The organism is Pseudomonas iridis (genome assembly GCF_017980685.1).
Lineage (GTDB): Bacteria > Pseudomonadota > Gammaproteobacteria > Pseudomonadales > Pseudomonadaceae > Aquipseudomonas > Aquipseudomonas iridis.
The window spans coordinates 57,672-170,296 of the sequence record NZ_JACXXO010000002.1 but is presented as its reverse complement, the minus strand read 5'-3'; the positions used below and the strand labels follow the sequence as shown (position 1 = coordinate 170,296).

Sequence of the window (112,625 nt, the reverse complement as noted above, 5' to 3'; positions counted from 1 at the left end):
GCCAGTTGCCAGGTGCTGTCGGAGGCCAGTGGCGCAGCAAGACAGGCCCAGCTGTCGCCGCCATTGGCGCGAGCAGCCAGGATCTGGGTTTTCAACTCGCTGGCAGCGGTGCCCAGCTCGACGTCCAGGTCACTGTCAGTGTTGAGCGGGAGCAGACCGCCGGCGTTCTTGGCAGCTGGGCCAATGAACAAGAAGTAACGCTCGACCCCGCTCACGACGCCCTGGCCGAGATTGAGGTTACGAACTTTGACTGAACCGAGTGCCATAAAAGCAGTGCCTCGTTAACGGGGTGAATTAAGGATTTGTTGGAGCACCAGGTTCACCAGCGAGCTGGTTTCTGACTCGGTGCCGGGGCCGAGGAACTGGCGTTTTGGCAGGGTGATGTCCCAGCTTTGCGCACCAGATGACTCGGTTTGTTCGTCGTCCAGGATGCGGATCAGCAGACCCGCCTTGGCGTAGTTCACGTGCTCTTTGATCCACGCCACAGATGGGCGGGTAAGTGTTTTTTTGCCCTTCTGGCGGGTCTTGAACCCGAGGCGGCGCAGGCGCTTGGCCTGCTTTTCGGTAGCGGCCAGGCCTTCGGGAATCTTGTTCCACTGGCGCATCTGGGCTGCGGTGCGGCGCTCGGACACACCGTTATGCTGCTGCGATGCAACCCAGCGGGTCAGCGCGTTGCGCCAGCCCAGCTCGGCTTCGTTGGCACTGATACGGGTGACGTCGAGCAGCTTGCCCAACCCCGCTTCCATCTTCTTCTTGCCCTTGCTCGAGCCTTTGCGAGCAGCGAACGGCGTGCCGTCCAGGTTCTTTTGGTCGCGGATCCGCTGGCGGCTCATGCTGCGCACGCGCTTGGTCACGTTGTTGAGCAGACGCCGACGCAGTTGTGGGGGCAGCTCCAGCAGGGCCAGCTGCTCTTCAGCACCCAGAAGGCCGCGCACGTCGAGATCGAAGGTGCTACGCGCCATCGCCGGTCACCTCGCCTGATTCCGCGATCCACAGTTCGAACGGGATAAATGACCAAGTCTTTTTGAACGCGGTGATTTCGCCGGCAGGATCCTCGGCCAGGTACTGGGGTTCGGTGAACTGCAGCTTGATGTCCACGTCAGCCAGGTCGTCATCAAGCATGGTGATGTCGAACACAGCACCAGGCAGTCCGTCGCGGTCCTGATCGTTGTTCTCCAACCAACTGCCCACGAGGGCCATAAGTCGCCCTGGGTGATCAGCGAAACGCTCCAGCACGATCGTGGCGCTGTAGTTCATATCGCCCATGTGCATGCCTTCGACGTCGTCTTTCCAGATCAACTCCAGCTGCACCTGGTCCGTCCAACTGTCGAGCTGTTCGGTGGCCACAAGTTGGCGTTCGATGAGATAGGCCGTCAAAGCCTGCAGCTTGATCACAGGAGCGCCGCCGTGATGCGACCACGGCCCTGCAGCGAACGAACAGCGGCCTGGCTCAAAGCTAGGAAGGTTTCCGACCGCTCCGGCAGTTCCTTGCCAGTGTTCTCGGCGCTCTCACGACGGGTTACGGTAGCGAACTGGGTCAGCAGGCTGGCCTTGGCGCGGCAATACACGGCGCGCTTGTACGTCGCTGCTTGAAATGTGCGCTCCGGTAGCACCATAGGGTCAGCAGATTCCAAGCTGGAGACACCAGCGGACTGCCAACGGGATTTGCAGATGGCCAGGTCGTTGTTGACCTCGATCATTGCAGTGGTCAAATCAGCGGCCAGCAGCTCGCCCAGGTATTCACCAGGAAGGCGGTAGGCCTTCTGGAACTCAGTCACGGACAGGTCTGGCCAGAAGCCGTCGTTGCCGATCTGCTGTTCCACAAACTTGGTGGGGTTACCTGAAAAGCTCATTGCTGGGCGCTCGAATAGGGCGGGGAAACTGGTGGTGGTGAGTCGACGGCCATAAATGGCTGACTCACTTCCACAGTTCCCCGCTGGGGGGGTAGTCGGTTATGCGGTTGGTGGTGTGGTCGCGTCGGTTTTCGCCTGCGCTTCCTGCTTGGCCAGCGCCTTGCGGGCACCTTCAAGCTTGGTACCGACGCCGATCGCGTCATGCAGCGCGATAGCGCGCTCCATGTGTTGGATCGCCACCGGCCAGTCACGGCGATCCATCGCCAAAATGCCGAGCAACTTGTGGTAGCGAGCTGGGATGCGTTCGTACAACGCCCATTCACCGTCCACACGGGGCAGCAGGTTGCTCAGGTACGGTTCCGGACTGCGCTTGGCCTTGTATTCAGCTTCGGCCCAGTCGATCACCTCATCCGCCACGAAGGTCGGAATGTCCCGATTGAAGCGTTCCGGCAATGCCTGGTCTTGAGATATGGCGAAATCGGCCAGCTCCAAGCCCTTTTCAAAATCGGCGGTGTCGAACAGCCAAATCAGGACGTACATCAGCACCGAGTTCGGGAAACTCAATCCGGAATCGCGGTACCGCTGTACGTATTCTTGGTATTTGGGCAGCAGCTCATCCCGCTTGAGCTGACGGCGCAGCTCGTGGCTGTTGATCGCGCTGATGCGCTCCAGGTCGACCGCCAAAGCGTCTTCCATCAACTTGAGGTGCTTCTGCCCGTTCGCGGGGCTGGTCAGCGCAGTGGCGGAGGAATACACCTCTGCCTTGGCACCGGCGACAGTGGCCGCAGGGCCTTGGGCGAGTACGCGGCGTTTGTGCGCCAGTGCCAAGCTCATCAGACCAGCTCCACTTTTTCAGCAGCCGCGAATTTGCCCAGTTGCTCGATCACATAGCCTTCGTTACGGGCGTTGTAATCTTCCATGCGCGAGCGCTTCGGGTTCTCGATCAGGTGACGACGCCAGCTGCTGTCCTGGAAGTAGATCGACAGGTTGTCCCAGCTGGTGACCACCACGGCGTTTGCCGGGAAGTGCGGGACGGTGAAGGTCGGCAGGCCGCCATAGGTCGCGATGACCTGGGCGCTTTCGATGCGTTCTTTCTCGGTGGGTTTGCCAGCCTGGTTGGAATACAACTTGGCCTTGTCAGCGGCCAACATGTCACTGCCCACGATCGCGATCAGATCACCGCCGTCACGGAAAACCGTGTCGACCATCTGCTTCACGTCATGCACCAGGGCGTCGAGGTTTTCGTAATCGCCGCCGGCACCGAGGGTGATTTTGCCTGCGGTCGCGCCTTGCTCAAGAACCTGCTCAGGGATCTGCTCGCGGGCGATCTGCAACCAGCCTTTGTTGACGTCCTGCAGCAGCGGATTGGCGATCAAGTCGGTTTGCACAGCAGCCAGAACGCCGTGCCAGCCGACCATGATGCGATCGAGCGCGATCTGTTTCTGGACCGCAGCCGAATATCGCTCAGCGAAGTCCGGGAACTTGGCCCAGCTGTCGATCTTGGCGAATGGCAGACCCACGTCGGATTCGGTGGAGAAGAGTTCGTAATCCAGACCGTTCAGGTCCGTCACGTCCTTGGCTTCGCGGTCGGTGGTTTTGGTGTTGGTGCGGCTGGTCACCGGACCGTTCACGCCCAGCATGACCTTCTGACCCTTGATCTCGGTAACCGGTACGACGTTGATGCGCTCCAGGAAGTCGGCGCGCTCGGTGATCTTGTCGTTCAGTTCCTGGGCAATGGTCGGGTCGACGTTGAACTGGCGCGACACGTCGACGCCATAGGTATCGGCGATCGCTTCGCGCAGTTCGGAGTACTGCTTAAGAGCACGCTGGCTCAGGGATTGCTGGCTCATGTCAAAGCACCCGCTTTTTGGCGTCGGAGGTGGAACCGGTGGTGCGCGGAACAACGCGGCCTGCCGGGGTGCTGAACGCCTTCACGAGGATCTGCTCAAGGCGATCGAGACGGGCGTTGTCGCTGCCCTTGCGAGCGAACTCGCCTTCGGCCTTGGCGTCGGCAACGATGGCGTCGACGGCAGCCGCTACATCGTCGACTTCGGTAACAACCGGTTCCTCGACTTCGGCGGTGGCAGGTTCGATCACAGCAGCGATGCCGGCGGCGACGAGCGATAGCTGCTCGTTCAAGGCCTTCAACGCCTTGGCTGTAGCTTCATCCATTGGGGGGTTCTCAGTTGGAGTGGTGGGTGTCGAATCGGTGGCTGGCTCAACCGCGAAGCGGCTGAACAGCCGAGTCAGCAAACCCGTCAGCTTGCTGATTTCTCCCACAGGCTCTTCTTCGCTCAGCGCGCCCAGGGGCAACGCAGCCGCGTAGTGCACTCGTTTACCGGTGCGGCGGGAAAAGTAGAGTTCCTGGGTACCAAGGCTGGCCGGCGAATCGGTCACTGCCAGGCCGGTCAGATAGGCCTTGCCGGTGTTGGCAAAGTCAGGGGTAATTTCGATGCTGGTAAACAGCTTTTCGCCTTGATCATTGAGCCAAAGCAGTCGGTCGTTTGGCTTCAACTGGGCTTCCAGTGCAACCTGGCCTTCTTCCAGGCCTTCAACGCCTTCCACCAGGCGTACAGAAAATACGGTGCCGTGGGAGCCGTCCCAGCGGTCGTGCTCGGACCAGATCACAGCGGTGTAAGTCGCGGTGTTGTAGGTCTCAGCGATATCACGCAGTTCCTGGGGAAGGATTACGCGACCGTCAACGGTCGGGCCGCTGGTGGCGACACGTTTCCAGAACGAAACAAGGGAACGGGGCATGGCGATAACTGCGCTCAATCGGTGAGTTGAGCCGCCAAGATAGGGAGCCGCCGCCCCTCCAACAATTGATTAACTTATGCGTTGGTCCTATTTTCGCGTTATAGGACGAACCCGGATTTTAACCCCGCGTTTCCAGCGTTTTCGCCGCATAGACTGCGGCCATGCCATACGCTCCCGAACTTAAAGAAGCCGCCAAACGCCTCTATTTACGCCGCTGTAAGCCGCGTGAAATTCAGGCGCAGTTATCCCTGCCCAACATCCGGATCGTTTATTACTGGATCCGCCAAGGCGAATGGGACGACATGCTGTCGGATGAAGAACCGCTGACTGCTGTCAGTCGGCGGATCACACTCATCCTGGATAAACAGACCACCCTGACCAAAGGCGACCTGGACGAACTCGACCGGCTGACCACGGTGCGCGAGCGCCTGGCCAAGCAATGCGCCAAACCGGCGCCGATGCCGGCGGTGGATCCGATCGAGGACGGTGGCCACCGCCGCAACGAGCAGCGCAGCGAACGTCGGGATAAAGGCGATCGGGGCGACAAGGGCGGGAAGAAAAAGCAGAAACCAGTGAAGAACGACGTCAGCGACCTGACCGAAGTCGACTTCCTGGACAAGTTCATCAGCAAAATGTACGGCTACCAGAAAGAGCTGTACGCCGCGAAGATCAACCCGCTGACTGCGCGGATCCGCAACATCCTCAAAAGCCGCCAGGTGGGCCTGACCTACTACTTCGCCGGCGAAGCGTTCATGGATGCGGTGTTGACCGGCGACAACCAAATATTTCTGTCGGCCAGCCGCGCCCAGTCCGAGATCTTCCGCAGCTACATCATCTCGTTTGCCCAGGCATGGTTCGGCCTGGAGCTGAGCGGCAACCCGATCGTGCTCAGCAAGGATGGTAAGCCGTGGGCCGAGCTGCGCTTTCTCAGCACCAACAGCAGCACCGCCCAAGGCCACCACGGGCACGTGTACGTCGACGAATATTTCTGGATCCGGGATTTCGAGAAGCTGAACACCGTGGCCAGCGCCATGGCGACCCACAAGAAATGGCGCAAAACCTACTTTTCTACGCCCAGCGCGGTGTCGCACCAGGCGTATCCCTTCTGGACCGGTGAGAAGTTCCGCAACAGCAAGCGTAAGAACGCCAAAGAGCCATGGCCCAGCGATAAGCAAACATCGGCAGGCTCGCTCTGTCCGGACGGCCAATGGCGCAAGGTCATCACCATCCTGGATGCGATCGCCGGCGGCTGTGATCTGTTCGACCTCGAGCAGCTGCAGCTGGAGTACGACGAGGACAAGTTCCAGCAGCTGTTCATGTGCAAATTCATCGACAGCACCCAGAGCGTGTTCCACCTGGGCGATCTGGAGCGCTGTTACTCCGACCTGTCGCTGTGGACCGACTACGACCCTGACGATCCGCGCCCATTTGGCAACAGTCCGGTCTGGATCGGCTACGACCCCAGCCGCACCCGCGACGATGCGACGTGCGTGGTCATCGCCCCGCCGCTCGAGCCGGATGGCAAGTTTCGGATTCTCGAGAAACACAGCTGGCGGGGCCAGTCGTTCAAGTACCAGGGCGAGCAGGTCAAGCGCCTCACCGAGCACTTCAACGTCCAGCACATCGGCATCGACACCACGGGCATCGGCTACGGCGTGTTCGACATCGTGCGCGACTTCTATCCGCGTGCGACCTCGATCCACTACAGCCTGGAGACCAAGAACAGCCTGGTGCTCAAGGCGCAGGACACCATTGTCGGCAGCCGCATCGAGTGGGACGCCGGCTGGAATGACATCGCCCAGGCCTTCCTGACGATAAAGCGCGGGGCCACTGGCAGCGGGCAGATCACATACAGCGCATCACGCACCGACGCCACCGGTCACGCCGACGTGGCCTGGGCAATCATGCATGCCCTGGCCAATGAACCCCTCAACACTGACAAAAAACAACGTAGCCGCTACGTGTTCAGCAACTAAAGGCCCCCATGACCAAGCGAAAAGTGAAAGACCAACCGATCCAACCCAAGCCCCCTACCCGGTCGTTCGCGTTCGGAGATCCCGAACAGGTACTGGTTGGCAGCATGGGCAACTACCTTGGCGTTTTCGCTTCGGAGGATGGCCGACTTTACAAACCGCCGGTATCCCGCCAAGGGCTGGCCAAGCTGCTGCGCGCCAATGCGCACCACGGCGCGATCCCAAAATTCAAGCGCAACCTGTTGCTGCGCGAATTCATCCCGTCCCAGGGCTGCAGCGTGGCCACCATCGGGCGCGCTGGGCTGGATTTCGTGGTGTTCGGTGAAGCCTATCTGTATCGCAAGCCCAACCTGTTGGGCCAGGTGCTGGAAATGCAGCACCTCCCGGCCATCAACATGCGGGTCAAGGTCGACGGCGGGTATGTGATGTTGCTGCCCAACGGAAAGGAGATGGAATTCGACCAGGACGAGATCGAGCACGTCATGGATTACGACGTCGAGCAGGACATATACGGCGTGCCGGACTATCTGGGTGGCATGCAGGCCCTGTTGCTCAACGAAGCCGCGACCCTATTCCGCCGCCGCTACTACGCCAACGGCGCTCACGCCGGCTATGTGTTCTACACCAACGACCCGAACCTGACCGAGAAGGACGAAGAGAACCTGCGCGAGCAGATCTCCGGCAGCAAGGGCGTGGGCAACTTCCGCTCGCTGTTCCTGAACATCCCGGGCGGGGCCGAGAAAGCGGTACAGATCATTCCGGTCGGGGATTTCCAGGCGAAGGACGAGCTGGAGAAGGTCAAGAACATCACCCGTAATGACGTGATCGCTGCCTGGCGCATGAACCCCGCATTGGCCGGGATCATCCCGGAAAACAGCGCCGGTTTTGGCGATATCGAAAAGATCGATCGGGTGTACACGAGCAACGAAATTCACCCGATCTGTCAACTTTTCAACCAGGTGAACGATACCTTGCGGGAAGACAGGCGCTTCAGCTGGAGAGAAGCGCCAAAGGTAGTGGAAAACACTACATCAGGTGTCTAGGGCAGGAAATGCCACTACATAATGTGGCAAAATAGTGGCGATTGGCTGGCCCTGGGGAGGGACGCAATGAGGATCACATGTAAATGCGGGCACAGAGGGCGGATCGCTTCGCGGGATCAGCTTTCCAATGACTTCGCCAAACTGTACTGCCAGTGCCTGGACGCAACGTGTGGGCACACCTGGGTGGCAAACCTGACGTTTTCGCACACGCTCAGCCCGTCGGCCCAAGCTATGGACCGGCTCCTTTTCGACAGCCTCAAGAATATGTCACGGGCGAAACAGCGGGAGCTGTTCGATCAGCTGGGTGCTGCGTGATAGCGCGGGAACGCCAGCCACAGGGGCCAGCGCCTGATGCAACGTAAGGACAAGCGAGGTGGTTAGGTGATTGCTTTGTCGATGCCAGGGCAGTCAGGAGTTTCCAACAGTATTTCCGACATGCGACTTACATAGTTCTGATCTTCCACAGACATGCGTCGGTAGTGCTTGATCAACCGTAGCTCCAACGCGCTAAGCGCCTGCCAATCAAATTCACAAGATTCGTTGTAACTGCCTTCAAATTTAGCTCGATCCAACATGCGTACGGCTCCATAGGTGCATGAATGAATCGACGTTATCGGGCGAAAAACGTATTGGCAGAGAGAGGAATACAGCTAGTGCTAACAATTCGTTACAACCTAGTTCAAACCGCGAGATTCCATTGCGGCCATCGCCGAAAGCATTCGACGAATCATTTTTTGGTCGTCCTCGGGAATATTTCGATATTGCTCGATTATTTGGGCTTCCACTGGACTGAGATCACTGACCTGTTTTTGGCCAGTAAGGACGAAAACGGTATCGATGCCAAGACTTGCAACCGCCGCAAGGTAAGCGGTATCAGGGTTTCGAGCCCCCCGTTCATAGCTGCCCTGGGTGTTCCGATTCACCCCGCCGGCCTGTGCCAAGTCCTCCTGACTCAAACCTAACCTAAGGCGCTCATCACGCAAGCGGTCACCTGCAGAACGTCCGTCTTCTGAATTGGGTGCACAATTTTTCAAGCTATCCCTCTGTACAAGATCAAATTAGCGTGCATAATCACCACCTATGAACACGAAACAACTCATATCAACAGGAGTGAACGCACTATGCACGCGCCAGTTACACCGGAGCAAGCCCGCGCTGCGCTTGATCGTCAGGGGATGAGCATCGCGGAATTCAGCCGCATTCATAGCTTGAACAAAAATTTGGTTAGCGACCTTTTGAACGGTCGTCGCAAAGGTCGCCGTGGGGAGGCACATCGAGCCGCCGTATTGCTGGGGATCAAAGACGGCGTGATTGCACAGTAATGGCACGATCTATCATGGAAAAGCAGAACATGAAAAGCCCAGTTCTAAAGACACGCCGTGAAGTCGTCAGCGCAATCATCTGCAGCTACCCAGGTGGTCGCGAGTGCGCTGCAGCTCGCATCGGTTTGGCGCTGAAAAAGTTTGATAACCACGCCTACGAGAACAACAACAGCCGGCCCCTGACAGACGCCCAGCTGTATCAGCTCGAGCAGGAAGCGGGCACACAGCATTTCCCAAACTATGTGGCGTCGATGTATGGCGGCTTGTTCGTTGCGGTGCCGGATCCAGAAACGAATGACACGGTGGAAATGTACTCGTTGTCTGTCCAGGTTGCCGCCAAGCGCGGCTGCGTGGATCAGGAAATCGCGAAGGCGCTGGCCGATGGCTGCATCAGCGAGGCCGAAGCCGCGAACATCCTCAACGCTCACAACCTGCACATGGCGGCACGCCACGCCGAAGTGCTGGCAGCCATTGACCTCTATCGCGCCAAATCAGGGCCAGCCCAATGAACAATGCGCCTGCAGTACAGGAATATCAGGACGTGCTCAAAGCCGCCGCCCTTGCCTTTCTCGAGCGTCACCATTGTGAACACCTGGGCAACGATCAGCAGTTGATCGCTCGGACCGTTCGCCACCTGGTGGCCGATTACGACGTGCTGACGCAAATGGCTGAAAAGATGGTTCACCTGGCCTACAGCGACATGAACGCAATCCGCGATCGCCAGCGCCTCGACATCCGCAACAGCACCGCCACCCACTCGGTGATTGTTGACCCTACCACCGGCAATGCCTGGGCAATCCCGGTCAGCCTGATCTATGAACGCATCATCAACGCACCGGACAACGGGCGTTACCGCTTAGCCAACTCGTAACACCAACCCTACAAATTGCCTGCCCCACACCCCGTGGGTTTGGGTGAGCTGCGCCCGAATTCGAGGTTTTACGATGGGAAACGCCGTAATTGTCACCGCCCAACTGCCACCGGCAGAGGCTGAAGCCTTGCTGACAGCCCTGCGTGAACAGTACCGACTGAACCTCAACGAGTACTGGTATGCAGACCAATTTCGCCTGGTGGCGGATGGTCTGCGCCACGGCGCAATCATCGCCCACGTCCCGGTAATGGCCGCGCAAAAACGCCTTATGGCAGCCCTGTCCCACAGCCTTAACGCAGTGAAGCAATCATGAGAGACGATCTACGTCACGACGTCCTGCAGCGCATCGAATGCGACTTCGGCCTCAAACACCGTCCCGGCACCGATTACATGCGCGGCGGCACCTGCCCCAAATGCAATAAAAGGGAGCTATACACCCGCTTTGAGAAACCTTGGCAGCTGAACTGTGGACGCCAGGAAAAATGCGGCCACACCGTACATGTCAAAGATATCTACGCCGACCTTTTCGAAGACTGGAGCAAGCGCGTTCCGGCTACTGAAAACGCGCCTTCGGCTACAGCACGGGCGTATCTGGAGTTTTCTCGAGGCTTCGATATTTCACTGATCGGTAACTGGTTTACCCAGGACACGTACTACTCGAGTCAGCACAACGCCGGCAGCGCGACTGTTCGGTTTGCCCTGGAGAAAGGTGGTTACTGGGAACGGCTTATCGACAAGCCCGCCCGTTTCGGCAAGATGAAAGCCCGATTTATGCCTGGCGAAAGCTATAAGGGCGTCTGGTGGTGTCCGCCGAACGTCGACCTGGCCACAGTCAAAGAGCTATGGATTGTCGAAGGCATCTTCGATGCGATCGCCCTGGGGCACCATGACATTGCCGCCGTCTCTGCGATGTCCTCTAACGCCTTCCCCGCTGAATCCTTGAACTCGCTGGCAGCAGCGCGCCAGGGCAGTCTGCCGAAGCTGGTATGGGCGCTGGATAACGAACCAGGTGCCCACGCTTACACGAAGCGCTGGGTGCGTATGGCTCGAGAGCTGGGCTTTACTTGCGAAGCGGCGCAGATCCCGCAACGCGATAACAGGAAGGTCGACTGGAACGATCTACACCAGCGCTGGCAGTTCCTGGACGAAGGCGAGAAGCGCGCTGTTCAGGTCGATAAAGACATCACCACTGCCCGCCACTTCGGAGCTCTGCTGATCGCAGAAAACGCGACCGAAAAAGCCCTGGTCATGTTCGATTGGAAGCGCCGTAGCGAATTCCACCTGGAGTTTGGCAACCGCCTCTACTGGTTCAGGCTCGATCTGGACAAGTACAACAAGGCGATCCAGGAGCTGGAAGAGAGCGAGCACCACGACGATCAGCAGCTGAACAACAAACAGATGCGGGCTAAGGCCATGCAACAGTGCGGCGCGCTGCAGCGGATCGCCACCTGCAATCCAAAAGCCCTGTACTACCAAGAAAACAAGCTGACCGACGAGGCTTGGTATTACTTCCGGATCACGTTCGCTCACGACGCCGCGCCGATCAAGAACACCTTCACCAGCTCGCAGATCTCCTCCTCTGCCGAGTTCAAGAAGCGTCTGCTTGGCATCGCCCCTGGCGGGATGTTCACCGGGACCACGCAGCAGCTGGACGCTTTCATTGAAGAGCAGACAGATGCGCTCAAAACCGTGCAGACCATCGATTTCACCGGCTACACCAAAGAGCACGGCGCGTATGTCTATGGCGACGTAGCGGTACGCGACGGGAAAGTGTTCAAGCTCAATGAAGAAGACTTCTTCGACATGGAGCGGTTGAGCATCAAGACTCTCAGCCAGTCGGTGATCCTCAACCTGAATACCGATCTCGAGAAATTCGATACCGAATGGCTCGACATCATTTGGGAATGTTTCGGGCCCAAAGGGCTGGTAGCGCTAGCCTTCTGGTTCGGATCTCTGTTCGCGGAGCAGATCCGCCAGTACCAGAAAAGCTACCCCTTTGCCGAAATCATCGGTGAACCAGGCGCGGGTAAATCCACCCTGATCGAATTCCTGTGGAAGCTTTGCGGCCGTATTGATTACGAGGGCTTCGACCCAACCAAAGGTACGCCAGTTGCTCGAGCACGGAACTTCGCCCAGGTCGGCAACCTGCCTGTGGTGCTGATCGAGTCGGAGCGGGAAAAGACCGACGGCAGCCAGACCAAGCAGTACGACTGGGACGAACTCAAGACTGCCTACAACGGCCGCAGCGTTCGCTCCACCGGCGTGAAAAACAACGGCAACGACACACGTGAACCGCCGTTCCGTGGTGCCGTGGTCATCGGTCAGAACCACGCGGTGAATGCGTCCGAACCTATCCTGCAGCGCCTGGTGCATATCGCTATGACCAAGGATGGCCAGAACCCACAGACCAAGCTTTTGGTGGAAAAGCTGGAGCGTATGCCGGTCGACCGCGTCAGCGGGTTTTTGGTCAAGGCCACGATGAAAGAAAACAGCGTGATGCAGACCGTTCGAGAACAGGTGCCGATCTACGAACAGCAGCTGCTGGCCCTACCTGAAATCCGCACCGTGCGGATCGCCAAAAATCACGCCCAGTTGCACGCCCTGGTCGATGCCCTGGTGCACGTCGTACCGCTGACCCCACAGCAGATCAAAGCCGCCCATGCAGAGATCCAGAGCATGGCCAAAGAGCGCCAGCTGGCGATCAACGCAGACCACCCGATCGTCGTCGAATTCTGGGAGCTGTACGAATACCTGAACAGCACCGCCGGCGGCCTCAACCACTCCCGCAACGAAGGGCTGATTGCCGTGAATCTGAACGACTTTGCGAAGGAAGCGGCTGAGAAGCGCCAAAAGGTTCCGGATCTGACCGAGTTGAAACGCCACCTGAAAACCAGCAAGTGCCCAAAGTTCATCGAGACCAACCGCAACGTGTGTTCGGCCTGGGACGTCGACGCGGCCAACAAAGCCAAAACGGTGCGGTGCTGGATTTTCCAAGCAGCCTGATCAACACCAACAAGGAAACGTCGATGCAGATTCAAGTAATCAGCGATACCCCGGTTGAAGAGGCCTACATGACCGGCGTGGTGTTCGCTGGCCTGACCGAAACCCGCGATGGCTTTCCGGTCGTCCACGCGCATGCCTATGCGGTTGAAGGTCTGCTGGGGATTTTGGAAGTCCGCGCCGCTCGAGGTGAGCGCGAGATTCTGGTGATGGGCTGCAGCCGTGACCAGATTCAGGCGGTTTTGGAATGGCAGTCAGAGACCGAAGAGGTCACCGATCTGGAGAGCCTGGTGATTCACCTGGTGCGATCAGATCCGCTGGACCCAAGCGCCGGTTAACACCGGAAACAAGGGCGTCGAGGAGTTCGTACCTCCCCGACACCAACCACTGAAAGGAGCCGCACCTTGCTAGTACAACCACTTATCAGCGATAGCCATGAGGCTACCACACGTCACGATCCGCGTACCCATGCGCGCTTCACTCCCAGCCGTCGAACCGTGGCCACCGCCATCATCGGTGCGGCTTTGATCGGTTACCTGGTGCACAAGACGCCGGATGCCCGCGACCGCCTGACAAACCTCGCCACCCTAGCCCATAGTCAGGGCGACCTGACCGCCATCGACGCTCAGGTCATTACCCAAGTGCTTGCCCGTCAACCTGTCAGTAATTGAGCCTTTAGCTTCTGGCTTTGAGCACCAGGGCGAAACGCTACACTGCCCTGGTTGCTGCTTCCCGTAGAGAGCAATCATGAATTCCCCCACCAGCACCGTCCTCACGTTTGAGGACCTGCAGCGCATCACCGGCTATCAACGCCGCTCCGACGTCGAACGTTCCCTGATCAATCAGGGCATCCGCATGTTCAGGGGGCGCACCGGCCCCTGGACGACGCTGGGTCTCATTCACCAGGCGGCGGGCATTGAGTCCGTGGCCACCGAGCACTACGACATCAACATCCTATGAGGCGAGCACGCAAGCGGAAGCATAATCCGCATATCCCCAGTCACGTCGATCAGGCCGCCCTCCCAGCGGCCATCTACTTTGATCATCGCAACGCCGGTGTGTGGTACACGCTGCATTACGACGAGCACGGAAAACAGCGACGGCGGAACGTGGCGCCTGCCGACGTCACCCTGGCCGAACTGCACCAGATCATGGAGCAGACCTCGGGCGTGGACCAGGGCACGTTGCGCTACGTCTGTACGCAATATCACCTGAGCGATCGCTACAAAAAACTCAGCCCCAACACCCATGACGATTACTGTTATTCGCGTGACGTGCTGCTGGCCATCCCCACCAAACTGGGCAAGCCGCTGGGCGATCTGCAGGTCAAGAAGTTCACGGCCGCGCTGATCCAGCGCATCGTCGACCGGCTGGCTGACGAGGGCACGCCCTCCAAAGCGGCGCACGTGTTGCGCTACCTGCGCCGCGTGCTGCAGTGGGGGCGCAACCGGGGGTTCCTGGACATCAACCCGGCCCAAGGCATCGAAGCGCCGGTGGAGCGCAAACGCCGACGGTTACCTGGGCACCAGGTCATGGACGACCTGGTCGACCGCGCCCTGGCTTTTGGCCGCTTGGCCAGGAACGAGAAAGGCGGCTGTCCGCAGTACCTGAGCTACGTGATGGAAATTAGCTACCTGTGCCGTCTGCGCGGCATTGAGACCATTACCCTGACCGATGCCCACGAATTGGCCGAGGGCATCCTGACCAACCGGCGCAAGGGTAGCCGGGACAATATCGTGCGCTGGACCCCGCGCCTGCGCGCGGCCTGGGACGGGGCAAAGGCCTATCGGACGAAGGTGTGGGCGAGCAAGTCGACAGTGATTCCGTTGCGGCCCGAGCGGCGTTACCTGATCGTGGCCAGCCATGGCGGACCGTTGCGCAAATCCAGTCTGGACACCGCCTGGCAACGGTTCATCACCTCGGCGATCGCCGACGGCACCATCACCGCCGAGCAGCGCTTTGGCCTGCACGACCTCAAGCGAAGGGGTATCACCGACACAGTGGGTAACCGGGCAGACAAGCAGGAAGCCAGTGGTCACCGGGACGAGGCGATGATGGACATCTATGACCTAAGCGTGCCCCTGGTGAACGCGTCGCAGACCTAGCCAACCGCCTCAGACTTCAACCTGAAAGGCACGGATCCCCGCCGCCTCGGCAAACCGCCCCACCGCCGTCAGACTGGCCCAGGTACGCAACGCTTCACGGCGCGAGCGTACCGGGAGCCAGCGACTGCCCGCGCCGTCCAGGCGAATGGCCAACGTCCATTTCTCGTTATGACGACTGACCAGCACGTCGCGTACAGCGCCGCCCTCGAGCATGACGCGCAGGGCTTCTTCCTGGATACCTTGGGGCATGATTAAGCCAGTTTCCTGATCCGGTCGGTAAACTCAGTGACCTGCTCGGGCGACAGACAGTTCAAGTTTCCGAAGGTCTCCAGGTGCTGGATCATGGCGTCCCGGCTACCGGGCTGGCCCGCCACGATGCGGCGGCAGGTCTTCTCCAGAATCAAGCGGGCCAGCTGCGGGTTTTCAATGTTGGACGCATCAAATGCCAGGGCGATCGACGTGGCCAGGTCGCCCAGCTCGGGGGCGGTGCGTTGCAGTGCGCGCAAGGCGTTGAGTTGCCGGGCGGTGATGGGTAACGACACGCTGACCTCCTGGAGATACGTGGTGCTCGGACCATGAGCATGGGAAATGGTAGACCAGAGAGCCGGGGTCTGGTTTCCAGCAGGCGCAAAAAAGCCCACCGGAGTGGGCTTTTCTGTGGGGGGCTATTTAACGAATGTCCTGTTATGAGCAGCAGGTCATTCGTCTTCCGACGCCAGATCTGCCGCCCAGGATACTTTCAGAGCCAGCTCGTTGGCTGCTTCGTGAAGATCCGCGACTAGTTTTTCACTGGTTGCAGATAGCTCGTTGAGCTTGTCGACATCCATACCCCCCGGCGGTGTGTCCAGATCGATGGCCAGCGCCGCCTGAGTAAATTTTACCCGTGCCTCGTTGTAGGCCTCCAAAGCTTCCTTGAAACGGTCGGTGTCGATCATTGGCATATCAAAAGGGTCCTTTCAGTTTCGATATTCGCGGCCGCGAAGCCCAGCAGATTAATAAAAGTGGCGGACCACGTCGAGAAAGCCACGTAATAAGCCTTACGGCACCAGCGTGCACAGGGCGTAGCGCCGATTTCCTACGTAACAAGAAATCCTGTAAATCATTGAATTTACTATTTAAAGCATCTTCCTTGTAATCAGTAGGTCCCGGGTTCGACTCCTGGTGCCGGCACCATACAAAACGAAGCCCCTGCAGAAATGCAGGGGCTTTGTTGTTTCTGGCGTGTTTATATTTTTGGCACACCGTCTTCAGTAAAAATAGATCCTCACCTGTGGACTCTTCAGTCTCTCGCGATCCTTGCCCTCACGCTCATGCCTCGCAATATTCGCAAGAATTGAGCAAGGCGCTAATCGATGATGTGTTGAAAGTAATGGACGCGCCGCCAGGTAAGCCGTTGATGTAAATCACCCGCGTGAAGCCCTCGTTGATACGAGGGCCTTTTGCATTTCAAACCTGACTGACCTCAAACACAAACGAAATCCTGCGCTGGCTCGCACTCCACACATAACGCAGATGCTTGCCCTGCTTCGGAATCGAAATTGCCGGTAGCCGGAGCGCGGCGACGCATTCGTGCCCGGCCAAGCGAACGCTGTTGTAAAGCAAACCCCAGGATTGGGCTTCACGTAGCTGGCGGGCAAATGCCTGAGAAGGGCCGTAGGCATCCGGATCAGGATTGTGCAGGTTCGGATAGTCGTGACGAATGTCGTGCAGCGGTTTGACGACTCGGTTGACGTAGGTGCGCATGGTCAATTCGAGGTCTGCTTCGTTGGTGGCTGCGAGAAAGCGTTCCTGGTGATAACAGGTTTCGGCAATAGCCGCGGCCTGGCTGCTGGCGGCGTAGTAAACGCCGAAGGTGCCGTCGGTGAAGCGGCTGCTTTTGCCGATGTGCGTGAACGCAGCCATAACCGGAGTCGATCCGGGGCCTGAGAGCCGGTCTTCCGGGCGCACCCGATCAAGGACTCCCGCCTGGGCGATCAGACGATCATTGGTCAGCGCTTCGAGGGCGTAGGCAATTTCCAGGTCTTCGGGGTCGAGCACGTCTTCGAACAGCGCAATTGGCGGGAAGCTGCTGTTAACGATCCGGTAGGCACGCGGCCAATGCGGATCAGCCAGAGCTGGCGCGCTCAACCGCGCACTCCATCGAGGTAGCGTCGTACATCGGCGATATCGACCACGCGTCCGGCCAGCATGTAGTCCAGAGCGGTTTGCCCATTAAACGGTGCAGCAGTGTTCGGGCTGCTGACCCACGTATAAGCGCGCTCGCGGCTGTTGCTGAAGATGATGCTCAACGCCTTGTGAATGCCCATCAGGTAGGAGATGCGCTCAAGGGTGTCGTGGGGTAGGCGAACGTTTGGCGGCAGGTGTTTGTACTTGTAGAACGTGGTGTTGCCGACACCGCCGAGCAATGTGCGTTGCTGCTCGGCGTTGCAGCCCCACCGCTCCATGAGGTTGAAGAAGAACTTCAGCGCGACGCGGCCTGCTTCGGGGGCGTCAAGTTGTTCACGCGGGTTGAGGGCCGGGGTTGAGGTGGGCATAACCGCCTCCATTGATAGCTGACATGACTTCAAGACTAGTACAGAAACGGATTTTTTCTATCATTTAATCCGTACACGTATTTTTCACTCCTCTATCAAGAGTGTTAAAAACACCGCGAATTGTTATTTCCAGTGAGTATTTTTTGACCCCAATCACCCCCGAGTCATCAAAAACCCTGATCCTGTGTCAGCCTCCAGCCATCGGCGGGGACATCAATTCGCTACTAAACCCGCGACAACTATGCTCAGGTGCAGGAATATAGCCGGCATATGACGCCGGACCGGTCGTCTCGTAAACAACAATACCCAGCCCACTTCAGAGGGCATTACCCATGGATAGCAGAACCTTACGCAACCTCATGCGCATCGTGCAGACCGGCTCGTTGTCGGCCGCAGCCGAGCATTCGTGCCTGACCGTGCAGGCATTGGCCGCGCAGTTGAACAAGGTCGAAGAGCAGTTCGGTTTCCGCTTGTTTCGTCGCTCCAACAAAGGGCTGACGCTGACGCCGCAAGGCACCGAGCTGACGCCTTATATGGACAGAGTGCTGATTGCCACGCGACAGATGGAAGAAAAAGTCGAGGCGCTCAAAGTGCCGGGGCAACGCACGTTGAAGGTTGCGTTGAACAACACGTTGTCGCCTGACTTCAATCGGCGAATGATCGGACGCCTGATTGAGGTGTTTCCCGATTATCAGATGGAATTCAGCTACGCCGAGTCGATGGAAAACCTCAGCAAGCTGAAAAATGAAGACTTTGACCTCGCGGTGCTGATCGGCCCGCAGCGTCCGGGTTTGCCGAGCATTGTCCTGCCGGATGTGCAGGTGCAGGTGGTCGGCGCGCATTGTGGGCAGGAGAACGATCCGCTGACGTTGCTGGGCAACAAGTTTCAGGTGCGTCCTGCGGAAGATTGTCCGTATTCCCACAGCTTCCTGCGTTTTCTCGACGCCGGGCTGGGCAATCACGAGAACGGTCAACGCATGGTCTACTCCTGCAGCGAGACCCTTACGCTATCGCTGATCACGCAGATGGATGCAGTTGGCATGGTCTCCCGCGAGGCCGCACAGAAGAACGGCCTGACGATCTTCCCCGGTTTCGAGGATTTCCTTGAAGTGCGGCTGGCGATCAACAACCCGGACCTGTCGAACCAGGCGTTGAGCGACGTGGTCGATCTGCCGTTACATGAACGAGCCGAGCGCAATGTACGCAGCCGTCCCAACCGCCACACTGAGAAAGAGGTTTTTGCTGAAATACGCACATAACAACGTCGGAATCGCGGCATAGAATTCCGGGCGATCGAGCTGTATGTGCTGATCCTTGATCAACAAGGGAGTCAGGCTGATCGCAGCGACGATCGCCACTGGCAGGTATTCCAGCGCGCGCGCTATAAACGGCGGCCAGTGATCGGTGTTGATCTGCAAGGGCAATGCCCGTGGCAGGAAGGTCACCGCCATCATCAGCGCGACCACCAGAATCAGGAACGTTTGGTCAGGCATACACCCACTCCGCAGCCCACAAACGTGGCGATAAACACATTAAACGGCGAGCTGCCGACCAGGCTCAGTGCGCCCATGCAAACCACAGCAGCCGCGGCGGCGATGAGTTTGTTGCGGGTGTTGCACAGCGAAACCAGCACGTAGAGCATCATCGCCGTCAGTGCGTAGTCGAGCTGATATTTGATCAAGTGCGCCGCGTACTGGGCACAGACCGCGCCGAGCAGGCCACCGAGCACCCACGAGGTGTGGCAGAACAGGTTGAAGCCAATCAGATAACGCACGTTGACCGGCGCGCCGGTGCCGAGTTTGACGCTGTGGAAAGCAAAGGATTCGTCGGTCAGGCCACCGGCGTAGCACCATCGCTCCATGCGACTGAGCCCTAACGCACGCAGGGCTTTTGCCATGTACACCGACATCAACATGTGCCGCGCATTGATCAGGAAAGTGGTCAGCACAATGGTGGTCAGCGAAGCACCGCTGGAGATCAGCGCCAACGCGGCAAATTGCGAAGCGCCGGCATACACGAACAAGCACATCGCCACGGGCAGCCACATTGGCAGGCCCGCGTTGACGGCCATCAAGCCGAATACGAACGCCACCGTGAAATACCCGGCGACCACCGGGCTGGCTTCGGCAAATGTACGCGACGGCTGATGGTTGACCATCAGCGGCGCACTGCCGGACGTTTCATTCATAGATCCCTCTCAAATGTCCGTTCGCCGTGAGGCTCGCAAAAACCCTGGGCAGCCCAAAAACGCTTGCCCGCGAGGTTAGCATCGTCGACGAACAGAAACATCCGCAACACACCGACACGTTTCATGTCGGACGAGGCCGCTTCAACCAGACGTTGACCGACGCCCTGGCTGCGATAGAGCGGACTGACCGCCAGATGATTGATCGTGCCGCGACTGCCGAGCATCCCGCCCAGCACCGCTCCTACGATCTCGCCGGCCACGTCGAAGGCGAGAAAGGCCGTGGTGGTTTTCTGGATTAATACGCCGCGCAGGCACTTGGCGTCCTGCCATTCGCAGAAGGACACTTCGTCGAACTGGCGGAAGAAGCGCTCCATGCGCTGCGCATCCTTGGCCGTGGCGCGCCGCAGCAGCACCGGCGTCGAGCACTCGACGCCGTCAATTGGGGTGATCTGATTAGCGAACAATGTCGAAAGCGGTCCCGGGCCGCGAGAAGGAAATCGCCAGAATCTGCCGGTACGCCATGGCATGGGTGTGCGAGTTGCGCGCCGGGGTCACGTAGTGGCGCATGTCGCGGTCGAGGAAGTAGGTGGTATCGAGAATTTCCTGGTAAGTGGTCGACGCCAGTTGATGCTCGTGGATGTCGTACAAACGACTCTCTGCACCCTCGACATTGTTGCGACCCCAGAAGTGCACACCGCTGAACGGATAACCGTCGCAATGAATTCCTTCGGGGGTGATTTCCAGCTGTTTGCCGGGTTTGATCTCGATGCGAATTTGATGGATCTGGCACTGCCAGATTTCGTCGTGCAGCTCTTCCGGCAACACGCTTTTGTACACCTCAAAGTCGGTGTCGATCAGGCTGCGCATCACTGGCGATGAAATCACTTCATCGGAAAAGTCCTGGAAGTGCCGGACCAGACCGCCGACATAGGCGTTGTTTTCCTTGGACTGCACGTACGCGCGATGTTCGAGCTGGGTCAGTTCGCGAGTCTTGGGGTTGTATTCAAAATCGCTGTAACGACGGAAACGCATGCCGGCTTCGGCCTGACCGTAGTAACTGTCAGGTTCCATGTTTTCCCAACTTTTGGTCAGTCTGACGAAGTCGGCGAAATGACCGTAGAGATTGAAGTCACCACCCTGGACGTTGACGTATTTGTCGCGCCGTAGCGATTCGCCCACTTCTCTGTTCAAAACGATCATTACCAAATTCTCCGCTGCATTGAGCGGCCTAATCTATTAGGTGCAGAATTTGCGTCCATGAGAAAGAATTTCAGGCATTTAAAGCTCTGTTTGAAACGGAGTTTGAAGCGACTGAAAAACAACTTTTACATGACAAAAACACGGGTTTTTTCCGGTTTTTTATAAAAATCCGTCGAAAAAAAACCCCGAAACAGTCGGGGTTTTTCTCAAACTTCTTACACCTGATCGTTCATCAGAAGATGTTGATCGGGTAGTCCACGAATACACGCAGCTCGTTGCCGCTGACGTTGTACTCGCTGGATTTCTGCGAAACACGCAGGATCGAGCTGCGCAGTTTCACGCTCAGGTCTTTGGCCGGGCCACTTTGCACGACGTACTTGAACTGGTTGAAGATTTCGCGCTCTGTACCGCCTTCGCTGGTGGACGTGGTGATGTTGTCGCCACGCACGTAAGCGAAGTTGTAGCTCAGACCCGGTACGCCGAATGCGCCGAAGTCCAGACCGTAACCCAGCTGCCAGCTGCGCTCGTCTTCAGCGTTGAAGTCGGACCAGTAGGAGTTGGCCAGGTAGATGGTGTTGCCACCGTCGCCGACACGATTCTGATCTTTCTGATAGCCGCCGTAGGCGTAGCCCAGGTTACTGTCGCCGGTGGAGCGCTGGTGCGCCACGGTGAACGAGTGCGGGCCAGTGGCGAAAGTCGCAGCCAGGCTCCAGATCTTGTTGTCGTCGCCAGTTACACCGTTTTCGCGGACATAGGAGTTGTCCAGTTTGGTACGGTAACCGTTGAAGTCCAGGGTCAGCGACTGATCCTTGTTGAACGGCAACACGTAGTTGGCGTTCACGTATTGTTTCTTCAATACGTCTTCAACGTCCGAAGCGTACAGCGCACCTTTGAAGTGCTCTGTGAACTGGTAGCTACCGCCTAAAACGTTGATCGACTTCAGACCACCACTGTCACGGCCTTCATCGCTCTTGCGCGATTCGGCGGTGAAATGACCGGCGTTCAGTTCCAGGCCTTTGATCTCTCTGGAAGTGATCAAGGTACCGGTGTAGCTTTCCGGCAGCAGGCGGGAGTTGTCGTAGTTCAGCACCGGCAGGGCCGGCATCTGGTCGCCGTAGGTCAGCACGGTGTTGGAGAAGCGGAATTTCACCGCTGCGCCGGCCTTCGCTATGTCATGGTTCGCGCGACCGTCGTTTTCTTGCTTGAAGAAATCGATACCACCGGCGCCGCTACGGCCCTTGCCGCCATCCAGACGCAGTGCGTACAGACCGAAAGCGTCCACGCCGACACCAATGGTGCCTTGAGTGAAACCGGACGAGAACGTACCGATGGCCGCTTGGCCCCACTCGGCTTTGTCGTCGTTACCGTCTTTGTAATCACGATTGATGTAGGCATTGCGCAGCAGCACTTTGAGGCTGCTGTCTTCTTGAAAACCCTTGGACTCGGCCTGGTCGTTAGCCATGGCCTGTGTAGCGCTCAACATCCCCAGAGCGATCAGGCTGATTCGCTTGTTCAACATTTTATTTTCCTTATTTCGGGTTGAAACGCGCTGTGTCGAACGGCTGAAACGGCGCTATCGCGCTCTTTTTTCACCCCGAAACAAAAAGGCCCGCCCACGACAAAGTCGTGGCGGGCCTTCTTATTATTTTTGAGTCATGGCGGTTGGCCACAGGCGTTGGGCCGAATCGTAGCCGCGCCCTTAACATTGTGTCAATTTCAAGAATCGTCTTTAAATAGGCGAAAATCGTCTAAGAAACGTAAATTTATCGCTTACTCCTTGCACGGAAATGCGTTAAGCCAGTGAATCCCGCGCGTTTCAAGCACAACCGTCAAGACCACAAAACGCAGGAGACTCGCCAGTACCATCGCTGCGAATCGCCTGACCTAACCAATCGGCAAAGGCCTGCGGCTTGCCCAGCCAAGGGCTGATATCGATAAGCGTGTGGTGGCTGTCATGTTCCAACGCGAGCGTCGGGAATCCCTGCCCGCCCAACTGAGCCAGCAGTGCGCGACTGGCTTTTATATGTTGCTCGGTATCAACGGATTTAAACGCGGGCTGAAAGATTTCCTCGGCGTAGCCCAAGTCGCTTGCGAGCTCCAGAAGGACAGATTCATCGGCAATCCGCCGCCCTTCCAAATAATGCGCAGCCTGCAAGCGCCCGAGCACCTCCAGACCACGGCCGTCGATTGCCTCTGCCGCCAAAACGGCAGCGATTGGTGGTGTCGAGTCAAAGACCGCCGTGTGATCGCGCAGCAAGCCGTCGAAATACGCTTCGCCAAAAGGCTGCCCGGTGTATTCGGCAATGCGCCGATCGTGGGGCATGACGTAATTGCGCAACTGCGGTGAAACGCTTTGGCGGTTGGCGCCGCTCATCATCCCGCCCGCATGAGCACTCACCGGCAGCACAAGTTGCGCCGCTTCCACCAGCGGTTTGGCGCCATAGCACCAACCGCACAATGGGTCGTAAATGTAGTGAAGGACCATCAGAAAACTCCGGCATAAATGTGGGAAAAATTGATGCCGGCAGACTAGTACTCAAGCCAATGCGGAAAAACGCCGGAATGGCTTTCAGACTGTTTCATGAATCGGGCGAATTGTCCGAACGGTCAGGTTGTATCGAGAACGACACAAATTGAAACAATCACGCGAGGGAACTTCTCAGGAATAATTAACGGAAGCAAATGCAAAGCATTACCATTCGCGCGTTTGATTCTTCCCAACCTTCCGGATGCGCTTTTCAATGCCTGCCCCGTTCCGTCTTACGCCCGTCACCCTTGGGCTTTCTGCTTTTCTGTCCAGCGGTTTCGCCTACTCCGCGACCGAATTACCCGCCACCGCCATCAGCGCTGAAACGCAAGCCGATGATCCGCGGGTAAAGATCAGCAACACCGCGACCCGTACTTCGACCCCGGTGCGTTATGTGCCCCAGGCCATTGATTCGATCAAAACGTCGAACGTCGCCAATTACGGCACCAACAACATCGGCGATGCCTTGAGTGGCATGCCCAACGTCAGCAGCAGCGCCGACACCCGCTTCGACAGTTTGCGTATCCGCGGCTTCGACGCCAGCAACGACTTCTACCTGGACGGCATTCGCGACGACAGCCAATACAAGCGCGACTTGCACAATATCGAACGCGTCGAAGTGCTCAAAGGCCCGGCGGCCGTGTTGTACGGCCGCGGCAGTCAGGGCGGGATCGTCAACCGCGTGAGCAAAGCGCCTGAGGCCGGCCGCCGCTCGACCATCGAAGCACAGGGCGGCAGCGAAGATCTGCGCAGCCTGTACGCCGACCTCAGCACCGACCCGAGTGAGAACATCAGCCTGCGCCTGAACATGGGCAACATGGATGAAAACAGCTTTCGCGATGGCGTCAGCGGTAACCGCCAACTGTTCGCACCGTCGATGAGCTGGCAACTGACGCCCGACCTGAACTGGCTGGTGCAGTACGAATACAGCCGCTACAACCGCACCCCTGATCGCGGGATTCCGGGCGTGAATGGCCGGCCGGCCGATGTCGGTCGCGACACGACCTACGGCAACGATCACGACTTCATCGACGACAAATCGCAATCGCTGCGCTCCAGACTCACTTACGAAATCAACGACAACTGGCAACTGCGCCAGACCCTCGGCGTGTTCAAGCTCGACAGCGATTTCGACAACACCTACCTCACCGGTTACACGCCCGCGACCAACAAGGTCACGCGCCAGCACTGGCAGCAGGATCTGACCACCCGTAACGTCTACAACACCATCGAACTGGAAGGTGGCTTCGATACGTTTGGCCTTGAGCATCGTTTGCTGACCGGTATCGAAATCGGCAGCCAGCGCCGCGATCCGACTTTGTACAACGCCGCCACCGGCACAACGCCAGGCGCGCAACCGGTGCCATCCCTCGACCTGTTCAACCCGAACCGCGATCTGCGTCACACCGGCGCCATGCAGGTCTCCAGCAGCAGCCACACCGAAGTCGAAAGCCGTGCGGTCTTCGTGTAGGATCAACTGCGTCTGAACGATCAATGGCAACTGCTCGGCGGATTGCGCTATGACACGTTTGATATCGAGTCGACCAATAAGCTGCGCAACATGTCCGAAGATCGCGATAGCCACAGCACCAGTCCGCGCGTAGGCCTGGTTTGGACGCCACTGCAAAATCATTCCTTCTACGCGTCCTGGTCGAAGACCTTCTCGCCAGTGGGCGGCGGCCTGATCGGCATCACGCCGGGGGCGGCCGGCAATACCAACGACCTGAGCCCCGAGCTGACCAAGCAGAAAGAGATCGGCGTGAAGAGCGACTGGCTCGATGATCGCCTCAGCACAACACTGGCGATCTATGACCTGGAGCTCTACAACCGTCGCACCACCGATCCCAATGATCCGACCCTGACGGTGATGTCCGGTCTGCAACGCTCGCGCGGGATCGAACTGACCGCTACCGGCAACATCGTCGGCAACTGGTACGTGCGCGGTGGCGTCGGCATGCAGGATGCGAAGATCGAGAAGGACAACAACGGTCTGGAAGGCAAACGCATCAACAACGTCGCCAGGCACAACGGCAGTCTGTTCCTGACCTGGAAACCGGAGATGGGCTGGTACGGCGAAACCGGCCTGACCCTGGTCGGCCAGCGTTATGCCGATAACGCCAATACCACCGTGCTGCCAGGCTATGGCCGTTGGGATGCGCTGGTCGGTTATCGCTTCAAGGACTGGGATGTGCGTACGGCGTTGAACAACATCACTGATCGCGAGTATTACGCTTCGGCGACCAGCGCCGCGCAGATCATGCCGGGGGCGCCGCGTAGCGTGGTGATGACGGGGACCTATTCCTTCTAATCACCTTGAACCCTGTGGGAGCGAGCCTGCTCGCGAAAGCGGTGGATCAGCCAGCGAAGATACTGGCTGGTCTGACGCCTTCGCGAGCAGGCTCGCTCCCACATTGAATGGGTATGTACAAAATAACCGTGCAAAAAAAAGCGCCGCCATCCCGGCAGCGCTTTCACCAATCCCTGTTGTTTTTCTTATCCTTCCATCACAGCCCACAACGCTTCCAGTTCGTCCTCGCTGAAAAGGTCAGCGGGATAGCGCTCGATCATCATCCGGCGCGGATCAGGTACCCTGATCTGACGCGTTCCATTGGACCTCAAAAAGTGCGCGACCATCTGGAGCGATTCGCCGTTTACGGCCATGGGATGCAACGTCCGCTCGCTGACTACGTTCACTTCGGCGTTCATTTCAGCGCTCTCTCCCCGGTCATGAGCGGCTAAGTTATCCAAGGTTTATGACAGAACTGTTGAAGTTCTCCTCCCTCCCTAGTGCACCGGAACAAATACAAGAGCTGTGCCAAGGTTTGCGATTTGTCGACAAGCGGATACAAAGAGACCCGCAGTCCTGTCGGGCTGCGGGCCTCCATGCGCACATAGCGAACTAATCATTGCTCGACTGATTTGCCAATCAGCTCAAGCTGTTACGACTCAACTCACTCTTTGTGCGGCGCTGGTTGCTGTTGGGTAAGGCAGTGAATATTGCCGCCACCCAGTAACAGTTCGCGGCCCGGCACCATCACCACTTCGTGCTGCGGGAACAGGTTCTGCAGAATTTCCCGGGCCGGGGCATCCATTGGATCATCGAAGCTCGGGGCGATGATGCCGCCGTTGACGATCAGGAAGTTCACGTAGGAACCGGCCAGGCGCACGCTCGGATTACGCTCCTGCGAGCCATCCACCGGATCGACACCGGCGCACTCTTCTTCGGTCGCATACAGCGGCCCCGGAATCGGCATCTTGTGCACCGTGAACGGGCGACCCTTGGCATCGGTGCTGTTTTGCAGCACGTTCATTGCCGCCTGGCAGCGCGGGTAGTTCGGGTCTTGTGGATCATCGGTCCACGCCAGCAACACTTCACCCGGACGCACGTAGCAGCAGAAGTTATCCACATGGCCGTCGGTTTCGTCGTTGAACAAACCGTCCGGCAGCCAGATGATTTTATCCACAGCCAGATTGTCGCTCAGCACCGCTTCGATCTCTTCGCGCCCCAGATGCGGGTTGCGATTGCGGTTGAGCAGGCATTCTTCGGTGGTGATCAACGTGCCTTCGCCGTCGACGTGAATCGAACCGCCTTCAAGCACAAAACCTTCAGTGCGATAGCGCGGGCTGCGCTCGATCTCGAGGATCTTGCCGCCGACCTGCGAATCGCGATTCCACGGCGCGTACAGACCACCGTCGAAGCCGCCCCAGGCGTTGAAGTCCCAGTTCACACCGCGCACTTCGCCATTGTTATTGATGACGAATGTCGGGCCGCTGTCGCGTACCCATGCATCATCGCTGGACATCTCGACCACGCGGATATTCGGCACGTCGAGGCGCGCGCGGGCGTTTTCGTACTGGCCGGCGGACACGGCAACGGTCACCGGCTCGAAACGGGCGATGGCTTTGGCCACCGCCGCGTGTGCAGCCTGCGCCGGTTTGCCGCCCAGACGCCAGTTGTCCGGGCGCTCGGGCCAGATCATCCAGGTCTGGGTTTGCGGCGCCCACTCGGCCGGCATATGGAAGCCGTCGGCGCGTGGGGTACTTTTCAATGTGGTCATCGGGATCAGGACTCCAGGGAACCGTCGAGGGTTTTCAACGCGCCGTACAGATTCGGCCGGCGGTCGCGGAATGAACCCCACGCGCTGCGAATATGTTCCAGCTCGTCGAGGTTGAAAGTGTGCACAAGAATACCTTCTTCGGTTTTATTCAGCTCCTGCACTTTTTCGCCGAACTGGTTGGCGATGAACGATGAGCCGTAAAAGGTGATGTCGTAGCCGTCCTGTTCTTCGTTACCGATACGGTTGCTGGCGATCAAGGGCATCAAGTTTGCGCCGGCATGCCCCTGCTGCACGCGCTGCCAGTGATCGCGCGACGAAATGCTCTTGTCGTGCGGCTCGCTGCCGATCGCGGTTGGATAGAACAGGATTTCCGCGCCTTGCAGGGCCATGCTGCGTGCAGCTTCCGGGAACCACTGATCCCAGCAGATGCCCACGCCGATTTTCGCGTAACGGGTGTTCCACACCTTGAAGCCGGTATCGCCCGGGTTGAAGTAGTACTTCTCGTGGTAACCCGGGCCGTCCGGAATGTGGCTTTTACGATAAATCCCGAGATTGCTGCCATCGGCATCGATGATCGCGATGCTGTTGAACCGCGCACGCCCGGCCAGCTCGTAGAAGCTGATCGGCAACACCACTTGCAGTTCTTTGGCGATTTTCTGGAGATGCTTGATTGCGACGTTTTCTTCAACCGTCGTGGCCAGTTGCAGATAGTCCGGGTTGGGTTTCTGGCAGAAGTACGGCGCTTCGAACAATTCCTGGATAAGGATGATCTGCGCGCCTTTGGCAGCGGCTTCACGCACCAGTCTTTCGGCAGTTTCGAGGTTGGCTTCCAGATCCCAGGAACAGGCCATCTGAGTGGCGGCGACGGTAACGGTACGGCTCATGAATCATCTCCGGGCAATTGCTTGGAAGGTCGAGGATTCGACCGAAGAGAAAAAACGCACGCACCGGACAGCCATCGCCATGCCGGAGCAATGGCGACTTTATAGCCGATAAATATCGACTTTAAAAGCATTGAACGATCAGAGCATCTAAAAATAACTACAAATTACCGATATAAATCTGCTTTATGTAGGAGCTGCCGAAGGCTGCGATCTTTTGATTTTGCCTTTGAAAAGCAAGATCAAAGATCGCAGCCTTCGGCAGCTCCTACAGGGGATCGGTGGGTTACAGGCCTTCCTCAAGCACCTGATCGAGCATGTCGACGAAGAAATCCACACTCTGACGCGAGGTCACCATCGGCGGTTTGATCTTGAGAATGTTCAGGTCGTCGCCGGTCGGCTGCATAAAAATCCCCAGCTCGCGCAAGCGATCACACAGCAATGTGGTCTCTTCAGTCGCCGGCTCCAGCGTCTCGCGATGACGGATCAGTTCCACGCCCAGATAGAAACCGGACCCATGCACCGCACCGACCAGCGGATGTTTATCGATCAACGCTTCGAGCCGCGCCTTGAAATGGCCACCGACTACCTGAGCGTTCTCCCAGAGCTTTTCTTCTTCCATCACATCCAGCACGGCCATGCCGATCTGGCAGCTCACCGGACTGCCGCCGGCCGACGAGAAGAAGTAACCCTCGGCTTCCAGGGCCTCGGCGATGTCCCGGCGCGTGATTACCGCACCCAGTGGCTGACCGTTGCCCATTCCCTTGGCCATGGTGATGATGTCCGGCACCACGCCCTGCTCCTCGACACCCCAGAAGAAATGGCCCATGCGCCCGTATCCAACCTGCACTTCGTCGGCAATACACACACCGCCCTGCGCGCGGACCAGCGCATACACCTGCTTCAAGTAACCCGGCGGCAGCGATATACCCCCGGCATTGCCGTATACCGGCTCGCAGATGAACCCGGCCAGTTGGCGCTTCTGTTCGGCGATTTTTTCCAGATGATGTTCGACGCTGCGCACGTAGTCCGGCGCCGAATCGAGGCCGCGGAATTCGCCACGATAAGTGTTCGGTGCCGGCACCGGATGCACCCAGTCCGGACGACTTTCGAGGGCTTTCGGGTTGTCGGCGATCGAGGTCGATACCGCATCGGCGCCGATCGTCCAGCCGTGATAAGCCTCAAGCACGCTGATCATGTCGCGACCGCCGCTGTAGGCCCACGCCAGACGAATCGCCAGGTCATTGGCTTCGCTGCCGCTGTTGACCAGAAACACCCGATCCATGCCTTCCGGCGCCAGCTTCAGCAAACGCTCGGAAAATTCGGCCACCGCCGCATAGTTGAACCGCGAGTTGGTATTGAGCAGCGACCACTGACGGGCCGCGACCGCCGCCATGCGCGGATGGCCGTGACCGAGCACAGCCACGTTGTTGAGCATGTCGAGGTACGAACGGCCCTGCATGTCGATCAGGTGATTGCGCCAGCCGCGTTCGATGCGTGGCGGATCGACGTAATAATGTTTTTGCGTGCGGGCGAAACTGGCATCGCGGCGTTCGAGCAACGTTTGCCAATCCAGCTCCGGTTCGGCATCGCAGGCCAGCCCCAGCAAAGCGGCCGGTGACGGGCACAACGACTGCCACGCGGGTGCATGGGACGGCGTACAGAACAGCGGCGCATCCAGATCCGCGCCGCGAATCAGTTGCACGCTCAACGGTCCGCTGACCGATCCCAGCACCTGACCTTTGACCAGCGCCGCGCCACTGTGCAGCGTTGGCGCCACACCCCACAGCCGAACGCTGAGCTGCGGGCCGTCCAGTTGCAGTGCCCCGTCTGCCTTTTGATGCAACACGCCGGCAAACGGCGCTTCCACCGCAGTGCCACTCGGCACGCGCAACTCGACGTGCAGCGGGAAGGTATCCGGTTCATCCGCACTGTCCGGGCGGGTGCGTGACAAACGGTACTGACCATAACGACTCGCCGCCAGACCATGAGCGGCGGCGGCTTCGTTCAGCAGGCGTTGGTCAATGCCCTCCTGCTCCCAGTTGCCGGCCTCGAAATGCGGGCTGAGCACACCGAGATCGATCAGCGCAAATTCGCGCCCGACCAGCTCTGGCAACAACGGCGCGAAACCTTCGCTGTTGATTGCCGGCAATGTCTGACCCACCGCACTGAGAATCGCCGCCTCCATCAACGCCAACGGCACTGATGTGGCGACGCGGAAAATCTCCCACTCGTGACTGAGGTTGTCGCGGCTGTAGGTGTTATCCGGATCGATACTGACTTGTTGTTCGCCGCTGAGCACCAGCACCGCTGCACGGGCGACGATCAGCGGCCATAACGCTTGCAGCTCTTCATGTTGCAGCGGATTGACCGCGTGATAGGCCTGAACCGCCGGCAGAATCACAAACGGATCGCCACCGGCATGGTGCAGCAACGCCGCGCAGGTTACTGACAGATCGGTGATACGCCAGGTGCGCACCAGATCGCCGAAGTCGATGACGCCCTGCAATTGCCAGTGGCGCTGCGCGTCACGCTGCCAGACCACGTTGTCATCAGTGATGTCCATGTGGATCGCCTGCACCGGCAGTTTTTCCAGCAACGGCTGCAAACGGCGCTCGGCCTGCCTGGCCGCGTCGGCGATCAACGTGCGTTGCTGCTCGTCCTTGATCACCGGTAGCAAGTGGGCGATCAGTGCGCTGGCGTGGCGCGCATCCCACTGCAGCGTACGCTCCAGACCTGCATGGTCGAACCCGGCCAAGGCCAGGTCCATCTCGCCGCAGAGCCGACCAAACCCGGCGACCACTGCGTGGCCCAGGTGATCGAGGTGCGTCAGCGGCTGGCCTTCGATGTAATCCAGCAGCCGCACATGGACGGCCTCACCGTCGACCTCAAGCGACAGCAGATCCTCACCGCTATTGGCCGCAATCACCCGTGGCACATGCACATCAGAATGCTCGGCCAGATACTTGAGGCCGGCGTGTTGGGCCTGCAACTCTAAAAGGGCGTAGTCGCCCCGGCAGATTTTCAGCACAAACCGCCCGCGCGCACTGTCAACGCGATAGTTGAGATCCTGCTGGCTGCCAAGGGCCTGCAACGTGCCGCTGAGCCCGTAATGCTCGGCCAGCCATTGCAGGGCCTGCGCCTCGCTGACTTGCGGGCTGGGCAGACTGGCGCGATGAATCAACGTGTCGAGCGACATGAAACGACCCCTGAAATTTTATTAGGCGCTTATATCGCCATTGCTTCTGGCAAGACGCAACCCCTGATTTTGGTTATTCGAGCCCTCGCATCCGGCGGCACTTTGCGCAAGAATGTCGCCCGTCCACACTTATCTATGGAAACCCCCATGAATGTAATCACCACCGATCTGCCAGGTGTTCTGATCATCGAACCGAAGGTGTTTGGTGACGAGCGCGGTTTCTTCTACGAGAGCTTCAACGCCAAGGCGTTCCAGGACGCGACCGGTCTGGATACCCAATTCGTGCAAGACAACCATTCGCGCTCGCAGAAAGGCGTGCTGCGTGGCCTGCATTACCAACTGGAAAACACCCAAGGCAAACTGGTGCGCGTCACTGTCGGTGAAGTACTTGATGTGGCCGTGGACATCCGCCGCAGCTCGCCACACTTCGGCAAGTCGGTAGCAGTGCGTCTGTCGGCTGAAAATCATCGTCAACTGTGGGTGCCGGAAGGTTTCGCACATGGTTTCGTGGTATTGAGCGAGTTCGCAGAGTTCCTCTACAAGACCACTAACTATTACGACCCATCGTCCGAGCGCAGCATTCGCTGGGATGACCCTGCTCTGGGCATCGACTGGCAGCTGGACGAAGCGCCGAAGCTGTCGGCCAAGGATCAGGCAGCAGCGCTGCTCAAGGACGCTGACGTCTTTTCCTGAGGCCGGGCATAATGCGCCTGTCACTACAGGCGCATCCGGCATATGAAACCACCTCTCCCCCGCAGACCCCGCTGGCGCAGCCTCGCCCTGCTGGCATTGTGTCTGGCACCGCTGCTGTGGCCGCTGGAACATCTGGCCGAGCGCTATTACCGCAGCGAACTGGCCGGACAGAACCGCCAGACCCTGGATCTGTACGTCGCCAACCTGCTGGGCACCCTGCACCGCTATGAAGTATTGCCGCAGATCCTCGGCGACCTGCCAGCCCTGCGCGCCGTGCTCGGAGCGCCGGACGATGGCGTCACCCAAGGCAATGCCAATCGTCTGCTGAAAAACATCTCGGCCCAAACCGGTGCCGAAGTGATGTACCTGATGGACACCTCCGGGCAAACACTGGCGGCGTCGAATTGGGACAAACACGACAGCTTCGTCGGCCGTAATTTCTCCTTCCGCCCATATTTCAGCGAAGCCATGGCCGGGCGTCTTGGACGGTTCTTCGGTCTCGGCACCACGTCGGCCAAACGCGGGTACTTCTTCGCCGCTGCCGTGCGCAACGGTGAAAAAATCATCGGCGTCCTGGTGATCAAGGTCGATCTCGACCACACCGAAAGCCTCTGGGGCAAAACGCCGGAACAACTGCTGGTGACCGACCACAATGGCGTGGTCATCCTCACGTCACGCCCGGAATGGCGCTTTCGCTCGACCCGCGTCTTGAGCGATGCCGAGCGCTTGGCAATCACGGCGATCCAGCCCTACCCGACACGCGAACCCCGGCCGCTGAATCTCAACACCGACGCCTGGCTGACACAAACCCACGACATCGCCGAAACCGGCTGGAGCGTCAGCATCCTCGCGCCGCGCACGCTGATCGATCGGCCGGTGCGCACGGTAGTCGCCATCGGCGGCGCCACGCTGTTGGTGGTGATGTTGCTGGTGGGTCTGATGATGCAGCGCCGCCGCCACTATCTGGAGCGCATCGCCTTCGAAGCGAAGGCGCGGCGGGAACTGGAAGGCCGGGTCGCCGAACGCACCAGCGACCTCGAAGGCCTCAACCGTCGTCTGAAGCAGGAAGTGCTGGAGCGTGAACAGGCGCAGCAGGAATTGGTGCGCGCTCAGGACGATCTGGTACAAGCCGGCAAATTGTCGGCGCTGGGCACGATGTCGGCGAGCATCAGCCATGAACTCAATCAGCCTCTCGCAGCGATCCGCAGCTACGCGGAAAACGCCGAAGTGTTGCTCGATCATCAACGCACCGAAGAGGCGCGCGGCAACCTCAAACTGATCAGCGAATTGACCGGGCGCATGGCCTCGATCATCGCCCATCTGCGCGCCTTTGCCCGCCGCGATCGGCACGCCCCGGAAAGCGTCGCGCTGCAACCGGCGCTGGACGATGCGCTGGCCTTGCTGGCCAAACGTCGACGGAGCATGGAAGTCGAGTTGATCCGCGACCTGCCCGCCGCCACCTTGTGGGTCGAGGCCGGGGAAACCCGCCTGCGCCAAGTGCTCGGCAATCTGCTGGCCAACGCCCTCGACGCCCTCACCGAAAAAGGCCCGCCGCGCAAACTGTGGCTGAGTGCCGAATCCACGGCTGACGGCGTCAACCTGTACATTCGCGACAACGGTCCGGGTTTCTGCATGGAAGCCCTCGGCCGCGCCAGCGAGCCTTTCTACACGACCAAGACGCGCACCCAGGGTCTGGGTCTGGGCCTGGCGATTTGTGAAACCCTGATGCGCGCCTTCGGTGGTGAATTGTCGTTCGCCAACCACAAGCAAGGTGGCGCCTTGATTACCCTGCGGCTGCGTGCCGGTGCGCCCGGGGTCAGCCTGCAACCGTCCGAGGATCGAAGTGCATGACCATCGACAATCGCATTCAGGTGGTGTTGATCGACGACGATCCGCACCTGCGTCAGGCCTTGGGCCAGACACTGGATCTGGCCGGGCTGAAAATCCTGCCGCTGTCCGAAGCCAAGGGCCTGGCCGGACAACTGGAACGCGACTGGCCGGGTGTGGTGGTCAGTGACATCCGCATGCCGGGCATGGACGGTCTGGAATTATTGAGCGAACTGCACGCTCAGGACCCCGAGCTGCCCGTGCTGCTGATCACCGGCCACGGCGATGTGCCGCTCGCCGTGCAGGCGATGCGCGCCGGAGCGTATGACTTCCTTGAAAAACCTTTCGCCAGCGACGCCCTGCTCGACAGCGTGCGCCGGGCGCTGGCCCTGCGCCGCCTGGTGCTGGACAACCGCAGCCTGCGTCTGGCCCTCAGCGATCGCAACGAATTGAGCACGCGACTGGTCGGCCATTCGCAACCGATGCTGCGCCTGCGCGAGCAGATCGGCGCGCTGGCGGCTACCCGGGCTGACGTGCTGATCCTCGGCGAAACCGGTGCTGGCAAAGAGGTTGTGGCCCGTGCGCTGCATGACCTGTCGAGCCGTCGCAACGGGCCGTTTGTGGCGATCAATGCCGGCGCGCTGGCCGAATCGGTGGTGGAAAGCGAGCTGTTCGGCCATGAGCCGGGCGCATTCACCGGCGCGCAAAAACGCCGTATCGGCAAGTTCGAATTCGCCAACGGCGGCACCTTGTTCCTCGATGAAATCGAAAGCATGAGCCTGGATGTGCAAGTGAAACTGCTGCGCATGCTGCAGGAACGAGTCGTCGAACGCCTGGGCGGCAATCAACTGATCCCGCTGGATATCCGCGTCATCGCCGCCACCAAGGAAGACCTGCGCCAGGCTGCCGATCAGGGCCGTTTCCGTGCCGATTTGTATTACCGCCTCAACGTCGCGCCGCTGCGCATTCCGCCGCTACGCGAGCGTGGCGAAGATGCGTTGATGCTGTTCCAGTATTACGCCGATGAAGCCAGCGCCCGCCACGGCTTGCCCCCCCACGAACTGCAACCGGCACAGCGCGCCCTGCTACTGCGCCATACCTGGCCGGGTAACGTGCGAGAGTTGCAAAACGCGGCCGAACGCTTTGCGCTGGGCCTTGAACTGGCGCTGGATAACAGCGGCGTCGAGGGCGGCGGCGCCACCGTCCAAATCACTGGCGGCGGGCTCAGCGAGCAAGTGGAAAACTTCGAGAAATCGTTGATCGCCGCCGAACTGGCGCGCACCCACGGCTCGGTACGCAGTCTTGCCGAAGCGCTGGGCATACCGCGCAAGACCCTGCACGACAAACTGCGCAAACACGGCCTCAACTTCGGCGACAGCAGCCATGGGGAGGAGAACGAATGAACCCGGACACTCACTATCTGGAGTCGGTGCTGCATCGCGATATTCCGCTGACACAGGCGATGGGTCTCACAGTGCTCGACTGGCAGGCGCACCAGTTGAGTCTGCACTTGCCGCTGGACGCCAACGTCAACCACAAGAGCACCATGTTCGGCGGCAGCCTCTACTGCGGCGCGGTATTGGCAGGCTGGGGCTGGTTGCATTTACGCCTGAAAGAAGAAGGGATCGACGACGGGCACATCGTGATTCAGGAGGGGCAGATCAGTTATCCGCTGCCAGTGACGGGAGATGCAACAGCCATTTGCCCAGCGCCGGAGGCGGCGGTGTGGAAGAAGTTTCTGGCGATGTTTCAGCGGTATGGACGGGCGCGGTTGACGTTGAATACGCGAATCGTCAATGCCGGGAGTGATGAGGATGCGGTGACATTTAGCGGGCAGTACGTGTTGCACCGCTGAAGATCAAGAGCCCCTCACCCTAACCCTCTCCCGAGGGGAGAGGGGACCGATTGGGGAATGCTTCAAAGATCCACCGACCTGAAAGAACTTTGTTGAATCCATAATCGACTCGATCTTTCAGGTCGATGTACGACGCAACACATCTCGGTCGGCCCCCTCTCCCACTGGGAGAGGGCTGGGGTGAGGGCTTTTCCGGGGCTGGCATCTAACCTCGGGCCAACTCCAGCAACCTCGTCCGCCACGCCGCCTTCGCCGGCAGCGCCAGAAAGAACTCATTCAGCAACGATTCCCGCGCCGGATAACAGAACGCTTCGCCCTGCAGATCCAGCACCTCGCCGCCCGCCCCTTCCAGCACGCCTTGGGCCGCCGCCGTGTCCCACTGCGAAGTCGGCGCCAGTCGCGGATAGCAATCCGCCGCCCCTTCGGCCAACAGGCAAAACTTCAACGAACTGCCAATATTGGCCAATTGCAGCTCACCCAGACTCGCGCTCAACCCGGCCAGCAGGCGCTCCTGCTCGGGACTGGAATGCCGACGACTGGCTACTACGGTGAACGCTTCACCCGGCCCCGGCACGTCACGCACCTGAATCGCAAACGGAGTACCGCCCTCGTCACAGTGCCAGGCACCGAGCCCGGCACCTCCGACGTAGAAACGACCGTTGGTCGGCATCGACACCACACCGAATACCACACGACCGTTTTCGATCAACGCAATATTGACGGTGAATTCCTCACTGCCGCTGATGAACTCCTTGGTGCCATCCAGCGGATCTACCAGCCACCAGCGCTGCCAGCCGGCGCGTATGCTTTGCGCGATACTCGCGTCCTCTTCGGACAGCACCGGAATACTCGGATCCAGCGCGATCAATCCATCCACGATCACATGGTGCGCGGCCAGATCTGCAGCGGTCACAGGTGAATCATCTGACTTGGCGGTGACTTCAACGCCTGACCGCCAGAACGGCAAAATTGCCTCGCCAGCCTTCAACGCCAGCGCAATCACTGGCGCCATCAACGGATGGGGAAAGCTCATCAATTGCTCACTCATAGTTGAAAGGCACCGCGCTGGTTCAGCAAATCACGCGCCAGGTACAACGCCGCCAAGGCACGCCCTTCGGTGAATTGCGGATTCAACGCCAGCGCCGACAGTTCACGCAGGTTGACCTTGTCGACCCGCATTGGCTCAGGCTCATCGCCCTCCAGACGTTCTTCGTACAGCTCGGTGGCCAGCACCACCTGAATCTTCTGGCTCATGTAACCGGGTGACAGCGACAGTTCGGTCAGATGCTCCAGTTGCCGCGCGCCAAAACCGGCCTCTTCCTTAAGCTCACGCTCGGCCGCCGCCAGCACGTCTTCACCGGGTTCGATAAGGCCTTTGGGCAGGGACAATTCGTACTCGTCAGTACCGCCGCAGTATTCCTCGACCAACACAGCGTGCTCGGCATCAAGCATTGCCACGATCATCACCGCGCCATATCCGGCACCCTTGCCCACCAGACGCTCATAGGTGCGTTCCACACCGTTGGAAAAACGCAGCTTGAGCTCTTCGACGCAAAACAGGCGACTGGTGGCGACGATCTCGCGGGCAAGTATGGTGGGTTTCTGGCGCATGCAAAGCTCCTTGGCGTGAACGCGCTACTATAACGCGGCTTTCCCGATTGTTTACGTCGGATATCTTTCTACCGCTCGAGACGTTGCCATGCCTTCATTACCCTGGTCCGACATCGATACCGTTCTTCTGGACATGGACGGCACGCTGCTGGATTTGCACTTCGACAACCATTTCTGGCTGGAACACCTGCCCCAGCGCTACGCCGAACTGCACGGGGTCAGCCGCGCCATGGCCGAGATGGAGTTGCAGCCGCTGTTCGAGCGCCATGCCGGGCAGTTGCAGTGGTACTGCCTGGATTTCTGGAGCAGCGAACTGAAGTTGTCAGTGCGAGAGTTGAAGCAGGAAACAGCACACCTGATCGCCCTGCGCCCCGACGCCGACACCTTTCTTGAAGCGATAAAACGCGCCGGCAAACGGGTGATCATGATCACCAATGCGCACCGTGATTCGCTGTCGTTGAAGCTGGAGCGGATTGAACTGGCGCCCTATTTCGAGCGACTGATCAGCTCGCATGACTACGGTTTTCCGAAGGAAAATCCGCAATTCTGGGATGCGTTGCAGGCCGATATAGATTTTGATCCGGCACGCAGTCTGTTCATTGATGACACCTTGCCCATTCTGCGCAGTGCGCGGGATTTTGGCGTGGCGCACCTGCTGGCCATCAAGGAACCGGACAGCCGCAAAGGCCCGAAGGACACGGCCGAATTTGCCGCAGTGGATGACTACCGCGACCTGATCACAGGCCTCTGATACCGAGTTGCCCTATTAGCGAGCAGGCTCGCTCCCACATTGAAACGCAATCCAATGTGGGAGCGAGCCTGCTCGCGAAAGCGTTATTCGCAATTACTCAGGAATACGCAGTGTCTGCCCCGGGTAGATCTTGTTCACATCTTTGAGCATCGGTTTGTTGGCTTCGAAGATTTTTTGATACTTGTTGGCATCGCCGTAAACACGCAGGGAAATTGCACTCAGCGTGTCACCCGACTCGACCACCACAAACTGTGCAGCAGTCACTACCGGGCCGGTCACAGTGATCTGGTCATCAACGCTGCCCACGCCCTCGATATTGCCTACGGCCAGCAGAATTTTTTCTTTCTCTTCCTGACTCGCCACTTCGCCGGTAACCGTGACCTTGTCACCGTCGACCGTCGCTTGAACATTCGGATTGCCCAGCCCGATCTTGCTGATGTGTTCCTTCAATTGCTCACCGGCATTGGCATTGCCCGGGGTCAGCAGATCGATCAGTTTCTCACCGGCTTCTTTCACAAAGCTAAAAAGACTCATGGCGCACACTCCTTGATTTGGGTTCCAGACGTCAAAGCCTAGACCACCAATGACAAACCCGGTTCCAAGCCGACCAATGACCCTGTCACCCCACAAGCGTTAGAATCGCCCACCCCCGCCAACACCCTTCGGAGCGAAGATGGACATCAAGCAGCTGAAATTCCTCATCGCCCTCGACGAAACCCGTCACTTCGGCCAGGCCGCTGCGCGTTGTCACATTACCCAACCGACGCTGTCGATGCGCCTGCGTAGCCTCGAAGAAGAACTCGACCTGCCGCTGGTCAACCGCGGTCAGCGGTTCGAAGGGTTCACCGCCCCGGGCGAACGGGTGCTGGCGTGGGCACGCACGGTGTTGGCGGCGTATGACGGCTTGCAGGCAGAAGCGGCAGCGTGCCGCGGCAATCTGGTCGGCACGTTGCGCCTGGGCGTGGTGCCGCTGTCGAGTTTCGATGCGTTGCCGCTGATGCAGCGTCTGCACGGGCAGCATCCGAACCTGCGCTTTGAATTGTCGGCGCTGAGTTCCGAACAGATTCTCGAACAACTGGCGAACAACCGCATCGATATCGGCGTGTCCTATCTTGATCGGCTGGACAGTGAGCGCTTCGAATCCCTGGCCTTCAGCGAAACCCGCATGGGATTGCTGTATGACCAGCGTTTCTTCTCCTTCGGCGAAGCACCGTTGACCTGGGAATCGCTGATCGAACTGCCACTGGGCATGCTCACCAGCGGCATGCACTTTCGCCAGTCGATCGACCACAATTTCCACAGCCGTGGCCTGACGCCACAGACACTGCTGCAAACCGATGCCGTGCATCAATTATTACAAGCTGTGCATGGCGGGTTCTGTTGCGCGGTGATGCCGTTGGACGGCGGACTGGAAAACCTCACTGATGATCTGCGTCTGCAGCCGATTGAAAGTGCCCAGACCCTTGCACGACTGGGGTTCATCATGCGCCGGGGTGCCCCTCGCTCAGCGCTGGCCGAGGCCTGTTTTGCGCTGTATCAAAAATCGCCAGGCGAGTCTTGATCGACGGCATCTATCGGTAGATCAACATTAGCGATTAGACGCGACATCTTGCCGCGCCTAGTCTTAACGTTGATCAAACCGTTGGTGATGCCATGAACGCCAAGCGCCCAGCCTGCGCGGCGCCTGCACGCGAAACGCCCGCGCCAGCTGCCAGCCAGACATACAGTTACAGCGATCTGCCTCTTGAGGAGTCGGCCAGCACCGCGCTGGCCGAGGAAGTTGCGTTGGCGATCGCCTACAACGGCATCAGCCAGGCCGTCATGCTGGTGACCCCGACGGACCTCGAAGACTTCATCGTCGGTTTCAGCCTCGGCAGCGGCATCATCGAAGACGCCAATGATATCTATGACCTGCAGATGACTGGCGCAGGTTCGGCGCAATACGCGCAAGTGACCATCGCCAATCGTGCGTTCTGGAATCTCAAGACCCAGCGTCGGCAACTGGCTGGCACCAGCGGTTGCGGACTGTGCGGTGTTGAGGCGGTGGAACAGGCGTTGCCCGATCTCAAGGTGTTGCCCGGTGCGCCGTTGCCGCCGAGTGCATGGCTCGACGGCCTGCGCCAACGCATCGGTGCCTTCCAGCCACTGGGTCAGCATTGCGGTGCGGTACACGCGGCGGTTTTCATGAATGCCAGCGGCGAATTGCTGCTCGGGCGCGAAGACATAGGCCGCCACAACGCTCTCGACAAACTGATCGGCGGGCTGATCCGCCAGAAGATATCCACGGATGGCGGCCTGGCGATTGTCACCAGCCGTTGCAGTCTCGAATTGATCCAGAAAGTTTTGCGCGCCGGCATCCAGACCCTGGTCAGCCTGTCCGCGCCTACGGGCCTTGCTGTGCAATGGGCCCGTCGGCACAACCTCAATCTCATCCACCTGCCGCAGAAAAATGCGCCGCGGGTGTATAGCCCCGCGATGGAGAATCAAGCGTGAGCCAACATCATCAAGCCGACCAGAAACCTGTCCCGCGCTACAAGCCCTACAAAGGCGCAGCCGGCGGTTGGGGTGCCCTGATCAGCGTGGCCCAGGCCTGGTTGACCAGCGACAACGCGCTGAAAAACCTGCGCATGATGCTCAAGACCAACCAGAACGGCGGCTTCGACTGCCCGGGATGCGCGTGGGGCGATTCCCCGGAAAGCGGCATGGTCAAGTTCTGCGAGAACGGCGCCAAAGCGGTGAATTGGGAAGCGACCAAGCGTCGGGTGGATGCAAAATTCTTCGCCAAACACAGCGTTACCGCGTTGCTGGAGCAGAGCGACTACTGGCTTGAATATCAGGGTCGTCTGACCGAGCCAATGGCCTACGACGCCGAGACCGACCGCTATAAACCGATTGCCTGGGACGATGCCTACGCGCTGATCGCCAAACACCTGCAAGGCTTGTCGAGCCCGGATCAAGCCGAGTTCTACACCTCGGGTCGCGCCAGCAACGAAGCGGCGTATCTGTATCAGCTGTTCGTGCGCGCCTTCGGTACCAACAACTTTCCCGATTGCTCGAACATGTGCCACGAGGCCAGCGGCGTGGCATTGGCGCAAAGTGTCGGTGTCGGCAAAGGCACCGTGACGTTTGATGACTTCGAGCACGCCGACGCGATTTTCGTCTGGGGCCAGAACCCCGGCACCAACCATCCGCGGATGCTTGAACCCCTGCGTGAAGCCGTGAAACGTGGCGCTCAGGTGGTGTGCGTCAACCCGCTTAAAGAGCGTGGTCTGGAACGATTCCAGCACCCGCAGCACCCGATCGAAATGCTCACCAACGGCGACAAACCGACCAACACCGCGTACTTCCGCCCGGCATTGGGTGGCGACATGGCGCTGCTGCGCGGCATGGCCAAGTTCCTTCTGCAATGGGAACGCGACGCGCAGAAGGCTGGTGAGCCAGCGGTGTTCGATCACGACTTCCTCAATGCACACAGTGCCAATGTGCTGGAGTATCTCGGTGTCGTCGACGACACGCCGTGGGAGCAGATCGTCGAGCAATCCGGCCTGACCCTGATCGAGATCGAACAAGCGGCGCGCATGTACGCCAAAGGCAAAAACGTGATCATGTGCTGGGCGATGGGCATCACCCAGCATCGCCATTCGGTGCCGACCATCCAGGAAATCGCCAACCTGATGCTGCTGCGCGGCAACATCGGCAAACCCGGCGCCGGTCTGTGCCCGGTGCGCGGTCACAGTAACGTGCAGGGCGACCGCACGATGGGTATCAACGAGCGTCCACCCGTGGCGTTCCTTGATTCGCTGGAGCGTCGCTTCCAGTTCAAGGTGCCACGCCACAACGGGCACAACGTGGTCGAGGCGATCCACGCCATGGCCGAGGGCCGCGCCAAGGTGTTTATCGGTCTGGGCGGTAACTTCGCCCAAGCCACACCGGACAGCCCGCGCACGTTCGAGGCTCTGAGCAATTGTGACCTGACCGTGCAGATCAGCACCAAACTCAACCGTAGCCACCTGGCTCACGGTAAAGACGCCTTGATCCTGCCGTGCTTCGGTCGCACCGACATCGACATCCAGACTGAAGGCCCGCAAGCGGTCACCGTGGAAGACTCGTTCAGCATGGTTCACGCCTCCAACGGTCAGTTGCAGCCGCTTTCTAACCAGATGCGTTCAGAGCCGTCGATCATCGCTGGCATCGCTGCCGCGACCCTTGGCAGCAAACCGGTGGACTGGAACTGGCTGGTGGCCGATTACGGGCGTATCCGCGAGCTGATCGCCGACACCATCCCGGGCTTCAAGGAATTCAACGAAAAGATCAAGAATCCGGGTGGTTTCTACCTCGGCAACAGCGCCGGTGCACGCAAGTGGAACACGCCGTCGGGCCGCGCCAATTTCCGCGCGAACCTGCTGCCCAAAGACCTGGTCCACGAACGTACCCGCGCCACCGGCCAGTTGCCGGATCTGATCCTGCAATCGATGCGCTCGCACGATCAGTACAACACCACGATTTATGGCCTCGACGACCGTTATCGCGGGGTGAAGGGCCAGCGTGATGTGCTGTTCGCCAACGAGGCCGACATTATTCGCCTGGGCTTCCGTCCGGGGCAGAAGGCTGACATCGTTTCGATCTGGGACGATGGGCGCGAGCGTCGGGTGAGGGGCTTTACGCTATTGGCGTTTGATATTCCTGCCGGGCAGGCTGCTGCGTACTACCCGGAAGTGAACCCGTTGGTGCCGCTGGAAAGTACCGGGGATGGCAGCCATACGCCGACGTCGAAGTTCATTGCAATTCGATTGGAAGCAGCGAGCGAGACCGGGCTGATCATGGCCAAGTCTGCTTAAGCTTAAAGAGTGACTGGACTGGCGCCTTCGCGAGCAGGCTCGCTCCCACATTGGACCGCGTTTCTTATGCAGGAATGCGCTCAACTGTGGGAGCGAGCCTGCTCGCGAAAGCGGTAGTGCATTCAACACATCTCTTCGAACTTGCACTTTTCAAACGGACACAAAAAAGGCCGCTTTTTCACAAAAGCGGCCTGTCCGAAGTAGTTAAAGACCGGCAAAAATCACTTAAGTTCCGTAGTTAAAACAGCAACTTGCGTAATTGTATACAAGTCGTGTTATTCGTCGGATTTCGATTGTCACGCGTGTTACACAGCCTCAGGATCGGCGCCGTCATCCCTTTGAGGCTCCTCTATGAAGTTCTCCTCGATTCTCTTGTTGTCCCTTGGCCTGGTCAGTGGTTTTGCGTCCGCAGGCGGCACCACCGAAGCAGGTGTGGGCGGCGCATTGGGCGGGGTTCTTGGCTCGGTCGTCGGTCAGTCTTTAGGCGGCAATACAGGTTCCACCATCGGCGCAGCCTTGGGCGGCGCGGGTGGTAGCGCGGTCGGCGCAGACAAACGCAGCCGTGGTGAAGCCGCCATCGGCGGTGCGTTGGGCGCAGCCGGCGGTAACGTGGTTGGCCGCAGCGTGGGCGGCACTACCGGCAGCCTGATCGGTTCGGCAGCAGGTGGCGGCGCCGGCGGCGCGCTGGGTAACTACATGGGCAACAAGAGCGATGACGATGATCGTCGTTACGATCGCGGCGACCGTGACCGTCGCTACTATCGCGACGGTCACCCTGGTCGCGGCCATGCCTATGGTCACCGCAAGCATCACAAGCACTATCGCCACCGTTAAGGCGAATGCTTGAACAAAAAATCGCAGCCCGAGGGCTGCGATTTTTTTGCCTGTTACACCACCAGGCATTCCAGTGCATGCCGCAGTCCGGCAGGAATCGGCGTGGGCTGATTGGTCGTACGATCCACGAACACATGAACAAAGCGCCCAGCTGCACATGCTTCGCTCTCGCCGACCTTGAACACCGCCAATTCGTACTGCACCGAACTGTTGCCGAGCTTGCCGACCCGCAGGCCGATCTCGATCAGATCCGGAAACGCGATCGAGGCAAAGTAATCACATGCCGAACTGACCACAAAACCCACCACCTCACCGTCATGGATATCCAGACCACCGACCTGGATCAGATAGGTGTTCACCGCTGTGTCGAAGAAGCTGTAATAGGTGACGTTGTTGACGTGGCCGTAGGCGTCGTTGTCATGCCAGCGCGTGGTGATGGGCTGGAAATGCGGGTAGTCGGTGCGTTGAGGGGTCGGGTTGGACATCAATTTTCGATTCCTGAAGGTAAGTGGCCAGTCTGATTTAAAAGCGTATCGCCCCCATAAGGTTCTTCAGTGAGGTCGGGATCTGCGAACCACACAAATCCACTGTGGGAGCGAGCCTGCTCGCGAAGGCGCCAGCACAGGCGCCACGTCATTCAACGGTCAGCAAACCCCTTCCCCTGCGCCGCCAACTCACCAATTAACCGCGCCGGTTTCCACTGATCACCCTGCCGCGTCTCCAGCGCCAGCAGCCGCTGATGAATATCTGCAAGCCCCTGCTGATCCGCCCAGGCCATCGGCCCGCCCTTGTCCGCCGGAAAGCCATAACCGTTCAGGTACACCAGATCGATGTCATGCGCCGACTCGGCAATGCCTTCTTGCAGAATCTTCGCGCCTTCGTTGACCAGTGCCAGCAGGCAGCGCTCCAGAATCTCCTCCGGGCCGATGTCACGGCGCTGGAAACCCAAACCCTCGCTGACACGCAACACCAGCGCATCGACCTCCGGGTCATGCTCTGCCTGACGACTGCCCGGCTCGTAGTGGTAATAACCATTACCAGACTTCTGACCGAACCGGCCCATTTCGCACAGGCGGTTATCAACCTGAATCTCCGGGGCATCCTGGCCCTTGCCGGCCAGCTCACGAGCGCGCCATTCCAGATCGATGCCGACCACGTCGTACATGCGGAACGGCCCCATGGCGAAACCGAATGCCTGTAGCGCCGCATCGACCTGCTGTGGATAAGCGCCTTCAAGCAACATCTTGCGGGCCTCCAGCACATACGGATGCAGCATGCGGTTACCGATAAAACCGTGGCAGTTGCCCGATACCACACTGACCTTGCCCATGCGCTTGCCCAGTATCAGCGCAGCATCCAGTGCTGCCTGCGAAGTCTGCGCACCGCGAACGATTTCCAGCAGTTTCATGATGTGCGCTGGGCTGAAGAAATGCAGGCCCAACACTTGCTCAGGCCGCTTGGTGGCCGCAGCAATTGCATCAATATCCAGCGCCGACGTGTTACTCGCCAACAGCGCTTGCGGCTTCAGCAAGCCATCCAGTTCACGAAAGATCTTCTGCTTGAGTTCGAGGTTTTCGTACACCGCCTCGATCACCAGATCGGCATTGCGGATCTCTGCGTAATCCGCCGCGGCGCTAACCCGGGCCAAACGCGCATCAGCCTCGGCCTGATCAATCCGGCCCTGACGCACGTTATGTGCATAAGTCTCGGCCACGGTTGCGAGCGCCTGTTCGAGCATCTGTGGATTGGTGTCCACCCATTGCACCGACACACCGGCATTGGCCAGACACATGACAATGCCACGCCCCATGGTGCCCGCACCGATCACCGCTGCCTGCTGAATATCGAAAGATGTCTGGCTCATGTTGTTCTCTTGTTGGCGATCCAAAGACTGGTCTCACCATAGTCAGCCAACGACGCTTTTTGAAGTTTATTACCGTGATGATCGACATTCAGCGGATGGATGCAGCCCTGCTTTTGTGGGAGCGAGCCTGCTCGCGAAAAAGTCATCACATTCAAAATAGTGTTGCCTGATGTACCGCTTTCGCGAGCAGGCTCCCTCCCACAAGGGCTCTTGCTCAACCGAGCAAATGATCGTCAGCCCAGCTGCGGACTTCGGCATAGGGATACTCTTCCAATGCCGCAAAACCGGGAATAGCGCGCGCCTTGAGCCTGGTAAACAGCGGCACGCTGATCCCGCACAAAAATCGCGTCAGTCGCTCCGCCGTCGGAATCATCCCGGTGTGCTGCTCATGCCTGTGGATAAAATCGCCACACAACGCCGCAAAGTTTTTATCCACAAGCGCTGGTAACTCCGGTGGTGCCGGCAACCGCGCGACCTGGCCGTGACACACCGAACAATGCCCACAGCGCTCTGGCGCATTGTGGTCGCCGAAATACTCGGCCAGGCGATAACCCAGGCAGCGCTCAGTGGCGAACACCTCAAGCATGGCGTGAATCCGCGCGACTTCGGCCTGCTCATGCCGGGCGAAATAATCGTGCAGTTCAGCGCTCACGGCATCGCTGTCAAAGTCGCTGTTGAGCAGGCTGTAGACCTCGGTCATCTGCTTGCTTTCCAGCTCGACCCAGCCCTTTTCCTGAAAGTAATCCAGCGCCTTCACCACTCGATTGCGCTCGGCGGAATACTGCGAATACATCGCCTCGAAATTCACCGTAGCCCAGGTGCGCGCACGCGCCGAGGTATGAACGATCGCGGCGACGAAATCCCTGCGCTCGCCTTCAAACCGTTCAAGCAGCGCTTCGGGTTCCAGCAGGTATTTGAAACGGTATTCGGCGTAGTAGGCGTAACGCGGCGCGATCAAACCGCGCAGTTCCAGTTGCACCAGCAATGTTTTCAGCGGCAGCGAGCGGATATTGCTCTGATCCGCCAAAGGTCCGAGCAGAAACTCCCATTGCCCTTCCGGTGCCGAGGCCTTCAGTTCGTCGAGTACAAAGCGAATGCCGTCGCGTTCCGGCGTATCTCCGTAAACGAAGTTTTCCAGCACGTTGAGGCTGTCGCGATTGGCCAGCACCAGACAATCCGACGGCTGCCCGTCACGCCCCGCGCGGCCTATTTCCTGGCTGTAGTTTTCGATGGATTTGGGCAGGTCGAAGTGCACCACATTGCGAATGTCGCTCTTGTCGATGCCCATGCCGAAAGCGATGGTCGCGACGATGCAATTGGACTGCCCGGCCATGAAGCGTTTCTGGATCGCCTCGCGCTTATCGTGGGGTAAACCGGCGTGGTAAGCCTCGGCCTGAATACCATTACGCTCCAGGTGCTCGGCAATGTGTTCGGCGGTTTTCTGCAAGGTGACGTAGACAATACTCGGCTGACCCGGACGCTCAGCCATCCACTCCACCAGACGCCGACGCTTGTCCTGGCCGCGCACCGGTTCCACCAGCAGATTGAGGTTGGGCCGATAGAATCCGGTGGTCACCACGTCTTCGGCGGCGATGGCAAATTTAGCCTGCATGTCGGTGATGACTTTCGGCGTTGCCGTGGCAGTCAGCAGCAAGGTTTGCGGGATGTTGAACTGCCGTTGGTAGTCCGGCAGCTTGAGGTAGTCCGGGCGGAAATTGTGCCCCCACTCGGAAATGCAATGCGCCTCATCCACGACCAGCAGCGAGATCGGCACCTGCTGCAAAAAGTTGCGGAAGCGTTCGTTTTTCAGCCGCTCCACGGAGATCATCAGGATCTTCAATTCACCTGATCGGGCACGGGCCATCACGTCATTGGCATCATCGCGGCTTTGCGCCGAATCAATACTGCCCGCCGCAATGCCATGGCGTTGCAGGAACGCCAATTGATCCTGCATCAACGCCAGCAGCGGCGAGACCACCAGCGTCAGATTCGGCAGCATCAGTGCCGACAATTGATAGCAAAGGGACTTGCCGGAACCTGTGGGAAAAATCGCCGCTGCCGAGCGTCCGGCGAGGACCGCGCTGATCGCGGCCTCTTGTCCGGGTCGGAACTGTGGATAACCAAAAACCTGTTCCAGGGTGTTGTGCATTCGCTGTCACTCCTTTGACTGCTGCCATGCCAACAGCCTAGCGGGCGATCGCAGCGAGTCGAGAAAAGGTCGGGGGCCAAATCGATACGGAATGATACAGCGATTCACCTGAACGCCACGGCCCCTGTGGGAGCGGGCTTGCCCGCGAAGAGGCCGGCACTGACTACACAATGTCTAAACGTTCATGGCCGCAACACTGCCACACGCAGTTGCTCATCCAACATCTGCTCGTGCACACCCAGGCTCTTGCTCGCCCATAACGCATGAGCCGGGCTGATGTCGCCGGTGAACGCTGCCGCCAATTGACGCAGATCGGCAACACTGCGTACCTGTGGACAAAACGGTTGTTCAGCACAGTCCCGACTGGCGTTGCGATAAGTGCTCAGCAAGTGATCCCACAAACCATCACGCAGTTGTCTGATCGACTTCAACTGCACTTTCGGCACACCCAGCTTCTGCTTCAAACCCGACTCGTCCAGCGCTTCGCTGGCGAGCAAGGCTTTGCCGAACATCAACACCTCGGCGCGCGACGCCGTGTCGACATTCGCTTGGCTGGTGAGTGCGTCCGGCCATCCGGTGCGATTCAAATGATCGAGTACCAGCGGATTGCCAACGTCGGCGGACATTGCCAAACGACAACCACTGGTCCACAGCAATACGATCGAGGCCATTCGTAGCCACTGCATACCTAATTCCCTTTAAGCGTGTATCGGACGTTTGGAAACGTCGCACAGATTCTGGCGCGCACGATACAGCGGTTTACCGCGAAACGCCTGACAAACCTGTAGGAAATTTCCCATCTAAGGGTTTTGCCCGAATAGCCCCATGAAAATGCGTAGGGCAAATACCCGAACCCAGGAAAAACCCCTACGAACGCTGTCCATTCCGGCGGTCTTGTTCCTGCGCGCAGCGCCCTCCTATAGTGGCCGGCGCATCTGAATCGCGCCGTGCGACTTATCAAAGGACAGCCCTCTTCCATGAACTCACTGCACCCGCCCAGCCCCCGCTACCGCCGTTTGAAATCCAGCTACAGCGACAATCCGGTACTGGTCATCGATACAAACGCCTGCCACGAAGACTTGCTGGATGCCGCTCAACAACGCCTATGCGCCGCCAATAATCTGCTGGAAACTCTTTACTGCATGTGCTTTCAACAAGCAGACGTCAAAGACATTCCAAACATCATCAACGCGCTTTATTTATTGACCCAAGACGGCTGTGAACTGCTGGAAGTCGCAAAATTCAAAGCCACACACAACAATTAAAACCAAAAACAAAAAATCTGGAAACAACCAACACATATACCATTCAAAAAATTCGCACTACGTTAATTGCTCTTCCACTAAACAAGAGCAACAAGCATGACTGTATTAACTATTTTCTTTTGCGGCACCGGCTCCAACAAGTTTGATGTCACCCATGAAAACTTCTGGAACGGCGAACTGATTTCCACACTCGCTGCAAACCATTCCGGTCGCGAGTTTGCCGAATGGATTGTCGTCGACGGCCCCGGCAGCGGTAACCTGCAAGCCGATGACCTGTTCACCAAAACCAGGGAATACGGCCTCAGCGGCACGTTGTTCGGCAAGGGTTGGGAAGAAAACGTGAAGCACGCTATGAATATCATCAAGGGCAAATGTGACTGGCAACGCGAGCAACTGACCGAAGTCGAATACAACCGTCTCAAAGCCGCTGGCATTCCCATTGACGATGTCAAAGTCGAAGGCTCGTGGATGTGGCGAAAGTACAACTACGGCAACCGTAGCATTACGCAACAGAAGTTACAGGAAGGGATTATCAGGACTTTCCGCAAAGATGGAATTATTCCCACCCGCGTCAATCTGGTGGGTTGGAGCCGAGGCGGTATAAGTTGCCACATGTTAGCCAACGCGATGTTAAGGGACAGCCAACTGAAAAACATTCCAGTGAATATCTTTGCGCTGGACCCCGTACCGGGCATCGGTAACTTCCAGGAAGAGCGGGTCAAACTTGGTAGCAACGTCAAAGAGTACGTCGCCTTCTACGCCCGCGATGAACGCTCCAAAGGCTTCAGTTGCGTAATCCCGCAAACCGCCACCGGCACCAAAACCAGCGTCTACCCCATGGCCGGACGCCACGCGACCATGGCGGGCAACGCCACCGCCGACGGTGGCGTGCCTGCCAGCGCAAGCGACCTGAAAACCCTGGTGGAACCTGGCCGCGTCGTCCGTCACTACGCCGAAACCTGTCTCAAGCGCTGGGGCGTACAACTGAACAAAACCCTCAACCTGACCCAGACCGACCTGCAAAACCTCACCAATAACATTGTTCGCGATGAAGCTCGGTACAAACGGATGCACAACATCTCCTACACCTACTTCACCGAGCTGGATAAAGGCGAACGCTACGTGTCTCTGGGCAGCAAAGGCGTGCCGTTCTCGGCGGTGAAAGGCCCGATCTGCAACCCGGCGACAGGGCTGACGACCAGTGTGCTGGATGTGACGGCGTATCGGGTTATTGGCTGAAGGCCGTGGGCGCGTGAACGGACGAAAAAACCTACAGCAATGGCCTATCTGGTATTCGTCCCATTCCTACAAACCCAGACTCCCTTGCCGCCTATCGCGGCTTGGTAAGTCAAATCTATAGTTGTGACTGTCGCTGCCAAATCAGCGGCTCGGGCTTGGTCACCCGATTGGATCGTGTATACGCACGCGCTGTATGCTGCCGGCACTCACTTGCCTGCAGTTTATGGTGACTGTGTTTGGGACACCCTCGGGTGTGCCGGGTATGTGCACGATCCTCACCGGTTGACCAACCCGAACACAGTCGCCTCCTGTCGCTTGGTCACGATGCGGTGGCTTCTTTCGAAGCAATTGAGGATTAAAAAATGACAACTTGGAATCAATTCACTACCGATCGCTACCGCCCACTCGAATCCAACCTCACCGACACCAAGCCCCTGATCATCGACACAAACGCCAACCCGCAAGACATCCTCGAATGCGCGGTCCAGCGCCTGCGCGCCTCCGCCGACCTGCTAAAAACCCTCTACTGCCTCAGCTTCAAACAAGCCGACGTCGAAGACATCCCCCACATCACCCACGCCCTCTATCTGCTGACGCAGGATGGCTGTGACCTGCTGCAAGTCGCGCAGCAGCAGATGCTCAACTGGAAGGCTCCAGCCTGAAATTGAGTCGTATCGCTCTTATGTACTCTGTAAGAGCGATCAAAAAAACGGTAATCAACCATGGGAGCAACCATGAGCAAATTCTTTGATGAGCTGATGGAAAGCGTGCGAGAAATGGACGAAATTCTGCGTGGTGAATGTGCACCATCGCGTATATCCAAGGCTGGTAAAATGATTCAAAAAAACCAACAGACTCTCGATGAACAGCCTCGCTTTAAGGATCGAAAATCCCGATCTATCACTCCACACGATTGCGCTACACTGGAGTCCTGCACCAAGAGGCCTATGAAATGAGCGAATTGACGTTCCAGCAGAAGCAGGCTTATTACGACAAGGTTCGCCGGTCAAACTATCTGGCGAGCTTACGTCTGGAAGGTTTTGATACCAGCCGTGCCGATGCAGAGAAACCGCTTCCATCAAGGGAATCGGTCATTGAAAAATATCGTCAGACTGCACGTTAATGACGGACAAATATGGGGTCGGACAAGACCCCTATTGCTACCCTCATAGTGATGTTCTGCGTAACTTGCTCGACATCCACTCTGAAGAAGAACTGCAAAAAGCAGAGCGAGAGCTCTCGGAAATCGCGATCAGTCGATTTCGTCTTCTCCCCCCTCCTTATGATTTAAGTGTCCTGCAGCACGCCCATAAAACTCTTTTTTGCGATGTTTACGATTGGGCCGGGCAGTTGCGTACCGTTAACATCAAAAAGGGACAAACATTTTTCTGCACTGCAGAGCGAATTCTTCCAGAAGCGCAAAAAATCTTTAGCGTGATGGAGCGCTCCGCGTGGTTCGCGGGAATGGGCAAACCAGAACTTGTGGTGAAAATCGCTGAGGCTTATGGCGATTTGAATGTCATCCATCCTTTTCGCGAAGGTAATGGCCGAGCGCAACGCCTATTATTCGAACAAATCATTATTAACGCAGGCTTCCCAGTCGATTGGTGGCTGGTTAAAGATGACGCTTGGGTCCCAGCAAACATTGATGCTGTGTCATGTGATTATCGGAGGCTAGTGGCGATCTTTGACCGCTGCATTGGCGAAAAGCTGGCTCTTTAAGTGGCATTATTCTGGTAGTTAAGGCCATTTTCTGCGGGAATATTGCCAGTTAGTCTTGTTTTCGCCCACAAAAAAGCCGCCCCTAAAGGGCGGCTTTTTCATTCACTACAAACCAAGTCTTACAACTTCGGCCCAGCAGCCTTGATCGCGTCGCTCACTTCGAACTTCTTGAAGTTCTCGATGAACAGACCGGCCAGTGCTTTTGCGGCTTCGTCGTATGCAGCCTTGTCAGCCCAGGTGTTGCGTGGGTTCAACAGGCCGGTTTCAACGCCCGGTACGGCCAGTGGCACGTCGAGGTTGATGGTGTCCAGGTGTTCGGTTTCGGTGCCGATCAGGGCGCCGCTCTGGATCGCTGCGATCACCGCGCGGGTGGTCGGGATGTTGAAGCGTTTGCCGACGCCGTAGCCACCGCCGGTCCAGCCGGTGTTGACCAGGTAGACCTTGGAGCCGAAGCCGCGGATGCGCTTGATCAGCAGCTCTGCGTATTCGCCGGCCGGGCGCGGGAAGAACGGTGCGCCGAAGCAGGTGGAGAAAGTCGACTTGATGCCGCTGCCCGAACCCATTTCAGTCGAGCCCACCAGAGCGGTGTAACCAGACAGGAAGTGGTAGGCCGCTTGTTCTTCGTTGAGGATCGACACTGGCGGCAGGACGCCGGTCAGGTCGCAGGTCAGGAAGATCACAGCGTTCGGCTCGCCACCGAGGTTGTGCTCGGAACGCTTGGCAACGTGTTCCAGCGGGTACGCAGCGCGGCTGTTCTGGGTCAGGCTGACATCGGCGTAGTCGGCGTGCTTGGCGTCGTCAATGACGACGTTTTCCAGGACGGCGCCGTGCTTGATGGCTTTCCAGATGACCGGCTCGTTCTTCTCGGACAAGTCGATGCACTTGGCGTAGCAACCGCCTTCGATGTTGAAGACAACGCCTTCGCCCCAGCCGTGTTCGTCGTCACCGATCAGGTAACGGCTTTCGTCGGCGGACAGGGTGGTCTTGCCGGTGCCGGACAGACCGAAGAACAGGGTCACGTCGCCTTCTTCGCCGATGTTGGCAGCGCAGTGCATTGGCAGCACGTCAGCGGCCGGCAGCAGGAAGTTCTGCACGGAGAACATGGCTTTCTTCATCTCGCCGGCGTAACGCATGCCAGCGATCAGCACTTTTTTCTGTGCGAAGTTGATGATCACGCAACCGTCGGAGTTGGTGCCGTCACGCTCAGGCACGCACTCGAAATTAGCGACGTTGAGCACTTGCCACTCATCACGGCCAGCCGGGTTGTACTGGGCCGGGTTGATGAACAGGCAACGACCGAACAGATTCTGCCAGGCAGTCTGGGTGGTCATTTTCACGGCCAGGTAGTGATCTTCAGCCGCGCCTACATGCACGTGGGAAACGAAGTGCTCTTGCGCGTTGTTGAAGGCTTCTACGCGAGCCCACAAGGCATCGAACTTGTCGGCCGGGAACTTGCGGTTGATCGGGCCCCAGGCGATAGCGGCCTGAGTGGAAGGCTCTTCAACGATGAAACGGTCGACTGGCGAACGGCCGGTGCGATGACCGGTGCGAACAACCAGAGCGCCGGTATCGGCAAGCTCGCCTTCACCGCGGTTCAGGGCTTCTTTTACCAGATCATCAACACTCAGATCGGTGTACACGGCGTTATTGGCTTGCGTCATGAGGTTCCCCGTCGGCCAGTGGCCGAGTGTGCTCCAAACGTTTTGTAGTAGAAAGTCGTGCACTACTACCGCGAAAAAAGTGGGCCGGATTATGCCAGAAAAGCCCAAAAATAGTAGGGCCCTCCCGTCGTAACGGCGTAATTCCGTCGTTGAGCAGTGAATTTACCTGCGCTGAACCGTTTTAGTGCCGGGTATCTGACGGCGTGTCGACGCCCGCACCTGCGAACAATTGAGCGATATCGGCCGCATCAAACAGGTAGCGCTCGTTGCAGAACTGGCAATCGATCTCGACTGTACCGCCCTGCTCGGCCACCAGCGCCTGCGCATCTTCCAGACCCAGACTGACCAGCGCATTGCCTGAGCGTTCCCGCGAGCAGCTGCAGTGGAAGCGCAGAGGTTGCACATCGAACAGGCGCACTTGCTCTTCATGGTAGAGGCGATGCAGCACGGTTTCGTTGTCCAGGCTCAACAGTTCATCGGCGCTCAGGGTGCTGGCCAACGCGGTGATGTGCTGCCAGCTGGCGGCGCGATCTTCTTCGTCTTTCAGGCGATCGGCCGGCAGTTGTTGCAACAACATGCCACGGGCACGACGACCGTCGGCGAACAGCTTGAAGCGGGTGCCAACCTGCTGCGACATGACGAAATAGTTGGTGAAGCAATCGGACAGGGTTTCGCCATCGAGGTCGACGATGCCCTGATAGCGCTGGCCAACGGTCGGGTCGACGGTCAGGGCCAGGACGCCGTTGGGCATCAAGTCGCTGAGAGTCGCATCCGCCGAGACCTGATCGGCGTGATAACGCGCCAGACCACGAATCTCGCGATCGCTGGAGCACTCGATCATCAACATCGGGATCGGGCCCTCGGAACGCGCCTGCAGAATCAGCAAACCGTCGAACTTCAGGGTGCCCACCAGCAACGAGGCCGCCGCCATCAATTCGCCCAGCAGTTGCGCAACCGGTTCCGGGTACGGGTGCTTGGCGAGGACTGCGGCGTAGCTGCGCTCAAGCGCTACCAGTTCGCCGCGAGTATCGCTGTCATCGAAGATGAAGCGTTGGGTGTAATCGGTATCCGGGAGATCGGTCATAGGTTTGGGTATCTGAATTGATGACAAATTGGTTACAAAACATGAAAATGCCGCGCTTCTTTGCACCTGTTTGGTGCGATCGTTCAGCCACGGGAGGCATTTTATGAACAATCCGGGTTTGTTCCAATCAAGGTGGAACCTCGGCCGGCTGGTTCTGTGCAACGTCGTGCCATTGGCGTTGCTGGCTTTCTGGTTATGGCCTACGGGCAACATGCTGTGTGTGATTTTCGACGAGTGGCTGTTTCGCTCGCTCAATGCACCGCTGGCCAGCAACCCGATATGGCTCCACATCTGGGCAATTGCAAGTCTGCGCCCGTTCGACATCGTCGTCGGACTGATTCTGCTGACGCTGTTGATCAAGGGCGACTGGGTGTTCAAGGCGATTGACGTGCGTCGCGCGTTTTTCGGTTTTTTCTCGATCCTGCTGTTGATGGTGGTGATTCGCGCGCTGTTTTCCAAGTTCGCCGACTACATGGGCTGGCAGCACAGCAGTCCGTCGATGGTGCTGGAAGGCGCGGTGCACCTCAGCGACTACTTCCCGCATTTGGAGAAGGCCTGGGAGCTGAAGGATCGCTCGAGCCAGAGCTTTCCCGGTGACCATGCGTCGGTGTTGCTGATCTGGGCTCTGTTCATGGGTGTGTTCAGCCGTACGGTCGGACAGTTCGTGACGATCTGGAGCCTGACGCTGCTGTTCATGCTGCCGCGACTGGTGGCTGGCGCGCATTGGGGTCAGGACGATTACATCGGCGGGATGTTGCTGGCGGTGTGGGCATTGGGCTGGGGTTACTACACGCCGTTTGCGTATCACGCGGCGAATTTCTGGTTGAAGGTGACGGCGCCGATTTTCAATCTGCTGGGCAAGTTGCCGCTGGTTTCGCGGATGAGCGTTGTGCGTAGCGCCTGATACCGCGTCGCCCCCGGCGAGTGCTGCGCACTCGAGTCGCCAGTAGGCTGGCTCCCACGGTTGGATTGCATTTCAAACTGTGGGAGCCAGCCTGTGGGCGATGAGGTCGGCACAGACAACACTGAAACATCAGCCTTAGTCGTCGTTACTGTTCCCACGAAATTTAAACAGATCCCGTCGCTGCTTCTTGCTCGGTTTGCCGTCGGTGCTCATGCCCAACGCGCCAGCCTTGCGCATTGCTGCGGCCGCTTCGCGCTTGGCAATACTCGCGTCGGTTTCCGCGTACAAAGCCTGCGCCTCGGGGGCCCCACGACGTACGATCGACAAGGCTTCGACCCTCACGATGCGCACTTCGAAACCGGTACGTATCTCAAACTCGTCGCCGACGCGTGGCTCTTTGCCGGGCTTGCAGCGCTCACCTCGACAATGCACCTTGCCACTCTCGATGGCGGCTTTGGCCAAGGCACGGGTTTTATAAAAGCGCGCCGCCCACAACCATTTATCGAGACGGACCTTGTCGTCCTCTTCCTGTTTTTGTGCCATATGAATTCCTCGCTCAGCCAGTAGTCGGAACTGTACTACCGTTTCTGTCGGGCGCAAGAACTCGGCCCTCCAGATAGACTGTGATCTTGACTGTTTCAGCGGCAAGGAGTGATCGAGTGACTAAATTTCCGTCTTCATTGACCTCGCCCAAGACGGGTTGCCAGGGCTGCCAGCAAAGCGAGCCGCTGGACTTCGATTTTGCCTTCGCCTACCAACCTATCGTTGATCTGCGCGACCAGTCGGTTTTCGCTCATGAAGCGCTGGTCCGAGGTGTAGCCGGCGAAGGGGCATTGACAGTGTTAGATCAGGTTACAGAAGAAAACCGCTACCGTTTCGACCAGCTCTGCCGGATGCGCGCCATCGAAGGCGCGGCCAATCTTAATATGCAGACACACTTGTCGATCAACTTCATGCCCAACGCTGTCTATCGTCCAGAGTTATGTATTCGCAGCACCCTGGAGGCGGCAAAAAAACACAATTTCCCGGTCGACCGGCTGATTTTTGAAACACTGGAAAGCCAGCACGTAGATAACTATCGCCATTTGACCAATATTCTGCGTGAATACCGCGAATTCGGCTTCAAGACCGCCATCGACGACTTCGGTGCCGGTTATTCGGGGCTCAATCTGCTGGCTGATTTCCAACCGGACCTGATCAAACTCGACATGGCGTTGATCCGCGATGTCGATCAAGACCGTGTCCGTCAGGCAATCGTGCGGGGGATTGTCACAATCTGTGCGGAGTTGGACGTTACAGTCATTGCCGAAGGCATCGAGAGCGCCGGAGAACGGGATTTCCTGGCGGACTGTGGAATATTTCTGATGCAGGGTTACTGGTTCGCCAAGCCTGCATTCAAAGCCCTGGCTCAGATACCACCTGACGCCTGGGCGCGTTAATCGTTGGTTTTTTATATTGAAGACATTTGACCATTTGACCGTTGTTGGCCTGCGCGAGTGGGTGGCGCTCCCGGATTTGGGCGTTGCAGGCATGCGCGCAAAAATCGACACCGGTGCCAGTACCTCCAGCCTGCATGCCACCGACATCGAACCGTTCGAACGTGACGGCGAGAAATGGGTGCGCTTTACCGCGCATCTGGGCACGGTGGTGCAGTTGCGTCACCGGCGTTGCGAAGCTCCACTGGTGACACGCAAGACCATCAAGAGCTCCAACGGCCATGCCCAGAAGCGCTACGTGATCAGCACCACCCTGGCCCTGGGTGATCGGGTCTGGCCAATCGAGTTCACCCTGGCCTGCCGCAAGTCCATGCGCTATCGCCTGTTACTCGGCTCCAAAGCCCTGATTGATGGCCAGTTGGTGGTCAATCCGGGCATCAAATATGTACAAGACAAGCCGGTGTTCCCGGTATCTACCTCCTCCACAGGTGTTGCATGAAGATCGCTGTGCTGTCGCGGAACCCGCGTCTGTATTCCACCCGTCGTCTGGTTGAGGCCGGCACTGAACGCGGGCATGAAATGGTAGTGATCGACACCTTGCGCGCCTACATGAACATCGCCAGCCACAAGCCGCAGATCCACTATCGCGGCAAACCGCTGGAAGGCTTCGACGCGGTGATCCCGCGGATCGGCGCGTCGGTGACGTTCTATGGCTGCGCGGTGTTGCGTCAGTTCGAAATGATGGGCGTGTTCCCGCTCAATGAGTCGGTGGCCATTGCCCGTTCGCGGGACAAATTGCGCTCGCTGCAACTGCTGTCGCGTCGTGGCATTGGTTTGCCGGTGACCGGGTTTGCTCACTCGCCGGACGATATTCCCGACCTGATCGACATGGTCAACGGTGCACCACTGGTGATCAAAGTGCTGGAAGGCACCCAGGGCATCGGCGTGGTGTTGTGCGAAACCGCGACCGCCGCCGAGTCGGTGATCGAGGCGTTCATGGGCCTGAAGCAGAACATCATGGTTCAGGAATACATCAAGGAGGCTGGCGGTGCAGACATCCGCTGCTTCGTGGTCGGCGACAAGGTAATCGCGGCAATGAAGCGTCAGGCCAAACCGGGTGAATTCCGCTCCAACCTGCACCGCGGCGGCAGCGCCAGCCTGATCAAGATCACCCCGGAAGAACGCATGACGGCGCTGCGTGCGGCCAAGGTCATGGGCCTGTCGGTGGCGGGCGTGGATATTCTGCGATCCAATCATGGGCCACTGGTGATGGAAGTGAATTCGTCGCCGGGACTGGAAGGGATCGAGACCACCACCGGGAAGAACGTGGCGGGGATCATCATTGAGCATCTTGAGAAGAATGGCGGGCCGAATATGACCCGCACCAAAGGCAAAGGCTAAAGCCAGCTTCAAGCGGCAAGCCCCAAGCGACAAGTAAAGTCGCTCTTGCTTGCCGCTTGCAGCTTGAAACTTGCAGCTGCCTCTACACCGCATCCCGCGGCAGCATCAACCCCAACGGCAACCGAACCCGCGCCTCCAGCCCACCACCGGACCGGTTACGCAGTTCAACATTGCCGCCATGCATCGAAGCAATCCGCTTCACGATCGCCAAGCCCAACCCCGTACCCTTGCCGCCGCGCGCTCGGTCGCCACGGGTGAACGGGTTGAAAATCGCCTCAAGCTCCGACGGATCAATCCCCGCACCACGGTCCATCACACTCAGCACCACATACGGCGCACTGGTGTCGCCGGACACATAAGCCGCCACTTCAACGCCGCTGCCGGCATGGTTCAAGGCGTTGCCGATCAGGTTGTTGAGCAGACGTTTCATCGATACCCGACGCAACGGGAACGGCTGGATCGGCTCCAGACGCAGACGAACTTTCTCTTCAGTCTGGTTGTACGGCGCCGCCACTTCACGCACCAGATCGCTGAGATCGACCTCCTCCACCGACTCGTCACGACCATCGCGAATGAACGCGAGGAACTGGTCGAGAATCGCGTCCATGTCTTCGATGTCGCGCACCATGTCATCGGTCAGGTCGTTGTGGTCGCCCATCAATTCCAGCGACAGACGCAAGCGCGTCAACGGCGTACGCAGGTCATGGGAGACGCCGGCCAGCATCAGCTCACGCTCACGTCCGGCTTGTTCGACATCTTCGGCCATCTGATTGAAGGCGCGATAGACCTCGGTCATCTCGCTCGGCGTGTCGCTGATCGGCAGACGCACGCTTCGACCCTGGCCGAGTTGCCGGGCGGCGTATACCAAACGCTTCAAGGGTTGGTTGAGCTGGCTGACAAAAATCCACGCCGAGGCCGTCGACAGCAAACCGATCGCGAGGAACCAGCCCAGCACGTTCCAGATTTTCTGGCCACGCAACGGATGTGGATACAACGGCACTTTCAGCCAGCCATCGCCCAGGCTCGGGGCGCGAACCCACAGAGCCGGCGGCGAATGCATTCGTAATCGCACTTCGGTGTCGGCGCCGAGTTCTGCCTGCATCTGTCGTTGATAGATCTCGCTGTACGGCCAGTGCTGTTCGCCTTCCGGCACACCGGCACCCACCACCCGGATCAGGGTCGCGGCATCGGCGATCTTCGCGCGGTTTTCTTCGTCAGCAGCCCAATAGGCGCGCAGCGTCAGGGCGACGCCGTGGCTGTATTGACGATCCACCAGCACGTCCTCGTTCATCAACAGATAAACCAGGGTCAGCGCCTTGGAAAACAGCACGACGATGAGCACCAGCCAGAGGGTGCGGGAGAAAAAGCTTTGGGGGAACCAGACGGGCGTCTTCATCAATAACCGCTACACACTTGCAGGAGCGAGCAATGCTCGCATATTGCGGATTGCGAGTCTGTGGGAATGGTCGTTTGACCAACCCCCAGCAGACCCGCTCCTACAAATCGCCGATCACTTGGTGGCGGCGCCATCCGGTACGAATACGTAGCCAACGCCCCAGACAGTCTGGATGTAGCGCGGTTTCGACGGATCAGGCTCGATCATCCGGCGCAGACGGGAGATCTGCACGTCGATGGAACGCTCCAGGGCATCCCACTCGCGGCCACGGGCCAGGTTCATGAGTTTGTCGCGGGTCAGTGGCTGACGCGCGTTCATCACCAAGGCCTTGAGTACCGCAAACTCACCGGTAGTGAGCATGTGCACTTCGTCGCCGCGTTTCAGTTCGCGAGTGGCCAGCGACAACACGTAATCACCGAAGGTGACATTTTCGTCTTCACTACCCGGCGCGCCCGGCACTGGTGCGGTCTGGCGACGCAACACCGCTTTGACCCGGGCCATCAGCTCGTCCGGGTTGAACGGCTTGGCCAGGTAATCGTCAGCGCCCAGTTCCAGGCCCTTGATGCGGCTCATCTCATCGCCCTTGGCGGTGAGCATGATGATCGGAATCTGGTTGTTCGCGGCCCGCAGACGGCGGCAAGCGGTCAGACCGTCTTCGCCGGGCAGCATCAAGTCGAGGACGACCAGATTGAATACTTCACGCGCCAGCAGACGGTCCATCTGCTCGGTATTCGGTACGGTACGGGCACGGTAGCCCTTGCTGACGAAGAAACGTTCCAGCAGGCTGCTCAGCCCCGGATCGTCATCAACGATAAGAATTTTTTCGCCTTCAGCAGTTTGTGCAGTGCTGCTCATTGGATGCTCCTTTTAGCTCGGCGCGCATTATGGCGTAGCTGCCGTTATACGCACCGTGTGCATTGTTAGCAGATTTTTCCTTCACTGCCAGAAAACCGGGGTTTAAGCCTACAGACTGTGACGCCCCCGAATGACAGAACGCTGGTTATAATGCGCGGCGTTTTGTGCCAGGCAACGTCTGAATCGTTACCGCAAGTGGCCGTCTTTTTTCCCGGTCAGCGCAGTAATTGTTCGATTTCACGGGTCAATGGGCTGCCTTTTGACCCAGGCAGCGGCAATCTTCAAGCCGCTCAACCAGACTCCGGGCCTTTATTTTCGTGCCTGCGAGCCTGCTTTCACAATATGTCAGGTGGTTTTATGGACAGCATCAACAGCCGCATCGCCGAGGAACTCGGCGTACGCCCACAACAGGTCGAAGCGGCCGTCGCGCTACTCGATGAAGGCTCTACCGTTCCCTTCATTGCCCGCTACCGGAAAGAAGTCACCGGCAGCCTCGATGACACCCAGTTGCGTCATCTGGAAGAGCGTCTGCGCTACCTGCGAGAACTCGACGAACGGCGCATCAGCATCCTGGCCAGTATCGAGGAGCAAGGCAAACTCACTCCTGCTCTTGAGCGCGATATCAAACTCGCCGACACCAAGACCCGCCTCGAAGACTTGTACCTGCCGTACAAGCAGAAGCGCCGCACCAAGGGCCAGATTGCCCTGGAAGCCGGCCTCGGCGACCTGGCCGACGGCCTGTTCAACGACCCGAACCTCACACCGGAAACCGAAGCCGCACGCTTCGTCGATGCCGAAAAAGGCGTGGCCGACGTGAAGGCTGCGCTGGAAGGCGCCAAGTACATCCTGATGGAGCGTTTCGCCGAAGACGCCAGCCTGCTGGAAAAACTGCGTACCTATCTCAAGCAGGAAGCCATCCTCAGTGCCCGCGTCATCGCCGGCAAAGAAGAGGAAGGCGCCAAATTCCGCGACTACTTCGAACACGACGAACCGCTGAAAAGCATGCCGTCGCACCGCGCATTGGCGATTTTCCGTGGCCGCAACGAAGGCATTCTCAGCTCTGCGCTGAAAGTCGGCGACGAACTGCCAGGCACCATGCACCCGTGCGAAGGCATGATCGGCCAGCAATTCAATATCCAGAACCAGAACCGTCCGGCCGACAAATGGCTCGGTGAAGTGGTGCGCTGGACCTGGAAGGTCAAGCTCTACACCCACCTCGAAACCGACCTGCTGGGCGAGCTGCGCGACGGCGCCGAAACCGAGGCGATCAACGTTTTCGCCCACAACCTGCATGACCTGTTGCTGGCCGCACCGGCCGGCCCACGTGCAACCCTGGGCCTCGACCCGGGCCTGCGTACCGGTTGCAAGGTTGCCGTGGTCGATTCGACCGGCAAGATGCTCGATCACGCCACGGTTTACCCGCACGTGCCGCACAACAAGTGGGATCAGACCATCGCCATTCTGGCCGCCCTGTGCGCCAAGCACTCGGTTGACCTGATCGCCATCGGCAACGGCACCGCCAGCCGCGAAACCGACAAACTGGCCATCGAACTGATCAAAAAATATCCGGCGATGAAGATGACCAAGGTCATGGTTTCGGAGGCCGGTGCATCGGTGTACTCGGCGTCGGAACTGGCAGCCAAGGAATTCCCCGATCTGGACGTGTCGATCCGTGGCGCCGTGTCCATCGCTCGTCGTCTGCAGGATCCGCTGGCAGAGCTGGTGAAGATCGATCCAAAATCCATCGGCGTTGGCCAGTACCAGCACGACGTCTCGCAGCTGAAACTGGCGCGCGGCTTGGACGCTGTAGTCGAGGACTGCGTGAACGCCGTCGGCGTTGATGTGAACACCGCTTCGGTGGCGCTGCTGGCGCGGATCTCCGGCCTCAACGCCACGCTGGCGCAGAATATCGTTGCTCACCGCGACGAACACGGCGCGTTCAAGACCCGTGCGGCGCTGAAGAAAGTCGCACGTCTGGGCGAAAAAACCTTCGAACAGGCTGCCGGTTTCTTGCGTGTGATGAACGGCGACAACCCGCTGGATTCCTCGGCCGTTCACCCGGAAGCCTATCCGCTGGTGCAACGCATTGCCGCTGAAACCGACCGCGATATCCGTTCGCTGATCGGCGACGCCAGTTTCCTCAAGCGTCTGGATCCGAAAAAATTCACCGACGAGACCTTCGGTCTGCCGACGGTGACCGACATCCTCCAGGAACTGGAAAAGCCGGGGCGTGACCCGCGTCCGGAGTTCAAGACTGCCGAGTTCCAGGAAGGTGTAGAAGACCTCAAGGACCTGCAACTGGGGATGATCCTTGAAGGTGTCGTCACCAACGTGACCGCGTTCGGCGCATTCGTCGACATCGGCGTGCATCAGGATGGTCTGGTGCACATCTCGGCGCTGTCAGAGAAGTTCATCAAGGACCCACGCGAAGCGGTGAAGGCCGGTGATGTGGTGAAAGTGAAGGTCATGGAAGTCGACATCCCGCGCAAACGCGTCGGCCTGTCGATGCGCATGGGCGACACCCCGGGCGAGAAAATCGACGGTGCCCGTGGCTCGCGTCCGGGCTCGGCGCAGCGTCAGCCGTCGAACAACGCGCCGCGCAAGGAAACCGCGACCGCAGCGCCGGTGAACAATGCAATGGCCTCGCTGTTCGCCAACGCCAAACAGCTGAAGAAACGCTGATGGAAATTCCGGCCGGGCTCGTCGAGAGCGCGTTTTTCAAGCTGTTGGGCTGCCGCCTGCACAGCCTGGAAACCGGGGTGGCGCAAGTCGCCCTGGGGCTGGAACCCGAACTGCGCAACCGCGGCGGCAAATTGCACGGTGGCGCGCTGTTCAGTCTGGTCGATATCGCCATGGGGCTGGCGTGTTCCAGCACCCACGGCTTCGATCAGCAGAGCGCGACCATCGAGTGCAAGATCAACTATATCCGCGCCGTCTCGGACGGCGAGGTGCTGTGCACGGCGCGGGTGATTCACCCGGGCCGGCGCACGCTGGTGGTCGAGGCCGAGGTGATGCAGGGCGACAAACTGGTCGCAAAAGCGCAAGGCACGTTCGCTGTCCTGTAGATGTTGATCATCATTTTGAGTTAATTTCGGCGCAATGAATCCTGTGGGAGCGAGCCTGCTCGCGAAGACGGTCTGTCAGTCGGCGATGATGTCGGCTGGAAAACCCTCTTCGCGAGCAGGCTCGCTCCCACAGGGATTGTGCAGTTCTTGACCGACCGGCAAATGGCCTGCCGCAAAAAACCAGGCGAAAACGCCAGTTTCAACTTCACCCTTGTAGACCGTCCTGCCCACCCCCATATTGGGGCGACTGACGCGTGAAGGAATCCAAATTGAGCGAACTTCTCAACCGCCGCCTGGCTCTGCTCGGCGAGCGCGCCAACCTCTCTCTGCTCGAACAGTGCCTTCACGGTATCGAACGTGAATGCCTGCGCGTGACCAGCGAAGGTCGACTGGCGCAAACGCCGCACCCGGAAGCCTTGGGTTCCGCGCTGACCAATGAAAAAATCACCACCGACTATTCCGAGTCGTTGCTGGAATTCATCACGCCCGCCCTGCCCGACCCGGCAGACACGCTGGCGAGCCTGGACAAGATTCATCGCTTTGCCTACAGCAAACTCGGCAACGAGTACCTGTGGAGTCCATCGATGCCGTGCCCGTTGCCGGCCGAGGAAGACATCCCGATCGCCTATTACGGCACCTCCAACATCGGTCAGCTCAAGTACGTCTATCGCAAAGGCCTGGCCCTGCGTTACGGCAAGACCATGCAGTGCATCGCCGGGATTCACTACAACTTCTCCCTGCCGGAAAAACTCTGGCCGCTGCTCAAGGAAGCGGAAGGTTTTGTCGGTACCGACCGGGATTTCCAGTCAGTCTCCTACATTGCGCTGATCCGCAATTTCCGTCGCTACAGCTGGCTGCTGATGTACCTTTTCGGTGCGTCGCCGGCGCTGGATGCCGGTTTCCTGCGCGGTCGTTCGCATCAGCTGGAACAACTGGACCCGGACACGCTGTACCTGCCGTACGCGACCAGCCTGCGCATGAGTGACCTTGGTTATCAGAGCAACGCCCAGGCCGGTCTGACGCCGTGCTACAACGATCTGGTGAGCTACACCGACAGCCTGCGCAAAGCCGTTGCTACGCCTTACGCGCCGTACGTTGAAGTCGGCACGCATCAGGATGGCGAATGGGTGCAACTGAACACCAACATCCTGCAGATCGAAAACGAGTACTACTCCAACATCCGCCCGAAACGCGTGACCTACACCGGCGAGCGGCCGATCCAGGCGCTGGTCGCTCGTGGCATTCAGTACGTCGAAGTGCGTTGCCTGGACATCAACCCGTTTCTGCCGATGGGCATCGACCTTACCGAGTCGCGCTTCCTCGACGCCTTCCTGCTGTATTGCGCGCTGAACGACAGCCCGCTGCTGACCAACACCTCGTGCAGCAATGCCACCTCGAACTTCCTCAGGGTGGTAAAGGAAGGTCGCCGTCCGGGCCTGCAATTGCAGCGTGACGGTGAGGCGGTCGACATGAAGACCTGGGCAGCCGAATTGCTGGAACAGATTGCTCCACTGGCGGCGCTGCTGGATCAAAGCCATGGCTCTGATGCGCACAGCACCGCGCTGGATGCGCAACTGGCCAAGGTCAAGGATTCGTCCCTGACGCCGTCGGCGCAGGTGCTGGCCGCGATGGCCGAGCACAAGGAAAGCTTCGCGCAGTTCTCTCTGCGCCAGAGTCAGGCACATGCCGAGTTCTTCCGCAGCGAGCCATTGGCGGCTGATGAGCAGGCGAAGTTTGAGGAGCTGGCGCGAACTTCGCTGGCGGCGCAGGCCGAGCTGGAGCAGAACGAGGTGGGCGATTTCGACGTGTTTGTCGGGTCGTACCAGGCGAGCATTCTGGCGATCAGTAACTGAAGAGCCTCTGAAAGCCCCTCACCCTGACCCTCTCCCTCCGGGAGAGGGCTACAGTGAGGGTTGCTCACTCCGCCGTCGAAGGCTTCTCCCAAAGATTGATCCCGCCCTCTTGGGCAAACCGGTCAATTTCCGCCAATTCCTCAGCACTGAAACTCAAATTCTTCAACGCCCCGACGTTCTCGATAATCTGCTCCGGCCGGCTTGCGCCGATCAGTGCCGAGGTCACCCGTGGATCACGCAGGGTCCAGGCCAGCGCCAGTTGCGCCAGGCTCTGGCCTCGACGCTTGGCGATCTCGTTCAGCGCGCGCACGTGGGCGATGTTGGCCTCGGACAAGTGCGCAGCCTGCAGCGAACCACCGCCCGGACGATTGACCCGCGCATCCGCCGGCACGCCGTTGAGGTATTTGTCGGTCAGCAGACCTTGCGCCAACGGCGTGAAGGCGATGACCCCGGTGCCGAGTTCGTCGGTGGTGTCGAGCAGGTCTTTTTCCACCCAGCGATTGAGCAGGTTGTACGCCGGCTGATGAATCAGCAGCGGCACTTTCCATTCCTTGAGCAGCGCGGCCATCTCACGGGTCTTCACGCCCGAATACGACGAGATGCCGATGTACAACGCTTTGCCCTGTTGCACGGCGGTGGCGAGGGCGCTGGCGGTTTCTTCCAGCGGGGTGTCCGGGTCGAAGCGATGCGAATAGAAGATATCCACATAGTCCAGACCGAGGCGTTGCAGGCTCTGATCGAGGCTCGCCAGCACGTATTTGCGCGAACCGCCGCCCTGCCCGTAAGGGCCGGGCCACATGTCCCAACCGGCCTTGCTGGAGATGATCAGCTCATCGCGATACTGCTTGAAGTCTTCGCGCAGCAAGCGACCGAAGTTGATCTCGGCGCTGCCGTACGGCGGGCCGTAGTTGTTGGCCAGGTCGAAGTGGTTGATGCCCAGGTCGAACGCGGTACGCAGCAAGGCGCGCTGGGTGTCGATCGGCGTGCTGTCGCCAAAGTTGTGCCACAGGCCCAGCGACAGCGCCGGCAGCACCAGACCGCTGCGGCCGACGCGGCGGTAAGGAATGGAGTCGTAGCGGTTTTCGGCAGCGGTGTAAGTCATCGAATCCTCTCTTGTCTGTTTTGAATTTGGTATCGACTGCTTCGCAAGTTGCCCAGCATACGCCCAGACAAACACTGATAAACGCCGGACTCGAGAAAATGCTGAAACGTTTCAGAAATTTCATCTTCGACGGTAAACCCTCGCCAGACTCGGGCCGCGCTCCGACGATCTTTTGATCTTCGCCCCGCCTTCAAACAGCCACCGCAAAAACCTCCCCCAACCAATCCACAAACACCCGAACCCGTGGCGACATGTGTCGGTTGTGCGGGTAGAGCACGGATACCGGCATTGGAGGTGGTGGCGTGTCGATGAGGATTTCCTGCACCACTTCCTGAGCAATCAGCGTTTCCATCCGGTAATGCGGGCACTGGATGATGCCCAGCCCGGCAATCGCCGACGCGGCATAAATTTCCGCGCCGAACACCGACAGCGCACCGTCGATGGCGACTTCCTGCAGTTCGCCGTCAACCATGAATTCGAAGGGAAACAACTTGGCCGTGGTGCGCGAGACGTAGTTCACCGCGCGATGGTTTTTCAATTCAGAGAGGTTCTTCGGCTCACCGTATTGACGCAGGTACGCCGGGCTGGCGCAGGTGATCTGGCGCAGGCTGGCGACTCGCTTGCCGATGAGGTTGGAATCGCCAAGCGTCCCGGCGCGCAGCACGCAATCGACGCCTTCGGCGATCAGATCGACGAAGCGGTCGGCCTCGCTGATCGACAGTTCGATGTCGGGATAACGCTCCATGAATTGCGGCAGCGCCGGGATCACAAAATGCTTGGCCAGCGTCCCGTGCAGATCCACCCGCAGCCGTCCTTTTGGCGCCACGCCGCGAAACGCCAATTCGGCCTCCTCCAGTTCCGCGAGCAATTGCACACAGCGTTGGTAGTAAGCCTCGCCGTCCAATGTCGGCCGCACTTTGCGCGTGCTGCGCTCCAGCAAGCGAGTGCCGAGCCAGGCTTCGAATTGATTGAGGGTATGAGTCAGTGTCGCCCGTGGCAGGTTCAGGTCATCGGCCGCCAAGGTGAAGCTGCTGCGCTCGTAGATCCGCACGAACACCTTCATTGCTTTGACTTGATCCACGGCGCTTTCCCCCGGCTTTTAATTGTTGGCGATTTTTGAACAGTCAAGGCAACTCTCGTGCATTTATCGGTGTGAGTAAACATGTGAAATTGGCTCCACACCCAATCAACACCTGCACAAGGATCATCGCCATGACTCAGCAAACTTCGAAAGTCGCCCTCGTAACCGGTGCTTCTCGCGGCATCGGCGCCGTGATTGCCAAGCAACTGGCCAGCGAAGGTTTCGCCGTCGCCATCAACTATGCGAGCAGCGCCAGTGAAGCCTCGAAACTGGTGGTTGAGTTGCGCCAGGCCGGGCATCAGGCCATGGCGGTCAAGGCCGATGTCGCCAATGCCGGCGACGTGCAGCGCATGTTCGATGAGACCGAGGCACAACTGGGGATGATCGATGTACTGGTGAACAACGCCGGCATCCTCAAGGTGTTGCCCTTGGCGCAACACACAGACGAACTGTTCGAGAAGAACTTCAACATCCACGCTCGCGGCACTTTCAATACCCTGCGCGAAGCAGCGACACGCTTGAACAGTGGCGGGCGGATCATCAACTTCTCCAGCAGCACCGTCGGCATGAACCTGCCGGGTTACGCGGTGTACATCGCCAGCAAAGCAGCGGTGGAGTCGCTGACCCAGGTGTTCGCCAAGGAAATGCGCGGACGCAACATCACCGTCAATGCCGTGGCACCGGGCCCAGTCGCTACTGAGTTGTTTCTGCACGGCAAGAGTGAAGAGCAGATTCAGACCTTCGCCAAGATGCCTCCGCTGGAACGCCTGGCTCAGCCAGAAGACATTTCCCGCGTCGTGTCCTTCCTGGTCGGCCCGGATTCGGCTTGGGTCAACGGGCAAGTCTTGCGCGTCAACGGCGGCCTCGTCTGAGCGGCCTCACCCGGGCAAAGGAGAAGAAAATCATGAGTCATCCAGCCAATAACGCCCACACCGGGCAATCGAAACTGATGTTTACGCTATTCACCGCGGTGGCTGCCGCCACTGCCGCACTGGCGGCCGGTTCCAGCCTGTTGCTGACCCTGCCAGTGTGGGCGATGTTTGTCGGTTGGGTCGCGTTCTTTAGCCGTGGCCTGACCTTGCGCGACGGCCTGGTGAACCTCGGCTGTGTGCTGATGGGCATCGCCTTCGGCATGGCTGCGGCGCTGAGCATCAGCGCCCTGACCCCCACGTTGGGCCTGTTTGCCCTGCCGGTCGTGGTGTTTGTCGTGGCGATGGTCGTGGTGTCGCTACGTGCCACCCGGACGATGAACAACCTCGTCGCTTACTTTCTCGGCCTGATCGCCTATTTCGCATCGCACCTGAAACCCTCTCTGGAAAGCTTCGTTGAACTGGGCGCAGCCGGCACCCTCGGTTCCTTCGCCGGTTGGTTGTCCCATGTCGCGCAACAACGCCTTCCTCGTCGCGCCTGAAACCACCCTCACTGTGCAGAGATCAACGCCATGAAATCAAACAGGGGCACCAACCATTTCGTGCACTCCGGCTCGCCCGCCGATCGGGTACGCGCCGAGATGTTCCGCCGCATCGGTCTGGAAGACCTGCTGAAACCGACACTGCGCTAATGCCTGCTCTGCCACCGATCGTTCCATGCTCTGCGTGGGAACGATCATTGATGACCCGTGCCTCGGAGCTCCCCATGCGCCAGAACCCGACCTTGCTTATTCTCGCCCTTGCGCCGTTCTATCGCCTCGGTGAACCCATTTCCTACGCCCTGTTACGCGCCACGTACGGTGTGATCATGGTGACCCACGGCTTGCCCAAACTGCTGGGTCAGTCGCACGGTTCGATGGCCGATCCGATGGCCGCGTCGATCAACCTGATCCAGAACGTCCTGCACCTGCCTATGCCGGGCCTGATTGGCCTGCTGGTGGCGCTGCTGGAAGGTGTCGGCGGATTGCTGCTGGCTCTGGGACTGGGCACGCGCCTGCTGGCGGCGATGATGGGTATCCAGATGCTGACGATCGCCAGTATTCTCGGACCTACGTGGCCCTGGATCGACCGTGGCATCGAATACCCGGTGCTGATGGCGTTTCTGTCGCTGTACATCCTGTTTCGCGGAGCAGGACGCTACTCACTCGACCACACTTTAGGTCGAGAACTCTGAAAGTTGCTGTCGCGAGGACGTCGCCATGCACACCACCATCATCATCTTCTTCGGCCTGGTCCTGCTGGCACTGATGCTCTACATCGGCGAGCGCATCGGATTCAGCCGTCAGACCATGGCCTACAGCTTCGCCGCCCTGTGGCTGGCGTTGACGGTGATTAATGGCGCGGTGGGGGTGGTGCATGCCGGGCAGTCCGTGGGGTCGGAACTGGGGATTGGCAGTGTGGTGTACGGCGTGCCCGTGGAGGCGATGGTGTTGTTCATGGTGCTGAGCGCCGAGTCCTGAACAGACCCCGGCGCTCAGCTCATGATCAACGCACCAGGTGCAGGAACTGCATGTGGCGTTCGTACTGGTCGAGGATGTCGTTGATGATCTGTTCCTTGGTGTAACCCACCAGATCGTAATCCTGACTGCCCTCGCTCAGGTGCACTTCAGCGCGGTAGTAACGGCGATTGTTGAGCTGTTTGGAGCCCATGCCGCCACGTGCGAACGACGGCGTGAAGTAGCCGCGCATCTGCACCTGATAGATGAATGGATGCTGCTCGCCATGGCCGATTTCCAGGCTGACGTTGTCGTGCGCAGGATCGGGCTGAGTGACCACATTCAAGCCTTTCTCGACGAACACCGCCGTCACTTCTTCGATCGCCGGGCGCACCGTGCTGTCCATGAAACGGTACACCTCATCACGCGACGGGAAGTGCACAGCCTGGCTCAGGCGTTGTCGCCAACCACCCGTGCCACGCCGCGAACCGGACACCGGCGCCAGCGAATGCAGTTGCGCGATCTGCTTCTGCGATTCGAGATAGAACGCCTTGTGCAGACCCCACATCATCAGCAGCAGAATCAACGAGAACGGTAACGAGGTCAGCACCACGGCCGACTTCAATGCATCGATGCTGCCGGAGAACAGCAGCGCACTGGTGATCAACGCTGTCATCGCGCCCCAGAACACCCGCAGCCATTTAGGCCCGTCTTCGTCAGGGTTGCCGCCCTTGGCGGACAGGGTCGAGAGCACCACCGTGCCTGAGTCAGCAGAAGTGACGAAGAATACGAAGCTGATAAACACCGTCACGGCGATGACGGTTTTGCTCCACGGGTAGGTTTCCAGCAGCAGGTAGAGGGTCATCGACGGATTCTCGATCGCCGACATGCCCATCGCCGACATTCCGTGATTGAGCACCTGATCGATGGCGCTGTTGCCGAAGATCGACATCCACGCCAAGGTGAAACCGAGCGGAATCAACAGCACGCCGAAAACGAATTCACGGATGGTGCGACCACGGGAAATCCGCGCAATGAACAGGCCCACGAACGGCGACCATGCAATCCACCAGGCCCAGTAGAACACTGTCCAGCCGCCGAGCCAGTCGCTCGGTTTGTCATAGGCGTAGAGGTCGAAACTCTTCATCGGCAAAGCGCCGAGGTAGTCGCCGATGTTCTGGATCAAGGTGTTGAGCAGGTGCTGAGTCGGGCCGGCGAACAGCACGAACAGCAGCAGCGCACAGGCCAGCAGCATGTTGATGTCGGACATCACCCGCACGCCTTTATCGACCCCGGCCACAGCGACGAGGATCGCCGCGCCCATCATCAGTGTGATCAGGCCGACCTGAATCCACTGTGTGTGGGCAATGCCGAACAGGTAGTCGAGACCCGAGTTGAGGTGCAGCACACCAAAGCCCATGTCGGCGCCGAGACCGAACACCGTGGCGATGATGCCGAAGCCATCCACCGCGTAACCAATCGGGCCGTTGATGCGTTTGCCGATCAGAGGATACAGCGCCGAGCGCAGGGCCAGCGGCAGGTTATGCCGATAGGCGAAGTACGCCAGGGCCATGCCGACGAAGGCGAAAACGCCCCAGCCATGCAGGCCCCAGTGCAGAAACAGCACCTGCATGGCCTGACGCGCCGCATCCGCGGTGCCGGCCTCGCCTTGTGGCGGCTGCAGCATGTGCGTCAGCGGCTCTGAAACGCAGAAAAAGAACAGCGTAATGCTGATCCCGGCGGCGAACAGCATGCCGGCCCAGGACAGATAACTGAACTCGGGTTCGTCGTGGTCGGCACCGAGTTTTATCTTGCCGTAGCCGGATAACGCGGTGACCACCACGAAGACCAGATACAGCGTCATCGCGAGCATGTAATACCAGCCGACCGTGTTGGCCGCCCAGTTTTGTGCTTCAAGCAGCCAGGCACCGGCCTGTTGCGGCATGGCGATGACAACGAGACCAAACAGCAGAATAAACGTCGCGGCGAAGTAGAACACCGGCGGATTCATCCGCACCAGACCGCTGGCGGGGGTAGACGATGCACTCATGAAACGTGCACCTCTAGGGGTTGAAACGTGGCTGAAATGATCGGACTCAGCAAAGGCAAGCCTCCTGTTGTGAGCGGGCAGCGAACCACCGGTTTAACTTGAATGAACGTTCAAGTTAAACATGGATAGGGCGCTAAGGACTAATCGCACGGCTAAGCGGTAGCTTTCCTACGCTAGCTCAAGGAGGGGTATGACGTTGGTTTGGGGCGAATCGTTCACTGGAGAATTGGCGGAAGGCCATTATCTCGGTACAACCTTAAAAAATTTTCGCGAGCAGGCTCGCTCCCACTTTGGAGTGCGTTCCACTGTGGGAGCGAGCCTGCTCGCGATGAGGCCCGAAGCAGCAACGCAGATTCAGAAACCTACTTCTGCGTCCCGTCATCATGCTGCAAATTGGCCTGAGTCAAATTGCACCCGGCCGGCACACTGCGCGTCAGCCAGACATTGCCGCCAATGGTCGAGCCCTTGCCAATGGTGATCCGTCCAAGAATCGTCGCCCCGGCATAAATCACCACGTCATCTTCAACAATCGGATGACGCGGATGGCCCTTCTGCAACTGCCCGTCTTCATCTGCCGGGAAGCGTTTGGCGCCCAGAGTCACTGCCTGATAAATCCGCACCCGCTCACCAATAATCGCGGTCTCGCCGATCACCACACCCGTGCCATGGTCGATGAAGAAACTGCGGCCGATCTGCGCGCCCGGGTGGATATCGATGCCCGTCGCCGAGTGAGCGATTTCCGCGCTGATCCGCGCCAGCAACGGCAACCCGGCGCGATACAAATGGTGCGCCAGACGATGGTGAATCACCGCCAGAATCCCCGGGTAGCACAGCAGCACTTCATCAACGCTGCGCGCTGCCGGATCGCCGTGATAGGCCGCCAGCACGTCGGTGTCGAGCAGCGTGCGCAACCCCGGCAAGGCAAGGGCAAAATCCTGGACGATCTGGATCGCCCGGGCCTCGACTTCGGTGTCGACTTGCGCGCTGTGCCGGGCAACATAACGCAGCTCAAGTCGCGTCTGCGCCAGCAAGGCATTCAACGCGACGTCGAGGGTGTGCCCCACATAAAAATCTTCACTTTCTTCGCGCAGATCGACCGGCCCCAGGCGCATCGGGAACAACGCGCCACATAAAGCCTCGAGAATCTCCGCCATCGCAGCACGCGAGGGCAGCTCGCGGCCACCCTGCTCGCCGGAGGCCCGGCCATTTTGTGCGCGCCACTGATCCCGCGCGGTGCGCAGTTGGCTGACGATGGTCTGCAATTGCCAATGGCTGGAACGCTCGCTCACGGTAAAGACTCCTCACGGGCGGCCGGACTGTCTGGCCGCGTCAACGGCGACCACTTTACGGCATGGCTGCGAGGGCGAATTAAGAACCGATAGTGCTGGGCTCAGTTCATTTGGCTATAAGCGATTCACGGTTGCCCCTGCAAAATCGACTGCCTATAGTCCTTTCATCTTTCTCCGCCAGTACGACTCATGATTAAACAACAGCTGGACCGTTTTAACCGTCTCGACCTGCTCGGCCAACCTACCCCACTGGAAAAACTTGAGCGCCTCTCTGCCTGGCTCGGCCGCGAGGTCTACATCAAACGCGATGATCTGACGCCGCTGGCCATGGGCGGCAACAAATTACGCAAACTCGAATACCTCGCCGCCGATGCGCTCGCGCAGTGCGCCGACACGCTGATCACCGCCGGCGCGCTGCAATCGAACCATGTTCGCCAGACCGCAGCACTGGCCGCCAGACTGGGCCTGAGTTGTGTCGCGCTGTTGGAAAATCCGTTGGGCACTGACGACAGTAACTACATCGGCAACGGCAATCGGCTGCTGCTGGACCTGTTCGACACCAAGGTCGAGCTGGTCGAAAACCTCGACAACGCCGACGAGCAACTGACCGCCCTCGCCGCGCGTTTGCGCAGCAACGGCAAGAAGCCGTATCTGGTGCCGATCGGTGGCTCGAATGCGCTCGGTGCGCTGGGTTACGTGCGCGCAGGCCTGGAACTGGCCGAGCAGATCAAGGACACCGGCCTCGACTTCGCCGCCGTGGTGTTGGCTTCAGGCAGTGCCGGCACGCACAGCGGTCTGGCGCTGGCCCTGAGCGAAGCGTTACCCGAATTGCCGGTGATCGGCGTGACCGTTTCGCGTAGCGAAGAAGACCAGCGCCCGAAGGTGCAAGGTCTGGCCGAACGCACGGCGGAGCTGCTCGGCGTAGCGCTGCCGGCAAGCTTCAAAGTCGAATTGTGGGACGAATACTTCGGCCCGCGCTACGGCGAACCGAATGCCGGGACACTGGCGGCGGTAAAGTTGTTAGCCAGTCAGGAAGGCCTGTTACTCGACCCGGTGTATACCGGCAAGGCCATGGCGGGTTTGCTCGATGGCATTGGCCGTTCGCGCTTCGAACAAGGTCCGATTATTTTCCTGCACACCGGTGGGGCCCCGGCGTTGTTTGCCTATAAGGATTTTCTGTAGCCGAAAGATCAAAAGATCGCAGCCTTCGGCAGCTCCTGCATCGGATTGCGTTCACCTGGAGCTACCGAAGGCTGCGATCTTTTCGAATTCGCCACATATTCCTCAAGAGAATATCAAATTAAGTATTTAGTATTTTCAAGTCTAACGCAGTCATCATATAGTCTCGCCGCAGGCGAATTTCGCGAGAGACGCATAAGCTGCTTTAAGGCAGGATAGCGCTGTCGTTCAAATCACCCATTTGCCTACATTCCTTAAGCGTCTTCCATAAGAAAACACAGGGGCTTGTCATGAATTTTTCCGCACTACGTCGCAATCTGCTGGTTGGCTCGCTGGGCCTGGCGCTGAGCGCCGGTCTGATCGGCCAGGCAGTGGCCGGTGAGCAGCTGCAACAGATCAAGGACAAAGGCGTTATCAACGTCGGCCTGGAAGGCACTTACCCACCGTTCAGCTTCGTCGATGCCGACGGCAAACTGTCCGGTTTCGAAGTCGAGCTCTCCGAAGCCCTGGCGCAAAAACTCGGTGTCAAAGCCAAGATCCAGCCAACCAAATGGGATGGCATCCTCGCTGCGCTGGAATCCAAGCGCCTGGACGTCGTGGTCAATCAGGTGACCATCTCCGAGGAGCGCAAGAAGAAGTACGACTTCTCCGAACCGTACACCGTCTCCGGTATCCAGGCGTTGGTGCTCAAGAGCAAGGAATCCGCGCTGAACATCAAGACCGCCGCTGACCTGGCCGGCAAGAAAGTCGGTGTGGGTCTGGGCACCAACTACGAGCAGTGGGTCCGCGCCAACGTGCCGGGTGCAGACGTGCGTACCTACGATGATGATCCGACCAAGTTCGCCGACCTGAACAATGGCCGCACCGACGCTATCCTGATCGACCGTCTGGCCGCCCTCGAGTACGCCAAAAAAGCTCCGAAAACCGTCGCTGCTGGTGAAGCCTTTTCCCGTCAGGAGTCCGGTATTGCCCTGCGCAAAGGCGAGCCGGAACTGCTGGCCGCCCTGAACAAGGCCCTCGACGAACTGCGTGCAGACGGCACCCTGAAGAAGCTGTCGGAAAAATACTTCAACGCAGACGTCACTAAATAATGGAAGAAGCTTTCCAACTCGCACTTGATTCCGCGCCCTTCCTGCTCAAGGGCGCGTATTACACGGTTGTCCTCAGCCTTGGCGGGATGTTCTTCGGCCTGCTGCTGGGCTTTGGTCTGGCGTTGATGCGCCTGTCACGCTTCAAGTCGGTCAGCTGGCTGGCCCGCATCTACGTGTCGTTCTTTCGCGGCACGCCGTTGCTGGTGCAGCTGTTCGTGATTTATTACGGCTTGCCGCAAATGGGCCTGGAGCTTGATCCGCTGCCAGCGGCGCTGATCGGCTTCTCGCTGAACATGGCCGCCTACGCCTGTGAAATCCTGCGCGCCGCGATCGGCTCGATCGAACGCGGCCAGTGGGAGGCCGCTGCGAGCATCGGCATGACCCGCGCGCAAACCTTGCGTCGGGCCATCCTGCCGCAAGCGATGCGCACGGCATTGCCGCCGCTGGGCAACAGCTTCATTTCACTGGTCAAGGACACTGCACTGGCCGCAACCATTCAGGTGCCGGAACTATTCCGTCAGGCGCAGCTGATTACCGCCCGGACTTTCGAAGTCTTCACCATGTATCTTGCCGCCGCGCTGATCTACTGGATTCTGGCCACGGTGCTGTCGCACTTGCAGAACAAGTTGGAAGAGCGGGTCAATCGGCACGACCAGGAGTCCTGACCCCATGATTGTCGTGGAAAAACTGACAAAGCAGTTCAAGGGTCAAGTGGTGCTCAACGGCATTGACCTTGAGGTTAAGGAAGGCGAGGTCGTCGCGATCATCGGCCCTAGCGGCTCGGGCAAGACGACGTTCCTGCGCTGCCTGAATTTCCTTGAAGAACCCACCAGCGGCCGGATCAAGGTCGGCGATATCGAAATCGATACCCGCCGCCCGCTGAACCAGCAACAAGGTCTGGTGCGCAATCTGCGCCAGCATGTGGGCTTCGTGTTCCAGAACTTCAACCTGTTCCCCCATCGCACCGCTCTGGAAAACGTCATCGAAGGGCCGATCGTGGTCAAGAAGATGCCGCGCGAACAAGCGGTTGCCCTGGGCAAGAAGCTACTGACCAAGGTCGGTCTCGCCGGCAAGGAAGACGCTTATCCGCGTCGACTTTCCGGGGGCCAGCAACAACGTGTGGCGATCGCCCGTGCGTTGGCGATGGAGCCGGAAGTGATCCTGTTCGACGAGCCGACTTCGGCCCTCGACCCGGAACTGGTCGGCGAAGTGCTGGCGACCATCCGCGGTCTCGCTGAAGAAAAACGCACCATGGTGATCGTCACCCACGAAATGGGCTTCGCCCGTGACGTGGCCAACCGTGTGGTGTTTTTCGACAAGGGCGTGATCGTTGAACAAGGTGAAGCCAAAGCGTTGTTTGCCAACCCGAAAGAAGAACGCACTCAACAGTTTCTCAGCAAGTTCCTGAATCACGCCTGAGAATGTTTAACGCACCCTCTCAAACTTCCATGGATGGAAGTTATCTTTACCCCGCTCCAACCCCCTCCCGACTATATACACGCCAGACACACTCAACGCACTACATGTATATATGTTCTGCAACAGATAAAACTCGCCTGAAACTTATCGAATGTCACTGGCAGGAGTATGAATAACTCTGCGTAAAAACGGCTAAAAAAGCCTGTGAAAGGTAGCCATATTCGCCTTTACGCCTAGGAGTTTGACTTCAGAAATGTAGGAAAATTCTGATAGAACCTCAATTCCAAGATTAACTACCACCGACTATTGACACCCCTCCCCGCACCCTCTTATCTAGTCGCCAACCGGCACTACTTAGTTTAATCAACTCACTCTCAAGTTGAACAAAATGTTCATTGCTTTATTGCCAGTTGATTCATGCCATTTGTTCTTCCAGAAACGGACTTCGCTGCAAGGCTTCAAGGAGAGAAATCGATGACCCGCACTTCGCATACCCCCGAACTGGCAGCACCGACACTGTCGCCAGCGCAAAAAACCGGCATCAACCTGACCGCCGCCGCACATCTGCTGGTCGCCGTTTCGCCCTATCCCGACATGGACTGCGGCGACCTGATCGAACTGTTCTGGAACAAGTGCTACGTCGCATCAAAGGTGCTGACCGCCGAGGACGTTGGCGAGTCGATCAGCATGCGTGTGCCGGAGAGTTTCATTGTCAACGGCACCGCGCGTATCCACTACCGGGTGATGCAAGTCGGTCAGGGGGCGGCACTGTCGGCAGCGACGCGCGTACAGGTCAAACTCGAATGTCCTGGCGGCCAGCCAGCCGCCGTGTGCGGTGACGAAAACCAGCAACTGGCGCCGGTGATAATCCCCGATGCCATTCGCCGTCAGGGGGTGAATCCGAATCAGATCAAACGCGGCGTGCCACTGACCATAGAGCCCTACCTGAACATGGCGGAAGACGACGCCATCACTTTGCGCTGGGGCGATGTCCGTATGGATCTCGCGCCGATCACGGCTGCCGATATCGGGCTGCCGATTCAGGTCTGGGTGCCGCCGTCGGTCATCGTCGAAGCCGGCGAGGATATGCGCCTGGACGTGACCTACTGCATCCTCGACCGGGTCGGCAACAACTCGCGCTGGGCACCGCCACGGACATTGAAGATCGGTTGTGTGAATCCTTATCTGAAGGTGCCATTGACGCAAGCACTCAAGACGGCCGAAACGCGCAAGCCTTAGCAGTGAATCCAACGGGTGAGGGAACGTTCGCCTCACCATCGTTCACGTTCACCGCAGGGGTTTTACCAACCTCGGAATTCTTGACCAACCCGACCTTCAACCCTTCTATACATATTCCTAAAAGTTAGTTTATTTAATTTTTATACACGCTTAGGGTATATGAACCGGACCACCGGACATTCTTTCTTTCGCTGCACTGTGCGGCGTTTTCATGAGATGTGAGGTAGGTAGTATGGTCCGGAACACAATCACCCCAGTGCAGATCGCCAGGGCATTGCGTGCAGCCAAGGAGCGGCACTGATGTCCAGTCTGGCAGATGCAATCGTCCAGTCTGATCTGGACATCGCCCCGCTGTTGTTGCCCGCGCAAGTCTTGCGCAACGACGCCCAAGCCCTAGAGGCCGCCCTTGAGCTGGCGCAAGTCGCCCGCGTGCAGGCCGCCAGGCGCGACCGCCAACGCAAATTGCCGTGGCCGGAAATCGAACAGTTCACCCGAAGTGGTCTGGGCAGCATTGCCATCCCGCGCGAATACGGTGGTCCGCAGGTTTCGTTCGTCACGCTGGCCGAGGTGTTCGCGATTATTTCCGCCGCCGATCCGGCACTGGGACAGATCCCGCAGAACCAGTTCGGCATCATCAACCTGGTGCTTGGCTGCGCCACCGAAGCGCAGAAAAGGCAGCTGTTCCAAAGTGTTCTGGAAGGCTGGCGCATCGGCAATGCCGGCCCTGAACGCGGCACCAAAAACACCCTGGAACTGAAAGCGCGCATCACCGCTGACGGCGATGAGTACGTGATCAACGGCCAGAAGTTTTATTCCACCGGCGCGCTGTTTGCGCACTGGGTCGCGGTGAAAGCGCTCAACGATGACGGCAAGCAAGTGCTGGCCTTCGTCCGCCGCGGCACACCGGGTTTGCGCATTGTTGATGATTGGTCGGGCTTCGGCCAGCGCACCACCGCCAGCGGCACGATCCTGCTGAACAACGTGCGCGTCGAAGCGAGCCTTGTCGTCGACAACTGGAAGATCAACGAAACCCCGAACATTCAAGGCGCGGTGTCACAACTGATTCAAGCAGCGATCGACGCCGGCATCGCCCGTGGCGCCATCGAAGACGCCATCGAGTTTGTCAAAACCCGCGCGCGGCCATGGATTGACGCCAAGGTCGAGCGCGCCAGCGATGACCTCTATGTCATAGCTGACATCGGCAAGCTGAAAATCGAACTGCATGCCGCCGAAGCGCTGCTGCGCAAGGCCGGGCAAGTGCTCGATCAGGTACATGCCGCGCCAGTCACCGTCGAGTCCGCCGCCCGCGCCTCGATAGCTGTGGCTGAAGCCAAAGTGCTCACCACCGAGATCTCGCTGCTGGCCAGCGAAAAGCTGTTCGAACTGGCCGGCAGCCGCGCCACCCTCGCCGAATTCAACCTCGACCGTCACTGGCGCAACGCCCGCGTGCACACGCTGCACGACCCGGTGCGCTGGAAATATTACGCGGTCGGCGCCTATCGCCTGAACGGCACGTTGCCGGCTCGCCATTCCTGGATTTGACCAGATCTTTGGAGAAACACATGACTTTTTCCCATCCCGTAGCGGTCATTACCAGCGATGAGCAAGCCCTGATCGTCGCCAGCGACCTGGCCGAAGATTTCAAACGCGACAGCGCCCTGCGCGACCGTGAACGACGCCTGCCGCTGCCCGAACTCGACGTGTTTTCCCGCTCCGGCCTGTGGGGCATCACTGTCCCCAAGGAATACGGCGGCGCCGCTGTGTCCAACGTCACGCTGGCCAAAGTCATCGCCCTGATCGCTCAGGCTGACGGCTCTCTTGGGCAGATTCCGCAGAACCATTTCTATGCCCTCGAAGTCCTCAGGGTCAACGGCAGCCACGCGCAGAAACAACGGTTGTACGCCGAGGTGCTGGCCGGCCAGCGCTTTGGCAATGCACTGGCGGAACTGGGCACCAGAACCGCCCACGACCGCGTTACCAGCCTCAAACGTGATGGCGACGGCTATCGCATCAACGGCCGCAAGTTCTACGCAACCGGGGCGATTTACGCGCAGCGCATTCCTACCTCCGTGGTCGATGAAAACGGCGTGCAGCAACTGGCCTTCGTCTCGCGTGACAGCCAGGGCCTGAGCGTGATCGACGACTGGAGCGGCTTCGGCCAGCGCACCACTGGCAGCGGTTCGGTGGTGTTCGAAGACGTGTACGTCGCAGCGCAAGACGTCCTGCCGTTTCAAAGCGCCTTCGAACGCCCGACCACCGTCGGCCCGCTCGCGCAGATCCTTCACGCCGCCATCGACACCGGTATCGCCCGCGCCGCTTATGAAGACGCGCTGCACTTTGTGCGCAGCAAAACCCGGCCATGGATCGACTCGGGTAATGACAATGCCACTGAAGATCCGCTGACACTGAAAAGCTTCGGCCACTTGAGTATTCGCCTGCACGCGACCGAGGCTCTGCTTGAACGCGCCGGCGAATTTCTTGATGTCGCGCAAGCCGAAACCAACGCAGACACCGTCGCCGCGGCATCGATTGCCGTCGCCGAAGCACGCGCCATCAGTACTGAAATTTCGCTGGCCGCCGGTAGCACGCTGTTCGAACTGGCCGGCAGCCAGGCCACGCTGATCGAACACGGCCTCGACCGCCACTGGCGCAACGCCCGGGTGCACACCCTGCACGACCCGGTGCGCTGGAAGTATCACGCGGTTGGCAATTACTACCTAAACGATGAAAACCCGCCACTGCGGGGCACCATCTGATGAGCAAGAAAAAAATCCTGCTCAACGCGTTCAACATGAACTGCATCGGCCATATCAACCATGGCTTGTGGACGCACCCGCGCGACACGTCGACCCAATTCAACAGAATCGAATACTGGACCGAATTGGCGCAGTTGTTGGAGCGAGGGCTGTTCGACGGGCTGTTCATCGCCGACATCGTCGGCGTGTATGACGTCTATCAGAACTCGGTAGATGTCACGCTGAAGGAGTCGATCCAGTTGCCGGTCAACGATCCGTTGTTGCTGGTTTCGGCGATGGCTGCCGTGACCCAAAACCTGGGTTTCGGCCTGACTGCCAACCTCACCTACGAGCCGCCATATTTGTTCGCCCGGCGCATGTCGACACTCGATCATCTGAGCCGTGGTCGCGTGGGCTGGAACATCGTCACCGGTTACCTCGACAGCGCCGCCAAAGCCATGGGCCTGAGCGAGCAAGTCGAGCATGACCGGCGCTACGACCAGGCCGACGAATACCTTGAAGTGCTCTACAAACTCTGGGAAGGCAGCTGGGAAAACGGTGCGGTCCTCAACGATCGCGAACAGCGCATCTACGCCCAACCGGAAAAAGTGCACAAGGTCGAGCACAAGGGCGAGTTCTATCAGGTCGAGGGTTATCACCTCTGCGAGCCGTCGCCACAGCGCACGCCAGTGCTGTTTCAGGCCGGCAGTTCTGATCGCGGCTTGCTGTTTGCCGGGCGCCACGCCGAGTGCGTGTTCATCAGCGGCCAGAACAAACCGTCGACCAAGGTTCAGGTCGACAAAGTCCGCGCCAGCGCTATAGAGGCCGGGCGCAATCCCGAGGACATCAAGGTGTTCATGGGCCTCAACGTGATCGTCGGTGCAACTGAAAAAGCCGCCTGGGCCAAGCACGCTGAATACCTCAGCTACGCCAGTGCCGAGGCCGGCGTGGCGCATTTCTCGGCATCCACCGGCATCGACTTTTCCCAGTACCAGATCGACGAACCGATCCAGTACGTGAAGAGCAACGCCATTCAGTCCGCCACCAAAAACCTGCAAAACAACGACTGGACCCGACGCAAGTTGCTAGACCAGCACGCCCTCGGCGGGCGCTACATAACCGTGGTGGGTTCGCCGCAGCAAGTGGCGGATGAACTGGAATCGTGGATCGCCGAAACCGGCCTGGACGGTTTTAACCTGACCCGCATCGTCACGCCGGAAAGCTATGTCGATTTCATTGAGCTGGTGATTCCGGAGTTACAGCGGCGTGGGTCGTACAAGACCGCTTATGACAGCGGCAGCTTGCGCGAGAAGCTGTTTCACGGCGAGGCGCACTTGCCGGAGCAACACACGGGTTCCGCGTTCCGCCGCTAAAAGCATCGCTGGCAAGCCAGCTCCCACAAGGGTCTGTAGCGTTCACAAAACCTGTGGGAGCTGGCTTGCCAGCGATGAGGCCGCAACAGACACCACAAATTTATGCACTGACTGGAAAACTCATCATGACCAAGAAAACCCTGTCCCACCCAGTCAAAGCACTGGCCCTGGCCCTCGGCCTGTTCAGCTCGGCGGTTTTCGCCGCCGACGCCCCGCTGAAAATCGGCACCACCGCAGCCTTCGCCATCCCGCTGGAAGCCGCCGTCGAAGAGGCCAGCAAACAAGGTCTTAACGTCGAGCTGGTGGAGTTCACCGACTGGATCGCACCGAACGTCAGCCTCGCCGCCGGCGACATCGACGTGAACTACTTTCAGCACATCCCGTTCCTCGAAAATGCCAAAGCCGCCGCAGGTTTTGACCTGGTGCCGTTCGCCCCGGGGATCATCAACAACGTCGGCCTCTACTCGAAGAAATACACAAGCTTCGACGAGTTGCCTGAAGGCGCCAGCGTCGCCATCGCCAACGACCCGATCAACAGCGGTCGCGGTCTGCAACTGCTGGCCAAGGCCGGGTTGATCACCCTCAAACCGGGGGTCGGCTACAAAGCCACCGAGGACGACATCGTCGCCAACCCGAAGAAAATCAAAATCCTTCAGGTCGAAGCCGTGCAACTGGTGCGCGCCTATGACGACGCTGATCTGGTCCAGGGCTATCCGGCCTACATCCGTTTGGCGAAGACCTTCGATGCCGGCTCGGCGCTGCTGTTCGATGGCCTCGACCACAAGGAGTACGTGATCCAGTTCGTGATTCAGCCGAAGAGCAAAAACGACCCGCGCCTGATCAAATTCGTCGATATCTATCAGCATTCCCCAGCCGTTCGCGCGGCACTTGAGAAGGCCCACTGCAAGCTGTACCAGGCCGGTTGGGAAAGCTGAGCATGACGGCCGCGACCCAACGGCGACTGGAGATTCCAGAGCCAAAGAATGCTGAACGCACAGAACTGCACCCGCAACTGAACCGCGCCCACGTGCGCTTCATCGACCTCGGCAAAACCTACAACGGCCGGCAAGGCCCGGTCGCTGCGCTGCAAGGCATCGACCTGGCGATCCAGCGCGGTGAAGTGTTCGGGATTATCGGCCGCAGCGGCGCCGGCAAGTCGTCGCTGATTCGTACGATCAATCGTCTGGAACAACCGACTTCAGGGCGGGTGCTGATCGATCAAGTGGACATTGGCGAGTTCGATGAAAACCGTTTGGTCGCTCTGCGTCGGCGGATCGGCATGATTTTCCAGCACTTCAATCTGATGTCGGCCAAGACCGTTTGGCAGAACGTCGAGTTGCCGCTGAAAGTCGCCGGTGTGCCCAAAGAACAACGCGAGAACAAGGTCCGCGAACTGCTGGAACTGGTGGGCCTGCAAGGCAAGCACAAGGCTTATCCGGCGCAGCTCTCCGGCGGGCAGAAACAGCGTGTCGGCATCGCCCGCGCGCTGGTGCATGACCCGGATATTCTGCTGTGTGACGAAGCGACTTCGGCGCTCGATCCGGAGACCACGCAATCGATCCTCGGTTTGCTGCGCGAGATCAACCAGCGTCTGGGCCTGACCATCGTATTGATCACCCACGAAATGGCAGTGATTCGCGAAATCTGCGACCGCGTGGTGGTGCTGGAACACGGGCAAATAGTCGAGCAAGGTCCGGTCTGGGAAGTGTTCGGCAACCCGCAACACGAGATCAGCCAAACACTGCTTGCGCCGCTGCAACATGCGTTGCCGCAAGAGTTGCAAAGCCGTCTGCACGCGCATTCGCCCTCCAGCGAAGCGGCTGTGGTTCTGCGTTTGCAGTTCACTGGCAGCGCCAACGACGAACCCGATCTGGCAGCGTTATTCGCGGCCCTCGGTGGGCGGGTGAAGTTGTTGCAGGGCGGCGTCGAACGGATTCAGGGCCACGCGCTGGGGCAGTTGCTGTTGGCGGTCAGTGGCGCTTCGCCGGACGCCGAAACATTGCGCCAGCGCGCCGGGCAATGGGCGCAACGGGTGGAGGTGCTGGGTTATGTGGTTTGATCGCTTGCTGCAGGGTTTCATCGACACGTTTTTGATGGTCGGCGTGTCGTCGTTGATCGCGCTGCTGGTGGGCATTCCCATGGCGGTGATTCTGGTGACCAGCGACAAGGGCGGGATATATCAAGCACCGGCGCTGAACCGCGCCTTGGGCGCATTCGTGAACCTGTTCCGTTCGATCCCGTTTCTGATTCTGATGGTCGCGCTGATCCCGTTTACGCGGCTGATCGTCGGCACCACCTACGGCGTGTGGGCGGCGGTGGTGCCGCTGACCATTGCTGCCACGCCGTTCTTTGCTCGGATCGCCGAGGTGAGCTTGCGTGAAGTTGACCACGGCTTGATCGAAGCCGCGCAAGCGATGGGTTGCCGGCGCTGGCACATCGTCTGGCATGTGCTGTTGCCCGAGGCGCTGCCGGGCATCGTCGGCGGGTTCACCATCACCCTGGTGACGATGATCAACTCCTCGGCCATGGCCGGCGCGATTGGCGCTGGCGGCCTGGGGGATATCGCTTACCGCTACGGCTATCAACGTTTCGACAGCCAGATCATGCTGACGGTGATTGTGTTGCTGGTGGCGCTGGTGGCAGTGATTCAGCTCGGCGGTGATCGCTTGGCGCGTGGCTTGAACAAGCGCTGAGGCGATCTTTTAAAGCGCGAAAGCGCTTATAGTCAGCTCATCTCTCTTTACGCCACGAACAGACCATGAAGCAGACCCCTACCGACCTCGAACAGATCACCGCCACCACCCTCGGCCACTACAACTCGGTGGCCGAGGACTTTCGTGAAGGCACCCGCGATCACGATGTCAGCCAGAACATCGACGCGCTGTTGCGGCACATTCAGGGCACGGCACCGTTCACGATTCTTGATTTCGGCTGTGGGCCGGGGCGGGATCTGCAGACGTTCACGCGCATGGGCCACGTTGCTGTCGGCCTCGACGGCTCGGAAAAATTTGCGCAGATGGCGCGTGAGGACAGTGGTTGCGAGGTGCTGCAGCAAGATTTCCTGAAGCTGGATTTGCCCGCAGCGCGCTTCGACGGCGTTTTCGCCAACGCGGTGCTGTTCCATGTGCCATTGCAGGAACTGCCGCGGGTTCTGCAGCAACTGCACGGCAGCCTGAAAGCGGGTGGCGTGCTGTTCAGTTCCAATCCACGCGGCGATAACAGCGAGGGCTGGAACGGCCCGCGTTATGGCTCTTATCACGATCTCGAGGCGTGGCGCGGGTTGCTCGCGGCGGCCGGTTTCGTCGAGCTGGAACACTACTTCCGGCCAGCGGGGCTGCCGCGAGAGCAACAGCCGTGGCTGGCGAGTGTCTGGCGCAAGGTCTGACTCAGGGAGCGTTCTGCACCCGGTAGTGGCTCACCGTACCGTCGGGCAGCAACACCGTGAGGCTCTCGCCCGGCAGGGTCTGGCCGCGCACTTCACGCGCGGCTTGATCGAAGTTGGCCAGCAATCGAGTGCCGTCCGCGAAGGTTGTCTGCTGCACGCGCCGATCATCGCTCAGCCATTCGAATCCGGTCAGCGCCTGCTTCGCCAGACGCTCATGCAGCGGGCGGAAAAAAAAACGTCCTGCCGCGCCATCAGCGACAGCTGCTGCGCAAGCGTCGCCGCGCTCAGGTGATACAGCGGCGGCACGTTGTAGAGCAACTGCGTGAGCTCATTCGCCGCCCGCACGTTGCTCAGCTTCAGGCTGTCGTACAACCAGTGATGAGTGGTGATGACCGAACCGTGGAACACTGCCTGGTACAGCGGCAAACGGCTGGCCGGATCAAAGTGGATGCGGCGGTACGGTTCTTTGATCGGCACAGGTTTGAAGAACACCGCCGGTTGCTCCGGCGGATACCATTTGCCGACGAAGTATGCAGAGGCAGGATTTTTGCTCATGTCGACATCGCCCCAGCCGATCACGGGCGTCTGCATGCCATGGGCAAACAGCACGCCTTGCGCTGTGGTCGCGTTGCCATCCTCGGAGCCGGTGGGCAGTTGCAAGACCTGATTGATCCAGCGTGACGCCTCGACATTGCTTTCGGCATTTTGCGCTTGCGTCATCGTGGCACCAGGGCGGTAACTGTCGAGCACCATGCCCGTGGCGTAGGCGTCGAGAAACCAACTGTTGAAACCGGCAGCGGCGCTGATGGCGGTGACGCGTTTCTCCAGCAACGGCCGCACGCAACGCGGATCGGTGTAGTGTCCCGACTGCTGGAAACCGGTTTTCAGCGTGCGGTTTTCCAGCACGATGGCGCATTCGGTGTTCGCCATGTCGCCCAGGTGCGCGGTGATCCAGTCCGGGTTTTCGTCCCGGCTCAGGGCGGTCTGGTAGGAGTCATACGGCGCGATCAGATACCCCGCCTTCACCGCTGCGCGAACCACCTCCGGATGCCAGAGTCCGCCCTCCCAACCCTCGCCAAGCCCCAGCCACAAACGCGTCAGCCCTGCGCGGTGCAAACGTTCAAGGGTATCGAGCGACAAGGTGCTGCCCCAGCGCTTGGGATCGGCGGTCAAGGCGCCCGCGAATTCGCCGGCCAGTTGCCCGCGAAGGGCGCCATAACCACTGACCAGTGCCTGCATGTCCGGCACCGCGCGGGCTTGCCAGGTTTTGCGCGCCAGAGTGTTGAGCGCGCGATTGAGACTGCGCAGCAGCACGGTTTTCTGGTAGCGATTGAGCACGGCTTCGCCAGCGAGCGTCTGCAAGGCTTCGTGATCCATCGCGCCGCGCAGCGCACTGGCCAGCGGCGTCTGACTGCGCAGTTTGCCGAGCAGCGCCGGCCAGTTGCGCACATCTTTCGCGCCCAACAGATCGTTGCCCCACAGGTAGACATGGCTGGCACCCAGCAGCTTGCTGGCCTGCGGGGTTTTCTCAAGCTTGCTGCTCAGCGTTTCATAACGGCCGTTATCGATCAGCCATTGCCGGTAGCGCTTGGCCCCCGCCAACGGTTCGGCGTCGCCCAGAAACAGGCTGAACGTCAGCGGCGTCGAGGGTTGCAATGAGGTGAATTGATGCCGCGCGGACAACGCCAGGGTCTGACCATCAGCGCTGAACAGCAGACGATTGTTGTACGGATTGCTCAGCAGCCAATTGAGGCTGAACCCCTCGTGCACTAGGCCCCACAGCGGCAAGCCGAGATCCTGGGTGGTATTGAATGGGCCCTCACCGAGCAGAAATTTCTGCCAGACCTGATCCCCACGCGGCACGTAATGCCCTTCGGCCAGCGGCCAGATCAAGCCTTTGCCCATGGCGCTGCCGGGTTGGCGCAGGAACTCGAATTCACCTGGCTTGCGCGCGGTAATCGAGAACGAAAGGTCGCGCTGATCGAGTTCTACACTGAGGGCCCAGGCGCCATCATCCCATTGCCAGTCGAGGCGATTGCCGCTTCTGACCAATTGACTGACCTTGTGCGCTTCAACCCCTGTCGATGCCTGCACGCTGGCGCGGTCGGCCGGGGTGACCTGCACGGCAAGGGTCGCGGGGTCGATCTGCACCTGCCACAGCGCGTTGGCCAACAGCGTTGCGGCCAGCGTCGAGGGCGACAGGCACAGCCCGAGCATCAGCAGCAGTTGACGCGGCCAGCAAGCAATCGTAGACATCAGGCGTCCCCCTCCAAATGGAGGAGGGACGGTAACGCAATGGACGACGCTTGTAAGTCAGACCCTTCCCAAAGGTGTAACAAGACCGATCAATGTGCCGACGGCGATGAGTCTTTCTTCGGCTCGCGAATCTTGTACCAGGCCACGTACAGCGCCGGCAGAAACAGCAGCGTCAGCAAGGTGGCGATGATGATCCCGCCGATCATCGCGTAAGCCATCGGCCCCCAGAACACTTCGCGGGCAATCGGGATCATGCCCAGGCTCGCCGCCGCAGCGGTCAGCAGGATCGGACGGCGTCGGTGCTCGGTCGCTTTCGCCACCGCATCCCAGGGTTCCAGACCTTCTTTCTCCAGTTCGTCGATCTGCGTGACCAGAATCACCGAGTTGCGGATGATGATGCCGATCAGCGCAAGGATCCCCAGGATCGCCACGAAGCCCATCGGCGTGCCCGTCGGGATCAGCGCCAGCACCACGCCAATCAAGCCGAGGGGCGCAACACTCGCAACCAGGAACAGCTTCTGCACGCTGTGCAACTGGATCATCAGGAACGTCGCCATCAAAAACAGCATCAGCGGCACGACCTTGGCAATCGGCCCCTGGGCCTTGCCGCTTTCCTCGACCGTACCGCCAGTGGCGACCTTGTAGCCCACCGGCAACCCGGCGGCGAATTTGTCGATGTCGGGCTTGAGCTGCTTGACCAGATCGGTCGGCTGAATCTCATCGCGCACCGCTGCTTTGATGGTGATTGTCGGCTTGCGATCGCGACGCCACACCAGCGGCTGCTCCAGCTCATAGCGCACGGTGGCGAAGGCCAGCAGTGGAATCGATGTGCCGCTCGGCGTGACGATCTGCAGGTTTTGCAGGGTCTCCGGCGTACCGCGTTCGGCATCTTCGGCACGACCGACAACGTTGATCAGGTAGATGTCGTCATTGACCTGGGTCACCGGTGAGCCGACGACGATGCTGTTCATCAGGTTGGCGACGTCTTCCGAGGACAAGCCAAGTTGCCGGGCCCTGTCCTGGGCGATGTCGATGCGCAGGACTTTGCCTGGTTCGTTCCAGTCGTAAATGATTTCGCCGATGTGCGAGTTCTTGTCGAGTTCGGTGGCCAGTTCGATCGCGTGCTTGCGCACCTGATCGATGTCCTTGCCGCTGACCCGGTACTGGATCGGCCGCCCTACCGGCGGGCCCATCTCCAGTGCCTGCACGTAACTGCCGATGCCGACGAAGTCTTTGCGCAGACGTTCGCGCAGGCGCTGACTCAAGGCCTCACGCGACTCCAGCCCCTTGCTCACGATGACCAGTTGCGCGTAGTACGGGTTCTGCAATTGCTGGTCGAGGGGCAGGTAGAAACGGATCGCGCCTTCGCCGATGTAGGTGCTCCAGCGCGCGATGTCCGGGTCGTCCTTGAACGTCGCTTCGAGCCTGTCCACAGCCTTGCGGGTTTCGGCCATCGAGGCGTTCTGCGGCAGGTTGAGGTCGACGAGGATTTCCGGGCGGTCCGAAGACGGGAAGAACTGGTTCTGCACAAACTGCATGGAGAATACCGACGCCACGAACAACGCGATGGTGATGCCGATCGCCCACCAGCGGTTGCGCATGGCCCAGAACATGCCGTAGTTGAACGCGCGGCCGACGCGACCCGGTTCAGCGCTGTGCGGTTTGACGTTGGCGCTGAGAATGTGCACGCCGATTACGGGTGCAAACAGCACCGCGACAATCCACGACACCAGCATCGCCACGGCGATCACCGCAAACAGGGTGAAGGTGTACTCACCCGCCGAACTGGCGTTGAGGCCGATCGGTACGAACCCGGCGACGGTCACCAGCGTACCGGTGAGCATCGGGAACGCGGTCGAGGTGTAGGCGTAGGTCGCCGCCTGCTCCTTGGTCTCACCCATTTCCAGGCGCGTGACCATCATCTCCACCGTGATCATCGCGTCGTCCACCAGCAGGCCGAGGGCGATGATCAATGCGCCGAGGGAGATCCGCTGCATGGTGATGCCGCTGTATTCCATGAACACGAAGACCATCGCCAGCACCAGCGGAATCGAGCACGCCACCACCAGACCGGCGCGCACGCCGAGGCTGATGAAGCTCACCACCAGCACGATAATGACCGCTTCGAACAGTGCACTGGTGAAACCGCCGACGGCTTTTTCCACCACGTCGGCCTGGTCGGAAACCGTGTGCACGCCGACGCCCACCGGCAGGTCGGCGGTCAGCGCTTCCATGCGTTGGTGCAGCGCCTTGCCGAATTCCTGAATGTTGCCGCCCTTCTTCATCGCAATCGCGAGGCCGATGGCTTTTTTACCGTCAAAACGAAATTCCGGTGTCGCCGGGTCGACGTAGCCGCGAGTGATGTTGGCGATATCGGCGAGGCGATAGAAGCGGTCGTTAAGGCGCAGGTTGACGTCAGCCAGGTCTTTCTCCGAGGCAAATTGCCCGGAGGTGCGCACGGAAATCCGCTCCGGCCCGGCTTCGATCACGCCCGCCGGGGTCACCGCGTTTTGCGATTGCAGGCTCTGCACCACCTGACGCTGATCAATGCCCAGCGCCGCCAGTTTGCGCGTGGAGAAGTTCAGGTAGAGCACTTCATCCTGCTCGCCAACCATCTCGACCTTGCCCAGCCCCGGCACTTCACGGATCTCGGCACGCACCTGTTCGACGTAATCGCGCAACTGGCGCATCGACAAACCGTCGGCGGTGAAGGCATACACCGAGCCGAACACATCACCGAACTCATCGTTGAACCCCGGCCCTTGCAGGCCTTGGGGGAAGTCGCCACGAATGTCGTTGATCTTCTTGCGCACCTGATACCAGATGTCCGGGATGTCCTTGGCGCTGGTGGTATCGCGCAGGTACACGAACACCGTGGATTCGCCGGGGCGCGTGTAACTTTTCACGTAGTCGAGGGAGTCGAGTTCTTCGAGTTTTTTCTCGATGCGGTCGGTGACCTGTTTGAGGGTTTCCTCTTGCGTCGCACCCGGCCAGCGGGTCTGGATGACCATGGTCTTGATGGTGAACGACGGGTCTTCCTCGCGCCCAAGGTTCATGTATGAGAACACGCCCATCAGCAGCGCGACGAACATCAGGTACCAGACGAACGACTGATGTTTCAGAGCCCATTCGGATAGGTTGAAAGGCCCTTTCATCGTGGACTGTCCTCGTCGATTTTGACTTTCTGCCCCGGTTTGAGGCTGTTCACACCGGCCGTTACCACCCGCTCGCCAGCCTTGACGCCGCCGGACAGCACCACGGTGCTGTCGCTGCGACTGATCAGGGTGACGTCACGTGGCGAGACGGTTTGCGCTTGCGGGTCGAGGACCCAGATCCGTGTTTTGCCGTCGACTTCCTGCAACACGCTGACCGGCAATTCGAGACGCGGCTTGATTGCCGAACTGAGGGTGACGCTGATTGCTGTGCCGAGACGAAAACCGGGTGGCGTGTCGGTAAGCGTCAGGCGTGCACGCCGGGTGCGGGTGGCGCTCTGGGCCTGGGGTTCGATCTCGCGGATGATCGCCGTGGTGTTGATGCTCGGGTCGAGTTGCGCGGCGACCAGAAACACCACATCCGGTGGCAGTTGATCGACCAGGGTATCGGGCAGGTCGATCACCGCTTCCTTGATGTCCGGTTGCGCCAGCGTCACCACTTGCTGGCCGGCGGTAACCACTTGCCCGGCCTCGGCATTCCACGCGGTGACCACGGCTTTGTGATCGGTGCGCAGTTGCACGTAGTCGAGCTGATCCTTGGCCTGGCTCAGCGACGCCTTGGCCTGATCCAGCGAAGCCCTGGTGGTTTTCAGGTCGGTTTGGGCGATGTCCAGTTGCGCCTGCGCACCGACGCCACGGTCGAACAATTGCTGCTGACGACGGGCGTTGGCCTGGGCATTGATGTACTGCGCTTGAATGCGCGCCAGATCCCCTTGGGCGGCGCGCAACTGGTTCTGCTGGTCGGTCGGGTCGAGTGTGGCGAGCAAGGCGCCCTTCTCGACTTCGGCGCCGACATCGACGTTACGGCTGGCGATACGCCCCGGGATACGGAAACCAACGTTGCTTTCGTAGCGTGCCTGAATGCTCCCGGCAAAACGCCCGAGGTCTTCCTGATTGAGGGTTTTCACTTCCACCGACAACACCGGACGCACCGGCTCCGGCGGCGCTTCTTTTTCCGAGCACGCGGCCAGCGCCAGCAACGCTGTGAGCAACAACAGGCGCGTCATGGCTGGGCTCCCACTTGCAGATCCTTGTAAGTGTTTTCGGCAATCTCGACTTTCATGCCCGGATGCAGCAACTGGCCGCCGGCGATGATCACTTTGTCGCCAGCCTTCAAGCCGTCGCTGACGATGACTTTGCCCGTCAGGTAACGCCCGACCGTGACCGTGTGCAGTTGCGCGCGACCCTCGCCGTCGATGATCCACACCGCCGGCTCGCTGAGGTTTTTGGTCAGCGCCGACCACGGCAGCTCCACGGCGGATTGGCCGGGCGTCTTGGCCGTGGCGCTGACCACCGAGCCGAGCTGCATGCCTTCAGGCAGGCTGTCGAGGGTGACTTTGACTTGCACGGTGCCGGTCTGCGCGGATACCGCCGGAGTGATTTCACGCACCGTGCCGGTGGTTTTGATTTTCGGATTATCGAGCAGGCTGACTTCAATCGAGCGATCCGTCGGCGGTCCGGCCAACAACGACTCGTAGACGTTGAACACCGCGTCGCGCTCACCGTCACGGGCCAGGCTGTAGATTGGCACGGTGGCTTGCACGACCTGGCCAACTTCGGCCTGGCGCGCGGTGATGATCCCCGGCGCTTCGGCGATCAGCGAGGTGTAGCTCAGTTGCTCGCGGGCATTGGCCAGTTGTGCCTGAGCGGCCGTCAGCGCGCTCTGGCTGCTGCGCAATTGTGCTTGCGCGGCGTCATATTCGGATTGGCTGGTGTAGCCCTTGGGCAAGAGTTTCTGCTGGCGGACGAAAGCCGCTGCGCTTTGTTTGACCCGCGCCTGCTCGGCTACCACTTGTGCCTGTGCGGAGTCGACGTTGGTCTGCAAATCTTTCGGATCGAGTTTGGCCAGCACCTGTTTGGCGGTGACGCGGTCGCCGACGTCAACCGAACGCTGGATGATCTTGCCGCCGACACGGAACGACAGATCGGTCTGCACCCGCGCCTGGACATCGCCGGTCAGTGTCACCGAAGCCGCGTAATCCGCCGGTTTGACCTCTTGCACGAAGACCCGGGGCAGTTCTTTTTCGACCTGTTTCTTGTCGCCACAGGCGGCCAGCAATGTGAGCAGGCCGAGCACGACCACTGTTTTCAATCCGGGACTCGCCATGCAGACTCCTTCCTGTGTACGAACGTGCAAGTGACGATACGACTGTGAGCTTAGAACAGGGTTCCGCCATTGCGCGCATGATGCTGTATTTACCCCTGTAGGCGCTGCCCCGCGCAAGAACGATCAAGAGAAGGATTTTTATGCTCAGGACCCTCGCGGTGGCCAATTACCGCTCGATCAATAAATTGGTGATCCCGCTGGGTCGGCTGAACCTGATCACCGGCCCCAACGGCAGCGGCAAGTCCAACCTGTACCGCGCGCTGCGCCTGCTGGCGGAAACTGCGCAGGGCGGCGTGGTCAATGCGCTGGCCCGTGAAGGCGGGCTGGATTCGACGTTCTGGGCCGGGCCGGAAACCATCAGTCGCCGGATGCGCAACGGTGAGGTGGCGATCGAGCCGACGGTGCGCCAAGGCGTCAAACGCCTGCGCCTGGGGTTTGCCGGGGAGGATTTCAGTTATTCGATCAGCCTCGGGCTGCCCGATTCCAACGGCCACTTCATGTTGCCGGAGAATCCGCGGCCGATTCCCTCGCGGTTCAGCCTTGATCCGCAAATCAAGCGCGAATGCATCTGGGCTGGCCCTCATTACCGGCCCGCCAGCCTGCTGGTGGACCGTGACGGGCCAATGATCCGTGCCCGCTCCGAGAGAAAATGGGACGTTCTGGCACAACACACACCTAACTTCGACAGCCTGTTCGATCAGGTCGGCAGCCTGCGCAGCTCGCCGGAAGTGTTCCAGATGCGCGAGTTCATCCGCCGCTGGCGCTTCTACGATCACTTTCGCAGCGATGCCGACGCCGCGGTGCGCCAGCCGCAACTGGGTACGCGCACGCCGGTGTTGCATCACGATGGTCGCGATCTGGCAGCGGCGTTGCAGACCATCATCGAAATAGGCGATGCCGACGCGATGCGGGCCGCCATCACCGATGCATTTCCCGGCGCGCGGTTGCACATCGAATCCCAGGCCGGCGGACGCTTTGCCATCGAGTTTTTTCAGGAAGGGTTATTGCGACCATTGTCGGCGGCGGAGCTGTCGGACGGGACGTTGCGTTATCTGCTGCTGGTCGCGGCATTGCTCACGCCACGGCCACCGTCGTTGATGGTGCTCAACGAACCAGAAACCAGTCTGCACCCGGACCTGCTGCCGGCGCTGGCGCGGTTGATTATCAAGGCGTCGCAAGAGTGCCAGGTGTGGGTGGTATCCCATGCTCGGCGGTTGATCTCGGCGTTGCAGGAAGACCCGGAGTGCAATTGCATTGTGCTGGAGAAGACGTTGGGGCAGACCGGCATTGTCGGGCAGCGCGTGCTGGATGAGCCGGCGTGGCATTGGCCTGACTGATTCCGAAACCAAAAAGATCGCGGCCTGCGGCAGCTTCTGGGCTGCCACGAAAACGGTTAAAGCCTATTGGTACCAAGCAAAAACCTGTCCTTGAGTTTGCCGGGAAGGAATAAGAAAGCTATTTTCCTTTTCGCTGTAGGAAGGATCTTTTTTTCACGAAAGCCCTCCAAGGACGAACAGCTTTTGGCCAGACTCCCCCGGCCAACCCCCATAACAAGGAAGAGAACATGGACGTAAAAGTGCCACAGCGACTGGATCCGCAGGAGATTGTGAAATTGTTGATGGCGTTGAGGCGGGCTTTGAAGGCCACAGCGTAAATCAAAAGCCCCTCACCCCAGCCCTCTCCCGGAGGTAGAGGGGGCCGACCGTAGTGTCTTTCGTCAAACATCGACCTGAAAGACCTTATCGATTATGGATTCGACAGAGCCGTGTCAGGTCGGCGTACTACTACAGCATCCCCCAATCAGTCCCCTCTCCCTTTGGGAGAGGGCTAGGGTGAGGGGCTTTTCCAACGCACACACAAAAACGCCGATGCCCATCACTGGCCATCGGCGTTTTCACACCTTGAAGCGCTTCACTCAAGCGTCAGATCAGAACGCCGGCAGAACCGCGCCGTTGTACTTCTTCTCGATGAACGCTTTGACTTCCGGACTGGTCAGGGCTTTGGCCAGTTTCTGAATCGCGTCGCTGTTCTTGTTGTCCTCACGGGCCACCAGGAAGTTCACGTACGGCGAATCAGCGCCTTCGATCACCAGCGCATCCTTGGTCGGATTCAAACCGGCTTCCAGCGCGTAGTTGGTGTTGATCATGTCCAGATCAACTTCCTTCAGAACGCGTGGCAGCAGCGCCGATTCCAGTTCCTTGAACTTGAAGTTGTGCGGGTTCTTGGCGATGTCTTTCGGCGTTGCCAGGGCGTTTTTCGGGTCTTTCAGTTCGATCAGGCCAGCCTTCTGCAGCAGGATCAGTGCGCGGCCGCTGTTGCTGCCTTCGTTCGGGATGGCGATGGTTGCGCCGTCCGGCAATTCAGCCAGGGTTTTGTACTTGCTCGAGTAACCACCGAACGGTTCAACGTGCACGCCTTGCACGGTCACCAGGTACTTGGACTTGTCGTCCTTGTATTTGCCGGCGTTGAAGCTGTCCAGGTAAGGCTTGGTCTGGAAGTAGTTGGCATCCAGACGCTTCTCGCCAACCTGTACGTTCGGCTGAACGTAGTCGGTGAAGACTTTGACTTCCAGATCCACGCCTTCTTTGGCGAGGGTCGGCTTGATCAGCTCAAGAATTTCAGCGTGCGGCACCGGGGTCGCCGCGACGACCAGTTTCTCGCCAGCCTGGGCCAGGGAAGCAGTCAGAGCAGCCGCCAATGCGGTAAACAACAGAACCTTTTTCATGCAGTGTCCTTATCGAAAATCACGATCGCTCATGGCGACGGCTATTAATACGTGTGCCAGTGGAATGCTATCGCTGGCGTGGGTCGGACAATACCCGGATTTTTTATTCCCGGACAATAACGTTTATTCAGCTTCATATTCCATTTTGTTCATGTTGAACGAAGCGGTTACAGCCGCTCGCTCCAGCTAAACAGCAGTTTTTTCAACGCTTTACGCTCATCGACACTGCCACCGATGTTGATTTGCGTCACCAGCCGTTCGATCTGAAGCTGCGGCGCAGACGCCTCGGGCAGGTTCAGGTGCTCCGGCAAAATCTCGTCGCCCGTGCTCACCAGCAACGCAAAATGAATGACGTTTTCCAGCTCACGGGTGTTGCCCGGCCAACTGTGTTGCTCCAAAACGTGTTGGGCCGCTTCGCTGATCAACGGCACCGGCAGATCCAGACGCTGGCTGTAGATGCCTAAAAAGTACTCCGCCAGCGACAGGATATCGCCGGTGCGTGCGCGCAGGGCCGGCAACTCGAGGTGGCCCTCGCTGAGGTAGTGATAAAGCCGCTCGTGGAATTTCCCGGCGTCCACCGCTTGCGCCAGATCAATGCTGGTGGCCGCGACCAGGCGAACATCCACCGGGCTCGGCTGATGGGCGCCGATGCGGGTGACTTCGTGATTTTCCAGAGCGGCAAGCAATTTGATCTGAATCGGCAGCGGCAAGTCGCCAATTTCATCGAGGTACAAGGTGCCGCCGTTGGCCGAGCCGAACCAGCCTGCGCGACTGCTCGCCGAGCCGGCATAACTGCCGGCGGCGTAGCCGAACAGCTCGGCCTCGGCGTAGGTCGGGCTGATCGCGCCGCAATTGACCGAGACGAACAGACCGCTGCGATCACTGGCGCGGTGGATGTGCCGGGCGAGCAGTTCCTTACCGGTACCGGTTTCGCCACGGATCAACACTGATATTGATCGTGGCGCTAACTGCTCAAGCTCTTCACGCAACTGACGCGAGCGCGGATCGACGAACACCAGCGCTTTGGCGCGAATGCTCAAGGGGCTTTTTTCCGCGTCGGGAAAGGTCAGCAACGGCTGACCGAAAGATTCGAAACTCATGACAGACTCCCGCCCAGAACCGCCGGCAGACGGGGGCGTTTAACGGAATAAAAAATCAGGCACGACGTCGGCCATGCTGTTCCATGCGGTTTTGCAGGCGATAGAGGTAGGCAAAACCCTGCTCCCAGCGCTGATGCCCGGACTTCACATTGATATGCCCGGCACCGGCCAGAATCCCCGCCTCGGCGCCCCAGTTGCGTGCCAGTTCCAGAGCACGCGGCGCACTGACGGCGGCGTCGTTGTCGGAGCTGACAACCTGGCTCGGGAACGGCAGCAGATCGCTCGGGATCGGTGCGAAATTGCGCAGCGCCGGTGCGCAAGCCGGGCGCTCGACATCCGCCGGCGCAACCAGCAAGGCGCCGCGTACCTGACGCAGGTATTGCAGCGGCGCGGTCGCCGCCCAATGGGCGACGGTGATGCAGCCGAGGCTGTGCGCGATGAGGATGACCGGCGTGCTGTCGGCGGCAATCGCCTCGGCCAGCGCCGCGACCCAGTCTTCACGGCGCGGGGTCAGCCAGTCGGCCTGCTCCACCCGCGCGCTGTTCGGCAAGCTTTTCTGCCAGTGAGTTTGCCAATGATCTTCTGGCGATCCTTGCCAGCCCGGCACAATCAGGTAGCGAATTGATTCGTTGCGCATGGGGGAACTCTCCTGCGTGTCTGTTCCTGACCGAGTATAGGGAGGGGATATATATTCGTTAAGGAATAAGAAGCTATGTATTAATACCTTAATTGCATATACGTTTCCCGGAACGCTTTAGATCAACGACCCTCACCCTAGCCCTCTCCCAGAGGGAGAGGGGACTGATTGGGGGATGCTGTTTAGCTCTACCGACCTGAAATACCGCGCTGAATCCAGACGTTGGATTCGCGGCAATCTTTCAGGTCGATGAAGCTCCTGAGGTCTTTATGGTCGGTCCCCTCTCCCTCCGGGAGAGGGCTAGGGTGAGGGGCTTCTGCCCTAAATCCAGAAATAAAAAAGGGCCGCACCCTGCCAAGGAGACGGCCCCGGAAAATCGTAAATGCTGTTAAACCGACCAGCCGCCAGCTAACCGCGCCAGATCGACTCCTGTGCAGATAGCGGTAGCCTCATGATGTATTTCCTCGTGTAACCATTTCGCGCGAATTTGGTTTCGGTTTGATGAATTTTGAAATCGACGGGCACGCTGACCCAGCCGACCTAGATGACATCAGCCTGCTTGCCCGCCACATGCATCCGCAAGTAACTCGGGCGAACACGCCGAAGCTGACTACACTGAAAATTGCGCTATCGAATACCTCGATGAGGAACGCGAGAAATTCTGGCGTTTGCATTTTTCGCACATCACACCGCACTGCCAGAACCAGTAACCGTACTCATTTCATACCACACCTTGTACAGTACGAAATCGATTCTCGATGCCCTCCGTTTGGCGCCCTTTCAGGCCAGCAAACACTCCGTATTCACGAGCCGCGACACAGCAGCGTTATCACCTGGAAAGTGATCTGGGCAGATTCATGGTCTGTAAGGAGGGGGGGGATTTGAGTGCTTCGCCATTGCGGCAGGATTGAAGTTGCCTGTGCTATAGCTATCGCAGGCAAGCCAGCCCACCAGAAGGCGATGTAGTTCAAAAATTTCACGAACCACACAAAACCTGTGGGAGCTGGCTTGCCAGCGAAAAGGCCCTTGAATTCAGCGATCAGGCCCGGGCTGTACGCGCTTCTTCACTCACCACTTCATCCCGGCGCACAAAGCGGTTCGCCCGCCCGAACGTGCCGAAATCATTAAACCGCACGCCCATCTCGCGCATCACCTTATGCGCCACCGGCACGGTCATCTGGCGAATGTAAAACGGCTCCTTCACCACAAAATGATGAATGCCGTGGCTGCTGCCGAAGTTGAAGCAGAACGCCTGCAACGGCCACAGCCACCAAGGGTTCAACACCTGACATTGCTGCATCACATTGCCCGGCTCGACATCCCCGTAGTAATGCATGTTCGAACTGATGAAGTGCAGGCAGAACGTGCGCAAAACGTTCGGGCCAATGATCACCACAGCCGCGATATCGATCACCTGCATTACCGAAAGTGTGGTTGCCGACCACTCAATTGGCGCGCCCAACAGAGAGGCGATGCCGTTGGCCGCATGAAAGCCGAGAAACACATACCAGGCGCCCCAATGCAGCAGCGCCAGCGGCGCGTAGACCTTGAAAACCCGTTTCAGAATGCTCCACTTATGCGCCCAGGTCGGCGCCCGCAACAAGCGGATGAACGCCGACATCATGTTGTCACCGACCATCAGCAACCGCGCAAAACCCCATGGTTCGCCGTTGGTGATCGCGCGCTCTTCCATATCGGTTTCAGTGCCGGAGACTTTGTGGTGATTGAGGTGCAGATGCCGGCGGATCCACGGATTGATCGTGCTCGGTCGTGCCAGCCAGACCAGGCCCATCATCAGGTTATGCGGCACGCGTTGCTTGCGGAAATACATGCTGTGGATCAGGTCATGCTCCAGCTCATGGGTCAACGACGCGAAGAACGCGTTGAGCAGCAGGCACACCCACCAGGCCATGTGGCCAGTGATGTAAAGCGCCGCCGAACCGATCATCCCGGCCAGCGCAAACGCCAGAATTCCCGCACCCAGCGCATCCTGATGCTTGAGAATCGGGTAGCGCTCGCGCAATTCCATGCCTCTAGCCAGCACCACTTGCCGAATATGCGCTGATCGCTGCGCCGCATTGTGTTGCTGGGGGCTTGCAGAAGTACCGTCCATGCTTCCATCCTCGGGTTTAAGATGTTCGTATCTTGCGTCGTGATGTTTGCAATGACGGTAGCCGAGAACGCCAACCTGTTGACCGGAAGCGCCAATCAGCATGAAGGAACCGACCTCCCTCGCCAGTTGGACCCGTGCCCTGCGCAAGCAACTCGACGCGCTGGGGCTGGACAGTACTGACCTGTGCCAACAGGCCGGGCTCGATCCGCAACTGATGGACGACCCCAACGCCCGTTATCCCCTGTCCGCGACCACGCGCCTGTGGCAGCTAGCGGTGCAGGTCAGCGGCGACCCGGCGATTGGTTTGCGCGTGTCGCGGTTCGTCAGCCCGACAACGTTCCACGCGTTCGGATACGCGCTGGTGGCCAGTGGCAGTTTGCGCGAAGTGTTCGAGCGTATCGCGCGCTATCACCCGGTGGTCAGCGATGCACTTGAGCTGGACCTGAGCCGCACCAACGACCGCTATCTGTTCCGTCTGAAAATTCCCGCAGGCAATCCAGCGCCAGCCTTCGAAGCCATTGATGCCTTCGCTGCGATCTACGTGCGCACCTGCCGCAATCGCCTTGGCCGCGACTACGCGCCGCTGGCCGTTTACCTGCGTCGCCCGGAACCGCTCGATGTCCACCAATGGCACAAAGTCTTCCGCGCCCCGGTGCATTTCGCCTCCGCCGAAGATCGCCTGGAGTTCGCCCTCAGCGACTTCGACAGCCACCTCGACGACGCCAACCCCGAACTGGCGGAACACAACGAAGCTGTACTCAAGCGCACCATGGCCCAGCTCAAACCGCTGACCTGGGAGCGCAAAGTGCGCGACGCCATCGAAGAACAACTGCCCGAAGGTGAGCCCAGCGCCGAACGCATCGCCCAAGCCTTGCACCTGAGCCTGCGCAGCCTGCAACGGCACTTGGCAGATGAAGGCTGCCGCTTTGACACGCTGCTCAACGAAAGCCGCGAAAACCTCGCGCTGCTGCACCTGCGTGATCCGCACTGTTCATTGAGTGAAGTCAGTTATCTGCTGGGGTTTGCCGACACCAGCAGTTTCAGCCGCGCGTTCAAACGCTGGACGGGGATGACACCGGGGCAGTTTCGGGATCAGTTGCGCTGACTGAACCTGAGTGTTGAATCGTCAGTTCCAGCCCCTTCGCGAGCAGGCTCGCTCCCACAGGGAACCGCATTCCAAATGTGGGAGCGGGCCTGCTCGCGAAGAGGTCGTCTAATTCACCACAAACCCAAGCTCAAACACAGTCCCCGTCGCATCACTGCTCACCCGCACCTGACCACCATGCAATTGCATGATCGACTGCACGATCGCCAGACCTAACCCGCCGGAATCACCCGGTTCGGCACGGGCCGGGTCGACGCGGTAGAAGCGGTCGAACAGTTTGCCCAGATGTTCGGGCGCGATGGCCGGGCCGTAGTTGTTCACCTGCAACCAGCACATGCCCGGCTCATCGCGCTGGCGCAAGCTGATGACCGAGCCGACGTCAGCGTGGCGCACCGCGTTGGCCAACAGGTTGCCGAGGGCGCGTTGCAGCAGTTGCTGGTCGGCAAACAATTGCCCACTGAACGTGTTTCTCAAGTGAATCCCACGATCGTCGGCCAGGGCTTCGAAGTAATCACACAGCTCATTGCCGATGTCAGCCAGATCCAGCTTACGTAAGTCGAGCGCACGCTCCGCCTGTTCGGCCCGGGCGAGGAACATCAGGTTTTCCGCCATACGTTTGAGCCGTTCGAACTCTTCCATGTTCGAGGCCAGCAATTCCTGATACTCCGCCGTGCTGCGCGAGTGATTCAGCGCCTGGCCATTACTGGCGAGCAAGGTATGCAGCGGGGTGCGAATTTCGTGAGCGAGGTCGGCGGAAAATTGCGACAGGCGCTGGAAGCTGTCCTCCAGCCGCGCAAGCATGGCGTTCAGCGCGTTTACCGGCTCAAGCAGTTCCACCGGCGTGCCAACGGCAGGCAGACGCTGATCAAGGCTGCGCAGGTCAATGCCGCGCACCGCTTCGCTCAATTGCCGTAAAGGTTGCAGGCCACGGCGCAGTAGCACCAGCCCCAACGCAAACGCCAGCAACGCACCCAGCCCGATCGCGACGTACAGCCGCATCCGATAGCTGGCGAGCATCTGCTCGCGTTCGCTTAGTACTTTACCGGCAATCACGGTTAGCGATTCGCCGTTCGGCCCCTGAGCTTCGCCGGACAGCAGCGCCACTTCGGCACCGTCGGGCGCCTGCCAGGTCATCACGTCGCGACGTTGCGGCGGCTGATCGCGCGCGATTGAGTTCAGCGCGGGAAGCGTTCGCTGGCGCGGGTTGATCGCGATCACATTTGATCCATCCGCGCGGCGCACCAGCAGCAAACTGTCGAGATTACCGAGCATGTTCTGATACAGCCGCGGCCGCGCCTGCAACGCGTCGAGGCTGTCGCTGTCGGCGAGCAAGGCACGCACCTGTTCCAGTCGCCCGAGCAACGCCAGGTCATCGCGGTAGGCGATTTCAGCGGCGAGGGAGCGGTAGAGAAACACGCCAATCGCGCCCAATACCAAAGCGCAGACCATCGCGAACGCCAGCGCCAGGCGCCAGGCAATCGACCTAGAGCGCATCGTCTGGCGCTTCCAGCTGATACCCGACGCCGCGCACGGTGTGGATCAGTTTCGGCATAAACGGATCATCGACTTTCGAGCGCAGACGCCTTACCGCGACTTCGACCATATTGGTGTCGCTGTCGAAATTCAGGTTCCACACCTGAGAGGCGATCAGTGTGCGCGACAGCACTTCGCCCTGGCGGCTGGCGAGCAATTGCAACAACGCGAATTCCTTGTTGGTCAGGGCAATGCGCTGACCGCCGCGACTGACGCGACGGCGTAAAACGTCAATCTCCAGATCGGCAATGCTGTACGACTCGGCTTCGCGCATTGGTCCGCGACGTAACAGGGTGCGTACGCGCGCGAGCAGTTCGGCGAAGGCGAACGGCTTGAGCAGATAATCATCTGCGCCGAGTTCGAGGCCGCGCACGCGATCTTCAATGGCGTCCTTGGCGGTGAGGAACAGCACTGGCGTGGCGCCGCGCTGACGGATCAGTTGCAGCAATTGCCAGCCATTGAGGCCCGGCAGCATCACGTCGAGGATGATCAGATCGTACTCCTGCTGCTCGATGAAATAGCGGCCATCAAGGCCATTGAGCGCCACGTCCACGGCAAAACCCGACTCGCCCAGCCCCTTGGCGAGGAAATTCGCGGTTTTGGCTTCATCTTCTACGACCAGCAAACGCATGGCACACCTCGATTATTCAGACGCACAGGCTAGGCGCCTTCGGCCTCGTTGCCCATTACAAACTTGTAATCCGACTGACGGCGTTCTGACGAAGTCCGGCGGCTAAGGTGATGGCCTTCGCTTCCGGAGCCTTTTTATGAACGTCAAATACCTCGTTGCGAGCCTGGCCATCGGCCTCAGCGCCAGCGTTTTCGCCAGCCCTGAACTGCCGCGCCACGCCGACCTCGATCTGAAAACTGCGCGCCTGCTGGCCGACACGGCAATGAGCAGCTGCACCGGCACGGTGTCGGTACTCGATCGGGGCGGCAACTTGCTGGTGACCCTGCGCGGCGACGGTGTCGGCCCGCACAACACCGCTGCCAGCCAGCGCAAGGCCTACACCGCGTTGTCGACAAAAACCCCAACCCGCCTGTTCGCCGAGCGCGCCCGCAGCAATCCGGAAACCGTCAACCTCAACACCCTCGACGAATTGCTGTTGCTTGGCGGCGGCATTCCATTGTTCGCAGGCGATGAGCTGGTTGGCGCCATGGGCGTGGCTGGATCCGGCGGCGGTGAGCAAGACGAAAACTGTGCAACCCGGGCCGCTGACAAAGCTGGCCTGTCCATCACCCGTTCCTGATAAGGAGATTCACCATGACGACTTTGCGCATGACCTTCGCTGCGCTGGGCCTCAGCGCGTTTTCCAGCCTGGCACTCGCCGCTGGCAATCCGCTCAGCGTGCACGTACTCAACCTGGAAAACGGCCTGCCCTCGCCGGGCGTCAACGTGACCCTGGAAAAACACGTTGGCCAGAACTGGCAGCCATTGGCCGAAGGCACTACCAATGAGCAGGGGCGCATTGCCGAACTGTTCCCGGCCAAACAGCCATTTGAAGCGGGCGAATACCGGGTGGTGTTCAAGACTGGCGAGTACTTCAAGAAGACCAGACACGACACGTTCTTTCCGGAAATTCCGGTGATTTTCGAAGTGAAGCAGACCGATCAGCATTACCACATCCCGCTCCTGCTGAGCCCGTACGGCTTCTCGACCTATCGCGGTTCCTGAAATCAACACGGACCAAAATGTGGGAGCGAGCCTGCTCGCGAAGGCGTCGGGTCAGTCAAAACGATTGGTGAATGACTCACCGCTTTCGCGGGCAGGCTCGCTCCCACATGGGATCTCGGCTGTCGTCAGATCGTGGCCAGCGCTCGCAACCGCGCCGCATCAAGGATCTCGATCTCGCCATACCCCAAGCCAATGATCCCCTGCCCCTGCAAGTCCTTGAGGATCTGATTGGTGGTCTGTCGGGATAACGAGAGCATCGATGCCAACTGCTCCTGCGGCAGTTGCAGCACCCGGCGGGGCGCGTCGATTTCGCCGTAGCCCTCGGCAATCATCAGCAAGCGATGAGCCAGTCGCGCCAGGGCTGGCAGCAGGCTGAGCTGTTCGAGATTGATGAAAGTCAGGCGCAGCTTGTGGCTCATCAACAGCGCCAGATGCCGCCAGTACACCGGGTGTTCATCGAGCAGTTTCAGCAACGTGGCCTGCGGGATATTCAGCAGCGTGCACGGCCCCACGGCATAGGCATCGTGGGTGCGCGGCTGACCGTCGAACAGGCAGATTTCACCAAACCAGTGCGGCGCCTCGACCAGACTCAGTAACGCCTCCTTGCCCTGCTCGCTCACCGCGCCGATGCGCACGGCGCCATCGAGCACCGCGTACAGACCGCACGGCGGATCGCCACGCTGAAACAGCCGCTGCCCCACCGTCAGCCGCCGCTCCCGCGCAGCCGCCAGCAGACTATCCTGAAAGGACGCAGGCGCCGGTCAGCAGCCGTGAACGCTTATCCATGAACACTCCTAATTGTCGCCTGCCTGACAGAGCGAACGCTGAACCCGGGGCATGCTGCGATCACCCTACAGGAGGAACAACAATGAAAAGCCTCGTCGATCATCTGAGTCAATACGCCGCCTACCACCGTGACCCGCGCAACATCGCCAGCCACTTTATCGGTATTCCGCTGATCGTGGTGGCGGTCGCGGTGCTGTTGTCGCGTCCGGAATGGTCGCTGGGCGGCTTGTGGATATCTCCAGCCGTGGTGGTAGCGCTGGCCTCGGCGTGGTTTTACCTGCGCCTGGAGGTGAAGCTCGGCGTACTGATGACGGTGCTGATGGGGCTACCGGTCTGGGCCGGGCATGTCCTGGCGCAGCAGAGCACCATGGTCTGGCTGAGCAGCGGACTGGCGATGTTTGTGATCGGCTGGGTGATCCAGTTTGTCGGGCATCACTACGAAGGGCGCAAACCGGCGTTTGTCGATGACGTCAGCGGTTTGATTGTCGGGCCGCTGTTTGTCGTGGTGGAGCTGGCGTTCATGCTCGGGATGCGGCATGAGTTGAAAGAGCAGATCGAGGCGCGGGCGGGGGTGGTGCGGGTTAATCCGAATCGGGCGGCTGTCTAGATAGCTTTCGCGAGCAGGCTCGCTCCCACAGGGAAATGCATTCCAAACGTGGGAGCGAGCCTGCTCGCGAAGCTTTTGATTTTAAAGGCTGGCGACTTTCTGCCAGACCTTCGGCTTGAAGAACAACGTCTCACCCTTGGCCAAACCGATCAGGCTGTCGTGATCTTTCACCACTTCGGCCTCGATCAAATCAGTCTGCCCCTCTACCTTCAACGTCACCCGAGTGGTCGCGCCCAGCGGCCGGATATCGCGTACCTCAGCGGCATGGTGATCTTCCAGCTCATGCCTGGACAACGACACTTCGTGCGGACGGAACAGCACGTGGTTGTCGTCGCTCAACAGCAAGCGATTCGAATCACCAAGGAAGTGGTAAACAAAATCGCTGGCCGGATTTTCGTAGACATCCCCCGGTGAACCGATCTGCTCGATCACGCCCTTGTTCATCACCACGATGCGGTCGGCGACTTCCATCGCTTCTTCCTGGTCGTGGGTCACAAACACCGAGGTCAGGTTGATGTCCTCGTGCAGGCGAGCCAGCCAGCGGCGCAGCTCTTTACGCACCTTGGCGTCGAGGGCGCCGAACGGTTCGTCGAGCAGCAGCACTTTCGGCTCAACCGCCAAGGCACGGGCCAGGGCGATACGTTGGCGCTGGCCACCGGACAGTTGCTCCGGGTAGCGATCCGACAGCCAGTCCAGTTGCACCATGTTCAACAACTCATGAACCTTGGCCGCGATCTGGCTTTCGTTCGGGCGCTGGTTTTTCGGCTTCATGCGCAGGCCGAAGGCGACGTTGTCGAACACGGTCATGTGGCGGAACAGCGCGTAGTGCTGGAACACAAAACCGACGTTGCGATCACGCACGTCGTGGCCGGAAACGTCTTCACCGTGAAAAACGATGTTGCCCTGATCCGGAGTTTCCAGACCGGCAATAATGCGCAGCAAGGTGGTTTTGCCGCAGCCCGACGGGCCCAGCAGCGCTACCAGCTCACCGCTGTGGATATCCAGGCTGATGTTGTCCAGCGCCTTGAACGCGTTGAAATTCTTGCTGACGTTACGCACTTCGATCGACATGAATTATTCCTCCGCGGCGCTGGCGCGCAGGCGGTTGATACGGTTTTCGCTCCACTGCTTGAGCAGCAGGATGAAGAGCGCCAGGATCAGCAACAGGCTCGCCACGGCGAACGCGGCCACGTGGTTGTATTCGTTGTAGAGGATCTCGACGTGCAGCGGCAAGGTGTTGGTCACCCCGCGAATGTGTCCAGACACCACCGATACCGCACCGAACTCCCCCATGGCCCGCGCGGTACACAGCACCACGCCATAAATCAGGCCCCACTTGATGTTGGGCACAGTGACATGCCAGAACATCTGCCAGCCGTTGGCGCCGAGCAGACGCGCCGCTTCCTCTTCCTGAGTGCCTTGTTCCTGCATCAGCGGAATCAGCTCGCGAGCCACGAATGGCACGGTGACGAAAATCGTCGCCAACACGATGCCCGGCAGGGCGAAAACGATCTGAATGTCGTGATCCTGCAACCACGGCCCGAAAAAGCCCTGGGCGCCGAACATCAACACATAGACTAAACCTGCGATCACCGGCGATACCGAGAACGGCAGGTCGATCAGCGTCACCAGCATGCTCTTGCCGCGGAACGAGTACTTGCTGACGCACCACGCGGCGCTGACCCCGAACACCAGGTTCAGCGGCACCGAAATCAGCACGGCGAACACGGTGAGCTTCAGTGCCGAGAGTGCATCCGGCTCAAAGATCGCGGTGAAGAATGCGCCGAGGCCGTTCTTCAAACCTTGCGACACCACAATGAACAACGGCAGTAACAGAAACAGGAAAAAGATCAGCCAGCCAAGGCCAATCAGGATTCTGCGCGACGTGGCACTTCCACGGCGTGCAGCGTTGGCCGAGGAAGCGGCCGCAATAGACGATTGGGACATGTTCGCGCCTCCTTATGGGGTTTCGATGCGCCGCTGCAGCAGGTTGATCAGCAGCAACAGGACAAAGGAAACCACCAGCATCAACACGCCGATGGCCGTGGCGCCGGTGTAATCGTACTGGTCGAGTTTGACCATGATCAGCAGCGGCAGGATCTCGGTTTTCATCGGCATGTTGCCGGCGATGAAAATCACCGAACCGTACTCGCCAACGCCACGGGCAAAGGCCAGGGCAAAACCGGTCAGCCACGCCGGCAGCAGCGCCGGCACTAAAATGTGGCGGAATACTTGCCAGGGTTTCGCGCCGAGGCACGCTGCGGCTTCTTCGACTTCACGGGGGATATCGGCCAGCACCGGTTGCACCGTACGCACCACGAACGGCAGCGTCACAAACGTCAGCGCCAGGGTGATGCCCAACGGGGTGTAGGCGATCTTGAAGCCGAGGTCGGCGGCAAACTGGCCGACCAGACCGGCCGGCGCGTACAGCGCGGTTAGAGCGATACCGGCCACCGCCGTCGGCAGGGCGAACGGCAGATCGATCATCGCGTCGATCACCTTGCGCCCGGGGAAGGTGTAGCGCACCAGCACCCACGCCAGCAATGTGCCGATGATGCCGTTGATGATCGCAGCGCACAGCGCGGTGCCGAAACTCAACTTCAAGGCTGCCAGCACGCGGGGGACGGAAATGATCGTCCAGAACTGATCCCAGGTGAGCTGCGAGGCGTGGACGAACATCGCCGCCAGCGGGATAAGCACAATCAGACTGAGGTACACCAAGGTGTAACCCAGCGTCAGCCCGAAGCCGGGTATGACGGGGGAGATACGACGCGACATAAAAGTCCCTGGTTAAAAACGCATCAATGTGGGAGCGAGCCTGCTCGCGAAGAGGGAGTATCAGCCAACATTCCTGTCGCCTGTAACACTGCCTTCGAGCAGGCTCGCTCCCACATGTCATGTGCCCAAACATCAGGCTGGTTAGAGTGAGATTACTGCGCCTGATAAATCTGGTCGAACACGCCACCATCGTTGAAGAATTTCGGTTGCGCGGTTTTCCAGCCGCCGAAGTCCTTGTCGATGGTCACCAGTTCCAGTTTCGGGAACTGCTGGGCGTACTTGGCGGCCACGTCCTTGTCACGTGGACGATAGAAGTTCTTCGCGGCGATTTCCTGACCGGCCGGGCTGTACAGGTGCTTGAGGTAGGCTTCGGCGATCTGCTCGTTGCCCTTCTTCTGAGCATTTTTGTCGACCACGGCCACCGGTGGTTCAGCCAGGATCGACAACGAAGGCACGACGATGTCGAACTTGTCCGCGCCGCCGTCTTCTTTCAGCGCCAGGAATGCTTCGTTTTCCCAGGCCAGCAACACGTCACCCTGACCGTTGTTGACGAAGGTAATGGTCGAACCGCGAGCACCGGTGTCGAGAATCGGCACGTGCTTGAACAGGGTCTGCACGTACTCTTTGGCTTTCTCTTCGCTGCCGCCGTTGGCTTTCAGGCCATAGGCCCAGGCGGCGAGGAAGTTCCAGCGTGCACCGCCGGAGGTTTTCGGATTCGGGGTGATCACCGAGACGTCATTCTTGACCAGATCGCCCCAGTCCTTGATGCCTTTCGGGTTGCCCTTGCGCACCAGGAACACGATGGTCGAGGTGTACGGCGTACTCGCTTCCGGCAGACGCTTCTGCCAGTCGGTCGGCAGGGTCTTGCCGATTTTGGCGATTTCATCGATGTCACCGGCCAGGGCCAGGGTTACGACGTCGGCACGCAGGCCATCGATCACGGCGCGGCCCTGCTTGCCCGAACCACCGTGGGATTGCTGGATTTTCACGGTGTCGCCGGCATGGTCTTGCTGCCAGAACTTGATGAACTCAGCGTTGTAGTCCTGATACAGCTCGCGCGTCGGGTCGTACGACACATTGAGCAGTTCGTAATCCTTGGCAACCGCGGAACCGGCAAACACAGCGCTGGCCAGGGCGGCCAATGCATAACGGCGAATCGACGACATGGTGAAAGCTCCTGGAATTCTGGGCGGTGGCTTTTTCTTATGGTCTGCAGGAATCGGGTTACCCACGGATAAAAGAGCGCAGCTCAGCTCGGCTTGTTGCCCGGTTGCTGCAAACGGAATTTCTCTTTGCGTTCAATCTGCACGACTTGAGCGTTGTGCACGGTGATCTCCACCGCGCCAAACCGCAGATCGCGCAGGGCGCTCTGGATTTCACGCAAGATGGTGCTTTCGTCCTGACCGTCAACGCTGCGAAGGGATGCGCTCATGGTGCTGCTCCTTTGAATGGATATGCCTGACAGTGGGCGGCACTGCGTCCGGCGTGGGAGCAATATAAGAGAGGCGCGGATATTCTTAAAAAGACTATTTGAGAATGTTTATATAACCAGAACGCATTTTGTGGCGGGGCAAGGGGTTGCGCGTTGGCGGAGCAAAAGCTCGCAGCCTTCGGCAGCTCCTGTATGGATCGGTGTAGAAGCTGCCGTAAGCTGCGATCTTTTGATCTTTTGATCTTTTGATCTTTTAACCAACCATCGGTTTTCTCGCCCAATCTATCTCTTGTGCCGGCACCGGCCGCCCAAACCAATATCCCTGCCCGAGATCGCATTCCTGCTCCAGCAAAAACGCCGCCTGTTCAACCTGCTCGATCCCTTCGGCATGTACCTGCATGCCCATACTCCGCGCCAGCGCGATGATCACCCGGACGATCGCTACGTCATCCTCATCCCACGGCAAACCGGCGACAAACCCCTGATCAATCTTGAGCTTTTGCACCGGCAAGCGCTTGAGCCGCAGCAACGACGAATACCCGGTGCCAAAATCATCGATCGCCAGGCGAACGCCCAATTCACGCAAGCGATGCATTTGCTCCAGCGCCACCTCCGGATCGTCCATCACCGCGCTTTCGGTCACTTCCAGTTCCAGATACGCCGGATCCAGCCCGGTCTCGCGCAGCACTTGCGCCACCTGCTGGTACAGCTCGCGCCGGGCAAACAACCGCGACGACACATTCACCGCCACAAACGACAGCCCCCTCCCGGCCTGCTGCCATTGGCACATCTGTCGGCAAGCCTGCTGCATCACCCAGGCATCGATGTCGACGATCAACCCGGTGCGCTCGGCAATAGGTATGAATTCGGCCGGCGACACCAGCCCCCGCAGCGGATGCTGCCAACGCACCAGGGCTTCAACGCCGATCAGACGACCGGTTTTAAGGTCATGCACCGGTTGGTAATAGACCCGCAACTCCTGTTGCTCCAGCGCACGGCGCAGTTCGAAGGCAATTTCAACCCGTTGCTGGGCGTGAGCGGTGAGCTCTTCGGTGTACAAGGCATAACCGTTGCGCCCACTGCTCTTGGCCTTGAACAGCGCCGCGTCGGCGTTGCGCAACAACTGGTCGGCGCTCAGCGCATCGCTGGGGAACAGACTGATGCCGACGCTGGCGTTGATGAATAACTCATCGCCTTCGATGCCGACCGGCTCCTTGAGGGCATCGAGAATACGCTGAGCCAATGCCGCCGCCTGGCCGGGCTGCGGACAACTTTCTGCCAATACCGCGAATTCGTCACCCCCCAGTCGCGCCACGGTGACGCCGGGCCCAAACAGCTCCTGCAAACGGATCGCCACCGCTTTGAGCAAACGATCGCCAACGTTGTGCCCGAGGCTGTCGTTGATCATCTTGAAGTGATCCAGATCGAGCAACAGCAGCGCACAGCCGCGCTTGTGGGCCTGCGCCGACGCCAGGGCCTGTTCGGTACGATCGCTGAATAACAGACGATTGGGCAGATCGGTCAGCGGATCGTGGTGCGCAAGGTGCTGAAGCTCATGCTCGGAATGCTTGATCGCACTGATATCGGAAAACACCGCTACGTAATGACTGATCCGGCTCTGATCATCATGAATGACGCGGATGGTTTGCCATTGAGGATAAATCTCCCCGCTTTTGCGGCGGTTCCAGATCTCGCCGCTCCACTCGCCTTGCGATTCCAGCGTGGCGAACATCGCCTGATAGAAGCCCGGCGGATGATGGCCGGACTTGAACAGACTGGGTTGTTGGCCGAGCACTTCTTCGCGCAGATAACCGGTGATCTCGATGAACGCACGATTGACGTGCACGATCAGACCCTGATGGTTGGTGACCAACACGCCTTCGCGAGTGCAGTCGAACACAGCCGCCGCTTGCCGCAAGCGCTCACGATCAGCGTGACGTTCACGCAACCTCGCACCTATCCCGAGACACTCATACAACCGCGCCCGCGCCAGAAAAATCAGGCCGGCACTGACCACCGCGAAGACATAACCGTTGATCAGTTGCCATCGTGCGAGTTGGACCGAGTTATCGAAGAAATTGTTTAATAAATAACCAGCACCTTGCAGCCAGACCGCCGCGACTACGAGATAGAGCAGCGCTGCACGCAAGGCATCGCGATAAGTGTCAGGCATTAGGCCATCCATGTCCCTACAAAAAAGTGGGATTATAGGTCAAGAAACATCCAGCTAACTCTTATCTGAAAGCGCGACTGGTTTTATCTGTGTGCTTAGTGATAATGCATCGGCTGTTTTTATCTTTATCGAGGGCCCTATAGCCTATGTGGTACGAAGGTTTTCTTGGCTTGTCGGCCTGGTCTCTGGTCGCGGTCACCCTGCTGATGACCCACGTGACGATTGTCGGCGTCACGGTCTATCTACACCGCTACTCGGCCCATC

111 protein-coding genes and 4 pseudogenes (2 of these 115 cut by a window edge) are annotated in these 112,625 nt (G+C 59.2%); 58 read left to right on the top strand and 57 right to left on the bottom strand.

What is annotated here, in order from left to right; genetic code table 11:
* The 7 genes from IEQ42_RS05720 to IEQ42_RS05690 form a co-directional block, all read right to left on the bottom strand.
* A protein-coding gene (locus IEQ42_RS05720; protein ID WP_210702853.1) for a DUF2586 domain-containing protein crosses the window boundary here: on the bottom strand, positions 1–266 show its 5' end (the start). It extends 853 nt beyond the left edge of the window; the window shows 266 of its 1,119 coding nt (coding positions 1–266); it begins with the start codon at positions 264–266; its stop codon lies off the left edge, out of view.
* Positions 267–281: 15 nt separating this feature from the next.
* Positions 282–962 carry a phage virion morphogenesis family protein gene (locus tag IEQ42_RS05715; protein WP_120266538.1) on the bottom strand — a complete coding sequence of 227 codons (681 nt, stop codon included), beginning with the start codon at positions 960–962 and terminating at the stop codon, positions 282–284.
* Positions 952–1,395 carry a phage tail protein gene (locus IEQ42_RS05710; protein ID WP_120266537.1) on the bottom strand — a complete coding sequence of 148 codons (444 nt, stop codon included), beginning with the start codon at positions 1,393–1,395 and terminating at the stop codon, positions 952–954. The genes IEQ42_RS05715 and IEQ42_RS05710 overlap by 11 nt, the downstream gene beginning before the upstream one ends.
* Positions 1,392–1,853, bottom strand: coding sequence for a head completion/stabilization protein (locus tag IEQ42_RS05705; RefSeq protein ID WP_210702852.1), 462 nt, complete (start codon positions 1,851–1,853; stop codon positions 1,392–1,394). Before IEQ42_RS05705 ends, IEQ42_RS05710 begins: the two co-directional genes overlap by 4 nt.
* Before the next feature lie 99 nt (positions 1,854–1,952).
* Positions 1,953–2,687: a phage terminase small subunit gene (gene gpM, locus IEQ42_RS05700; protein WP_210702851.1), complete on the bottom strand. Its 735-nt coding sequence runs from the start codon at positions 2,685–2,687 to the stop codon at positions 1,953–1,955.
* Positions 2,687–3,703, bottom strand: a complete 1,017-nt coding sequence (locus IEQ42_RS05695) for a phage major capsid protein, P2 family (RefSeq protein ID WP_210702850.1) — start codon at positions 3,701–3,703, stop codon at positions 2,687–2,689. The genes gpM and IEQ42_RS05695 overlap by 1 nt, the downstream gene beginning before the upstream one ends.
* Position 3,704: 1 nt before the next feature.
* Entirely contained in the window at positions 3,705–4,610 is a 906-nt protein-coding gene (locus tag IEQ42_RS05690; protein WP_210702849.1) for a GPO family capsid scaffolding protein, read from the bottom strand.
* 161 nt (positions 4,611–4,771) lie between these two features.
* Between IEQ42_RS05690 and IEQ42_RS05685 the strand changes: the two are divergent.
* The 3 genes and pseudogenes from IEQ42_RS05685 to IEQ42_RS05675 form a co-directional block, all read left to right on the top strand.
* Positions 4,772–6,575, top strand: a pseudogene (locus IEQ42_RS05685) (terminase large subunit domain-containing protein); the annotation flags it as partial.
* Between the two features lie 115 nt (positions 6,576–6,690).
* Positions 6,691–7,626 carry a phage portal protein gene (locus tag IEQ42_RS05680; protein ID WP_228731954.1) on the top strand — a complete coding sequence of 312 codons (936 nt, stop codon included), beginning with the start codon at positions 6,691–6,693 and terminating at the stop codon, positions 7,624–7,626.
* A gap of 66 nt (positions 7,627–7,692) precedes the next feature.
* A complete protein-coding gene (locus IEQ42_RS05675) occupies positions 7,693–7,941 on the top strand; it encodes an ogr/Delta-like zinc finger family protein (RefSeq protein ID WP_210703096.1) in 249 nt (82 codons plus the stop codon).
* A gap of 62 nt (positions 7,942–8,003) precedes the next feature.
* Here the strand turns inward: IEQ42_RS05675 and IEQ42_RS05670 are convergent, their stop codons facing one another.
* Entirely contained in the window at positions 8,004–8,201 is a 198-nt protein-coding gene (locus IEQ42_RS05670; protein ID WP_210702846.1) for a hypothetical protein, read from the bottom strand.
* Between the two features lie 99 nt (positions 8,202–8,300).
* Positions 8,301–8,660 (bottom strand): helix-turn-helix domain-containing protein, encoded by a 360-nt coding sequence (locus tag IEQ42_RS05665; RefSeq protein WP_228731946.1) that lies wholly within the window; start codon positions 8,658–8,660, stop codon positions 8,301–8,303.
* Between the two features lie 87 nt (positions 8,661–8,747).
* On the opposite strand from IEQ42_RS05665, the gene IEQ42_RS05660 reads away from it, so the two are divergent.
* The 9 genes from IEQ42_RS05660 (at position 8,748) to IEQ42_RS05620 (ending at position 14,924) form a co-directional block, all read left to right on the top strand.
* Entirely contained in the window at positions 8,748–8,948 is a 201-nt protein-coding gene (locus tag IEQ42_RS05660) for a DNA-binding protein (protein ID WP_120266527.1), read from the top strand.
* 29 nt (positions 8,949–8,977) lie between these two features.
* A complete protein-coding gene (locus tag IEQ42_RS05655; RefSeq protein WP_274611321.1) occupies positions 8,978–9,457 on the top strand; it encodes a YmfL family putative regulatory protein in 480 nt (159 codons plus the stop codon).
* Positions 9,454–9,819 (top strand): hypothetical protein, encoded by a 366-nt coding sequence (locus IEQ42_RS05650; RefSeq protein ID WP_187519795.1) that lies wholly within the window; start codon positions 9,454–9,456, stop codon positions 9,817–9,819. The genes IEQ42_RS05655 and IEQ42_RS05650 overlap by 4 nt, the downstream gene beginning before the upstream one ends.
* A gap of 73 nt (positions 9,820–9,892) precedes the next feature.
* On the top strand, positions 9,893–10,132 hold the full coding sequence (locus IEQ42_RS05645; protein WP_210702844.1) for a hypothetical protein: 240 nt from the start codon (positions 9,893–9,895) through the stop codon (positions 10,130–10,132).
* A complete protein-coding gene (locus IEQ42_RS05640; protein ID WP_210702843.1) occupies positions 10,129–12,822 on the top strand; it encodes a toprim domain-containing protein in 2,694 nt (897 codons plus the stop codon). Before IEQ42_RS05645 ends, IEQ42_RS05640 begins: the two co-directional genes overlap by 4 nt.
* Positions 12,823–12,845: 23 nt before the next feature.
* Entirely contained in the window at positions 12,846–13,157 is a 312-nt protein-coding gene (locus tag IEQ42_RS05635) for a hypothetical protein (protein ID WP_210702842.1), read from the top strand.
* 66 nt (positions 13,158–13,223) lie between these two features.
* Positions 13,224–13,490: a hypothetical protein gene (locus IEQ42_RS05630; protein ID WP_215729563.1), complete on the top strand. Its 267-nt coding sequence runs from the start codon at positions 13,224–13,226 to the stop codon at positions 13,488–13,490.
* A 76-nt stretch (positions 13,491–13,566) separates the two neighbouring features.
* Positions 13,567–13,779, top strand: coding sequence for a DUF4224 domain-containing protein (locus tag IEQ42_RS05625; protein WP_210702841.1), 213 nt, complete (start codon positions 13,567–13,569; stop codon positions 13,777–13,779).
* On the top strand, positions 13,776–14,924 hold the full coding sequence (locus IEQ42_RS05620) for a site-specific integrase (RefSeq protein WP_210702840.1): 1,149 nt from the start codon (positions 13,776–13,778) through the stop codon (positions 14,922–14,924). The genes IEQ42_RS05625 and IEQ42_RS05620 overlap by 4 nt, the downstream gene beginning before the upstream one ends.
* Before the next feature lie 9 nt (positions 14,925–14,933).
* On the opposite strand, the gene IEQ42_RS05615 is transcribed toward IEQ42_RS05620, so the two are convergent.
* From IEQ42_RS05615 to IEQ42_RS05595, 5 genes are all read right to left on the bottom strand, one after another.
* The gene (locus IEQ42_RS05615) at positions 14,934–15,173 is read right to left on the bottom strand and encodes a hypothetical protein (RefSeq protein ID WP_210702839.1); all 240 of its coding nucleotides are present in this window, start codon (positions 15,171–15,173) and stop codon (positions 14,934–14,936) included.
* 2 nt (positions 15,174–15,175) lie between these two features.
* On the bottom strand, positions 15,176–15,466 hold the full coding sequence (locus IEQ42_RS05610; RefSeq protein WP_210702838.1) for a hypothetical protein: 291 nt from the start codon (positions 15,464–15,466) through the stop codon (positions 15,176–15,178).
* A 156-nt stretch (positions 15,467–15,622) separates the two neighbouring features.
* A complete protein-coding gene (locus IEQ42_RS05605) occupies positions 15,623–15,865 on the bottom strand; it encodes a hypothetical protein (RefSeq protein ID WP_210702837.1) in 243 nt (80 codons plus the stop codon).
* Positions 15,866–16,370: 505 nt separating this feature from the next.
* On the bottom strand, positions 16,371–17,051 hold the full coding sequence (locus tag IEQ42_RS05600) for an RES family NAD+ phosphorylase (RefSeq protein ID WP_210702836.1): 681 nt from the start codon (positions 17,049–17,051) through the stop codon (positions 16,371–16,373).
* Positions 17,048–17,458, bottom strand: a complete 411-nt coding sequence (locus IEQ42_RS05595; protein ID WP_042557176.1) for an MbcA/ParS/Xre antitoxin family protein — start codon at positions 17,456–17,458, stop codon at positions 17,048–17,050. The genes IEQ42_RS05600 and IEQ42_RS05595 overlap by 4 nt, the downstream gene beginning before the upstream one ends.
* 332 nt (positions 17,459–17,790) lie before the next feature.
* Between IEQ42_RS05595 and IEQ42_RS05590 the strand changes: the two genes are divergently transcribed.
* Positions 17,791–18,717 carry a LysR family transcriptional regulator gene (locus IEQ42_RS05590; protein WP_115146028.1) on the top strand — a complete coding sequence of 309 codons (927 nt, stop codon included), beginning with the start codon at positions 17,791–17,793 and terminating at the stop codon, positions 18,715–18,717.
* On the opposite strand, the gene IEQ42_RS05585 is transcribed toward IEQ42_RS05590, so the two are convergent.
* From IEQ42_RS05585 to IEQ42_RS05560, 6 genes are all read right to left on the bottom strand, one after another.
* A complete protein-coding gene (locus IEQ42_RS05585) occupies positions 18,634–18,951 on the bottom strand; it encodes an AzlD domain-containing protein (RefSeq protein ID WP_047299318.1) in 318 nt (105 codons plus the stop codon). The two genes, IEQ42_RS05590 and IEQ42_RS05585, sit on opposite strands and share 84 nt — an antisense overlap.
* Positions 18,930–19,646, bottom strand: coding sequence for an AzlC family ABC transporter permease (locus IEQ42_RS05580; protein ID WP_150604053.1), 717 nt, complete (start codon positions 19,644–19,646; stop codon positions 18,930–18,932). The genes IEQ42_RS05585 and IEQ42_RS05580 overlap by 22 nt, the downstream gene beginning before the upstream one ends.
* On the bottom strand, positions 19,643–20,020 hold the full coding sequence (locus tag IEQ42_RS05575; RefSeq protein WP_150594162.1) for a GNAT family N-acetyltransferase: 378 nt from the start codon (positions 20,018–20,020) through the stop codon (positions 19,643–19,645). The genes IEQ42_RS05580 and IEQ42_RS05575 overlap by 4 nt, the downstream gene beginning before the upstream one ends.
* A 79-nt stretch (positions 20,021–20,099) precedes the next feature.
* The gene (locus tag IEQ42_RS05570; RefSeq protein WP_150604054.1) at positions 20,100–20,846 is read right to left on the bottom strand and encodes a 2OG-Fe dioxygenase family protein; all 747 of its coding nucleotides are present in this window, start codon (positions 20,844–20,846) and stop codon (positions 20,100–20,102) included.
* A 232-nt stretch (positions 20,847–21,078) separates the two neighbouring features.
* Positions 21,079–22,365: an OprD family porin gene (locus tag IEQ42_RS05565; RefSeq protein WP_210702835.1), complete on the bottom strand. Its 1,287-nt coding sequence runs from the start codon at positions 22,363–22,365 to the stop codon at positions 21,079–21,081.
* A gap of 297 nt (positions 22,366–22,662) precedes the next feature.
* On the bottom strand, positions 22,663–23,331 hold the full coding sequence (locus IEQ42_RS05560) for a DsbA family protein (RefSeq protein ID WP_210702834.1): 669 nt from the start codon (positions 23,329–23,331) through the stop codon (positions 22,663–22,665).
* Between the two features lie 256 nt (positions 23,332–23,587).
* On the opposite strand from IEQ42_RS05560, the pseudogene IEQ42_RS05555 reads away from it, so the two are divergent.
* Positions 23,588–25,681 (top strand): annotated as a pseudogene (locus IEQ42_RS05555) (TonB-dependent receptor).
* A 185-nt stretch (positions 25,682–25,866) separates the two neighbouring features.
* Here the strand turns inward: IEQ42_RS05555 and IEQ42_RS05550 are convergent.
* From IEQ42_RS05550 to IEQ42_RS05535, 4 genes are all read right to left on the bottom strand, one after another.
* Positions 25,867–26,079 (bottom strand): hypothetical protein, encoded by a 213-nt coding sequence (locus IEQ42_RS05550; protein ID WP_042557165.1) that lies wholly within the window; start codon positions 26,077–26,079, stop codon positions 25,867–25,869.
* A 245-nt stretch (positions 26,080–26,324) separates the two neighbouring features.
* Positions 26,325–27,431 (bottom strand): agmatine deiminase, encoded by a 1,107-nt coding sequence (aguA, locus tag IEQ42_RS05545; RefSeq protein WP_042557164.1) that lies wholly within the window; start codon positions 27,429–27,431, stop codon positions 26,325–26,327.
* A gap of 5 nt (positions 27,432–27,436) precedes the next feature.
* On the bottom strand, positions 27,437–28,315 hold the full coding sequence (gene aguB / locus IEQ42_RS05540; protein ID WP_210702833.1) for an N-carbamoylputrescine amidase: 879 nt from the start codon (positions 28,313–28,315) through the stop codon (positions 27,437–27,439).
* Positions 28,316–28,598: 283 nt separating this feature from the next.
* Positions 28,599–31,511: an aminotransferase gene (locus tag IEQ42_RS05535; protein ID WP_210702832.1), complete on the bottom strand. Its 2,913-nt coding sequence runs from the start codon at positions 31,509–31,511 to the stop codon at positions 28,599–28,601.
* Between the two features lie 147 nt (positions 31,512–31,658).
* On the opposite strand from IEQ42_RS05535, the gene rfbC reads away from it, so the two are divergent.
* Genes rfbC through IEQ42_RS05515 form a run of 4 tightly spaced genes read left to right on the top strand, consistent with a single transcriptional unit; the run spans position 31,659 to position 35,886 of the window.
* Complete coding sequence (gene rfbC, locus IEQ42_RS05530) at positions 31,659–32,204, top strand: dTDP-4-dehydrorhamnose 3,5-epimerase (protein ID WP_047299314.1); 546 nt, start codon at positions 31,659–31,661, stop codon at positions 32,202–32,204.
* Positions 32,205–32,246: 42 nt separating this feature from the next.
* Positions 32,247–34,055 (top strand): sensor histidine kinase, encoded by a 1,809-nt coding sequence (locus IEQ42_RS05525; protein ID WP_210702831.1) that lies wholly within the window; start codon positions 32,247–32,249, stop codon positions 34,053–34,055.
* The gene (locus tag IEQ42_RS05520) at positions 34,052–35,434 is read left to right on the top strand and encodes a sigma-54-dependent transcriptional regulator (RefSeq protein WP_210702830.1); all 1,383 of its coding nucleotides are present in this window, start codon (positions 34,052–34,054) and stop codon (positions 35,432–35,434) included. Before IEQ42_RS05525 ends, IEQ42_RS05520 begins: the two co-directional genes overlap by 4 nt.
* Positions 35,431–35,886: a YiiD C-terminal domain-containing protein gene (locus IEQ42_RS05515; protein ID WP_210702829.1), complete on the top strand. Its 456-nt coding sequence runs from the start codon at positions 35,431–35,433 to the stop codon at positions 35,884–35,886. Before IEQ42_RS05520 ends, IEQ42_RS05515 begins: the two co-directional genes overlap by 4 nt.
* A gap of 205 nt (positions 35,887–36,091) precedes the next feature.
* Here the strand turns inward: IEQ42_RS05515 and cysQ are convergent, their stop codons facing one another.
* Both cysQ and nudE read right to left on the bottom strand, forming a co-directional pair.
* A complete protein-coding gene (cysQ, locus tag IEQ42_RS05510; protein WP_210702828.1) occupies positions 36,092–36,919 on the bottom strand; it encodes a 3'(2'),5'-bisphosphate nucleotidase CysQ in 828 nt (275 codons plus the stop codon).
* A gap of 11 nt (positions 36,920–36,930) precedes the next feature.
* Complete coding sequence (gene nudE / locus IEQ42_RS05505; RefSeq protein WP_210702827.1) at positions 36,931–37,497, bottom strand: ADP compounds hydrolase NudE; 567 nt, start codon at positions 37,495–37,497, stop codon at positions 36,931–36,933.
* An 88-nt stretch (positions 37,498–37,585) separates the two neighbouring features.
* Between nudE and yrfG the strand changes: the two genes are divergently transcribed.
* A complete protein-coding gene (gene yrfG / locus IEQ42_RS05500; protein WP_210702826.1) occupies positions 37,586–38,248 on the top strand; it encodes a GMP/IMP nucleotidase in 663 nt (220 codons plus the stop codon).
* Positions 38,249–38,341: 93 nt separating this feature from the next.
* On the opposite strand, the gene lysM is transcribed toward yrfG, so the two are convergent.
* Complete coding sequence (gene lysM / locus IEQ42_RS05495) at positions 38,342–38,782, bottom strand: peptidoglycan-binding protein LysM (RefSeq protein ID WP_210702825.1); 441 nt, start codon at positions 38,780–38,782, stop codon at positions 38,342–38,344.
* Positions 38,783–38,921: 139 nt separating this feature from the next.
* On the opposite strand from lysM, the gene IEQ42_RS05490 reads away from it, so the two are divergent.
* The 4 genes from IEQ42_RS05490 (at position 38,922) to IEQ42_RS05475 (ending at position 43,920) form a co-directional block, all read left to right on the top strand.
* Positions 38,922–39,809 (top strand): LysR family transcriptional regulator, encoded by an 888-nt coding sequence (locus IEQ42_RS05490; protein ID WP_042557153.1) that lies wholly within the window; start codon positions 38,922–38,924, stop codon positions 39,807–39,809.
* Between the two features lie 92 nt (positions 39,810–39,901).
* The gene (gene fdhD / locus IEQ42_RS05485; protein ID WP_210702824.1) at positions 39,902–40,741 is read left to right on the top strand and encodes a formate dehydrogenase accessory sulfurtransferase FdhD; all 840 of its coding nucleotides are present in this window, start codon (positions 39,902–39,904) and stop codon (positions 40,739–40,741) included.
* On the top strand, positions 40,738–43,086 hold the full coding sequence (locus IEQ42_RS05480) for an FdhF/YdeP family oxidoreductase (RefSeq protein ID WP_210702823.1): 2,349 nt from the start codon (positions 40,738–40,740) through the stop codon (positions 43,084–43,086). Before fdhD ends, IEQ42_RS05480 begins: the two co-directional genes overlap by 4 nt.
* A gap of 351 nt (positions 43,087–43,437) precedes the next feature.
* On the top strand, positions 43,438–43,920 hold the full coding sequence (locus IEQ42_RS05475) for a glycine zipper domain-containing protein (RefSeq protein WP_210702822.1): 483 nt from the start codon (positions 43,438–43,440) through the stop codon (positions 43,918–43,920).
* 53 nt (positions 43,921–43,973) lie between these two features.
* Here IEQ42_RS05475 and IEQ42_RS05470 read toward each other — a convergent pair whose 3' ends face one another.
* From IEQ42_RS05470 to IEQ42_RS05455, 4 genes are all read right to left on the bottom strand, one after another.
* Positions 43,974–44,405: an acyl-CoA thioesterase gene (locus tag IEQ42_RS05470; protein ID WP_210702821.1), complete on the bottom strand. Its 432-nt coding sequence runs from the start codon at positions 44,403–44,405 to the stop codon at positions 43,974–43,976.
* Between the two features lie 152 nt (positions 44,406–44,557).
* On the bottom strand, positions 44,558–45,784 hold the full coding sequence (locus IEQ42_RS05465) for a 3-hydroxyacyl-CoA dehydrogenase (protein WP_210702820.1): 1,227 nt from the start codon (positions 45,782–45,784) through the stop codon (positions 44,558–44,560).
* A 214-nt stretch (positions 45,785–45,998) separates the two neighbouring features.
* Positions 45,999–47,933: a RecQ family ATP-dependent DNA helicase gene (locus IEQ42_RS05460; protein WP_210702819.1), complete on the bottom strand. Its 1,935-nt coding sequence runs from the start codon at positions 47,931–47,933 to the stop codon at positions 45,999–46,001.
* Positions 47,934–48,115: 182 nt separating this feature from the next.
* Positions 48,116–48,619 (bottom strand): polysaccharide deacetylase, encoded by a 504-nt coding sequence (locus tag IEQ42_RS05455; protein WP_210702818.1) that lies wholly within the window; start codon positions 48,617–48,619, stop codon positions 48,116–48,118.
* 291 nt (positions 48,620–48,910) lie between these two features.
* Here IEQ42_RS05455 and IEQ42_RS05450 point away from each other — a divergent pair, with 291 nt between their 5' ends.
* The 6 genes from IEQ42_RS05450 to IEQ42_RS05425 all read left to right on the top strand — a co-directional run bounded on the left by IEQ42_RS05450 (position 48,911) and on the right by IEQ42_RS05425 (position 52,159).
* Complete coding sequence (locus IEQ42_RS05450; RefSeq protein ID WP_210702817.1) at positions 48,911–49,198, top strand: hypothetical protein; 288 nt, start codon at positions 48,911–48,913, stop codon at positions 49,196–49,198.
* Positions 49,199–49,294: 96 nt separating this feature from the next.
* Positions 49,295–50,437: a hypothetical protein gene (locus tag IEQ42_RS05445; RefSeq protein ID WP_210702816.1), complete on the top strand. Its 1,143-nt coding sequence runs from the start codon at positions 49,295–49,297 to the stop codon at positions 50,435–50,437.
* A gap of 362 nt (positions 50,438–50,799) precedes the next feature.
* Positions 50,800–51,099: a hypothetical protein gene (locus IEQ42_RS05440; RefSeq protein WP_210702815.1), complete on the top strand. Its 300-nt coding sequence runs from the start codon at positions 50,800–50,802 to the stop codon at positions 51,097–51,099.
* Positions 51,100–51,171: 72 nt separating this feature from the next.
* Positions 51,172–51,393: a hypothetical protein gene (locus IEQ42_RS27615; protein WP_224788447.1), complete on the top strand. Its 222-nt coding sequence runs from the start codon at positions 51,172–51,174 to the stop codon at positions 51,391–51,393.
* Positions 51,390–51,560: a YhfG family protein gene (locus tag IEQ42_RS05430; RefSeq protein ID WP_007917944.1), complete on the top strand. Its 171-nt coding sequence runs from the start codon at positions 51,390–51,392 to the stop codon at positions 51,558–51,560. The genes IEQ42_RS27615 and IEQ42_RS05430 overlap by 4 nt, the downstream gene beginning before the upstream one ends.
* On the top strand, positions 51,560–52,159 hold the full coding sequence (locus tag IEQ42_RS05425; protein ID WP_210702814.1) for a Fic/DOC family protein: 600 nt from the start codon (positions 51,560–51,562) through the stop codon (positions 52,157–52,159). Before IEQ42_RS05430 ends, IEQ42_RS05425 begins: the two co-directional genes overlap by 1 nt.
* Before the next feature lie 119 nt (positions 52,160–52,278).
* Here the strand turns inward: IEQ42_RS05425 and IEQ42_RS05420 are convergent, their stop codons facing one another.
* Complete coding sequence (locus tag IEQ42_RS05420; RefSeq protein ID WP_047299301.1) at positions 52,279–53,820, bottom strand: phosphoenolpyruvate carboxykinase; 1,542 nt, start codon at positions 53,818–53,820, stop codon at positions 52,279–52,281.
* A 181-nt stretch (positions 53,821–54,001) separates the two neighbouring features.
* Entirely contained in the window at positions 54,002–54,904 is a 903-nt protein-coding gene (gene hslO / locus IEQ42_RS05415; protein ID WP_210702813.1) for an Hsp33 family molecular chaperone HslO, read from the bottom strand.
* A 103-nt stretch (positions 54,905–55,007) separates the two neighbouring features.
* On the opposite strand from hslO, the gene IEQ42_RS05410 reads away from it, so the two are divergent.
* Positions 55,008–55,808 carry a phosphatase PAP2 family protein gene (locus IEQ42_RS05410; RefSeq protein ID WP_210702812.1) on the top strand — a complete coding sequence of 267 codons (801 nt, stop codon included), beginning with the start codon at positions 55,008–55,010 and terminating at the stop codon, positions 55,806–55,808.
* Between the two features lie 135 nt (positions 55,809–55,943).
* On the opposite strand, the gene IEQ42_RS05405 is transcribed toward IEQ42_RS05410, so the two are convergent.
* Complete coding sequence (locus IEQ42_RS05405) at positions 55,944–56,351, bottom strand: RNA-binding S4 domain-containing protein (protein WP_047299299.1); 408 nt, start codon at positions 56,349–56,351, stop codon at positions 55,944–55,946.
* A gap of 116 nt (positions 56,352–56,467) precedes the next feature.
* Between IEQ42_RS05405 and rimA the strand changes: the two genes are divergently transcribed.
* From rimA to rimK, 3 genes are read left to right on the top strand one after another with little or no spacing between them, the layout of a single operon-like run.
* Positions 56,468–57,247 (top strand): S6 modification regulatory phosphodiesterase RimA, encoded by a 780-nt coding sequence (gene rimA / locus IEQ42_RS05400; protein ID WP_210702811.1) that lies wholly within the window; start codon positions 56,468–56,470, stop codon positions 57,245–57,247.
* Between the two features lie 16 nt (positions 57,248–57,263).
* The gene (gene rimB / locus IEQ42_RS05395) at positions 57,264–57,743 is read left to right on the top strand and encodes a retropepsin-like aspartic endopeptidase RimB (protein WP_228731945.1); all 480 of its coding nucleotides are present in this window, start codon (positions 57,264–57,266) and stop codon (positions 57,741–57,743) included.
* Entirely contained in the window at positions 57,740–58,645 is a 906-nt protein-coding gene (rimK, locus tag IEQ42_RS05390; RefSeq protein ID WP_007952690.1) for a 30S ribosomal protein S6--L-glutamate ligase, read from the top strand. Before rimB ends, rimK begins: the two co-directional genes overlap by 4 nt.
* A gap of 82 nt (positions 58,646–58,727) precedes the next feature.
* Here the strand turns inward: rimK and IEQ42_RS05385 are convergent, their stop codons facing one another.
* Entirely contained in the window at positions 58,728–60,041 is a 1,314-nt protein-coding gene (locus tag IEQ42_RS05385) for an ATP-binding protein (RefSeq protein WP_042557135.1), read from the bottom strand.
* A 114-nt stretch (positions 60,042–60,155) separates the two neighbouring features.
* The gene (gene ompR / locus IEQ42_RS05380; RefSeq protein ID WP_210702810.1) at positions 60,156–60,896 is read right to left on the bottom strand and encodes an osmolarity response regulator transcription factor OmpR; all 741 of its coding nucleotides are present in this window, start codon (positions 60,894–60,896) and stop codon (positions 60,156–60,158) included.
* A gap of 357 nt (positions 60,897–61,253) precedes the next feature.
* Between ompR and IEQ42_RS05375 the strand changes: the two genes are divergently transcribed.
* The 3 genes from IEQ42_RS05375 to gshA all read left to right on the top strand — a co-directional run bounded on the left by IEQ42_RS05375 (position 61,254) and on the right by gshA (position 65,814).
* Complete coding sequence (locus IEQ42_RS05375) at positions 61,254–63,578, top strand: Tex family protein (RefSeq protein ID WP_042557133.1); 2,325 nt, start codon at positions 61,254–61,256, stop codon at positions 63,576–63,578.
* Positions 63,578–63,961 (top strand): PaaI family thioesterase, encoded by a 384-nt coding sequence (locus IEQ42_RS05370; protein ID WP_115146048.1) that lies wholly within the window; start codon positions 63,578–63,580, stop codon positions 63,959–63,961. Before IEQ42_RS05375 ends, IEQ42_RS05370 begins: the two co-directional genes overlap by 1 nt.
* A gap of 269 nt (positions 63,962–64,230) precedes the next feature.
* Positions 64,231–65,814 (top strand): glutamate--cysteine ligase, encoded by a 1,584-nt coding sequence (gene gshA, locus IEQ42_RS05365; protein WP_210702809.1) that lies wholly within the window; start codon positions 64,231–64,233, stop codon positions 65,812–65,814.
* Between the two features lie 64 nt (positions 65,815–65,878).
* Here the strand turns inward: gshA and mgrA are convergent, their stop codons facing one another.
* A complete protein-coding gene (gene mgrA / locus IEQ42_RS05360; protein ID WP_210702808.1) occupies positions 65,879–66,916 on the bottom strand; it encodes an L-glyceraldehyde 3-phosphate reductase in 1,038 nt (345 codons plus the stop codon).
* Between the two features lie 190 nt (positions 66,917–67,106).
* On the bottom strand, positions 67,107–67,997 hold the full coding sequence (locus IEQ42_RS05355) for a LysR family transcriptional regulator (protein ID WP_210702807.1): 891 nt from the start codon (positions 67,995–67,997) through the stop codon (positions 67,107–67,109).
* Positions 67,998–68,128: 131 nt separating this feature from the next.
* Between IEQ42_RS05355 and IEQ42_RS05350 the strand changes: the two genes are divergently transcribed.
* From IEQ42_RS05350 to IEQ42_RS05335, 4 genes are all read left to right on the top strand, one after another.
* Positions 68,129–68,869 carry an SDR family oxidoreductase gene (locus IEQ42_RS05350; protein WP_210623993.1) on the top strand — a complete coding sequence of 247 codons (741 nt, stop codon included), beginning with the start codon at positions 68,129–68,131 and terminating at the stop codon, positions 68,867–68,869.
* 32 nt (positions 68,870–68,901) lie between these two features.
* On the top strand, positions 68,902–69,408 hold the full coding sequence (locus tag IEQ42_RS05345) for a DUF1097 domain-containing protein (RefSeq protein ID WP_210702806.1): 507 nt from the start codon (positions 68,902–68,904) through the stop codon (positions 69,406–69,408).
* 224 nt (positions 69,409–69,632) lie between these two features.
* Positions 69,633–70,100 (top strand): DoxX family protein, encoded by a 468-nt coding sequence (locus IEQ42_RS05340; RefSeq protein ID WP_228731944.1) that lies wholly within the window; start codon positions 69,633–69,635, stop codon positions 70,098–70,100.
* A gap of 25 nt (positions 70,101–70,125) precedes the next feature.
* Entirely contained in the window at positions 70,126–70,386 is a 261-nt protein-coding gene (locus IEQ42_RS05335) for a hypothetical protein (RefSeq protein WP_210702805.1), read from the top strand.
* Between the two features lie 25 nt (positions 70,387–70,411).
* On the opposite strand, the gene betT is transcribed toward IEQ42_RS05335, so the two are convergent.
* Positions 70,412–72,373, bottom strand: coding sequence for a choline transporter BetT (gene betT, locus IEQ42_RS05330; protein ID WP_164488118.1), 1,962 nt, complete (start codon positions 72,371–72,373; stop codon positions 70,412–70,414).
* A gap of 401 nt (positions 72,374–72,774) precedes the next feature.
* The gene (epsC, locus tag IEQ42_RS05325; RefSeq protein WP_150593824.1) at positions 72,775–73,701 is read right to left on the bottom strand and encodes a serine O-acetyltransferase EpsC; all 927 of its coding nucleotides are present in this window, start codon (positions 73,699–73,701) and stop codon (positions 72,775–72,777) included.
* A gap of 189 nt (positions 73,702–73,890) precedes the next feature.
* On the opposite strand from epsC, the gene IEQ42_RS05320 reads away from it, so the two are divergent.
* The 12 genes from IEQ42_RS05320 (at position 73,891) to IEQ42_RS05265 (ending at position 86,122) form a co-directional block, all read left to right on the top strand.
* A complete protein-coding gene (locus IEQ42_RS05320) occupies positions 73,891–74,883 on the top strand; it encodes a D-cysteine desulfhydrase (protein WP_210702804.1) in 993 nt (330 codons plus the stop codon).
* 287 nt (positions 74,884–75,170) lie between these two features.
* A complete protein-coding gene (tcyJ, locus tag IEQ42_RS05315; RefSeq protein WP_210623988.1) occupies positions 75,171–75,971 on the top strand; it encodes a cystine ABC transporter substrate-binding protein in 801 nt (266 codons plus the stop codon).
* Positions 75,971–76,636 carry a cystine ABC transporter permease gene (gene tcyL, locus IEQ42_RS05310; RefSeq protein WP_210702803.1) on the top strand — a complete coding sequence of 222 codons (666 nt, stop codon included), beginning with the start codon at positions 75,971–75,973 and terminating at the stop codon, positions 76,634–76,636. Before tcyJ ends, tcyL begins: the two co-directional genes overlap by 1 nt.
* Before the next feature lie 4 nt (positions 76,637–76,640).
* On the top strand, positions 76,641–77,390 hold the full coding sequence (gene tcyN, locus IEQ42_RS05305; RefSeq protein WP_115146055.1) for an L-cystine ABC transporter ATP-binding protein TcyN: 750 nt from the start codon (positions 76,641–76,643) through the stop codon (positions 77,388–77,390).
* Between the two features lie 474 nt (positions 77,391–77,864).
* Positions 77,865–78,629, top strand: a complete 765-nt coding sequence (locus IEQ42_RS05300; RefSeq protein WP_210702802.1) for a hypothetical protein — start codon at positions 77,865–77,867, stop codon at positions 78,627–78,629.
* Positions 78,630–78,929: 300 nt separating this feature from the next.
* Positions 78,930–80,171, top strand: a complete 1,242-nt coding sequence (locus IEQ42_RS05295; protein ID WP_210702801.1) for an SfnB family sulfur acquisition oxidoreductase — start codon at positions 78,930–78,932, stop codon at positions 80,169–80,171.
* Positions 80,172–80,191: 20 nt separating this feature from the next.
* Positions 80,192–81,385 (top strand): SfnB family sulfur acquisition oxidoreductase, encoded by a 1,194-nt coding sequence (locus IEQ42_RS05290; RefSeq protein WP_210702800.1) that lies wholly within the window; start codon positions 80,192–80,194, stop codon positions 81,383–81,385.
* Positions 81,385–82,737 (top strand): LLM class flavin-dependent oxidoreductase, encoded by a 1,353-nt coding sequence (locus IEQ42_RS05285; protein ID WP_210702799.1) that lies wholly within the window; start codon positions 81,385–81,387, stop codon positions 82,735–82,737. Before IEQ42_RS05290 ends, IEQ42_RS05285 begins: the two co-directional genes overlap by 1 nt.
* A 125-nt stretch (positions 82,738–82,862) precedes the next feature.
* Entirely contained in the window at positions 82,863–83,672 is an 810-nt protein-coding gene (locus tag IEQ42_RS05280) for a MetQ/NlpA family ABC transporter substrate-binding protein (protein WP_210702798.1), read from the top strand.
* A gap of 2 nt (positions 83,673–83,674) precedes the next feature.
* Positions 83,675–84,796: a methionine ABC transporter ATP-binding protein gene (locus IEQ42_RS05275; protein ID WP_210702797.1), complete on the top strand. Its 1,122-nt coding sequence runs from the start codon at positions 83,675–83,677 to the stop codon at positions 84,794–84,796.
* A complete protein-coding gene (locus IEQ42_RS05270) occupies positions 84,786–85,430 on the top strand; it encodes a methionine ABC transporter permease (RefSeq protein ID WP_210702796.1) in 645 nt (214 codons plus the stop codon). The genes IEQ42_RS05275 and IEQ42_RS05270 overlap by 11 nt, the downstream gene beginning before the upstream one ends.
* A 65-nt stretch (positions 85,431–85,495) precedes the next feature.
* Positions 85,496–86,122, top strand: coding sequence for a class I SAM-dependent methyltransferase (locus IEQ42_RS05265; RefSeq protein WP_210702795.1), 627 nt, complete (start codon positions 85,496–85,498; stop codon positions 86,120–86,122).
* 1 nt (position 86,123) lies between these two features.
* Here the strand turns inward: IEQ42_RS05265 and IEQ42_RS05260 are convergent.
* The 4 genes and pseudogenes from IEQ42_RS05260 to IEQ42_RS05245 form a co-directional block, all read right to left on the bottom strand.
* Positions 86,124–88,378, bottom strand: a pseudogene (locus IEQ42_RS05260) (glycoside hydrolase).
* A gap of 89 nt (positions 88,379–88,467) precedes the next feature.
* A complete protein-coding gene (locus tag IEQ42_RS05255; RefSeq protein WP_210702794.1) occupies positions 88,468–91,533 on the bottom strand; it encodes an efflux RND transporter permease subunit in 3,066 nt (1,021 codons plus the stop codon).
* Entirely contained in the window at positions 91,530–92,597 is a 1,068-nt protein-coding gene (locus IEQ42_RS05250; protein ID WP_210702793.1) for an efflux RND transporter periplasmic adaptor subunit, read from the bottom strand. Before IEQ42_RS05250 ends, IEQ42_RS05255 begins: the two co-directional genes overlap by 4 nt.
* On the bottom strand, positions 92,594–93,697 hold the full coding sequence (locus IEQ42_RS05245; RefSeq protein WP_042557108.1) for an efflux RND transporter periplasmic adaptor subunit: 1,104 nt from the start codon (positions 93,695–93,697) through the stop codon (positions 92,594–92,596). Before IEQ42_RS05245 ends, IEQ42_RS05250 begins: the two co-directional genes overlap by 4 nt.
* Before the next feature lie 140 nt (positions 93,698–93,837).
* Between IEQ42_RS05245 and IEQ42_RS05240 the strand changes: the two genes are divergently transcribed.
* Positions 93,838–95,034: an AAA family ATPase gene (locus IEQ42_RS05240; protein ID WP_150596759.1), complete on the top strand. Its 1,197-nt coding sequence runs from the start codon at positions 93,838–93,840 to the stop codon at positions 95,032–95,034.
* A 590-nt stretch (positions 95,035–95,624) separates the two neighbouring features.
* On the opposite strand, the gene IEQ42_RS05235 is transcribed toward IEQ42_RS05240, so the two are convergent.
* From IEQ42_RS05235 to IEQ42_RS05220, 4 genes are all read right to left on the bottom strand, one after another.
* The gene (locus tag IEQ42_RS05235; protein ID WP_150593809.1) at positions 95,625–96,422 is read right to left on the bottom strand and encodes a MetQ/NlpA family ABC transporter substrate-binding protein; all 798 of its coding nucleotides are present in this window, start codon (positions 96,420–96,422) and stop codon (positions 95,625–95,627) included.
* Between the two features lie 167 nt (positions 96,423–96,589).
* The gene (locus IEQ42_RS05230; protein WP_210702792.1) at positions 96,590–97,522 is read right to left on the bottom strand and encodes a sigma 54-interacting transcriptional regulator; all 933 of its coding nucleotides are present in this window, start codon (positions 97,520–97,522) and stop codon (positions 96,590–96,592) included.
* A 55-nt stretch (positions 97,523–97,577) separates the two neighbouring features.
* Complete coding sequence (locus tag IEQ42_RS05225; RefSeq protein ID WP_210702791.1) at positions 97,578–98,159, bottom strand: alpha/beta hydrolase; 582 nt, start codon at positions 98,157–98,159, stop codon at positions 97,578–97,580.
* A 1,039-nt stretch (positions 98,160–99,198) separates the two neighbouring features.
* Positions 99,199–100,272: a fatty acid desaturase gene (locus tag IEQ42_RS05220; protein WP_210702790.1), complete on the bottom strand. Its 1,074-nt coding sequence runs from the start codon at positions 100,270–100,272 to the stop codon at positions 99,199–99,201.
* Between the two features lie 100 nt (positions 100,273–100,372).
* On the opposite strand from IEQ42_RS05220, the gene IEQ42_RS05215 reads away from it, so the two are divergent.
* Positions 100,373–101,377, top strand: a complete 1,005-nt coding sequence (locus IEQ42_RS05215) for an AraC family transcriptional regulator (RefSeq protein ID WP_210702789.1) — start codon at positions 100,373–100,375, stop codon at positions 101,375–101,377.
* A gap of 108 nt (positions 101,378–101,485) precedes the next feature.
* Here IEQ42_RS05215 and IEQ42_RS05210 read toward each other — a convergent pair whose 3' ends face one another.
* Entirely contained in the window at positions 101,486–102,871 is a 1,386-nt protein-coding gene (locus tag IEQ42_RS05210) for a heavy metal sensor histidine kinase (protein WP_210702788.1), read from the bottom strand.
* Positions 102,861–103,541: a heavy metal response regulator transcription factor gene (locus IEQ42_RS05205; protein WP_042557086.1), complete on the bottom strand. Its 681-nt coding sequence runs from the start codon at positions 103,539–103,541 to the stop codon at positions 102,861–102,863. Before IEQ42_RS05205 ends, IEQ42_RS05210 begins: the two co-directional genes overlap by 11 nt.
* 136 nt (positions 103,542–103,677) lie before the next feature.
* Between IEQ42_RS05205 and IEQ42_RS05200 the strand changes: the two genes are divergently transcribed.
* Positions 103,678–104,160, top strand: a complete 483-nt coding sequence (locus IEQ42_RS05200; protein ID WP_210702787.1) for a GlcG/HbpS family heme-binding protein — start codon at positions 103,678–103,680, stop codon at positions 104,158–104,160.
* 14 nt (positions 104,161–104,174) lie between these two features.
* Positions 104,175–104,585, top strand: a complete 411-nt coding sequence (gene uraH / locus IEQ42_RS05195) for a hydroxyisourate hydrolase (RefSeq protein WP_150593801.1) — start codon at positions 104,175–104,177, stop codon at positions 104,583–104,585.
* 125 nt (positions 104,586–104,710) lie between these two features.
* On the opposite strand, the pseudogene IEQ42_RS05190 reads toward uraH, so the two are convergent.
* Positions 104,711–105,340: pseudogene (locus IEQ42_RS05190) on the bottom strand (Crp/Fnr family transcriptional regulator); the annotation flags it as partial.
* Positions 105,341–105,453: 113 nt separating this feature from the next.
* On the opposite strand from IEQ42_RS05190, the gene IEQ42_RS05185 reads away from it, so the two are divergent.
* Complete coding sequence (locus IEQ42_RS05185; RefSeq protein ID WP_210702786.1) at positions 105,454–105,978, top strand: Mpo1 family 2-hydroxy fatty acid dioxygenase; 525 nt, start codon at positions 105,454–105,456, stop codon at positions 105,976–105,978.
* A gap of 81 nt (positions 105,979–106,059) precedes the next feature.
* Here the strand turns inward: IEQ42_RS05185 and IEQ42_RS05180 are convergent, their stop codons facing one another.
* The 6 genes from IEQ42_RS05180 to dibA form a co-directional block, all read right to left on the bottom strand.
* A complete protein-coding gene (locus IEQ42_RS05180; protein WP_042557078.1) occupies positions 106,060–107,049 on the bottom strand; it encodes a sulfate/molybdate ABC transporter ATP-binding protein in 990 nt (329 codons plus the stop codon).
* A 3-nt stretch (positions 107,050–107,052) separates the two neighbouring features.
* Positions 107,053–107,925, bottom strand: coding sequence for a sulfate ABC transporter permease subunit CysW (cysW, locus tag IEQ42_RS05175; RefSeq protein WP_042557077.1), 873 nt, complete (start codon positions 107,923–107,925; stop codon positions 107,053–107,055).
* Between the two features lie 12 nt (positions 107,926–107,937).
* Positions 107,938–108,756, bottom strand: coding sequence for a sulfate ABC transporter permease subunit CysT (cysT, locus tag IEQ42_RS05170; RefSeq protein WP_210702785.1), 819 nt, complete (start codon positions 108,754–108,756; stop codon positions 107,938–107,940).
* Positions 108,757–108,908: 152 nt separating this feature from the next.
* On the bottom strand, positions 108,909–109,922 hold the full coding sequence (locus IEQ42_RS05165; protein WP_210702784.1) for a sulfate ABC transporter substrate-binding protein: 1,014 nt from the start codon (positions 109,920–109,922) through the stop codon (positions 108,909–108,911).
* A gap of 83 nt (positions 109,923–110,005) precedes the next feature.
* The gene (gene oscA, locus IEQ42_RS05160; protein ID WP_039772974.1) at positions 110,006–110,188 is read right to left on the bottom strand and encodes a sulfur starvation response protein OscA; all 183 of its coding nucleotides are present in this window, start codon (positions 110,186–110,188) and stop codon (positions 110,006–110,008) included.
* 253 nt (positions 110,189–110,441) lie between these two features.
* Positions 110,442–112,361 (bottom strand): phosphodiesterase DibA, encoded by a 1,920-nt coding sequence (gene dibA, locus IEQ42_RS05155; RefSeq protein ID WP_210702783.1) that lies wholly within the window; start codon positions 112,359–112,361, stop codon positions 110,442–110,444.
* A gap of 146 nt (positions 112,362–112,507) precedes the next feature.
* Between dibA and desA the strand changes: the two genes are divergently transcribed.
* On the top strand, positions 112,508–112,625 hold the start of the coding sequence (desA, locus tag IEQ42_RS05150; RefSeq protein ID WP_042557073.1) for a delta-9 fatty acid desaturase DesA. It continues 1,067 nt past the right edge of the window; 118 of the gene's 1,185 nt are visible here — the first part of the coding sequence; its start codon is at positions 112,508–112,510; the stop codon falls past the right edge of the window.

Bases quoted from the DNA above. Each gene is read 5' to 3' on its own strand.
- IEQ42_RS05715 (WP_120266538.1), bottom strand. From the start codon at position 962: ATGGCGCGTAGCACCTTCGATCTCGACGTGCGCGGCCTTCTGGGTGCT.
- IEQ42_RS05705 (WP_210702852.1), bottom strand. From the start codon at position 1,853: ATGAGCTTTTCAGGTAACCCCACCAAGTTTGTGGAACAGCAGATCGGC.
- gpM (WP_210702851.1), bottom strand. From the start codon at position 2,687: ATGAGCTTGGCACTGGCGCACAAACGCCGCGTACTCGCCCAAGGCCCT.
- IEQ42_RS05695 (WP_210702850.1), bottom strand. From the start codon at position 3,703: ATGAGCCAGCAATCCCTGAGCCAGCGTGCTCTTAAGCAGTACTCCGAA.
- IEQ42_RS05690 (WP_210702849.1), bottom strand. From the start codon at position 4,610: ATGCCCCGTTCCCTTGTTTCGTTCTGGAAACGTGTCGCCACCAGCGGC.
- IEQ42_RS05680 (WP_228731954.1), top strand. From the start codon at position 6,691: ATGGGCAACTACCTTGGCGTTTTCGCTTCGGAGGATGGCCGACTTTAC.
- IEQ42_RS05675 (WP_210703096.1), top strand. From the start codon at position 7,693: ATGAGGATCACATGTAAATGCGGGCACAGAGGGCGGATCGCTTCGCGG.
- IEQ42_RS05670 (WP_210702846.1), bottom strand. From the start codon at position 8,201: ATGTTGGATCGAGCTAAATTTGAAGGCAGTTACAACGAATCTTGTGAA.
- IEQ42_RS05660 (WP_120266527.1), top strand. From the start codon at position 8,748: ATGCACGCGCCAGTTACACCGGAGCAAGCCCGCGCTGCGCTTGATCGT.
- IEQ42_RS05655 (WP_274611321.1), top strand. From the start codon at position 8,978: ATGAAAAGCCCAGTTCTAAAGACACGCCGTGAAGTCGTCAGCGCAATC.
- IEQ42_RS05650 (WP_187519795.1), top strand. From the start codon at position 9,454: ATGAACAATGCGCCTGCAGTACAGGAATATCAGGACGTGCTCAAAGCC.
- IEQ42_RS05645 (WP_210702844.1), top strand. From the start codon at position 9,893: ATGGGAAACGCCGTAATTGTCACCGCCCAACTGCCACCGGCAGAGGCT.
- IEQ42_RS05640 (WP_210702843.1), top strand. From the start codon at position 10,129: ATGAGAGACGATCTACGTCACGACGTCCTGCAGCGCATCGAATGCGAC.
- IEQ42_RS05635 (WP_210702842.1), top strand. From the start codon at position 12,846: ATGCAGATTCAAGTAATCAGCGATACCCCGGTTGAAGAGGCCTACATG.
- IEQ42_RS05625 (WP_210702841.1), top strand. From the start codon at position 13,567: ATGAATTCCCCCACCAGCACCGTCCTCACGTTTGAGGACCTGCAGCGC.
- IEQ42_RS05620 (WP_210702840.1), top strand. From the start codon at position 13,776: ATGAGGCGAGCACGCAAGCGGAAGCATAATCCGCATATCCCCAGTCAC.
- IEQ42_RS05615 (WP_210702839.1), bottom strand. From the start codon at position 15,173: ATGCCCCAAGGTATCCAGGAAGAAGCCCTGCGCGTCATGCTCGAGGGC.
- IEQ42_RS05605 (WP_210702837.1), bottom strand. From the start codon at position 15,865: ATGCCAATGATCGACACCGACCGTTTCAAGGAAGCTTTGGAGGCCTAC.
- IEQ42_RS05595 (WP_042557176.1), bottom strand. From the start codon at position 17,458: ATGCCCACCTCAACCCCGGCCCTCAACCCGCGTGAACAACTTGACGCC.
- IEQ42_RS05590 (WP_115146028.1), top strand. From the start codon at position 17,791: ATGGATAGCAGAACCTTACGCAACCTCATGCGCATCGTGCAGACCGGC.
- IEQ42_RS05585 (WP_047299318.1), bottom strand. From the start codon at position 18,951: ATGCCTGACCAAACGTTCCTGATTCTGGTGGTCGCGCTGATGATGGCG.
- IEQ42_RS05580 (WP_150604053.1), bottom strand. From the start codon at position 19,646: ATGAATGAAACGTCCGGCAGTGCGCCGCTGATGGTCAACCATCAGCCG.
- IEQ42_RS05575 (WP_150594162.1), bottom strand. From the start codon at position 20,020: ATGGAGCGCTTCTTCCGCCAGTTCGACGAAGTGTCCTTCTGCGAATGG.
- IEQ42_RS05570 (WP_150604054.1), bottom strand. From the start codon at position 20,846: ATGATCGTTTTGAACAGAGAAGTGGGCGAATCGCTACGGCGCGACAAA.
- IEQ42_RS05565 (WP_210702835.1), bottom strand. From the start codon at position 22,365: ATGTTGAACAAGCGAATCAGCCTGATCGCTCTGGGGATGTTGAGCGCT.
- IEQ42_RS05560 (WP_210702834.1), bottom strand. From the start codon at position 23,331: ATGGTCCTTCACTACATTTACGACCCATTGTGCGGTTGGTGCTATGGC.
- IEQ42_RS05550 (WP_042557165.1), bottom strand. From the start codon at position 26,079: ATGAACGCCGAAGTGAACGTAGTCAGCGAGCGGACGTTGCATCCCATG.
- aguA (WP_042557164.1), bottom strand. From the start codon at position 27,431: ATGACCACATTGAAAAGTACCCCACGCGCCGACGGCTTCCATATGCCG.
- aguB (WP_210702833.1), bottom strand. From the start codon at position 28,315: ATGAGCCGTACCGTTACCGTCGCCGCCACTCAGATGGCCTGTTCCTGG.
- IEQ42_RS05535 (WP_210702832.1), bottom strand. From the start codon at position 31,511: ATGTCGCTCGACACGTTGATTCATCGCGCCAGTCTGCCCAGCCCGCAA.
- rfbC (WP_047299314.1), top strand. From the start codon at position 31,659: ATGAATGTAATCACCACCGATCTGCCAGGTGTTCTGATCATCGAACCG.
- IEQ42_RS05525 (WP_210702831.1), top strand. From the start codon at position 32,247: ATGAAACCACCTCTCCCCCGCAGACCCCGCTGGCGCAGCCTCGCCCTG.
- IEQ42_RS05520 (WP_210702830.1), top strand. From the start codon at position 34,052: ATGACCATCGACAATCGCATTCAGGTGGTGTTGATCGACGACGATCCG.
- IEQ42_RS05515 (WP_210702829.1), top strand. From the start codon at position 35,431: ATGAACCCGGACACTCACTATCTGGAGTCGGTGCTGCATCGCGATATT.
- cysQ (WP_210702828.1), bottom strand. From the start codon at position 36,919: ATGAGCTTTCCCCATCCGTTGATGGCGCCAGTGATTGCGCTGGCGTTG.
- nudE (WP_210702827.1), bottom strand. From the start codon at position 37,497: ATGCGCCAGAAACCCACCATACTTGCCCGCGAGATCGTCGCCACCAGT.
- yrfG (WP_210702826.1), top strand. From the start codon at position 37,586: ATGCCTTCATTACCCTGGTCCGACATCGATACCGTTCTTCTGGACATG.
- lysM (WP_210702825.1), bottom strand. From the start codon at position 38,782: ATGAGTCTTTTTAGCTTTGTGAAAGAAGCCGGTGAGAAACTGATCGAT.
- IEQ42_RS05490 (WP_042557153.1), top strand. From the start codon at position 38,922: ATGGACATCAAGCAGCTGAAATTCCTCATCGCCCTCGACGAAACCCGT.
- fdhD (WP_210702824.1), top strand. From the start codon at position 39,902: ATGAACGCCAAGCGCCCAGCCTGCGCGGCGCCTGCACGCGAAACGCCC.
- IEQ42_RS05475 (WP_210702822.1), top strand. From the start codon at position 43,438: ATGAAGTTCTCCTCGATTCTCTTGTTGTCCCTTGGCCTGGTCAGTGGT.
- IEQ42_RS05470 (WP_210702821.1), bottom strand. From the start codon at position 44,405: ATGTCCAACCCGACCCCTCAACGCACCGACTACCCGCATTTCCAGCCC.
- IEQ42_RS05465 (WP_210702820.1), bottom strand. From the start codon at position 45,784: ATGAGCCAGACATCTTTCGATATTCAGCAGGCAGCGGTGATCGGTGCG.
- IEQ42_RS05460 (WP_210702819.1), bottom strand. From the start codon at position 47,933: ATGCACAACACCCTGGAACAGGTTTTTGGTTATCCACAGTTCCGACCC.
- IEQ42_RS05455 (WP_210702818.1), bottom strand. From the start codon at position 48,619: ATGCAGTGGCTACGAATGGCCTCGATCGTATTGCTGTGGACCAGTGGT.
- IEQ42_RS05450 (WP_210702817.1), top strand. From the start codon at position 48,911: ATGAACTCACTGCACCCGCCCAGCCCCCGCTACCGCCGTTTGAAATCC.
- IEQ42_RS05445 (WP_210702816.1), top strand. From the start codon at position 49,295: ATGACTGTATTAACTATTTTCTTTTGCGGCACCGGCTCCAACAAGTTT.
- IEQ42_RS05440 (WP_210702815.1), top strand. From the start codon at position 50,800: ATGACAACTTGGAATCAATTCACTACCGATCGCTACCGCCCACTCGAA.
- IEQ42_RS27615 (WP_224788447.1), top strand. From the start codon at position 51,172: ATGAGCAAATTCTTTGATGAGCTGATGGAAAGCGTGCGAGAAATGGAC.
- IEQ42_RS05430 (WP_007917944.1), top strand. From the start codon at position 51,390: ATGAGCGAATTGACGTTCCAGCAGAAGCAGGCTTATTACGACAAGGTT.
- IEQ42_RS05425 (WP_210702814.1), top strand. From the start codon at position 51,560: ATGACGGACAAATATGGGGTCGGACAAGACCCCTATTGCTACCCTCAT.
- IEQ42_RS05420 (WP_047299301.1), bottom strand. From the start codon at position 53,820: ATGACGCAAGCCAATAACGCCGTGTACACCGATCTGAGTGTTGATGAT.
- hslO (WP_210702813.1), bottom strand. From the start codon at position 54,904: ATGACCGATCTCCCGGATACCGATTACACCCAACGCTTCATCTTCGAT.
- IEQ42_RS05410 (WP_210702812.1), top strand. From the start codon at position 55,008: ATGAACAATCCGGGTTTGTTCCAATCAAGGTGGAACCTCGGCCGGCTG.
- IEQ42_RS05405 (WP_047299299.1), bottom strand. From the start codon at position 56,351: ATGGCACAAAAACAGGAAGAGGACGACAAGGTCCGTCTCGATAAATGG.
- rimK (WP_007952690.1), top strand. From the start codon at position 57,740: ATGAAGATCGCTGTGCTGTCGCGGAACCCGCGTCTGTATTCCACCCGT.
- IEQ42_RS05385 (WP_042557135.1), bottom strand. From the start codon at position 60,041: ATGAAGACGCCCGTCTGGTTCCCCCAAAGCTTTTTCTCCCGCACCCTC.
- ompR (WP_210702810.1), bottom strand. From the start codon at position 60,896: ATGAGCAGCACTGCACAAACTGCTGAAGGCGAAAAAATTCTTATCGTT.
- IEQ42_RS05375 (WP_042557133.1), top strand. From the start codon at position 61,254: ATGGACAGCATCAACAGCCGCATCGCCGAGGAACTCGGCGTACGCCCA.
- IEQ42_RS05370 (WP_115146048.1), top strand. From the start codon at position 63,578: ATGGAAATTCCGGCCGGGCTCGTCGAGAGCGCGTTTTTCAAGCTGTTG.
- mgrA (WP_210702808.1), bottom strand. From the start codon at position 66,916: ATGACTTACACCGCTGCCGAAAACCGCTACGACTCCATTCCTTACCGC.
- IEQ42_RS05350 (WP_210623993.1), top strand. From the start codon at position 68,129: ATGACTCAGCAAACTTCGAAAGTCGCCCTCGTAACCGGTGCTTCTCGC.
- IEQ42_RS05345 (WP_210702806.1), top strand. From the start codon at position 68,902: ATGAGTCATCCAGCCAATAACGCCCACACCGGGCAATCGAAACTGATG.
- IEQ42_RS05340 (WP_228731944.1), top strand. From the start codon at position 69,633: ATGCGCCAGAACCCGACCTTGCTTATTCTCGCCCTTGCGCCGTTCTAT.
- IEQ42_RS05335 (WP_210702805.1), top strand. From the start codon at position 70,126: ATGCACACCACCATCATCATCTTCTTCGGCCTGGTCCTGCTGGCACTG.
- betT (WP_164488118.1), bottom strand. From the start codon at position 72,373: ATGAATCCGCCGGTGTTCTACTTCGCCGCGACGTTTATTCTGCTGTTT.
- IEQ42_RS05320 (WP_210702804.1), top strand. From the start codon at position 73,891: ATGATTAAACAACAGCTGGACCGTTTTAACCGTCTCGACCTGCTCGGC.
- tcyJ (WP_210623988.1), top strand. From the start codon at position 75,171: ATGAATTTTTCCGCACTACGTCGCAATCTGCTGGTTGGCTCGCTGGGC.
- tcyL (WP_210702803.1), top strand. From the start codon at position 75,971: ATGGAAGAAGCTTTCCAACTCGCACTTGATTCCGCGCCCTTCCTGCTC.
- tcyN (WP_115146055.1), top strand. From the start codon at position 76,641: ATGATTGTCGTGGAAAAACTGACAAAGCAGTTCAAGGGTCAAGTGGTG.
- IEQ42_RS05300 (WP_210702802.1), top strand. From the start codon at position 77,865: ATGACCCGCACTTCGCATACCCCCGAACTGGCAGCACCGACACTGTCG.
- IEQ42_RS05295 (WP_210702801.1), top strand. From the start codon at position 78,930: ATGTCCAGTCTGGCAGATGCAATCGTCCAGTCTGATCTGGACATCGCC.
- IEQ42_RS05290 (WP_210702800.1), top strand. From the start codon at position 80,192: ATGACTTTTTCCCATCCCGTAGCGGTCATTACCAGCGATGAGCAAGCC.
- IEQ42_RS05285 (WP_210702799.1), top strand. From the start codon at position 81,385: ATGAGCAAGAAAAAAATCCTGCTCAACGCGTTCAACATGAACTGCATC.
- IEQ42_RS05280 (WP_210702798.1), top strand. From the start codon at position 82,863: ATGACCAAGAAAACCCTGTCCCACCCAGTCAAAGCACTGGCCCTGGCC.
- IEQ42_RS05275 (WP_210702797.1), top strand. From the start codon at position 83,675: ATGACGGCCGCGACCCAACGGCGACTGGAGATTCCAGAGCCAAAGAAT.
- IEQ42_RS05270 (WP_210702796.1), top strand. From the start codon at position 84,786: ATGTGGTTTGATCGCTTGCTGCAGGGTTTCATCGACACGTTTTTGATG.
- IEQ42_RS05265 (WP_210702795.1), top strand. From the start codon at position 85,496: ATGAAGCAGACCCCTACCGACCTCGAACAGATCACCGCCACCACCCTC.
- IEQ42_RS05255 (WP_210702794.1), bottom strand. From the start codon at position 91,533: ATGAAAGGGCCTTTCAACCTATCCGAATGGGCTCTGAAACATCAGTCG.
- IEQ42_RS05250 (WP_210702793.1), bottom strand. From the start codon at position 92,597: ATGACGCGCCTGTTGTTGCTCACAGCGTTGCTGGCGCTGGCCGCGTGC.
- IEQ42_RS05245 (WP_042557108.1), bottom strand. From the start codon at position 93,697: ATGGCGAGTCCCGGATTGAAAACAGTGGTCGTGCTCGGCCTGCTCACA.
- IEQ42_RS05240 (WP_150596759.1), top strand. From the start codon at position 93,838: ATGCTCAGGACCCTCGCGGTGGCCAATTACCGCTCGATCAATAAATTG.
- IEQ42_RS05235 (WP_150593809.1), bottom strand. From the start codon at position 96,422: ATGAAAAAGGTTCTGTTGTTTACCGCATTGGCGGCTGCTCTGACTGCT.
- IEQ42_RS05230 (WP_210702792.1), bottom strand. From the start codon at position 97,522: ATGAGTTTCGAATCTTTCGGTCAGCCGTTGCTGACCTTTCCCGACGCG.
- IEQ42_RS05225 (WP_210702791.1), bottom strand. From the start codon at position 98,159: ATGCGCAACGAATCAATTCGCTACCTGATTGTGCCGGGCTGGCAAGGA.
- IEQ42_RS05220 (WP_210702790.1), bottom strand. From the start codon at position 100,272: ATGGACGGTACTTCTGCAAGCCCCCAGCAACACAATGCGGCGCAGCGA.
- IEQ42_RS05215 (WP_210702789.1), top strand. From the start codon at position 100,373: ATGAAGGAACCGACCTCCCTCGCCAGTTGGACCCGTGCCCTGCGCAAG.
- IEQ42_RS05210 (WP_210702788.1), bottom strand. From the start codon at position 102,871: ATGCGCTCTAGGTCGATTGCCTGGCGCCTGGCGCTGGCGTTCGCGATG.
- IEQ42_RS05205 (WP_042557086.1), bottom strand. From the start codon at position 103,541: ATGCGTTTGCTGGTCGTAGAAGATGAAGCCAAAACCGCGAATTTCCTC.
- IEQ42_RS05200 (WP_210702787.1), top strand. From the start codon at position 103,678: ATGAACGTCAAATACCTCGTTGCGAGCCTGGCCATCGGCCTCAGCGCC.
- uraH (WP_150593801.1), top strand. From the start codon at position 104,175: ATGACGACTTTGCGCATGACCTTCGCTGCGCTGGGCCTCAGCGCGTTT.
- IEQ42_RS05185 (WP_210702786.1), top strand. From the start codon at position 105,454: ATGAAAAGCCTCGTCGATCATCTGAGTCAATACGCCGCCTACCACCGT.
- IEQ42_RS05180 (WP_042557078.1), bottom strand. From the start codon at position 107,049: ATGTCGATCGAAGTGCGTAACGTCAGCAAGAATTTCAACGCGTTCAAG.
- cysW (WP_042557077.1), bottom strand. From the start codon at position 107,925: ATGTCCCAATCGTCTATTGCGGCCGCTTCCTCGGCCAACGCTGCACGC.
- cysT (WP_210702785.1), bottom strand. From the start codon at position 108,756: ATGTCGCGTCGTATCTCCCCCGTCATACCCGGCTTCGGGCTGACGCTG.
- IEQ42_RS05165 (WP_210702784.1), bottom strand. From the start codon at position 109,922: ATGTCGTCGATTCGCCGTTATGCATTGGCCGCCCTGGCCAGCGCTGTG.
- oscA (WP_039772974.1), bottom strand. From the start codon at position 110,188: ATGAGCGCATCCCTTCGCAGCGTTGACGGTCAGGACGAAAGCACCATC.
- dibA (WP_210702783.1), bottom strand. From the start codon at position 112,361: ATGCCTGACACTTATCGCGATGCCTTGCGTGCAGCGCTGCTCTATCTC.